The organism is Salinibacter ruber DSM 13855, from assembly GCF_000013045.1.
In the GTDB taxonomy this organism is placed as follows: domain Bacteria; phylum Bacteroidota; class Rhodothermia; order Rhodothermales; family Salinibacteraceae; genus Salinibacter; species Salinibacter ruber.
In genome coordinates this window covers 1,607,116-1,722,458 of sequence record NC_007677.1, presented here as the reverse complement: position 1 = coordinate 1,722,458, position 115,343 = coordinate 1,607,116, and the positions used below count along the sequence as shown (strand labels likewise).

The window sequence follows — 115,343 nt, the reverse complement described above, 5'->3', positions numbered from 1 at the left end:
TGGCGGTACCCGCCCCAGGCCACCTCGCCCAGCTGCCAGCCGGTTCCGATAACGCGATCCCCCTCTTCGAAGGCGTCGTGATCGGTGTTGAGGACACGCCCAACCAAGTCGATGCCCGGCACGATGGGATAATCCCCACGAATGACCTGCCCACTGCCCGTGACGGCCAGCCCGTCTTTGTAATTGAGACTCGAGTACAGAACCTCCAGGTGCACCTCCTCCGATTCAGCCCTCGGAAGATCGTCGGTCTGGAGCTCCCGGACCTGGGCTTGAATCTCGCCCTCTGTGTCGTCGAGCACAAGTGCCGAAAACATAAGACTCAGAGACTGACTCAAATGAGCAGCACACGCGCCCCCATGCCACACGAAACGGTCCGGTTTGGTTCGCGCATCCGGAATCGTGCGTGCCAGGGGCAGTTGTCCGCGAGCGGAATCAATGTGCGCATTATTCGTGTAAAGAAATGATGGATGCCCCTTCCCAGCCCCGTGCCCGTCATGGATACAATCACGGATGTCGTCCTGGACGCCTACCCCGTACGTTGCATGGTCGGGCTGGCCGCCAGTCTCGTCGTCGTAATTGCCCTGGTTCACCTCCCGCTCCAGCGCTCATCGCCACAGGTAGGATGGACGACCGATTCGTCCGCCGACCGGATTCTGCTCGGCGACGTGGTGCCCGAAGAGCCCACCGACACGGACCCAGATGGCCGGTCCGAGCGGGCGCCTCCGCCCACCAGCGCCCCTCCCTCACCCGACGAGGCCGCATCGGACGCCTCATCGCCCTCGGAAACGGTCGAGGGCGACGGCGACTCGGGATCCTCCCCTTCGGCGTCCAACGCCAGCCGGAACGAAAAGGCACGATACGCAAGCACGCTCGACGTCTCAGATCGTACGCCACAGATCGTTGGGGGCAAGGGCAGCCTGTACCTGAACATCAATTATCCGAAGAAAGCACGCGCTCAGGGCATTGAGGGACGCTTAGAACTCGAGTTTCTGGTCGAGCCCGACGGGAGCGTGAGGGATATCGAGGTGGTCAAATCCCTTCATCCCCTGTGCGATTCCGCCGCCATAGACGGCGTAAGATCGGTTGATTTTATTCCGGCCCGGATCGACGGTGATCCCATTCCAATCCGACTCCGTCTTCCGGTTCGGTTCACGATGTCCACGCCCACGACCGCGGCCCAGGCCCATTCCAGTTCGTCCTAACCAACGCCCCCCCGAAACGTTTGTGCAGAGAAAAAGTATCGACGATCCCAACATGTGAAAGCGCTTCCGATCTCCCCCGTCCACAATCCCTTTGCGCACCATGGCCAACCCGACCACTGCCCCGGACCCCGACGTCGAAAGCCCCGAAGATTTCCTTCCGCTCAACGGCACCGACCACGTCGAGTTCTACGTCGGCAACGCCAAGCAGGCCGCGCACTTTTACGCCCACCTGTTTGGGTTCCAGATTCAGGGCTACCGGGGCCCGGAAACCGGACACGAAGACAAGGTGAGCTACCTGCTGACGCAGAACGACATCCGGTTCGTCCTGACGTCGGCCCTCGGGCCGGACTCCTCAATCAGCGAGCACGTCCGCCAGCACGGGGACGGGGTAAAGGACATCGCGCTCGAGGTGGACGATGCGGCCGCCTCCTTCGAGGAGACGACGAAGCGCGGCGCCCCGCCCGTCCAGTCCCCTACGGTTCAGGAGGACGAGCACGGACGCGTCGTGACCGCTACCATTGCCACCTACGGCGACACCGTACACACTTTCGTAGAACGCTCGGACTACGACGGGCCCTTCCTGCCGGGCTTCGAGCGGTGGGAGAACGAGTTCTGGTCCCCGCCCGCGCCAGCGGGACTGCAGTACGTGGACCATTGCGTGGGCAACGTCCACGAAGGGGACATGGATACGTACGTGGAGTACTACGCCCAAACGATGGGCTTCTTCAACATGCTCCACTTCACCGACCAGGACATCTCGACCGAGTACTCGGCCCTCATGTCGAAGGTGATGGCCAACGGGGACGAGAAGATCAAATTCCCAATCAACGAGCCCGCCGAAGGCAAAAAGAAGAGTCAGATTGAGGAGTACCTCGAGTTCTACCGGGGGGCCGGTGTGCAGCACGTCGCACTCGCGTCCGACGACATCATCACCACCGTGCGCGAACTTCGTCGCCGCGGCGTTGAATTTCTCCACGTCCCGGACACGTATTACGACCGAGAGGTGCTCACCGAGCGCGTGGGCTCCATCAACGAATCCATCGACGACCTTGAGGAGCTTGGCATCCTCGTGGACCGCGACCCGGACGGCTACCTGCTTCAGATCTTTACCAAGCCGGTCCAGGACCGCCCCACGGTCTTCTTTGAGATCATTCAGCGGGAAGGGGCCCGCTCGTTCGGCGCCGGCAACTTCAAGGCTCTGTTCAAGGCCATGGAGCGGGAGCAGGAGCGCCGGGGCAATCTGTAGTGTTATTCAGTCTCCCACGCTGAGGCCCGCGAGGCCCCTGAGGGCCGCGTCAGATTCGTGCACGAGTCCGGCCTGCGCCACGGCCGTCGGGCCTCCTTTCGTGGAGGCAATTCGGGCCAGAAATTTCGGAGGGACCGTTAGCGCCGCGAAGCCGCGCCTCTTTAAATTTTCCCGGCATCGGCTTGCGTTCTGAACGGCTGTGGTCTACGTTGTGCAGGCGTCGATCTCAGTCCCCGCCGGCGCCGCTTCTCTGTCGCCGCTAACGCACGGTCTCCTTCTCATCTATGGTCCCGTCCGCCTCCGACGCTTGGCGCACTGCGCTTCGCGATCTCCGCGAGACGCTTCCGGAGCGAACGGTTCAGAACTGGCTGGACCCCATCCAGCCCCTCGACCTGTCTACGGATGAGGGATCCCCCACGCTGACCCTGCAGGTGCCCACGCCCTTCGGCATCCAGTACCTCCGCAGCCGGTTTCAGCGCTCCATCCGGCAGGCCGTGAGCGAGGCGGTCGGGGAGCCGACGGACGTGACCTACCAGGTGGCCCCCGAGGAGGAGCGCCCCGACGAGATTGCTACGGACTCCGGGTCGTCCGGATCTGCCCCCGACGAGCCGGACGCGTCTTCGTCGCCCCAGGACCGACCGTCGTCCGCCCCCTCCAGCGACCAGGCCGGACGCTCCTCCACGTCCCCGCGTCCATCGGAGCCGGTGTCGTCTTCGTCCCCAGCCGGTCGAGAGGCAATCAACCAGTCTCCCTCCCCGGACGCATCGACCTCGGGGGGAGCCTCCTCGCCGACGGGCCCGACCACGCCCCGCCCGTCCTCCCCCGACGTCGCCGATGTCTCGGACGCTGGCCGTACGGACGATGCCTCCGCCCCCTCCCCGCCCCAAACCGACGCGGGCTCTCCGGATGAGCGCTCGGCCCTCTACGAACAGGCCAAGCAGCACCTTCGTCCGGAGTACACGTTCGACGAGTTCGTGGAGGGGGACGGCAATCGTCTGGCCCGGAGCGCCGCGTTCGCCGTGGCGCAGGAGCCCGGCAGCACGAATTACAACCCGCTCCTGGTGTACGGCGGTGTGGGCCTGGGGAAGACGCACCTGGCGCAGGCTGTCGCCAACTACGCCCTGGAGCACAACACCGCCGAACGGGTGCTGTACGTCTCCAGCGACCGCTTCACGAGCCAGTTCGTGCAGTCGGTCCGTGAGAACCGGATCGCGGCGTTCTCGAGCTACTACCGGCAGGCCGACCTGCTCATCGTCGACGACGTCCAGTTCTTTGGCGAGAAGGAAAAGACCCAGGAGGAGTTCTTCCACATCTTCAACGACCTCCACCAGAACGGGAAACAGATTTTCCTCTGTGCGGACCGTCCCCCCGCAGAGATCCCTGGCATCGAGGAGCGGTTGCTTTCTCGCTTCCAGTGGGGCCTGAGCGCCGATATTCAGCGCCCGGACCTCGAAACGCGGATCGCGATCCTGCAGCGCAAGGCCGCCCGGCAGGACATCGCCGTGTCGCCGGACGTGCTGGAGCTGATCGCCCAGCGCATCGACTCGAACGTGCGCCAGCTCGAAGGGGCCCTCACCCGCCTCACCGCCCTCGTCCAGCTCGACGACCGGACGCTCGACCTCGATACGGCCCGTCGCTTCCTGCGCGAGCACACCGACGAGGGCGCAGACGCCCTCAACGCGGACGACATCATCGAGCAGGTTGCCGAGTACTTTCGGCTCGAAAAGGGCGACCTGCTTTCTCGGTCCCGCAAACAGACGGTGGCACAGGCGCGCCAGATCGCCATGTACCTCTGCCGCGAATTGACCGACGAGTCGTACGACCACATCGGCTCCCGATTTGGCGGGCGCGACCACTCCACCGTGATCCACGCCTACCGCAAGATCGAGGAGGACCTGGAGTCCGACACCGAACTGCAGGACGACATCTCATCCCTGCAGTCCAACCTCCAGGATCGGTCGCTGTCTTCGAGTCTTTAGCGGCGACGCCCGTCTGGCCTATGTCCACCCTTGATACTCAATCCATTCACGCCGGCGAGCCGGAGCCACGGATTGAGGGGGCCGTGTCGATGCCCGTCTTCCAGACGGCGACCTACACCCACGACGACCCGGGGGCGTCGCCCCGCTACGTCCGGTACAACAACTCGCCGAACCACCAGGCCCTCCACGAAAAGCTTGCGGCCCTCACCGAAACGGAGCGGGCCCTCGTGACGGCGAGCGGGATGGCCGCCATTTCGTCCGCCCTCTTGGGCGTGCTGGAGGCGGGCGATCATCTCGTTGCCCCGCACAGCCTATATGGCGGGACCCTCGCCCTTCTCAACGACCTGCTTCCTCGGTTCGGGATCACCCACACCCTCGTCCCCGAGGACACACCCGAAGCGTGGACGGCGGCCCTACAACCAAACACGAAGGTGCTGTACGCGGAAGCGATCACCAATCCGCGTCTCGAGGTCCTGAACCTCACGGGCATGGTCGACCTCGCCGAGGAGCACGACCTCACGACCGTCATCGACAACACGTTCGCCTCGCCCGTCAACCTCCGTCCGGCCTCCCTGGGGTTCGACGTGGTCCTTCACTCCGCCACCAAGTACCTCGGGGGCCACTCGGACGTGGCTGCGGGCGTAGTGGCCGGGGCGCCGAAGCCTTTGGACAACGCGCTCCAGACGACGAAGCTGCTTGGGGGCATGCTGGACCCACACGCGTGTGGCCTCCTGCATCGGAGCCTGAAGACCCTCGGGGTGCGGGTGCGCAAGCAAAACGAGACGGCCCGGGCGCTCGCGGCGGCGCTGGCCGATCACGACGGCGTCGAACGGGTGCACCACCCCAGTCTTTCGTCCCATCCCCATCACGATCGCGCCCGGACATTGCTCGATGGGTTCGGGGGCATGGTGGGCCTCGAACTGGCCTCACAGACAACTGTCGATTCGTTCTTCGACGCACTCTCCCTTCCCCTTCGTGCGCCGAGCCTTGGGGGCGTCGAGACGCTCGTGACGCAGCCCGTGCACACGTCCCACAAGGACGTGGCCCCGGCGGCCCGCCGGGCCATGGGCATCACCGATCGGTTCGTGCGCGTATCCGTGGGGCTTGAAGGCCCCAAAGACCTCGTGGCAGACTTTGCCGCGGCGCTCGACGCCGGGCTGGACGAGTAGCCGTCACCTCTCCTCTTTTCGCTCTCCTCCCCCCTATACGTTTTGAGCCGCTGGGGACGTGCGGGGGCTGCCGCGGGAGGCCGGGGCTGGGCCGCTGGGGGTCGCTCGCGCCGCGACGCTCAAGGGCGCACAGGCGTTCGGGCGGGCCGACGGAGTCGACTGCGCACGGTTGAGGACGGCGTTGTTTTCGAAGCCGAACGGCTGCCCCGGGACGTGGAGCAGGTGGTGCGCACGGCGGAAGAGGCGGCCGGCACCGGACACGGACCCGACGCTTATTGAGTGGCGGGATTGAGAAAGGAGGACGGACGGTCGCGGCAACGTGCTGTTCGGCTGCTCCTCGCGGCGCAGGCCGCCTTCCGACCACGCCTCTCGGCTGGAAGCGCCTACAGAAATGCGCAAAGGGGCCCTCACGGCAATGAAGGCCCCTCTGTCGCCGCAGTCTGCTGGCCACTCGGTCAGCCCGACTCCGGAATGACCTGGATGTCCAGGGTCGCTTCGATTCCGTAGCCCAGGTCGATGGACGCCGTGTAGGCCCCCACGAACCGAATGTCTTCGTCGAGCTCGATGTCCCGCCGGTCGATGTTGAAGCCGCGGTTGGAGAGCTCCACCGCGATCTGCTGAGTCGTCACGGTGCCAAAGATGCGGTTGTCCTCGCCCACCTTCGCGGTGAAGACCACCTGCATGTCTTCGAGCTCGTCCTTGAGCTCTTCGACCTGCTCTTTCTTGGCGGCCTCTTTGCGGGCCTGCTGCTGCTGCTCGTCGCGCAACTGGCGAATGGCCCCGTCGGTGGCCACCCGCGCGAGTCCTTGGGGAATCAAGTAGTTGCGGCCGTAGCCGTCGGCCACCTCGTGGACCTCGCCTTTTTCGCCGAGGTGGTCCACGTCGTTGAGGAGAATAATCTGCATGATGCAATCGGGTCAGTCGGAAATGGTGGAGACAGTTCGTCCGGGTCCGTTACCGAACCGACTCGGACACGTACGGCATGAGGGCGAGGTGCCGGGCCCGCTTGATCGCCTTCGTGATCTGGCGCTGCACGCGGGCGGGCACCCCCGTCACGCGGCGCGGCAGGATCTTGCCCTGGTTGTTGATGAACTGCTCCAGGAATTCGGTGTCCTTGTAGTCTACGTATTCGAGGTGCTCGTAGTCGACGTCGTTTTGGTCAGCCATGGGTCATCGGAAGCTCAAGTTCGAGAAACGCGGGAAGGCAAAGAGGGGAGACGCTACTCCTCGTCGGACTCGTCCGCCGCCTCTTCTTCGGCGGCCTCCTGCGCACGGCGCTTCTTGCGCTGCTCGTAGTGACGCTTCATCTTCGCGTCCATGCGCAGGGTGAGGTAGCGCAGCACGTCGTCGTTGATGTCCAGTTCGCGCTCAAGGCGCGGAACGAGCTCGCCCGGCGCCTGGAAATACATGTTCACGTAATAGCCGCTGCGCTTGCGGTCGATCTCGTAGGCGAGGCGTTGGTTGCCCCACTCGTCGACCTCAAGCACGTCGCCGTCGTTGCTCTCGATGAGGTGGTTCACCTTGCGGACAATGTCGTCCACCTGGTTTTGCTTGACGACCCCACTGATGACGTACGTCAGTTCGTACTGATACTTTTGTGCCATGTCGTGTGCCTGGGTCCCTATGGGATGAAATTGAGTCATGCCCCTCGTAGAACGCCGACAGCTGTCGGGGTGCGGAGGAGCAGGGAAAAACGCAGTTGACATGTACGACCGTCTTCCGAGGAGGTCGCACAGACGCCTTGAAAACAGGGTGAGGATTCCGCGGTGCGGAGGGCCAATCAGTGAGCAATCCGCCCCGCCCTCCTTTTCCTTCAGAGCTTCGAGCACGGGCCCCGGACGCACGCCGCGCTGTGCTGCCTCGGGCCCAGGGCGACCAACAAGCGTAGACGGTCCGTCCCAACGGCCTACAGATTCGCCAACTTCTCCGCGTGCTCTTCGGCACGAAGGGCATCGATGATCGGATCGATCTCCCCGTCCATGATGGGCTGGAGGGAGTGGTTTTTCTGGCCCCCTTCCAGTCGATGGTCGGTCACGCGGTCCTGGGGAAAATTGTAGGTCCGAATCTTCGCCGACCGGTCCCCGCTCCCTACCATGGACCGGCGCGCCTCTTCCCGCTCGGCCTGCTGTTCCTCCCGTTTCTTCTCGTACACCCGAGAGCGCAGGACGCGCATCGCTTTCGATCGGTTTTTGTGCTGGCTCTTCTCGTCCTGACACGACACCTCCACGCCCGACGGCGCGTGCTTGATGCGCACGGCGGAGTCGGTCGTGTTCACGGACTGCCCGCCGGGGCCGGTTGCCTTGAACGTCTCGATCGTGAGGTCGCTCGGGTTGATGTCCACGTCCACCTCCTCGGCCTCCGGCAGGACCGCCACCGTGGCCGCGGACGTGTGGATGCGGCCGCTCGACTCGGTCTCGGGCACACGCTGCACCCGGTGCACGCCCGCTTCGTACTTGAGCGTGCCGTACACGTCCTCCCCCTTTACGGCAAAGATGACCTCTCGAAATCCTCCCTGGGTGCCCGGCGACGCGTCGATGAGCTCGTAGGTCCACCCCTGTTGCTTCGCGTACTGCGTGTACAGCCGAAACAGGTCGCCGGCGAAAAGGGAGGCCTCGTCCCCCCCGGCACCGGCCCGGATTTCCACAATGGCGTTCTTCTCTTCTTCCGGGTCCTTCGGGATGAGCTTCTGCTTCAGGTCCTCCTCCACCGCCGGCAGCTTCGTCTCGAGCTGCTCAAGCTCCTCCTTGGCCAGGGCCTCCATCTCCCCACTCTCGTCGCGGATCATCCCTTCGAGCTCGTCCCGCTCGTCCAGAAGCCGCTCGTACCGGTCAATGGCCTCCACCACCTCTTCGAGACGACTGTGCTCCTGGCCCAGCTCCCGCATCCGGTCCGGGTCGTTCGCGACCTCCGGATCCGCCATGAGGCTCTCGACCTCTTGAAACCGATGCTTGACCTTGTCGAGCTTCTCGCGTTCAATCATAGAGCAGGTGGGTCTGACGGAGTTACTGCGAGATGCCCTACGGAGGCAAGGGCGTCGAGTTCGTCCGGGGCAACACCCCCACGGTGGTGTAATTCTCACCGATCAGCACAGTTGGACCCGAATTCTTCTCTGGCCCTGGGGCAGACCGTAGGGCGCAGTTCTGGACTATATTGTCTGAGTACAGCAGCAACACCCGCCAGGCCGTACTCACTCCACCGTCACGCTCTTCGCGAGGTTGCGGGGCTGGTCGACGTGGCAGCCGCGGAGCACCGCGATGTGGTACGACAGGAGCTGCAGCGGAATAACGGTGAGGAGCGGCGAGAGAAACTCCTTGGTCTGCGGAATCTCCACGACCGCCTCGCAGAGGCTTTCGAGCTCGGCGTCCTTGTCGTCGGTGATGGCAATGACCGACCCCTCGCGGGCGGCCACCTCTTCGATGTTGGAGAGCACCTTGTCGTAGGTACTGTCCTTCATCGCCATGAAGACCACCGGCATGGACCGGTCGATGAGGGCAATCGGGCCGTGCTTCATTTCGGCCGCCGGGTAGCCTTCCGCGTGGATGTAGGAGATCTCTTTGAGCTTGAGGGCCCCCTCCAGCGCGACCGGGAAGTTGTAGCCGCGGCCCAGGTACAGAAAGTTCGACGCGTACCGGTAGGTGTGGGCCATCGACTGGAGGGCCCCGTTGCTGGCGTTCAGCACGCGGCGCACCTTGTCGGGCACCCCTGCGAGGGCGCGAATGTTGTCGGCCAGCTCCGCCTTCGACAGCGTGCGCCCCTCCGCCAGCTTCAGGGCGATCATTGAGAGCACAGTCACCTGCGCGGTGAAGGCCTTCGTGGACGCGACGCCAATCTCGGGCCCGGCGTGCAGGTACACGCCCGCGTCCGTCTCCCGCGCAATGGTCGATCCCACGACGTTGCAGATGCCGAAGCAGGGAATGCCCTTGCTGTGGGCCTCGCGCACCGCCGCGAGGGTGTCGGCCGTCTCTCCGCTCTGAGAAATGACGAGCACCACGTCGCCCTCTCGGAGCACAGGGTCCCGGTACCGGAACTCACTCGCGTACTCAACCTCCACCGGAACGCGGGACGCCGACTCAATGAGGTACTCGCCCACCAGGCCCGCGTGCCAGGAGGTCCCACAGGCCGCAATCACGATGCGATCCGCCTCCCGCAGCTGATCCCAGTGGCCATGGAGCCCGCCCAGGTGGATCTGGTTGTCCTCGGGCCGCACTCGGCCCCGCATGGCGTCCTCCAGGGCATCGGGCTGCTCCATGATTTCCTTCAGCATGAAGTGGTCGTACCCCCCCTTCTCGATCTCCCCGAGCGACCATTCGAGCTCGTGCACCTCCTTTTTGAGGGGCTCGTTGTCGATGGTGGTCACCTCGTAGCCGGAGTGCCGCAGCGTGGCCATCTCTCCGTCTTCCAGGTATACCACCTGTCGGGTGTGCTCCACGAGCGGGGCCGCGTCGGACCCCACAAAGTACTCGTCGTCGCCCACGCCCAGGATGAGGGGGCTTCCGTTGCGGGCCGCGATAAGAAGATCCGGGTCTTCCCGCGACACAACCGCGATGCCGTACGCGCCCACCACCTGGGTGAGCGCCTGCCGCACCGCCTCCGGAAGCGACAGGTCGGTGGCCCGCTTTACCTCCTCGATCAGCTTCACGAGCACCTCCGTGTCGGTCTCGCTCTGGAAGGCGTAGCCCTTTTCTTCGAGCCGCTCCTTAATGGCCCCGTGGTTTTCGATAATCCCGTTGTGTACCAGGGCGAAGGCGCCATCGGAGCTAACGTGGGGATGGGCGTTGACGTCATTCGGGGCCCCGTGGGTCGCCCAGCGGGTATGCCCGATGCCGGTCGTTCCGGCCACGGACGCCCCGTTCAGGCTGCTCCGAAGATCATCGACCTTTCCTTCTTGTTTTTGAACGTGCAGGGCCGCATCGTCGACCGTCGCGAGTCCGGCCGAATCGTACCCGCGATATTCGAGGCGCTTGAGGCCCGTGAGCAGGAGTTCCTCCGCTTCTTGGCTCCCAATGTATCCGACAATTCCACACATAGACGTCCGGTTGGCTTGGCGTGACAACAGAGATGAAAAGCATACGCGCGCCGGGGTCGAAGCCGGCTTTTTTGCGACCGCAACGGCCGGGGATGGACGCTGCAAAAAACCGACCAGGGAGGCTCAAACCGACTAGTACCGCTCGAGCGAAAATTTCTCGCCGAGATACCGCTTGCGCACCTCGGGGTCGGCCGCAAGCTCTTCCGCGGTGCCGTGCTTCAAGATGTGCCCCTCGTATAGTAAATAGGCGCGATCCGTGATTGCAAGGGTTTCGTGTACGTTGTGGTCCGTGATGAGCACCCCGATGCCGCGCTCCTGAAGGCCCGCGACGATGCTTTGAATGTCCTCGACCGCGATCGGGTCGACGCCCGCGAACGGCTCGTCGAGCAAAAAGAACCGGGGCCGGGTCGAAAGGGCCCGCGCAATCTCGGTGCGGCGGCGCTCGCCCCCGGACAGCTCGTATCCCTTCGAGTCTCGCACCCGCTCCAACCCAAACTCTTCGATGAGCGACTCCACGCGGGCGGTGCGGTCCGCGTCGCTCATCGACTGGAATTCCAACACCGCGTGCAAATTATCTTCCACCGTAAGCTCCCGAAACACGGAGGTTTCTTGGGCCAGGTACCCCACCCCGCGTCGGGCCCGCTTGTACATCGGGAGTCGCGTGATGTCGTCGTCCTCCAGGTGGATGGATCCCTCGTTTGGACGAATCATGCCCACGATCATGTGGAAGGTCGTCGTCTTGCCGGCGCCGTTCGGGCCGAGGAGCCCCACGATCTCGCCCTGATTGACGTCGAGGCTCACGTCGTCCACCACGGCCCGCTTGTCGTATCGCTTCGTGAGGTGACGCGCCGCAAGCGTCGCCGGCTCGCCGGAGGCGTCTCGGTCCACAAAGGACCCGTCGGGGGACGAGGCACTCATGAGTCGGGACTGGGCATTGTGCTGAGGGTGTCTGACGGCAGGGGGGATCGCAGGGAGTCGGGCGGGACTGCCGGGCCCCGATCCGTAGAGTCCGAAGACGAACGTTCGGGCACCATCCCCTGCCAGAGGTACACGGGCATGGGGTCTGCGGGGTACGGCGGTTCGGGCCCGGTCTGGGCGGTCGAGTCGGCCCCAAAGGCCCACGTTCCCTCGGCGCCCAACGGAGGCACCGGCCCGGCCACCGGGCGGTCGCGACGCGCCGGCCCTTGACCGAGCCGCCGCCGCACCCGGGCGTCCCGGAGCAGCTTGCCTCGGATCGGGCGCCGTGCTGGCGTCCATTGAAAGCCCTCCAGCTGAAAAGGGTCCGGGATGTTCTCACTGTTCCGGTAGTAGGTGGTCTGCGTCCCCCCAATGACGCTCACCCGCCGGACGCTGCCGTCCACGAAACGCAGCTCGATGCGGTCGCCGGACGTCCGGGCCGCCCCGTTCAGGGAATCGTTCTCGGCCGCCAGGAACCGGATGGCCCGGGCATTGGGGCGGGCCCGGATTCGGTGAAGGGTGCCCTCCTCAAAGAAGGCGGTGATGGTCTCGGCCTTCAGTTGCTGGATTCGGTCCAGCACCGAATCGCGCTGGGCCGCGAATCCAGCCCCCCGGACAAACACAGTATCCGGGCGTCGATTTCGGGCCCGGACCCGAATGGAGTCGCCCCATACCTGACTGTCGTCGAACCACGTCGTGGGGGACCGGAACAGGCGGGTTTCCTCAATCGGCAGGGCGCTGTCGGCCCGTGCCGTTGGGGTGTCCCACCTCCGGGACGCCGGTGCCGGGGCCCCACGGGCACCTCGCCGGGCTGTAGGAGAGGAGCGGCCGGAGGGGCCCACCGCGGCAGAGCGCGCCGACGTGTCGGGCACGGGTCGGTCCCGACCGCCGGTCGAATCGGGTGGGGCCGTTGCCTGTTTTTGGGAAGGAACGGGCGGGGAGGCTGTGGGGGCAGCGGCCCGAAGTGAGTCGGAACCGGCCTGTGGGGCCACAGAGTCTGGCGGCGGGCGGGTCGTGTCGATCGGGGGCCGCCGACCGGCGACGCTGTCGGGGGTGGTGGCGACGACGCGGTCGTACACCGCGGAATCCGCCGTGGCAGAAAGGTCGGGCTGCCAGATGCGCACCGAATCCACCGCCACGAGCCGACGACGCATGTCCGTGCGGAAGGCCTCCAGGCGACGGGCCGCGACCACCAGGGTGTCGCTTGGGGCGCCCGTCGAGTCCATCCGGACTCGGACCAGCAGCGCGTCGCCCTCCACCCGGCTGTAGCGACGGGCCTCCCGGTTGTCCGCCCGATTTCCGAACAAATAGGTCCGCGCCGTGGTGTCGGCGTCCGCCCCGTCGTCGCCCCGCCGGTCGATGAAGACGTTTCCGTAGGCCACAGACCGATCGCGGTCGCGGTAGTACGTCAGGGAGTCCGAGAGAAGCGTCGTCCCCGGCTCGGTGAGCCGCACGCGTCCCCCAAATTCCGCCCGGCCCTCGTCGGACCAGTACGTGCCCCGCTGGGCCCGCAGCACTCGATCGCCGTCAACGAGCACGACGCTGTCGGGAAAAACCGAGCGCTTCTCCGAGGCGAAGTATCGCGCGCTGTCTGCCCGGACGTTTACCTCACCGTTCGTCAACCGCACGTTGCCGCGGGCGTACCCGACTTCGGTCGCGCGGTCGTACCGCACCGTATCGGCCCGGAGGGTGTCGCCCCGTTCGTAGATGACCACGTTGTCGGTAAAGAGGAGCTCGCTGCGGGAGAGGTACCGCCGGGCGTAGTCCGACCGCAATCGCGTCAAGTCTTGGCGGACGAAGACATCCCCGTACAGGTCCTGCACACGCTTTTCCCTCCGGATCAGCGAGTCGGCGTTGACGAAGGCCCGCGGGGGGTCGCTTGTGTCGGATGCTGGCTGTACCGGCGTGGGCGGCGGCACGGTCTCCCCTGTCGGCAGCGAGTCCAAGCCCGCCGGCTCTACCCCAGTCGGGGCCGCACGGGACGTGTCGTCTTCGGCCTGGGCCCACGCCTCGGTTCCACCTCCCATCCACGCAATTCCAACCGTCGCCACCAACAGGGCGCGTCCCAGGAGGTGCCACATCCGATGGTCGAAGGGATCAGTCATGCAGATGACGGCAGTGTCCGCACCGGAAAATCGGGTTTATCAAGACGAGTTGCTCTGCACCAAGGCGCCCGGACCGGCATTCCCGCGAAAAGCAGGAATGCTGCGCAGGGCCGGGGCGTCGCGCTTCACTGCTGTTCATCCGTGTCGTCGTCCTCGTCGACGTCCACCTCCGCCGAAAACCGTCCGAGCTGGTACGTTTCGAGATCCTCGTCCGCGACGAGCCCGTCCCCCTGAACCACTTCCGAGGGCGTGCGGATGCGCACGAACCGGCGGGTGCGGATCGTCCGGTCGGCCTGGTGCCACGTAAGGTGTTCGCTTTCGAGCCGTTTGTTATCTTCGGTGGTCACGACCACGTTTCGGTACGCATCCAGCACGCCCTTCTGGTCCTGAAACACCAAACTGTCGGCCGTGACGGTGGCCGAAGAATCACCTTCTTCGTCGAAAAGGTACACCCGCACCTTCGTCGTGTCGTCCATCGAGCGCCAGACCGAGTAGGTACTGTCGTCGGTCTGGTACTGCTCCATCCGACGAGCCCGGAGAACGGCCCGCGGTCGTCCGTCCTCCGACATGTTGAACGCGGCATCCCAACTCACGTGTTTGGGCGTCGGTCCCCTCGTCGTTTTGTCCCGGTCGGTTCCTCCCGGTCGCGTTCGGTGCTCGCAGCCGCCGGCCAGAAGCCCTCCCCCCACGGCCACGTAGACCAACAGCCCCAACACAGAACGCCGGCCCCAGTGCAATTGAGTCACGATTTCCTATTTTTCTCAATTTAACCTTTTTGTTGTGCAGCGCGGATCACAAATTCCACCAGCTTTGTGTTTGTGTGGATCCATTGATCCAAACTGGCGCCCCAATATTCCCCGCAGGCTTTACTTTCTTCAAGGCAGCAATGGCGGCGCCTGGGGCGTCGTTTCACAGTCCGGCCCCTATCCGTTATATTGGCATTGATTTTGTTCTCTCATCCCCCGGGGCTCTCCCACACGCACTTGGCCCCTTTGCTTTGGAGGGGCCTTACGCCCCACGCTGCGTTCCTGCGGCACACCTTCTCCTCACCACTCTCCGTCTAGACGACTCGTTTCACCATCATGAGCTTTGACGCCGAGACCGCTTCCTCCGAAACCGTCATCATCCATGTTGGGGAAGCCTTAGACTTTCGGAACGCAGACGACTTCAAGGAGACATTCCAGGAGCACGTTGACGACGGCGTTCGGCAGTTTATTCTCGACTTTTCCGACACAGAAGTGCTCGACTCCACCGGCCTCGGGTCCATCTTTTCGCTGTACCGGGCCATCTCGCCGGACGACGGAAAGGTCGCCTTCGCGGACGTGTCGGAGCCGGTTCAGGTGGTCGTCCAGTTGACCCGAACGTACAAGGTCTTTCGCCAATTCCCGTCCGTGGACGCCGCCCGCGAGGCGTTTTCGGGATAGCCGATCGCCCCACCCTGGGCGTCTGCATCAACGGCGGCCTGCCTTGTTGGACACAGATCCGGCTCCATGGACCCCTTTACGAAGACGTACACGGACCTCGATCGGGCGATCGACGAGGTGCGTACCCTCTCTGATGATTGGCCCGTCTCTCAACAAGACGGCGCAATCGACGACGAAACGCTTCACTGCACGTGCCTTGTGCTCCACGAGTGGATTGCGAACCTCCACCAGCACGCCCGCTTCCGGAACGGCACCCCGATGGTTGAAATCCGGCTGACCTGTGACGCCCAGCGGGTGACCTGCTCGGTGCTCGACAACTCGGACGGCTTCGACCTCACCTCCTACCTCCCGGCCGACGACGAGGACCCGGAGGCCTTCCCGGAGCGCGGCATGGGCCTCCGGATCATCAAGACGTGCACCGATGACCTTTCGTATTCGCCGACGGAGGACGGCCTTCACCGCTTCGAATTTATCATCCCCTCCGACCACGATCCATGGCTGAACACACTATTTTAGTTGTCGAGGATGATAGCACGGTTCGGGAGCTTCTGAAGTACCGCCTCGGCAAGCACTACGAGGTCTACACCGCCACAAATGGCGAGGAGGCCCTGGATCAAATTGAGGAGACCATCCCCGACCTGATCATATCGGACATCATGATGCCGAAGATGGACGGCTTCGCGCTGCAGTCGGCCCTACAAACCGACAAGAACACGCGCGTCATTCCGTTCATCTTCCTCACGGCCCGGGCCGACGAAGAGGCGCGCCAGCAGGGCGAGCGGAAGGGCGTGGACGACTACATCACCAAGCCCTTCGACATGGAAACGTTGCTCTCCCGGGTGGAGCGCCTCCTGGAACGCATCGACATGTTCCAGACCCAGCTCGACGCGGAAATCGGGCGCGACTTTTCCAACCGCCTCCTGCCGGACGAGACGCCGGAAATTGGCGGCTACGAGCTCGACTTTTACAGCGAGTCCCGCGAGCAGGGCGGCGGCGACCTCTTCGACTGGACGGAGACCGACGAGGGCACCTACTTCCTCACGATTGGGGACGTGATGGGCAAGGGCCTCCGGGCCAAATTCTACGCCTTCAGCTTCCTAAGCTACGTGCGGGGCACCCTCCACACCTTGCTGGAGGAGTCGACCTCCCCGGCCGCCCTGATGGGCGAGCTGAACGATATGCTCCTCAACGACGATGTGCTGGAGGACACGTTCGCAACGTTTCTGCTCCTCCACTGGGACCCTCACGCCCACACCGTCACGTACGCGAACGCGGGCCACTGCCGCCCCGTCCTGGTACGTCCAGACGGAGCCACAATTCATGAGCACAGCGACCTGATCCTGGGCCTGGAAGAGGACGTACGCTTCTCGGAGGTCTCGTTGGACCTCGACCCGAGCACCGCCCTGGTGTCCTACACCGACGGCCTCACGGAGCAGCACACCCAGGACGGCAGCATGCTGGGCGAGGACGGCGTCCGAGACCTCGCCGTGGAGGCCTACGGCGGCGACGCCCCAATTCAGGCCCTGCTGGACGGGGTTCTGTCCCGAAGCCCCTCCGACAGCTTTGAGGACGACCTCCTGGTCGTCTGGCTGGAGCGCCTGGCCGATTAGCGTCCCGCCGCGGGGCCCGACTCGCCCCTCCGTTCCCCGCCCCTCTTTCCCGCAGGCCTCCTCACGCCGCCTCCACGGACGGCTCCTGCCGTGCCTCCCCTCGGCGTGCCCGATACGCTGGTGCCAAGAGGGCGTACAGGCCCTTGTCCCAGTAGCGCCCGTCTCGGCGCAGGTAGTCCCGCGCCGTTCCTTCCCTCGTGAATCCCATTCCTTCGATCAGGTCCCGCCACGCCGTGTGGTACTCGAAGGTCTCCGCGCTCACGCGGTGCAGGTTTCCCTGATCGAAGCAGTACGAGAGCAGCATCTCAAACGAGGCGCGACCGTAGCCACGGCCCCAGTAGTCCCGATCCCCAATCGTGATGCCGACCTTCGCGTGGCGGCTGTGCGGATTGATGTGCGCCGCATAGGCCACGCCGATGAGCGTGTCCTCTTCGAGGGCATGAATTTCGAACGTCCGGGTCGAGGGGGACGACTCTTCACACATGCGCTCGAACCGCCCCTTAAACGCCCCGAACGACTCCTCCTCGTACGGAACCTCACTGTCGAGGCGATTCAATTCCGGGTCGTTGTTCCAGCGGAAGTGCGTGTGGATGTTTTCCATTCGGAGCGGCGTAAACGTGACCCGCTCTCCGCGCAGCGGCGTCACGTCGGGAACAGGGGGCGGTGTATCCATTTCGGAAGCGCTTCCAATTTCGGGACGTATCGAAGAGGGGTGCTCATCGGCTGCTGACGTGTCCCCAAGGAAACGGGCAGGCCCGCCGAATGCAACAGTCCTGCATCGTTTTCCGAACGCAATCCCGATCTTCTGGGCACCGGGCACCGTTTCTTCTACCCCCTCCGGGCCCGTTGACGCAGGGCCTCATGGTCCACTTTCAACTGCCCGTCCACGGCGGCCTCGGGAAGGGAGCGAATGGCATCCGGGAGCTTAAATTTGGGGAGGGACGTCGACAGCGTCTGGCGCCAGGCGTCCGGCCGCAGGGGGCCGCGCGTCCGGACGAAGGCCACGGGCCGATGCCCGTAGGCCTCGTGAGGAACCGCCACGACCACCGCCCGCTCGATCTCGTCGACCCGTTCAAGCGCCGCCTCAATCTCTTCGGGCTGGATGTTCTCCCCCCCCGAGACGAACTGCCGATCGACACGCCCCTGCACGTGGAGGCGTCCCTGTGCATCGAAGTGCCCCACGTCGCCCGTCGGGTACCAGCCGTCTTCGCGCGGATCCTGGATGGTGTCCCCTTCGATTACGCCCACGCACAAGGACGGCCCCGCAACGAGGATGTGGCCGTCCTCCGCAATCTGCACGCGGCGGTGCGGGAGCCGGCGCCCGGCCGTCTGCAGGTCCGCACGCGAGGCCCCAGGGGATGTCGTGGTGATCTGCGATGCCATCTCGGTGGAGCCGTAGCTGGTGTGCAGGGGCCATCCCCGATCGGAGCCCCGGCGCAGGAGTCCGGACGGGATGGGCCCCCCTCCGACGAGGACGGCGCGCACCCGCTCCGGGGCCCGCCCCTGTCGTGCATCCAGGAGGCGACGGAGCTGGGTCGGCACGAGGGACAGGTGGGTCGCCCCGGTCGTAGCCACCGCCTCCGAAACAGACGCGTCCCGGCCCGGCACCGCGACGGCGGCCCCGGCCAGCGCACACCGAACGAGGATGGCCAGTCCCCCCACGTGATACAACGGCAGCGAAAGCAGCCACCGATCCCCGGCCCGGAGGGGTACGTTCGCGTTCGCCCCCTTCGCGCTGTACAGGTGATTTGCCCAGGAGTGCAGGACGGCGGTCGGACGGCCCGTGCTGCCGGACGTGAAGAGAATGGTCGCCCGGCGACGGATCGGCCGGGCGGTCGACGCGGGCCTGCTCGTGACGTTCCGGACCACGATCGACTCAGGAGGCACGGCGTCTGCCCCCCCGTCTCCTTCGTTTAGCGCCTCACGGTTCCGGGTGATGAGACCACGGGCGTGGAGCCGACTCGTGGCCCGCCAGGCCTCCACGTCCGGGAGGCGGGTACTGATCGGGGCGGCCACGGCCCCCTCGCGCCACAAGGCCCACAGCAGCACCACAAACGCCGGTCCTCGCGGCAGCCGAAGCGCGACGCGTGCCCCGTCGGCCCACCCCCGCTCCCGCAGGTGCCGCCCGGTGGCCGCGACCGCTGCGTCAAGTGCCGCGTACGTCCACCGTCGGTCGGACGTCCAGAGCGCCAAGGCATCGGGACGCGCCTGGGCGTGGCAATGAATCGGACACGGGGCATGGGGGCCGGCAGCCATGGTGTGCGGATCAGGCCGAAACGCGTTCGATGAGATCGAGCCGCTCCCACGCGATGCGGGCCGTGGAGGGCGTCGCGACGGCGGGCACGTCCACGTTCGGGCCGCCGATCGGGAGCGGAGGGGCGTACACGTCGGCCGCGAGGCGGTCGTACGTGGAAAGGCCCACGGGCACCGCCGGCCCGGACGCCGCCAGCGCCACGAGCATCTGAATCCCGACCCCGGACTCGTAGGAGCCGCTGAGGACGGGGGCTGCGCCCGCATCTCGTGCGACGCGCCCCCACTCTCGTGTGCGCTGCAGGCCCCCGAGAAGCGTCGGCTTGAGGACGACGGCCGTCACGCCCGGCAGGCCTCGGAGGGTTGCGGGCGGGACTTCCCGGGTCGTCTCGTCGAGCGCCACGGGGAGACTCGTTCTCTCGATGAAATCATCCAGGCGGGCTGGGTCGGCGAGGGGCTCCTCCACGTAGGCGATGTGCAGATCGTCGATGCCGTCCGCGAACGTCACGGCCTCATCAAACGACCAGGCGCGGTTTGCGTCGGCACGAAGAGCAACGGACGCGTCGAGGGCCTTCCGGATCGCCCGGACGCGCTCAACGTCTTCTTCAACCCCCCCCCGCCCCACCTTCACCTTGACGGCCCGGTAGCCCTCCTCTTGCCGCCGCACGGCCTGTGTGGGGCCATTCGCCCCGGAGCGCGGAAGCAGAGCGTTCAGCGCCACGGTTTGTCGCGGCGTCCCCAGCATCTCCGGAACGGACGCCTCGTGGGCCGCAGCGGCGGCCCCCACCACAGCCCCCTCCATCGCAAACCGGAAGGACGACGGCGCCTCCGCCTCGAAGGGAAGGTCCTGCAGCATGGCGTCGAGGTCCCCCTGAGCGTCGAAGAAGGATGTGCCCGTCCAGCGGGGAAGTGCGGCGCGGGCGTGCTGTTCAACGTCCCCCCGTGTTTCGTCACTGAAGCCCGGCAAGGGCGCGGCGTCGCCCCAGCCGACGCAGCCCTCCTCCGTCGTCAGCCGCACGAGCACGCCTCGGCGCCGGGTCACCGCCTCGCTCCCCAGCTTGAGCGGTGCGGTGAGCGGAAGCGCGTACCTGTACAAGGCACCCTCCGAGATCGTCACAGGCATGGGGGCATCAGAGGTTCCAGCCAACGGCGAAGAGGAGGGCCCACAGCACCAGGATCCGGCCGGTCGCCCCGAGCAGTGGGTTCAGCTTTTCCGGATCCGTCGTCTCGGACAGTCTCCGGATGGGCCCGATCGCGAGCGGGAGCAACCCGAGGGGCAGGGCCGCCCACGGGTGAGGCGTCGTGCCGAACAGGCCCGCTGCCAAAAGTCCTGCGAGCAACAGGGCCCCGACCAGGCAGGCCCCGTACGCGGCGACCCCAAATCGCCGGCCGAAGCGCACGACGAGCGTCCGCTTGCCGGCCCGACGGTCTTCCGCCACGTCTCGAACATTGTTCACCAGTAGAATGCCGATCGACAGCAGCCCCGGCCCGCCCCCGGCGAGGAGCACCTCTGTCGGCAGCGACAGGGCCTGCACGTAGTAGGTGCCCCCCACCGCCACGGGGCCGAAGAACACGAACACAAACACATCGGCCAGCCCGAGGGCCGCGAGGGAATACCGGCCCGCGGTGTACCAGATGGCTGCCCCAATCGACGCCACGCCCACGGCCAGAATGGGCCACCCGCCCCGCGCGATGAGGTAGAGGCCGGCCATCACGGCGAGGCCGAAGACCAGAATCGTGGCCCGTCGCATCGTCTGAGGGGCCACGAGCCCGGCCTGCGTGACCCGGAGCGGCCCCACTCGCTCTTGGGTGTCCGCGCCCTGCACGTAGTCGGCGTAGTCGTTGTGGTAGTTCACCCCGACCTGGATGAGCACCGCCCCGGCAAGGGCCAGGAGCGCCGAGAGGAGGTGCCACGCGCCGGCCTCAAGGGCCATCCCCGTCCCGACGAGCACAGGGGCAACGGCCGCCCCGAGCGTTTTGGGCCGGGCCGCCCACAGCCAGACACGTGCCTGGCTCACGTCCTGGGCGTCCGTCGAATCGTTCATGAGTGAGTAGTCGGGGGGTTGCAGCAAACAAGACGAGCGTTCATACAAGCGCACACCTCAACGCCCTGGAGGACGGAGACGATCCCATTCCCCCTCGCGTGTGAGGCTCGCTGGGGTTGGAAAATCTTGTCTCTTCGCGGGCCGGTGCGCTGGAATTCGCCCCCGGCGGAGGCTACGTTGGGTTCTGCATTTTACCGCCACAGTTCCTCTCAATTCCATGTCGTCTCGCCGTGCATTTCTCCGCCAATGCGGCCTTGCCCTCGCCGCCGCTCCGGCCCTCTCGTCCCTCCCCCCTTGGCTCTCCTCCGCGGACGGCTTCACGTCCCTCCGGGGCGGCATCGGGACCTTTACCCAGCGCGGGGGCACCATCGGGTGGCTCGCCACCGACGACGGCATCGCAGTCGTCGACACGCAGTCCCCCCAGTCGGCACCCGACTGTTGGAACGGCCTCCGCGAACGGTCCGACAGCCCCCTCGCGATGGTCATCAACACACACCACCACGGCGACCACGTCGGCGGCAACGGCGTCTTTGCCCGGCACACCGACCGCCTCGTGGCGCACGCCAACGTGCCGGAGCTGATGCGGGCCGGCGCCGAAGACGGAGCGGCCGACGAGAAAACGTACCCGACGGAAACGTTCCAGGACACGTGGTCCGAGCCCCTCGGGGACGAGACGATCACGCTTCGCTACCGCGGCCCGGCCCACACGGGCGGCGACGCGATCGTCGTCTTCGAGAACGCGAACATCGTCCACGTGGGCGACCTGGTTTTCAACCGGGCCTATCCCTTTATCGATGTCGGCGGGGGGGCGGACTCGCAGGGCTGGATTGACAGTCTCGAAACCATCCACGGGGCCCTCGACGACGATACGATCGTCATTCACGGCCACGGGAACCCGGACTTTGGCGTCACCGGTGGGCGCGAGGACCTCTTGGTGATGCGCGACTTTCTCTCGGCGCTCAATGAGTACGTCACGCAGCAGCGCCAGGCCGGGGCGTCCTTAGACGAGATGAAGCAGACGAAGGTGCTGGACGGCTTCGAGGCCTTCAACTTCGACTGGGCACTGTCGCTTGCCGACTGCATCGAGGCCGTCTACCGGGAGCAGACGGCCGGGTGACGATCAGGCTTCCCGAACGGGTGCACATGCCGTCGACACGTAGCACAGTGCACGCTCGGTAACTGGCCGAGATCACCCCTCCTCCACGGCCCTCTCGACCGATGCCTCCAGCCGATCGTGCACCTGCCGGTTCGTCGCACGATCGGTTCGGACCTCAATGAGGGCCGATTCGCCAGACCGACAGGCCTGCGCGTAGGCGCTGCGGAGGGCCGACGGGGAGTCCGGGCGATGATACGGCAGGTCGAACAGGGCCGCCGCGTGCTCGAAGTCGTGCCCGTGGGGCGTCGTAAAGTACGGGTCGAATTCGTCGTGCTTGCGGATGGGCAGGAAATGGAAGATGCCTCCACCGTCGTTGTTGACGACGATCGCCACGACGGGGCGGTCTTGGAGAAGGGCCAGCCCGTTCAGGTCGTGCTGGAGGGCAAGGTCTCCGATCAGGAGCGTCACCGGGCCGTCCCGCCCTTCGGCAATGCCCGCCGCGGTTGCCACGGTCCCGTCGATGCCACTCGCGCCCCGGTTGGCAAAGGCCGGGCCGCCCGTCCCGCCTGGGGCGGCGTGGCGGTTAAGGTCCCGCACCGGCATGCTGCTGGCCGCCACCAGCGCGTGCTCCGACGGCATCTCTTCGGTGAGAAGCGCGGCCACGAGCGGGTCGGTGAGCGCGTCTGACTCCTGCACGTGGGCCTGCACGACGGCCCCGACGCGCTCGCTGGCACCGGCCCAGTCGTCGCGCCACGTCGTGCCCCTCGGGCCCTCCTCGAGCCGCGCAACCAGCGCGTCGACCGCCGCGGGAACAGCCGCCTCCACGTGGTGCGTCACCCGGTGGTCCGGGTCGATGCGGGACGGATCCGGGCGCACAACGGCCCAGACCTCGGGAGCGCTATCGCGGAGGAAGAGACGCAGCCGCTTCGACGCGAACCGCCCCCCGACCTGCAGAACGGCCCGTGGCGGATGGCCCTCCCGGAAGGCCGCCGAGGTCAGCACCAGGTCCCCGTACGGCACCTGCTCCGGCTGCTCCCTCCCGCCCCGACGAAGACGCGACGTGAGGTCGGGAATGAGCGGCCAGCCGAGGTGCGTGGCCAGCCGTCGGGTCGCGTCGGCCGCCGCGGCCGAGTCGAGCCGCCCCGCCACCACGAGCCCGTGCTCGGTTCCGCGTACCGTCTCGGCGAGCGCGTCGACCTCGGGGCCGGGCGGAGAAGGAGCGGGGGTCGGGTAGTGCGTGTACGGCTCGGTGCCCCTCGCCCACGCGTCGACGGCAGTCGGAACGGCGACCGACGCCTCCGTCTCCACCGGCTCCAGCGGCTTCCGAAACATGCAGTTCACGTGCACGGGGCCTGCGGGCGCCCGGAGGGTCTGGTGCAGGGCCTGGTCGGCCGTCGTCAGGACGTATGCGGGGTCCACCTCGTCGGACGGCGGGGGGACATCGGCCTGCCACCGCACGTAGTCCCCGAAGATCTTCACCTGGTCGATCGTCTGGTTGGCCCCTGTATCGCGCAACTCAGGCGGGCGATCGGCCGTGAGGAGGAGCATCGGCACGCCGTCGACCGACGCCTCCACCGCGGCGGGCAGGCCGTTCGCGACGGCGGTTCCGGAGGTCGTGACCCAGGCGGCGGGCCCCCGCGCGGCGCGCCCCACGCCCAGTGCCGCAAACGCAGCGCCCCGCTCGTCCACGTGCAGCACCGATTCGGCCTCCGGGTGGCGCGCGATGGCGACCGTGAGGGGCGTCGAACGGGATCCCGGCGCGACGAAGAAGGTGTGTACGCCATTCCGCACGAGCTCCTCGACGAGCAGCTGCGTCCACAGGTAGGTGGGATTCGGGGCGTCGAGGACGGACCAGGACTGATGGGCCACAGGCGCACTTGGTTGGTCAGAAGAACTACCGGGAGGCCATCCGGGGATCGCTCACGCCCATGATGGCGGCAAAGTCGCCAATCTTCTGTTCGATCTCGTCCCACTCCCGGTCCGGCGCCGACCCCTCAACGATCCCCGCCCCCGAAAACAGCGCCATCTGCGCCTCCTCCACGAGGCCCGCCCGCAGGCCCACTGCAAACTCGGCGGCGTCGCGCCCCACCCACCCGACGGGCCCCGCGTACCACCCTCGATCGAACGGCTCTCGGGCCCGGATCGCCGCCACGGCGTCATCGGTCGGCACGCCGCCCACCGCCGGGGTGGGATGCAGCGCCTCCAACACGTCCGTCGTCCCCGTGTCGGGCCGGAGCGTACCGGTGATGCGGGCGTGAAGATGGCGTCCGCGGGCCAACGCCAACTCCCCCCTTTTCTTCGGAATGCGGACCTCGCGGCAGACCCGGTCCAGGTCGTCCCGGATGGCGTCCCGCACGAACGCGTGTTCGCGGCGCTCCTTCGGGCTCTGCAGGAGCTCTTGCCGGAGCCGTGCGTCCTCCGCCGCCGTCTCCCCCCGGGGCCGCGTGCCGGCCACCGCTTCGCTGACGACGGTCCGGCCCGCCCGTCGAAAGAGGCGCTCCGGGGAGGCCCCGACGAACGCCGCCCCCCGTGACGGGCGCACCGCAAAGTGGTAGCACCCCGGCGTCGCGGGCTCCAGGTGACTCAGCACGAGGAGGGGGTCCATCGGCGCGCCGAGCGAGAGGGCCACGCGTCGGGCCAGCACCACCTTGTCGAGGGACCCGCCGTCTATCGCGTCGAGTGCCCAGCGCACCATGTCGGTCCACTCGCCGTGGCCCGGCACGTCTTGTCGCTGGTGGGGGCGGGGCAGGGCCGTGTGTTCGCTGGGGACCGGAAGTGCCACCGCGCCAAGCGCGTCCACAATCTCGTCCACGCGCTCGGCATCGCGGGGGAGCACCAAGGTGCACACGAGGCGCAGCGTGCCGTCCGCCTCCACCAACTCAAACCGAGGCAGGACGAAGCGATACGTTCCGAACGGCGCCCAGCGACCGTCGGGTCGGTTCGGGGCCGTCGGCTGCCCGGCGTCGAACCGCATTCCCCCATAGTATCGGACCCCAGAATCGGCGCCGTCCAGGCGCTCGTCCAGGACACGGCCGAGGGCCTGGTAGTCGACGGGCGCTGTACTGCCCGACACCACGTCCGCCGTGCCGCACGCCGCGACCGTGCGGTCTTCGTCTCGCCCCGACCAGTACACCGCCTCGGCGGACGACCGGGCCCGCACCCAGTCGATGGGGCGCATGCGCCCCGGCACCGGCACGCTCACGCGAACCGTCCGGGCGGCCGACGACCGGGTCGCATCGCGGATCCGGTCCGCCAGGGCCGCACGAACGTCGTCGGCCCCCTCGATGTCACGAATGACGGTGGGATCGAGATCGAGCATGGAGGTGTGCGTGAGAAAAACGGGTCGTGGGTGAAGGGGAGGGGCGGGCGGGGGAGGCCCCTCGCGCCGTCTGCCGTGAGGCGTGGCGGATCGGCTAGGCAGGGGCCGAGGCACAGTCCCCTGAGAGGTGGGCCGTGCAGTTGAGCCGCTCGGCCCGTGCCTGCCCCCGCTCGTAGACCACCTGATTGACGCAGGTATTGGAGTGGTCGAGTTCGGACATGTGCTCCAGTCCGTACGCGTCGAGGAGGGTCGCGAGCAACACGCGCAGGTACCGGCCATGCGTCACGACGAGGGCCGTCCCCCCGGCCTCTCGTGCAAGGATGTGCCGGAGCGCCTGTCGCGCCCGACCCTGCACCTCCCGGATGGACTCGCCCCCTTTCGGCCCCCGCTCGTATGCTCCCTCGCGCCAGGCTGATTTGAGGGCGTCGACCGACGCGTCCCGCTCCGGGGATGGAGCCTCTCCCTCGTAGACGCCCCAATCCATTTCGTTCAGGGCTCGAAGATGGGTGCGCGAGAGCGGATCGTGGCCCGTCGCGAGAATGTCGGCGGTCTGGGTGGCCCGTCGAAGCGTACTGGCGTACAGCGCATCGATGTCCGCCGACGCGAACCGGCGGGCCAGTGCCCGGGCCTGCTCGCGGCCGGTCGCGTTCAGGGTGCTGTCGATGCCCCCGCCCTGCATGATGCCCCGTCGGTTGTACTCGGTCTCGCCGTGCCGAACCAGGTACAGGGTGGTCGGTGCCTCCGCAGCAAGAGGTCGCAAGCCGTCACTCATACAAAACACTGTGGGGAACGTGCACGAAAAGACAGAGTCTGCGAACGCCTGGACGCCCGTCTACGCGTCGTCCGGGTCTGTCCCCTGGCGGTCATGCAGATTATCGAGGATGTCCTTGGTGATGTCGTCGACCTGCGGCAGGGACAGGCGATGCTTAAGTGCCACCCGCACGATCAACCCCCGGAGCACCTGGTCGGCCACCGGCAAGGGATAGAGCGCTCGGCGCAATGGACGGACCACATACCCGGCTGCCCACTCCAGCACCCCCCACCGCAGGAGCACAAATCCCAGAAGGCCGGCCCCGAGCGCCGCGTACATCTCCGCAGCGGCAACGGCGCTCATCGCCACCACGTAGTACAGCGCCTGCGCGAGCACGTGGTCGAGCGCGGACACGGCCCGCACCGCCAGAAGGCTCGGCAGAGACGGGCTCAACAGGGCCCACGCGACAAACAGCGTGAGCGCCCCTCCCACTGCCCATCCCACGGGAAGCCCCCAGAGCATCAACGGCAACGCCCAGACCGTGACGGTCCGGGCGGAGTCGACCCATGTGTCCGCCCAGCGGAGTAGCTGTGCCAGCGGCACGTGGTTGAGCACCGCCCCGGCATACTCTTCCACGTCGCTCTCCGTGACGTGGTACCATCGTCCGCCCTCCGTGAGGAGGCCGTACGGGGTGTCGACGTATGGTGTGGAGGACCCCTCCATCCGGAATGTACTGGGTCAGGATTTACATTTCGCGAAACCACGGCCGACTCTTCCACGATTGAGCAGCCGAAAGGCCCGTACAGGGGCTGGGGGGCGCGGTTTCAATTCAAACTGAAAGTTGAAGGACTTTCCCGCCTACCGGGCCCATTCCGTCGGCGTCTCAAAATCACGCCCCGATCCGAACGCGTGGGGCGTGCACGGACTGCGCCTATCCGCCCTTCGGTTGGAGGACGAGTTCGTCGCCGACCCGGATCCGAAACTGGGGCGCCTCCACCCCGGCGGCCTCCAGGGCCGGCCGAAGCATTTTCTTCAGGGCCCGTGCGGTGTTGACGCGCGGCTGGGTGGCGGCCCCGAGACGACGCGCCGCCTGCTCCCGGAAGGCTGCCTTGACGGCCCCCAGCGCCTCCCGTCGGACGGCCGCCGGCATGTCGGACGGCAGGACCCGCATCCATCCACTCGCCTGCGAGCGGACCTCCAGTCGGCCAAGGTCCGGTTCCACGCTGTGAACGGTGAGCGACGGCAGGGCCACGCCCACCCGTCCCGGGTCGTCCACCGCAATCATCGACGCGTCGAGCGTCTGCACGTCGAAGCCATAGGACACCGTCCCGGGCACCCGCACCTGCGTTTCCGACCCGCCCCGCAGGAGCGGAAGGGCGCTCGGCTGGGTCTGTCGCAGCAGGGACGTCAGCCACGAGGGCGTGAGGTACTGCGCCGAGTCCACCCGCACCGCTGCCCGCATGTCCAGAGTGCCCGTGACGAGGAAGGACGCCGGGGCCTCGTCTTGAATCGTCGTGAGGACCGTCTTCCGTACCGTCGCGTCCGACGGGCCCAGGTCCCAAAGCAGCCCCCCCACCACCAGAAGAAGCCCTGCGATCACACCGCCCCCGATGGCGGCACGCACGTGGGTGGTCATGGTCGGCAACGACGGACGATGGCGGCGAGACGGTGAGCAGGCGGCGCATCACAGCCCGAGCAGCACGAGGGCGACGCAGCCCAGGCCCAGGCCGATGCGATTGGGGCGGGAGAGCCGCTCCCCCCAAACGACCACCCCGAGGAGGGCCGCGAGGACCATGATGGCGATGTTGTTCGCCGGAAAGACGAACGTGCCGGGGAGGCCCTCGATGGCACGGAGCAGAAACTCAAGGGAGGCATAGTTCGCAAGGCCGAGCAGGACGCCCCACCCAACGGTTTGGAGCGTCGGCCACGCCCCGTCTCGGAGCCCCCGGCGCAAGACGATGACGGCGCCCACGAGGAAGGCGACCCCGAACGCCAGAAGCAGGAACAGGACCCGGCTGTTCTCGGCCCCGAAGCCCTCTTCGAACGTCTTCATCAGCACATCGATGGCGCCCCCCGCACAGAACGTGAGGGCCAGTACGCCCGCGGCGAGCCAATCGACGTGGGACCAGACCGGCGAACGAGAGGGGGCCGTCGGCTCGGTCGTGGCGCCCCCTCCCGCAGGGACGGGATCGGGGGCCGATCGCTGATGCGCCAGCAAGAAAAACGCCCCCATGGCCAACACCATCCCCACGCCCTGTGCCGGGCTGGGCACCTCCCCCCACACACCCCACGACGCCAGAAAGGGAACGACGACAGACACCCGCATGACCCCGATCGCGAGCGACATGCCCGCCACCTCCGTGGCCCACGCCAGCACGAAAAACCCTGCAATCAGCACGGCCCCTGTCCCCGCCCCAAGCGCCACCAGCGTTCCCGAAAGGGCGAGACCCTGATCGATTTCCCGTCCCCCTACGGCGAGCAACCCCACCGCTACGGCCACGGCCGCGGCGTAATTCACGGTCAGGAGGGCCGTCCGGTCCAGCTGCTGCCGACTGGCATGCTTGAATATCATGCCGATGGTGACGCTGCTCGCCACGGCAAAGACCAAGAAAATCATCGACCAGACACAGGGGGTGTGTTCAGGGGTCACGGCCGCCCGCCGCGACGGCGCTCTCACCAGTTCGGGCCCCGCCGTCCACTAGCTCTCTCCACTAGCTCTCGGAGACGAAGGTGTAGTAGCGCAGCCGCGACGGAACGGGGTCCGCGTCTCGGATGTGGAGGTCGGGCGGGACGTGTACCCTCGGCGTCACGTACCCGGTCGTGTCGGAGCGAATTTGATCGTACGAAACGGTGGCGAAGAACTCCGAGGCGCGGCGCGCCTTGAACAGATCGCGGAACAGGACCCGGTACCGAATGCGAATCGTGGACGGCTGAAGCGACACGAGGTCTTGCCCGGACGGCACGCCGGTCACCCCCACCTCTACCTCCCGCGTCTCCTCCACGAACCGCCCCGCCCGTGCCGTCACCTGGACCGACCGGGGATGCAGGTCTACGAGCCGGCGAAGCGTGTCGGCCAGGGGCATCTCCACCTCAACGGTGTCCTGGAGATCCTCAATCGTGCGCGCAGTGGTTGGCCACGCATCCATCCCCTCGACCACGGACGCCGCCCCTTCTATCTCCACCGAGTCGGGCGCAAGGTGCGGGTCGTCGATCAGCTCGTAGTCGGACGCGGGAACGACCTCCACACGACTCCGGACCGGCACCGTTCGGGCCCGACGAGGCTCCAGGGCCATTTCGAAGGACGCAGGGGTTACCGCCTCAATTTGCAACGACGTGCCCTGCGGCAGGGTCACCTCGTCGGTCACATCGACTCGGCTCGTCGTCGCATTGACCTCGACGACGGGGGGGCTGTAGAGCAGTCGGAGCAGGTCGAGCCCCCGGCCCTCCACCCGTACCTGCACGTGGGTCGGGGGCACCTCGGCGAGGGCCTGCCCCGCCGGGGCCTCCACCACCTCGACCGGCAGCCGGATGGTCTGCGTGCGCTGCTCGCCGAGGGTCAGCGACAGCCAGAGGATGCAGGAAAGCAGGACGCAGACCGTGAGGGCCATGCCGCGCTGAGGATCTCCGTCCCGTCGGGGCTCCTCGTCTGCGGCAAAGAGGGGACGCAGCCAGTCCCAGAACACGGCCCCTTGAGAATCGGAGTTGGTGGCCACAAGGCTTGGTCGAGGTTCGTCTGGAATGGGAGACCACGACTGCTTTCACGGCAGGGACTTGGCTTCGTTTCGCCTTCCCTCCCCCGAAGGCGGGCGGGAGCACGTCGGGGCGTCCCGCCCCCTCGCGGCGGGAGCCGGAAACGCCTGCATGGATCGCTCAACGGGTGGCGGCCCGGGCCGTTTTCTTATTCCTCAACCCATACGGTCTTGGCGTTCACGAACGCACGGATCCCGTGGTGGGACAGCTCACGGCCGTACCCGCTGTCCTTGATGCCCCCGAACGGAACGCGGGGGTCGCTTTTCGTCATCTCGTTCACGAAGACACAGCCGACCTCCAAGGAACGGGCCATTCGCTCCCCCTTTTCGAGGTCTTCGGTAAAGATGCTCCCCCCGAGCCCAAACCGCGTGTCGTTGGCGAGGGCCACGGCGTGCTCGGCGTCGTCGGCCGCAATGACGGACGCCACCGGCCCAAAAATCTCCTCGTCGAAGGCCACGGTGCCAGGATCCACGTCGGCGAGGACGGTCGGGGCGTAGAAAAATCCGTCGCGCTCGAGGGTGTGCCCCCCGGCGACGGCCACGGCACCCGCCCCAATGGCCCGCTCCACCTGGTCGTGCACCGTGTCGCGCAGATCCGCCCGCGCCATCGGCCCTACGTCCGTCTCCCGATCCGTGGGGGGGCCGACCGTAAGGGCCTCCACGTTTTCCACCAGCCGCTCCTGGAAGTCGTCGAGCACGGCCCGCTCGACAATGAAGCGTTTTGCGGCGATGCAGCTTTGGCCGTTGTTTTGCATGCGTGCCGTGCACCCCACGGACGCGGCCTTCTCCAGGTCGGCGTCGGCACAGACGATGAACGGATCGGAGCCGCCAAGCTCCAACACCGTCGGCTTGATCTGGGCCGCCGCCTGCCGGGCAACCGCCGCCCCGGCCGGCACGCTTCCGGTGAGCGTAGCGCCCCGAACCCGTTGATCGTCCAGAACGGTCCCGACCGTCTCCTCGTCGACGCGCAGCACCTGCAGCTCGTGGTCCGCAAATCCGGCCTCCCGCAGGAGGTCCGCGATCGCCTCGGCACACCCGGTGACGTTCGGCGCGTGCTTCAGGAGGACCACGTTGCCGGCCATCAGGGTTGGCGCGCCGAACCGAAACGCCTGCCAGAATGGAAAATTCCAGGGCATGACCGCCAAGATGGGCCCGAGGGGCTCGTGGGCCACATAGCTCTTCCGGGCGGCCGTCTCCACCGCCCGGTCGGCCAAGAAATCGGCGCCGTGCTCCGCGTAGTACCGACAGACCCACGCGCACTTTTCGGCCTCGGCCTGTGCCTGGGTGAGGGGCTTCCCCATCTCCTCGGTCATGAGGGCCCCGAGCGCGGGGGCGTTGTCTTCGAGGAGGTCGGCGGCCCGCTCCAGGCGCGCGGCCCGCTCGCCGAACGAGCGGCTCCGGTTCACCTCGAAGGCCGACGCCGCGCGGTCGAGCCGGTGCTCGACCTCTCGGCCCGTGTGCAGCGGATGCCGTTCAATCTCCTGTTCGGTCGTGGGGTTTACAGAGACGAGGGGCATGGCCGAGGGGATCTGATGCGACAAGACGTGACACCGGGTTTCACGACCGTCCGTCGAACGGTGATCCCGGCGGCCGCTCGTTGCTTCCTCGCCAATTCCGGGCCGTCTTCGTCGAGTCACTAGATCCCAGCGGGGGTGCCTGCGTAGACCCAACCCTCGTCATTCTCCGCAATCGTTGTCTCGACGGCGCATGAGCGAGTCTCTCCCCCCCGGCGTACAGGTCGACCCGGCCGCGATCGAGCAGCTCGTGGGGCGTCCGGTCGACGATCTGTCCCACTACCGGCGGGCCCTCACGCACCGGTCGCTGCTCCGCGTCCATCCGGCGCGCACGTTCCGGTCGAACGAGCGGCTTGAGTTTCTGGGGGACGCCCTCCTCGACGTCTTTGTGGGGGAGGTGCTCTACGACCGCTTTCCGGAGAAGGACGAGGGCGCGCTCACCCGACTCCGGGCCCGGCTCGTGAGCGAGCGCCCCCTGGCCACCTACGCCCGTGGCCTCGGCCTCGGTCCCCACCTCCTAATGAGCGAAAACGCGGCCGAGGGAGACGGGCGCGACAACCCTAGCATCCTCGCCGACGCGTTCGAGGCCTTCGTGGGGGCGGTCTACCTAGATCTGGGCCACGAGGCGGCGCGGGGGTTCGTACAGGACCGCGTGCTCGCCCCCGTTGACCTAGAGGACGTGGCAACCCGGGACGACAACTACAAGAGCCAGTTGCTCGAACACCTTCAGGCCCTGGGGCGCCCTCAGCCCACCTATCACGTCGTCGAGGAGAAGGGCCCGAGCCACGACAAAACCTTCACGGTGGAGGTGCGGGTTGGGGACGCGGCCTACGAACGGGGCACCGCCGGAAGCAAACAGGACGCCGAGCAACAGGCCGCCCGCCGGACGCTCGACGAAATGGCCTCGGACCCGCCCGCATCGTAACCCCGTCGGGCTCGACGGGCCCCACAACTCACTTTTCCACAACGCAACGCCGTTCTGATGTCCGCCCTTTCTTCCGACCTCAACCTGGCCCTCGACCTGGCCCACATCGCCGAAGACGAAATCCTTCCCCGCTTCCGCACCGTCAGCGTCACCCACAAGCCGGACGGCACGGAGGTCACGGAGGCCGACCGTGAAGCCGAACGGGTCATGCGCGAGCACCTAGCCGACGAGCGCCCCGACCACGCCGTACTCGGGGAGGAGTTCGGCGCGAGCGGCCCCGACGACGCCCAGTACCGGTGGGTGCTCGACCCCGTGGACGGGACCGCCGGGTTCACGATTGGGGTGCCCCTCTTCGGCACGCTTGTGGGGCTTCTGGAAAACGGCACGCCGGTCGCGGGGGTGATCCACTTTCCTGCGCTCGGCGAGACCGTATACGCCGCCCGGGGGGAGGGCTGCTGGTTTCGAACAGACGAGGCCGAGCACGCGGTGAGCGCAGACCCGGTCGAGTCGCTCGATGCCGCCACCGTCACGACCACGGCCCTCCACAGCTCCGACGTCACGGCGGGGGCCGACCAGACGCCCTACCGTCTCACCGATCTGGTCCGGCGGGCCGGCAAGTTTCGGTTCGTCACCGACTGCATTCAGCACGCGCTCGTGGCCCGGGGGCGGACCCACGCGGCGGTGGACACCCTCATGCGCCCGTGGGACGTGGCCGCCCTGGTGCCCTGCGTGCGGGAGGCCGGCGGCGTTGCCCAACCGCTCGCCCCCGACGCCGACGACGTCGTGTTTGCCGGCAGTCTGGTTACGGCCGGCAGCACGTCGTTGCTTCACGAGGTGCGCAGCCTGCTTCAACCGAGCGCCGATGGGGCAGAGCATCCCCACTGACTGAGGGGGACGGACGTCTCAATTCGTTCCCTGCCCCTCAACGGCACCGCCGTGGCGGCGAGAGATCGCCGCTTTCGTTTCATTTCTTCCGTCCTGCCATGCTGGACCGACTCGACACGCTCGACCTCCACTTTCAGGACCGACGGCACATCATCGCAGCCTACCTCTACCCCCACGCCGACGGGGTGGCCCTCATCGAAACGGGCCCCGGCTCCACCGTTCCCATGTTGCAGGCCCGGTTGGCCGCGCGAGGCCTTACTCCGGCGGACGTCTCGGAGGTTTTTCTGACGCACATCCACCTCGACCACGCCGGGGCGGCGGGCCATCTCGCCCGGCACGGCGCCACGATCTACGCCCATCACGTCGGGCTCCCGCACTTGTCCGACCCGGCCCGCCTACTGGCAAGTGCGCGGCGCATCTACGGGGACGACATGGACGCCCTCTGGGGGGAGATGCACCCGGTCCCCGACGACCAACTCGTTGCTTTGAACGACGGGGACACCGTGCCCCTGGGCGGGGAGCCCCTGACTGCGCTCGATACGCCAGGCCACGCCTCCCACCACATGAGCTACGTGCTCGGGGACGTCTGCTTCACCGGCGACGTGGGGGGCGTCCGCATGCCCGAGGAGCGCCACGTGGAGCTTCCCCTCGCCCCTCCCGAAATCGACCTCGACGCCTGGCGCGAGAGCCTAGCGGCCCTCCGGGCCGCGGCCGACCGGCATGGCCTGACCCATCTCGCCCCCACGCACTTCGGGCTCTACGACGACCTCCCTGCCCACTTCGAGCGGCTGGAGGCCGCCATCGAGACCGCCGACGACTGGGCGGCCCGAAAGCTGCCCGGGTGGGACGACGGCGATGAGGCCCTCCAGGACGCCGTCACGCAGTGGATGCGCAGCCGGGCCTCCGACCATGGGGTCGACGGCGACGCCTGGGACCGCTACGAACGGGCCAATCCAAGCTGGATGGCGGCACTGGGGCTGCGGCGATACTGGACGACGCAGACGGCGTAGGGGCGCCCCTACGCTTCCTCGGCCCCCGACGCCGGCAGGTCAATCTCTGGGTCGTCGGGGTGCGGACGGTAAAACAGGGCCGTGCCCCCGATCGTACGGACCACCTGTACGTCCTCCAGGGCGTCCGCCACCGCCTCCGCGACCTCGCGGACGGGGCGGGGGGCGTTGTCGAGTACGCGGATGGTAACCAGCTCGCGGGTGTTGAAGGCCTCCTCGACCGCCTGCATGACGGGGTCGGTCACCCCCTCCTTGCCGATGTGCACGAGGGGATCCTGCCCGTGGGCTTCGCTGCGAAGGTGGGCGCGCTGGCGAGACGTCAGGCGGTCGGACATGGAATCTGCAGACCAAATGAGATGGGGGTTGACGGTCCGTTTCTCCACGATCTTGGCGCCGGGGCGTTCCTGTGTGCGTTCTCAGGCCGCGGGGGACGGGCGCATGGCTTCCGGCGATGCGTCGGCCGGGGCAAACTGCATGACGCCCCACTCTCCGTTCACCGCCCAGTCCGGCTCCTCATCGTCGAGCCGATCGACCTGGGCCGCCGACAGCCCGGCGGCCACCTCCGACTTGTGCGTCCGGAGCGCCAGCACCGGCACCGGCAACGGCGCACTTGCCTCCGCAAACGGCGTCGTGAAGGCCCACTGCCGGTCCCCCAGGAGGCGCCGGTAGTTGGCGTCCCCCTTGCTGATCAGGAGGTCGGCCCGGGCCATCTCGGCACGCACGGGGGCCGGCAGCTCACGGGCCCGGAGCGGCGAGGTCCAGACCCACCCGTCCCGCAGGCGAAGGCGTCCGGCCGCGAGGGCCCTGCGCAGCCGCCCCACCAGAGCCCGAACAGCCGCCTCGTCGGCGTCGGCCAGGGTGGCGAGAGTGGCGTGCACGTCGTCGACGGTCGCGTCGGAGACGAAGGTAGGATGTGCCTTCAGGTGCACAGTCACCTGCCCGACCGCCTCGGCGGCGAGCAGCCCGTCGACCAGGGCCAAGTCGGACACGAGCTCGAATCCCGCATTGTCGGCCCACACGTCGACCCGGGCCGGGCGATCCCGTCCCTCCAGTTGCGCGAGCGCCGCGGGGGTGTCATCAACCAGGAGGTGCTCTTCGGCCTGCTCGGAATGCCGGTGGCCCGGCCCCTCCTCGTCGGCCGTCCACATGCTCAGGTCCGCCTGGTTGCCCCAGAGCGCCGAACGGAGCAACCGTGTCAGGACGGAACGCGTCTCGTCCCCTTCCTCGCGGGCCCGGCTCCGTCGCTGAGCCAGCGCCTCGATTCGGGCTTCAGTGTGAGCGAGGCCTTGCTCTTTTTGATCGGTAAACGGGTCGGCCTGGCGCCCGGCCCCGGCCCGGAAGTATCCGGTCGCCTCTAGTAGCCGACGATAGAAATAGGTCTCACCGAAGAACCACGGCACCTCCAACCAGGTCTTCCCGAGATGAGGCGCCACGTACTCCCCCCAGAGGGCCGCGTCGGGCGCCTCGTCGTCACGAAGCCGCCGGATCGACCCGTCGGGAAGCGCATCGCGGAGGGCCTGGATGCGAGCATTGATCGGGTCGGGAAAGTCGTTGTCCGCGATGACACGCCCGGCGATTCGGGGCCACCGGGCGGCGATCGTGCGGCGCGTGAACGCTCCCGAGTTGGTGCCTCGAAGGGGTGGGGGGAGCGGTGCGGAGGAGTCGGTAGGGCCCACAGCAGCAATCGGCTTGCGGAAGAGAAGGGGACAGAGATTCTTCGGAATCTGTACTGCGACCCCGCCCGGGAGGTCGGGCGCGTTCCTCTTTTCTCCAAAACCATAGATTGGGGGACGGGCTCCGGGTCTCTCACGAGCAGCAATGCCCCCCGCCAAACGAGGACGACCGGCGGCCCGAACCCATCAGGACAGAAGCAGTTTGCAGCAGGAGGTCCGTCAAAGTTCGTCTCGTGCCCCATGCCCCCCGACTCCCCCTCGCCCGACTCATCGGAGTCTTCCGATTCGGTCGTGCCCCTCGACCCGTCGGACGCCTCCTCGCCTGAATCGTCGGCCTCGGCGTCTCGGCTGGAACGGCTTCGCAGGGTGGCGTTCGAAGCAGTGCTCGTGGCGGGTGGGGTCGTGCTCTTCCTCGTGATGTTGTACGAGATGCACACGCCCCCGCCGGAGAACGGCTTTCTGTCTCCGGCCCTCGTGGGCCTTGCGGGCGTCGTTCTCCTCTGGCCGCTGCGCGGCCACAAGGCCGTCCGGGCCCTGCTGCTCTCCGGGGGGCTTCTGCTTCTGCTCTGGACGCTGGACAAGGTCAGCCGCGTTCTCGTTCCGTTTGCGGCCGTGTACCTCTTGGCCTACCTCTTGAACCCGCTCGTCGAGCGGCTCAGGGAGCGCTATCAGGTGCCCCGCTGGCTGCCCTCGCTCGTGGTGACCAGCCTCGTGGTGGGCGTCTTTGTTCTGTTCATTCTCATTCTCGCCCCGAACATCGCCAATCAGGCGCAGGCCCTCTCCGATCGGGTGCTGGGGACCGTTCAGACCCTGCGCGCCTGGCTGGAGGCCTCCACGGTGCTGGACGCCCTCGAAGGGGCCGGGCTCCTCCAAAAGCAGGAGGTGATTGCCCAACTCCAGGCCCTGATCAAGGAGCAGGCCGGCCGCCTGCCCAGCGCCGCCGAAAACCTGGTGGCCTCCCTGGGGTCCTTTCTAGGCGTCGTCACGCTCCTCGCCCTGGTGCCCGTCATCCTCTTTTACACCCTGAAGGACTACCCGACGGTCCAGTCGGGCCTGGTCGACCTTTTTCCCACGGCGGGCGGGCGGCGCGATTACCTGGTCGAGGCCGGGAGCATCGTGGGCCGGTACTTTCGCGGGCAGCTTCTCATCAGCATCATCGCGACCATCAACGTGTCGGTGCTCCTGTTTCTGTTCGACATCCCATTTTGGTTGTTGATCGGGCTGCTCGCCGGTCTCCTCAATCTGATCCCCCAGATTGGCGCCCTCATCACGATGGTCGTGGGCGCCCTGGTGGCGCTCATCCTCGGGAGCTGGGTCAAGGCCGTAATCGTCATTGCGGTCCTCCTGGGCGAAAGCCTGCTCGAACAGAGCGTGCTGACCCCAAACATCCTCAGCTACCAGGTCGGCCTGCACCCGCTCCTGGTGCTCTTCTCCCTGCTCGTCTTCGGGACGCTGCTCGGCGTGTTCGGCCTTCTGATTGCCGTGCCCATGACCGCAATCCTGATGACGGGCTACCGGGCCTTCCGCGAAGAGTTGACGCTTGACCTCAGCGAATATGGCGCCCCGTGAAATATTTCCTCCCTCGGCTGGGCCCTACGCAACCCACTCCCCCTCGTGTGGTTGGGCGTAATGGCCTGTGCTCGACGGCCAGTCTTGCCCCTTGTGCCCCTCCCGCTCCTCCCTTCCAGCAGGGACTTCCTTCCATCAATCCCCAATGGACATCGTGACGCGGACCTTTGAGGCCCCTCGGACCTACCGCCCCAGCGCCTCCGTCCTCGGCCGCGCGGTTCGGGCCTGGACAAACGACCGGCTGCGGGGGGAAGCGCTCTACCTGGTGGCGATGACGGGCCTCACCATCCTCCTGCTCATGGCGCACTATTTGGGCTGGGCGCTCTTGACCTCGGCCCTTGCCGCTTCTCAGGGGTGGGAGCCCCTGTTCTGGCAGACACAGGTGGGATCGGTTCTGGTCCTGGCCGGGCTTGGGCTCGTGGGCTTCCGCCCGGCGGTTCGCGTGACGTGCCGCCCCGATGCGGTCACCCTTCGCCAAGGGGACCAGACGCGCACCCTCTCGCCCCCCGACATTCAGGACGTTCGTCTCATCTCGGCCCAGCGCTACCATCGTCACTACCGCCGTTACGCCGCCACGCAGGTGTTTGCCAGTGCGGTTTCGGAGCAGGTGCTCTGCGTGCGAACGGGGGACGGCCCCGTGATTGTGGCCCTCCCAGGGCCCGAGGCGCGGGCGGCCCTACTGGAGCACCTGGAGGCCCTCACGGCCTCGGCATCGGAGGCCGCGGCCCGCCCGTGAGGGCGACTACACCAGGCGCGAGCGCTTGTTGAGGTACGCCATGAGGGCCGTGTCGTAGGCCTCGTTCGTGTCCAGCTCTGCGAAGTCGATGTCGTGCTCCAGGCAGCTGCGGCGAAACGTCTCGGTAAAGTGCTCCACCGCCTCCGTGTAGTGGTCGCGCAGCTGGGCGGGCTGGAGCGACACTTCCTCCCCCGTCTCCACGTCCCGAAACAGCATGGGCCGATCCGGAAACCGAAATTGCCGCTCGGTCTGGCCCTCCAGGACGTGGAAGACAATTAGCTCGTGCCCCCGGTGCCGGAGGTGCCGCAGCGCCCGCAGAAGGTCGTCGTGGGCCGCGATGTTTTCGAAGAGGTCCGTGATCACGATGATGAGGGATCGGCGCTCCACCCGTTCGGCCACCTCTTCGAGCGCGGCGGCCGCGTTGGTGCGCTGCTCCGTCGCATCCCGCTGCCGAAACTGCTCGAGGGTGACGAGCAACTGCCGCAGGTATCCCTGTGTCGCCTTCGGGGGCCGGAGCGTGTGCACGGACTCGTCGAACCCGATGAGCCCCGTGGCGTCCTGCTGTTTCAGCATGAGGTTGTGGAGCCCCGCGGCGAGGTAGGACCCGTAGTCGAGCTTTGACAGCTCACTGTCCCCCGCGTAGCGCATCGAGGCGGAGGTGTCGAGGACGACGTAGTTGCGGAGGTTGGTCTCCTCCTCGTACTGCTTGATGTAGTAGCGGTCGGTCTTCGCGTAGACCTTCCAGTCGACGTGCCGGAGCTCATCGCCCGGGTTGTAGGGGCGGTGTTCGGCAAACTCGACCGAGAAGCCGTGGTAGGGACTCTGGTGCAATCCCGTAATGAACCCCTCCACGATCAGACGCGCCCGTAGCTCCATGGTCTCGAGTTGCGACACGACGACGGGATCGAGGTAGCGACGCGCGGCATTGGATTCGGCCATAAAGAAACTGGCAAATTCCCAAATGCACCGGACCCGTTAGAAAGTTTGCCGCCTGTTCGGTTCCTTGAGGGAGGCGATTCGCCCCAACGGCGACGGACCCAATTTCCTCCAAGCGCCTTCCCGCTCTCATCGTGCCCGACGCCCCCATGCCGTCCGACGACCGCATCAAAGCACACCTCATGACGGCCCAGGACCTCGGCCGGACGCTGGACCGGATGGCCCAGCAGATCATCGAGCGCTTCGCCCCCGAGGCGGCGGCGTCTCCCCCCGACACCTTTGCCCTCGTGGGCATGCAGACGCGAGGGGTCCACCTCGCGCGTCGCCTCCAACGCCGCATCGAGGCCCAGACGGGACTGGAGCTGCCCCTGGGGCTCCTCGACGTGACCATGTACCGGGACGATGTGCGCCTGCGGCTGGAGCAGCCCGAGATTCAGACCACACGCATCCCGTTCGACGTCACGGACCGGGAGATCGTGCTCGTCGACGACGTGGTGTTCACCGGCCGAACGGGGCGCGCCGCCCTCGACGCGCTCATGGACCGGGGCCGCCCCGCCACCATTCAGTTCCTCACCATTATCGACCGCCAGCATCGCGAGCTTCCCATCTCGGTGGACATCGTGGGGCGGGAGGTGCCCACCCTGCCCGGCGAGGAAGTGCGGGTGCGCGTCGAGGAGGTCGACGACGAGGACGGCGTGTGGCTGGTCCAAGCCCCCGCGTCCCGCCCGTCCGCCGACGACGGCCGCTGAGCGTGCCCTTTCCCGCGATTTTCCTGATTCCCATATCCCCTCTCCCGCCTCTCCTATGGCTGCCTCCGAATCGTCTGCCGCCCTGGATCGCCCGGACGGGCTGCGCCACCAGCACTTGCTGGACCTCTCCCCCTACGAGGCCGACGAGATCCAGTACCTGCTCGACACCGCTCAGGAGTTTCGGGAGGTGCTGGACCGCCCCATCCGTCAGGTGCCCACCCTGCAGGGCACCTCGGTCGCCAGCCTCTTTTTTGAGCCCTCCACCCGAACGAAACTCTCGTTCAACCTCGCCGCCGGCCGCCTCTCCGCCGAGACCGTGAGCCTCTCGAAGGCCAGCTCGTCGGTTACGAAGGGCGAGACGCTGAAGGACACGGCCCGCAACGTGGAGGCCATGAAGGTGGACGTGGTGGTGCTCCGCCACCCGTCGCCCGGCGCCCCCCACTTCCTCGCCCGCTGCACCGACAGCGTCATTCTGAACGCCGGCGACGGGGCCCACGCCCACCCCACCCAGGCGCTGCTCGACGTGCTCACGATGCGGGCGCACGTCGACTCGTTCGAGGACCTGAACGTCTCCATCATTGGCGACATCACGCACAGCCGCGTCGCCCGCTCCAACGTGCAGGCCCTGACCACGCTCGGGGCCACCGTCACGCTCTGCGGGCCGGAGACGATGCTGCCCGTGGAGATGGAGGCGGCAATGGACGTCCGCACCACGACCCGCCTCGACGCGGCGCTAGACGGGTGCGACATCGCCATGGCCCTCCGCATTCAAATGGAGCGACAGAACGCAGGCCTCTTCCCCAGCACGCGGGAGTACCACCGCCAATTCGGCATCACGGCCGACCACCTGCGCCGCCACCCCGATCTCCTGATCATGCACCCGGGACCGGTCAACCGAGGCATCGAACTGACCGACGCCGTCGTGGACCACGAGCGGTCCATCATCCTGAGCCAGGTCACAAACGGGGTCGCCCTGCGGATGGCCGTGCTGTACGTCCTGGCCCCGCGCCGCGAGGAGGCGTAGTCCCGCGGCCGTCAAACGGAGCCGCCACGGATGTCGAGGATGTCGAAGAAGGGTCTCAAGCGCATCCTCCGGGGCAGCCCCCCCCGACCGCCCACTCACATCGTATCGACGAACGCTCGGCATTGACGGCGTCGCCGCCGCGATGGGACAAATCAGGGTCCACTGATGTCCGGGCCGACGGGCTGCGCCGGGGCGAGGGCCCTGCACGAGAGACCGGCCGACGAGACGAGCGCGCGGATGCGTTGCATCCGACGAGCACCTGGGGGGCCTGTACGACGGTGTGGGAAGCCGGAACCGTGGCGGATGTCGTACCGGGTCCGATTGCCTCAGTCCCTGCCGATGACGGGCGTTGCGGGGCGCCAAGCACGACCCGCCACCCGCTCTCTGGATGATTTCCGATTCCAGCGGGCCCAGTTGGGCGTCGCCATGTCCACTCTCTGTCGGGCCCGTCCGATGGGGAAGCGGGCAGGCGAGTCATTTCAGCACCGTCGAGAACACCTGAACGGGCCTGCGGGGCCAACCGAGACGGTTTCCCAGGAGAAGTCCCCTCGGCCAGACGGGCGGCGACGGCACGCCTGTCCACGACCACGGCCCGGTCGCCCCGACCGTCGAGCGTGCCCGTGCGGCATGGAGATCCATGTCCGCCGAACGCAGGCCGCGTAATTGCGCACTGCGGGGCGAAGAAACTACAGATCCGGCACGGGTATCATCGCCCTCAAGAAACCAGACCGCAGCGTGAGGGCGGGACGTCCGACCTGGCGCGATTCTTGACCAAAGCATCATGTGGGCCGGGTTCAAGGGCGAGTGCCGCTCAATGTGCTGCGCTGGAGGGCTGACCTCAGGAATTTCGACCGCGGCGAGGCCGCTTGGGAGGGACACTCCCTCTTTCCTACCGCGGACGACGGTCCGTCCTCGAGAGGCCACCGCTTCCACTTTCAGTGAACACCGTCTTTCCTTTCCGCAACCAGTTCTGCGCCATGTCTTCTTCTCAGGCTAGCTGGTGGCCCCTCACAGTGGCCGCACTCACGTTCATCACCCTGGTGGGGTGCGACGTGCCCACGGGCAATTCCTCTCCGTCCATCAACACCGACACGGAGATCAGCACGCCGCTCGTGCAGGAAAAAACCTTCACGTTTCTCGGCGGGCCGAACAGTGAATTCGACCCCCTGATCGATACGACATCATCAGACTTTGACTCCCTGTTTGAAGTCGAGTCGTCAAACAACGACATCTCGGTCGTACAGGAAATCGACAATTTCGACATCGGGAATTTGAACGAGGCCTTGGACAATGCCACCGGCAGCCTCACCTTTGACCAGAAAACACTTGACGAGACGTTCATCGATCTGAAGAAAGAAGGGTTCACATTCGCAGGTGAAAAGCAGATCGAGGATCTCAACGTGGACCTGCAGGTCTCTGCGACGGCCGACATCCCGGTACGTGGAAGCCGAGTTGCCTTCAGAAAGTCGCGAAACAACTACGTAGAGCTCGGACCCACGACGATTGAGGTACAGAACATCACGAGTTCCCCGACCGCACCAGGGGGGGTTTTCGACAGCCTTCGGTTCACATACCCCGACATCCGCGTCGAGCCGTACGGCGAGGACAACCAGCTCGTCGTCGACTTTGTCGAGAATCCCTGCGGGAGTGGCCCCTGCGGCAGCAATGGAGAGTACGAGCGGGATATAAGCACCTTGGGAGACGGTTTTCGCATCGACCTCAAAGGCGCGCGAATATACCCGGACAAGCCGAACATCGACGAAAACGGAACGGTCACGTTCAAGATTGGCGGCCAAGTGAACCCCGACCTGACGGTAAAGGATGACGATAAGATCTCCTTCGGGGCGTCGACGTCCTTCGACAATTTTGAGATTCGAGAGATCGACGTCGGTGCGGCGAAGCCGTTCACGGTGGCCGTCACGCCGAATGAGAACGGCGGGGACATCAATGTTGCCAACGACAACGAGGTGCGGACGGCCGCCTTCGATGGGTTTGGGGGCATCACAGACCGGGTGGACGGGCTCAAGCTGGCGGACGTGAGCCTAACCTTCCAGGTCGAAACCGCCAACCTCGCGTCGACCGACGCGCAGGTGTACGCGGCGATTCAAGGGACGAACGAGACAAACCAGATCTATCTTCGCGGGACAGAAGATCAGAACATGTCGCGCGGGGCCGACCGGAACGTGTCCTCCCTTCCCTTTTCGGCTGCGTTTACGGAAAACGGCGTTTCCCTTCAAAATGAGTCGCTGATCAAACTGGGCGTTGGGCTCGAAGAGGCCGCGCTCGGCGAGACGGTACGCACGCCGCTCCTGGTCGACGGCGACAACTCGAACGTAGCGGACTTCGTCAATGCGCTCCCGACCGAGGTCCGCCTGGCGGGACAGGCCGAGATCAACACGGACGGGGGCGGCCTGCAGGTTCGAAAGCCCATCGCGCTCGACGCGAACTTTTCGCTCAACGTCCCCCTCCGCATCAAGGACCGGTTTGTCGTGCGGGACACCATCGATGCGGACCTGTCCGACCTCAACGACCTGACCGACCCGGAGGAAGACGTCAATATTTCGACGGCGGAGCTCCAGGTTAGCTACACGAACGGCCTGCCCCTCGGGGCGGACGTGAAGATGGTCGTTTTCGACGCTGCGGGCTCGGTGATTGAGACGTTCAATGATGGCTTTGACAACGAGAACCTTCGAATTCAGCCGGCCGCGAAAAACGGGGACGGAGCGGCCGCGAGTTCGTCGTCGGGCACCTTTGTCTTTACCCTCGGAAGCACCCAGCAGGGCCTGCAAGCACTGGCCGACGGCGATCAGATCCGACTCGCATTCAACATGGATCAGGCGGGGTCGGGAGGCGGCTCAGAAGCCGCCGCTCGCCTCCGGGCCGACGACCAACTGACCCTCAATCGCGTCCGTCTCGAGGCCGACGCCTCTGTTCAAACCGGCAAATAAGCCTCAGAGGCCTCCCCGATCGCCACACCGACACTTCTCCTCCCCCGACTCATCAGGCTGGAAAGATGACAACCCAAGCCTTTGTTCTCCGCTCGGTTCTAGCTCTTTTCCTTTCGGGCCTTCTGGCCTTGGCGCCCAAAGCCGTGCACGGCCAGTCCGGCATGCGCAGCGTAAAGGCCGTGAGCACCGGCGGGGGCACGTCCGTCATCGACACGGGCCCGGCCGCGCTCTACTCCAACCCCGCCAATCTCACGGTGGGGCCGAACGACCATTCCCTCGAGATGCAACTGTTTCGCGTGGGGGCCTACCACGGGGGCGACTTCTACCAGTTCGAGCACATCGACCCCCTTTTCTACGACAACGAGACGACCCTTTCCAACGACGAGCAGAAGGCCATCCTCGACGACTGGTTCGGGGGGGACCAGCAAACGGCAAGCACGTACCTGGAGGTGGTCCCGTTGTCGATCACCCATCGCCCGAGCGACCGCTCCTGGGCGGTCGGCTTCGGCATTCGGGGCCGCACCGTTCAGACCTCTGCCGTCAACAAGGGGCTTTTTGACGTGCTGCTCCGAGGGACGGGCGAAGATCGGACCGTGCCGGTCGACGGGCGGAGCCGGGCATACGCGACCGTCGACCTTACGGGGGCGTTCAGTTACCGATTCTCATCGGCTCCCCTGTCGGTGGGCGTCTCGCCCCGCGTCATTTTCGGGACGGCCTTCGCGGACGCCGCGCTCAACTCGCAGGCAACCGTGAGCGGCGACTCCCTGGTGCACCGATTCGACTACACGGCCCGGGCGGCGGGCCCGTTGAGCACCGGCTTGTTCGACACGTTCAACGCCTTCAACGACGACCCGGTGGACGAGGTCGTGGGGGGATCGTCCGGAATCGCGGGGATCGGGGGCGGCCTCGACCTCGGGGCCACCTACACGGTGCGGCCGGGGTTGCTCGTCTCGGCGAGCATCACGGACCTGGGCCGGATCACCTGGACCCAAGACGCCCAGACGGTGACGCCCGTGAAGGATGTCTTTCGGTTTGAGGGCGTGACGCTGGACTCGGATCGGATCGATGACGAGTACGACGGCGCAACGGGGGAATACATCGAAGACCAGGTCGACAGTCTTGCTCATGCCGCCTACGAGGACGTGAATCGCGACCGCTCGTCGTTCTCAACCGGCCTCCCCACCACGCTACACGTGAACAGCACCTGGGACCAGGGCCTCGTCACCCTGAACGGGGGCGCATCGATCGGGCTCAATGAAGATGCCGGGGCGGTGCCCAGTCCGGCGGCCCTCCACGTGGGCGGGACGCTCCACCTCGGGGCCTTTCCCATCCGCGCCGGTGCCCGGTTCTTCGGCACACAGGCCGTCGCCCTCTCCGGAGGCTTCGGGCTGGATCTTGGGTTCTACCGGTTCGACCTGGGGGCGAGCATCACGCCCTCCACCTCGACGCTCGGCAGCGGCGCACGCTACGCGGTAAGCCTCTCGTTGGCGACAATCCGGTTCTGAGAATTAAGGAATGCCGCCGCGTGCCCCAAGGTCGGTGCTCCACTTGATGCCGCCCTGTTGAACCCGGGCGGGCGCCTCGCCCACGTGCATCCGCGGATCTGGTCCGAACAGCACCAGGGCAGGCCCTCCTCTCACGGGGAGACGTCGAGATCGCAGGTCCTTGGACTTCGTCTCGTTGGCGGTTAGGCGCGAAGATTCTGGAGAGAGGCCCTCCCCTCGGAACGGCCCCCTCCATCCTCGGCGTTGGGTTTTTGGCCCTGGGTCTCATCCCTGCCGCCAAGCCTCATTCCGACCGCCGCCCGCCCGTATGCCCGACGCCTCGTCGCCCCTCGTCCAGCTCGACGCCCTCACGAAGACCTACCGTGAGGGGGAGCAGGACCGCACGGTGCTTCAGGAGGTCTCGTTGCGTCTGGAACGGGGCGACTTCTCGGTGCTCATGGGGCGGAGCGGGGCCGGGAAGAGCACGCTCCTCAACCTGATCAGCGGCATCGATCAGCCCACGTCCGGCCGCGTGCAGATTGGCGACACCGACCTCACCGGCAAGTCCGAGACAGAACGCACACGCTTTCGCCGCTCTCACGTGGGGTTTGTGTTTCAGTCGTTCAACCTGATCTCGACCCTCACGGTCGGGGAGAACGTGCGGCTGCCCCTCGAGCTGGCCGGCGAGCCCCCCCGGGCCACGAAGGACCGGGCCCGGGCGATGCTGGACCGGGTCGGGCTGGCCGACCGGGCCGACCAGTTCCCCGACCGCCTCTCCGGCGGGGAGCAGCAGCGGGTGGCCGTCGCCCGGGCCCTGGCCCACGAGCCCCTCCTCGTTCTCGCCGACGAACCGACGGGCAACCTGGACTACGACACGGGACAGGCGGTGCTCACCCTCCTCAGTGACCTCGTGGTCGATACCGATACCACCCTCCTCGTGGCCACGCACGACCCGGAGGTGGTTCCCCGGGCCGACCGGGTCCTGCACCTCCACGGCGGCTCCCTGCACGAAGAGGTGCCCGAATACATCACGTCGGGGACGTAGCCCGCACGCAGGCGATTCGTGAACGGAGCGCCGTGGCGCCGCCCAGGGCGCCGCGCTCGTTCCTGTCTCTCTCACCCGTCCCTCTCGCTCCTCGATGACACTTCTGCACCGCTCCAGCCGGCGCTACCTCACCCGCCACCCGTGGCTTATGGGCCTGTCGGTGCTGGGGGTGGCGATTGGGGTGGCCGTGGTGGTGGCCATCGACCTCGCCAATACAAGCGCGAGCCGGGCGTTTGAGCTGTCCGCCGAGACCGTCACCGGCGCCGCGACGCACCAGGTCGTGGGGGCCGGCGGGACGCTCGACGACGACGTGTACCGGCGCCTCCGGGCGGCCGGCATTCGTCCGTCCGCCCCCATCGTGGAGGGCTACGGCTCCCTCGAACGAGGGGACCGCACGTTTCAGATTGTCGGGATCGACCCCCTCGCCGACGCGCCCTTCCGGCCCTACCTGGGCACCGGGCCCGGCAGCGACCTGGACCTGGGGACCTTCATGACGGACGACGTGGCCCTCATGAGTGCCCCCACGGCCGAGGCGATTGGGCTCTCGTCCGGCGACACCCTGCGCGTAGGGATTGAGGGCACGACCCACCCGGTGGTGCTCAGCGGGCTGATCTCGCCGCAGAACGAACGAACCCGCCGGGCAGTGGCCAACTTGCTGGTCGTGGACGTATCGACGGCCCAGCGACTTTTCGACCAGTCCGGCCGGTTGAGCCGGATCGACCTGCTTCCCCCCTCGGCGGGGTCGGCCCAGCAGGCCTACCTCCGTCGGGTGCGCGAATCCCTCCCGGACGGGGCCCAGCTGCGGCGCTCGGACACCCGGACGGAGACCGTGGCCCAGATGACCAAGGCGTTCGACCTCAACCTGACGGCGCTAAGCCTGCTGGCCCTCATCGTGGGCGCGTTTCTCATCTACAACACGATGACCTTTTCGGTCGTCCAGCGCCGCGCCCTGATTGGGCGGCTGCGGGCCTTGGGGGTGACGCGCGGGGAGGTCTTTCGGCTCGTGCTGGGGGAGGCCGCCGTGCTGGGCGTGGTGGGCAGCGGGATTGGGCTTCTGCTCGGCATCGTGCTGGCGTCCGGCCTGGTGCAGCTCCTGGCGCAGACGATCAACGACCTCTATTTCGTGGTGGAGGTGAGCGAGCTGTCGGTCTCAGCGTGGACGCTGACGAAGGGGGCACTCCTGGGGGTCGGCACCACGCTGGTCGCGGCCCTGCCCCCGGCCCAGGAGGCCACCGCCGCCTCGGTGAGCACCGTGCTGCGCCGGTCGACCCGAGAGAGCACCCTGCGCCGACGGGCGCCCTGGTGGGCCGGGTTCGGCCTCCTCGTCGCCGCGGCCGGCAGCCTCCTGCTCCTCGTCACCGAACAGAGCATCTGGGCCGGGTACGGGGCGCTGTTTTGTCTCCTCGTCGGGGCGGCCTTCATGATTCCGTGGGCCGTAGTGGGGCTGTCGAACGGGGTGCGCCCCCTGCTCGGGCGGGCGGCCGGCGTCATCGGGCGCATGGCGGCCCGCGGCGTCGTCACAAACCTGAGTCGCACCGGCGTCGCGATCGCCGCCCTTACGATCGCCATCGCGTCGACCGTGGGCGTGGGCGTGATGATCGACAGCTTCCGCGGCACCGTCACCAGCTGGCTGGAGCAGTCGCTGCAGGCCGACGTCTACGTGCAGCCGCCGAGCCTCGTCTTCCGCCGCTCCACCGCCACGATCGACTCCACCGTCGCGCGTCGCCTGCGAAACGTTGAGGGCGTCGAGGGGGCCTACTCGGTCCGCCGCGTCACCGTACGGGCCAGCGTGGGGCGCACGGACCTCGTGGCCGTGGAGCCCGGCCCCGAGACCGCCGACATCTACCAGCTCAAGGCCGGCACTCCCGAGACGGCGTGGGAGGCGGTCCGGTCGGGGCCCTCCGTGCTCGTCTCCGAGCCCTACAGCTACCGCTATGACGTGGGCGTGGGCGACACGCTGCGCCTCCAGACGGATCGAGGCCAGCAGCCATTCGCCGTCGAAGGGGTCTACTACGACTACGGCTCCGACCTCGGGGTGGCCCTCATGAGCCGGTCGACCTACGAGCAGTTTTACGAGGACCGCGGCGTGTCCGGCCTGGCGTTTGCGGCCGCCGACACGACCTCCGTCGACGCGCTAATTTCGGACATGCGCGCCTCCGTAGCGGGGCTCCAGGACGTGCTCATCCGGTCGAACCGGGCCCTGCGCGAGACGTCGATGCGCGTCTTCGACCGCACGTTTACCATTACGACGGTGCTGCGCCTGCTCGCCATTGCCGTGGCGTTCATCGGGGTGCTCACGGCCCTCATGGCCCTGGCCCTGGAGCGGCGACGGGAGATGGGCGTGCTGCGGGCCACCGGGATGACGCCCCCCCAGGTGGGCGGCTACCTGACGCTCCAGTCGAGCCTGATGGGCGCCATCGCCGGCCTCCTGTCGCTGCCGCTCGGCTACGTGCTGGCCTACGTGCTGGTCTTCGTCATCAACAAGCGCTCCTTCGGGTGGACGCTCCAGCTCACGGTGCCGACCGACGTCCTGGTCCAATCGCTCGTGCTGGCGGTCGTGGCCGCGTTCCTGGCGGGCCTCTACCCGACGTGGCGCATGGCGCGGTCGAACCCGGCGGTGGCCCTACAGGGGGATTGAAGACGAACGGCGCACCGCATCGCCTTCGTCCTCCCCCAGCCCTGTAGGCCTACCGACCCAACGACTCGGGCCGGCGAACCGTTGGTATGCGGTCCACGGCGTGATCATTGATGACAGCATTCGAAATGGAAGACCTTGCGGCCCGTGGGGCCCTTCTGGTCGGCATCCTGATCGTTCTTTCACGTCTGACAAAGGCCGCACTCGAGCGCCTCAATCTTCCCGACCTCCTCGGGTACCTCTTTATCGGAATGGCCCTTCGCCTGGTCGAGGGAACGGGCCTCCTTCGGTTCGTCGACGGGCCTCAGGTGCTCTCCTTCCTGGCCCAACTCGGGATCGTTGCGCTCCTTTTTCGCATCGGGTTGGAATGCACCCCGAAGAACCTGCTCCGCCGGCTCTCGGGCGCGACGCGGATCTGGATCGCAAACATCACACTGAGCCTCGGGGCGGTGCTTGGCGTGGCGCTGTTCCTGCTCGACTGGGCGCTCCTTCCCAGCCTGTTTGCCGCCGTCGCCCTCACCGCGACGGGAATCGGGGTGTCGGTGCGCATCTGGCGGCATACGGACCGGCTCGGCTCCGCCAAAGGGGCACTTATGCTCGACGTGGCGGAGCTCGACGACCTCTCGGGCGTTGTGCTTCTCGCCCTCCTCACGGCGCTGGTGCCACAGCTCCAAGCCGGCCTTTCGGCCGACCTTGTCGGCCCGATGGCCCTGACGCTTGGGCTTGTCCTCGGAAAAATGGCCCTGCTCGCGCTTGGCGGCCTCCTGTTTGCGCAGTACCTGGAGCATCCGCTCACGCACTGGCTTCACGATATTCAGCCCCGGCCCGACCTGATGATCAGCGTCCTCGGCATCGGGCTCGTGGGGGCGGGCCTTGCGGCGCTGCTCGGATTCTCGGCCGCCATCGGGGCCTTTTTCGCCGGGCTCATCTTTAGCCGAGATCCACTCTCCGTCAAGATTGACGCCTCGTTCGACTCGCTTTCCGACCTGTTCATTCCGTTTTTCTTCCTCCACGTTGGGTTTGCGCTCGACCTGTCTCTTCTGTTCGGAAATCTAGGAGCAGTTCTGTTGTTGTTTGCGGCTGCGGTGGTGGGAAAGGGGCTGGGCTCGTTCATGCCCGTAATGAACCGACTGCGGCCCAGCAGTGCGTTGACCTTTGCCGTGGCCCTCGTTCCGCGCTCCGAAATCACCCTCCTGGTCATGCAGCGCGGGCTCGACCTGGGGGTCGTCTCCCCGGACGCCTTCGCGGTCGTCGTGGCCGTGGTGATCCTGACGATGGGGACGGTCCCGTTGGCCCTGCGGCTGTTGCTGCCCCCCGTAACGACCACGTAGCGGGCCGCGCCGAGAGCCCCCGCGGTCTCGCCGAGCGGCGAACGGGGGCCGGGGCGGACCGTTGAGGTACACCGATACACCAGACCCTTCCTGCCCGACATGACTCGTTCGGTCTCGATTCTTGCAGTCCTCGCCGCCGCCGTGGCCGGTCTCGGCCTTGGGGCCTACTGGCTCACGGCCTCGTCCGGCGAGGCCGAGCTGCAGACGTCGGTCTCCGTCTCGGAGGCGATGGCCGGCGACACCACCGGCTACCGGCGGGCCACGGCGCCCCGGGCGTTCACGTTTCCGGAGGACTACGGCCCGCACCCGGGCTACAAGACGGAGTGGTGGTACGTGACCGGCACGCTGAGCGGCCCGGACGCGACCCCCTACGGCTACGAGCTGACGATCTTCCGGACCGGCCTGACCCCGCCGGACGAGGCGCCCGACTCGCCGCCGGCCGGCTGGCGCACGAACCAGCTCTACCTGGCGCACTTCGCCGTCACCGACGGGGCGACCGAGGAATTTCACGCCTTTGAACGCTTTCAGCGGGGCGGCGCCGGGCTCGCGGGGGCGCAATCGTCCCCGTTTCGGGTGTGGCTCGACGACTGGTCGATGACCGGGCCCGACTCGTCGGCGTTCCCGCTCCGCCTGCGGGCCCAGCAGGAAGGCATCGGCATTGACCTCGCCCTCCGCCCCACCAAGCCGCGCGTGCTGCAGGGCGACCGGGGCCTGAGCCAGAAGGGGCCAGGGGGCGGCAATGCGTCGTATTACTACTCGTACACGCGCCTAGCCACCGAGGGGACGCTCGTCCTGTCGGGCGACACGCTGTCGGTGACCGGCAACAGCTGGATGGACCGGGAGTGGAGCACCTCCGCCCTCGGCCCCGACCAGGAGGGCTGGGACTGGTTCTCGCTCCAGCTCGACGACGGGCGCGACCTCATGTACTACCAGCTCCGCCGGACGGACGGCACCCCGAGCCGCTTTAGCGAAGGCGTCATCGTGGGCCCAGACGGCGCAACCCAGACGCTAGACCGCTCGGACGTCTCCGTGGAGGTTCTCGAGACCTGGACGAGCCCGGACGGCACGCACACCTACCCAGTGGACTGGACCCTGCGCGTGCCCGACGAAGACATCGACCTGCGGATCACGCCCCTGTTTCCGGACCAGGAACTCGACGTGTCCGTCCGCTACTGGGAGGGATTCGTTCGGGTGAAGGGATCCGCGACCGGCCGCGGGTACGTGGAGATGACGGGATACGGCGACAGCCCCGGGTCTCCCGTCTCGTAGCCGATACGGACCCGTCCAGTCGTTCTCTCGCACCGATCAACACGGGTGGTGGACGCACTGAATCTGCCCACGTACGAGTTTCGGACGCAGGCCCGTGGGGACGCTCGGGCCATCTACGACCCGCTCCGGGACCGGTACGTCCGCCTGACGCCCGAGGAGTGGGTTCGCCAGCATTTCGTACAGTATTTGATCCAGGAGCTCGACGTGCCGGCAGGCCTGGTTGCCATTGAGGCCGCATTCCGGGTCCAAGGCCAGCCGCGCCGCGCCGACGTCATTGTGCACGACCGACAGGGCGATCCGCTTCTTCTCGTTGAATGCAAGGCCCCGCGCGTCTCGATCGCCCAGGACGCCTTCGACCAGGGGGCCCGCTACAACATCGTCCTGCAGGCCCCGTACCTCGTGGTGACAAACGGCCAGACGCACTACGCCTGTGCCATTGATTTCAGCGACCAGAGCTATACCTTTCTCGACGACCTTCCCCCCTACGACGTTCTCCTGAGCAGGGCGGACGGCCCGTAGGGCTCACCCCTCGCTCCTCCACACTTCTTTTCTTTGCGTATGCCCGCCTACGACCGCGAACGCACCGTCGCCTTCCGTGCCGTTCAGACCGCCGCCGAATTGTGCCAGTCCGTCCGGGCTGACCTCGACGGGGACGTGATGGAAAAGGACGACCGCACGCCCGTCACCGTGGCCGACTTCGGCAGCCAGGCCGTCATTTGCAAGGCGCTCCGGGACGCCTTTCCGGACGATCCCGTCATCGGCGAGGAAGACAGCTCGGCCCTGCGGGCCGACGCGAACGCCGACGTACGGGCCCACCTCCTGGAAGAGGTGCGCGCCCACCACCCGGACGTCAATCCGGGCCTGGTGTTCGACTGGATTGACCACGGCACCGACGCGGGCTACAGCGAGCGCTTCTGGACGCTCGATCCGATTGACGGAACCAAGGGCTTCGTGCGGGGCGACCAGTACGCGATCGCGCTCGCCCTGATCGTGGACGGCCGCCCCCAGGTGGCGGCCCTGTGCTGCCCGCACCTTCCCAGTGCCATCGACGCCGATCCGCCCGCCTCGCGGGGCCAGGCGTTCCTGGCCGTTCGGGGCGAGGGGACCGTACAACAGCCGCTCACGCCGGACACCGACGCGGTGCCCACCCCGATCCAGACCAGCGGCACGACCGACCCGTCGGAGAGCCGATTCTGCGAGTCGTTCGTTTCCTCGCACAGCTCCCACGATCTCGCCGCGCAGGCGGGGGAACGCCTCGGCATCACGGCCGACTCCATCCGGATCGACAGCCAGGCGAAGTACGCCATCGTCGCGCGGGGCGAGGCGGACATCTACCTGCGCCTCCCGCGGCCGGACAGCCCCGACTACACCGAGCGCATCTGGGACCACGCGGCCGGGGCGCTCGCGGTGGAGGCCGCCGGGGGCACCGTGACGGACATGCACGGCACCCCCCTCGACTTCACCCACGGCCGCCTGCTGGAGGCCAACACGGGCGTCGTCGCTACCAACGGGCCCGTCCACGATGAGGTCATCGAGGCCCTGGCTGCCGCCCAGGCGTGAGCCAATCCCCTTCTCCCCCGGACTCACCATCCGCTTCTCCGGACTCACCATCCGCTTCGCCAATGCATGCCTTTCTTCTGTGCGCGGGCTTCGGCACCCGGATGCGCCCCGTGACCGCCGAGACCCCGAAGTCACTGGTCACGGTGGCGGGCCGCCCCCTCCTCGACCACCTTCTGGACGAGCTCACCGCCTGGTCGGCCCTTACCGAGATCCACGTTGCCGTCAACCATGAAGATGCCCCCGCTTTTCGGGAGTGGGCGGCCGGCCACCGGGCGGACCTGGAGACCCAAGGGATTGGATTGCACCTCCACGACGATGGCGTGGAGGCCCCCGACGACCAGCTCGGGTGCGTCGGGGACCTGCGGTTCTTGCTCGACGCGGTGGGCCTCCCGGCCGACGGGGCGCTGGTAAGCGGCGGCGACAGCCTGTACCGGTTCCCCCTCGCGCCGCTTCTGAACGCCTACGACGGCACCACGAATCGCGTCCTCGCCCTCCACGAGCCGGACCCCGAGCGCCGCGCCCAGAGTAGTGTCCTCCAGCTCGACGGCCCCACGGTGACCGCGGTGCACGACGACCCGACCGGCACCGCCTCCACCCGCATCTGTCCCTCCTGGCTGCTGCTGAGTGCCGAGGGACTGGGCGCCATCGTCCCCTACCTCGACGACGGGGGCCCGCCCGACACGCTGGGCGCGTTCCTCGACCGGCTGGCCCGGACGCACTCCGTGCAGGCCCACCGCCTCCCGCAGACCGGCCATCTGCGCCTCCACTGCAACACCCCCGACGACCTGGAGCACGCCCGCAAGCTCCTACGCAAAGGGCCGCGGCACGTGCTCGGCCCCGCCCCCGTGCGGGCGTCCCTCCCCGAGCCGGCGTCCTGACGCCCAAGGCTTCTGGCGGCTGTCCGTAGCGCGCATTACCCTCCGAACGCGGCACGAAGCTGCTCGCAGGCCCGCCGGAGGACGGGCAGTTCTTTCGCGAAGCAGAGGCGAAGCTCATGCTGCCCGTCCGCGGGATCGTGGTAGAACGAGCGCCCGGTGACGCTCCCGATGTGGGCGTCCTCGATGAGCGTATCGCAGGCGGCCGCGTCATCGGCAAAGCCCGCCTGCGTGCCGGCGAGATCCCCAAAGTGGGCGAGGACGTAGTAGGCCCCGTCCGGCCACGGCACGTCGAACCCGATGGCCTCCAGCGTCTCACACAGGAGCTCGCGGCGCTCCGCGTAGTCCGCCTGAAGCTGCGCGACATAGTCGTCGTCCAGGTCCTCGAAGGCGGCGAGGGCCGCGTGCTGGAGGGGACGCGGGGCGCAGATGTAGAGCAGGTCGTTCATCAGGCCGATCTTTTCGGCGATGGGCGCGGGGGCCACGCCGTAGCCCAGGCGCCACCCCGTCACGTTGTACGCCTTGGAGAAGCCCGAGAGGGTAATCGTGCGTTCGTAGGCGCCCGGCAGGCTGGCGAGCGAGACGTGCTCCGCCCCGTCGTAGAGCATGTACTCGTAGATCTCGTCCGTAATCGCCACGAGGTCGTGGGCGTGGAGCAGGCCGGCGAGGGTGGAGAGCTCCTCGCGGGTCCACACCTTGCCGCTAGGGTTGGCCGGCGTGTTCACCACCACAGCCTTGGTGTCGTCGGTGAGGACCGCCTCCATCGCCGACCGGTCGAAGGTTGCGTCGGGGCCGCCGAGCGGAACGTAGCGGATCGTCGCCCCGGTGAGCTCCAAGATGTTGCGGTGGTACCCGTAAAACGGTTCGAAGAGCACCACCTCGTCGCCGTCCTCCAGGAGCGTGAACGCCGCCGACACGAACACGCCGGTCGACCCCACGCCCACCACCACGTCCTCCGGTGAGGTGGCGGGGACCTCGTTGTGGGCCTGCTCCTTTTCGAGAATGGCACGCCGGAGGGGCTCGATGCCGGCGTAGTGGGAATAAATCGACGCGTCGTCCCGGATGGCCTGGTGCGCCCGGGCCTTGATTGGTTCCGGCGTCGGCAGGTCGCAGACGCCCTGGCCCAGGTTGATGCCGTCTACCTCCTCCACACGACGGGTCACGGAACGAATGTCACTCTGCTGCAGGTCGTCGGCACGGGCGGCAAGCGACGGCGATGCGGCACGGTCCATGGCAGGAACGCCGATTTGAGTGTGTCGATGGACCCGTCAAGAAAGTGCTTCCCGGCGCGGCATGCAAGCGACGGCTTGGGCAGGCGCACGAACGCCCCCGCGCCCCACGCCGCCCCGGAACCAAGCGACGCGACAGCCGAATGATGGAGGCAATTTGGGCAGGCGCCCCGGTTTCCCTTCCTGGTTCTCGTTTTCAATTTCTCTCCATCGAGTCCGATCCCCCAATGCCTTCTCCCTCTTCATTTCTGCGTGAGGCCATCGAGATGGCGGTCCAAAACGTGACCACCGGACAGGGCGGTCCGTTCGCGGCCCTCGTCGTCCGGGACGGTGAGATCGTCGGGCGGGGCACAAATGTGGTCACGACCCTCAACGACCCGACGGCCCACGCCGAGGTCACCGCCATCCGGCGGGCCTGCGACGCGCTGGATGACTTTGAACTGGCGGGCTGTACGCTGTACGCCACCTGTGAGCCCTGTCCCATGTGCCTGGGCGCCGCGTACTGGGCACGGCTCGACCGGGTCTACTACGCCGCCACGCAGGAAGACGCCGCGGAGGCCGGCTTCGACGACCACCACATCTACGAGGAAATGGCAAAGCCGCCCACCGAGCGACAGATCCCGATGGACCAGGCTCTCTCCGAGGAGGCCAATCGCCCCTTCGAGGCCTGGCTCGACTACGAGGACCGGGTTGCCTACTGACCCCCGTCGTCCGGACCCGAAGCACGTCGGGGGTTGGACGTTGCTCCTCCCAGCGCGCCCGCCGCGGGCGGGCCCTACCGGAGGACATCGTCGTGAAACAACATAACGTGGTGACAGCGCACGCAGTGAACCGCGATAGGGCCCTGACGGTCTTCCGGGGTGCCGCCCGCCTCAAACTCGGTCCCGCCACACATCGGACACTCCACCTCGCCGGTATACTCTCGGAGGCGGTTCAGAAGTCGGCTCAGGTCCGGGTCGATCCTGTTCGGGGTTTCGTGGAGATTGCCCGCAACGCGCCAGGGCCCGTTCTGAATGTTGGCCTCGGAGAGCCCGACGGGATTGCCGTTTTCTCGTAGAAGGACGTATCCCCCCGCGTCCGACGCCCAGCGGACCATCGCGACCGCCCCGTCCCCATCCTGCAGGATGTCGCCGTCGAAGATCTGCTTCCCCTCGGCATCGGCCAGTCCAATGTGTTGCATGAGGCTCGTGTCCGGAGACTCCCGGCAGTGGAGCCGGGTCTTGCGGTGAAGGGTCCAATCCGAAGAGTCCTCGATCTTGAGCGACCAGACGGCGCTGTCGTTGACATAAATCATTTCATCTCCGTCCCACACACGAAATTCTGGAGCTGGCATGTACCTTCGGTCGGTTCCGGAAGCGACTGATCGTTCAAACACTGGACGCCCGTGAATGTCCAGGGTGGGGATCAGTCCGTCCACACTTCCTGGACGAATACCCCCATCATGATTTGGATGAGTCGTGCACTTTTCAACTCGGTTTGTGTGGAGATTGTGCGTGCCGGCAGGATTGACAATGGATTCCGACCCGCCGATTTGGGAACCCGACATGCCGGCCCACTTCTTTGTGAACGCATGCCCTGCATTCCACCTTTGCTCGTCCTCTTTCCCGGGTCCACCGGCCGTGGAGGGCCCGTCCGCCGAGCGCACCGCATCGCTTGCGGCCGAACGCATCGGGCCGGTGCCTCAGACATGGATCGGCGACCGCCCGACCGACGCGCAGTGGCACAGACAGCACTTTCTGTGCTGTCCTCCGGTCCGTGTGTGGAGCTTTTCTCTCTGGGTGGGGCTTGGGCACACTGACGGGCTCGACAGCAGGGCAGCCCGTACGAACCGCACGCCATTTGGCACCCCGGTCGACGACGACACGGAAGCCTCAACTTCGCGGACACGGCGGGGGGTGGGTAGCGCCTCCGACCAGCCATCCTCTACGATTGGTACCGTCTACGATCGGTTGGGCCTGCCGGCCGGCCCGACGGACGTGCGACCCATGGGTTCGGTACAGAATTGCGGCATACCGGTACACACTGTATCATACCGACGACATCATGCGGAAGGCGACGCGCTTCCCTTCCCGCCTGCGGATCGAAGCTCCCGGATTTGCCCCCGCATAACCTGAGCCGTTAGACGCTCCGCTACTGCCTTTTGCCCGTAGACAAACCGCCTACCCCCTGTACATTCTCTGGTTCCGTCTGCCCGCCCCGGCATCCTCTCCAGAAGTGACCAAGCTGGAGGAGCGGCTCGAAAAGCCCCCTCCTCCCCTTTTCGGTGTCCGGCGTGGCCCCTTCTGCCACGCCCCCCTCCGTTCGTAGAACTGTTTTCGGCCCGAGATGCGATCCTCTCATTTTGCGAAGCTCTCCTTCGTCATTTCCGTCGCCCTCATCGCATTTCTTCTCGGATTTTCCACTCGGTGGCACCGGTGGGCTCCCAACGAGGTGTTGGAACAGGCCTCAAACCAGGCCACGACCCTGAGAACGTACTGGTCGGAACGGCCCACTCCCCTCGCTGATCGCGTGTACGATCGTTCTGGCGCCCGAACTGTAGATTCGAGCCGCATTCAGCCCGGACTCACGGCCATCACGTCTACGTGGCAGACGAAGGACACGTGGTCGGCCGGCGTGAGGCTCATTGACCGCACGGGGCAGGTGGTTCACCAGTGGTCCGTCGATAAGGGGTCACTCTTTCCCGACTCACTCGACCTGCGTTGGACATACCCCGAGGTTCGGGCCCTGCACGGGTCCCATGTCACCCCAGACGGAGATCTCCTCGTCAATCTCTCCCGTGTCGGTACCGTGCGGCTGGACGCGTGCGGGCAGATCCAGTGGCGCTTGGCGGAGGGAAACCACCACTCGATTGCGCAGGCACACGACGGTACGTTTTGGATTCCAGGAACGAGCCGGCGGCCCCGTCAGACGAGCACGGCCCACCCCAACGGATATTCCGGACTCGACGAGTCGGTGTGGATCGAGAGGTTACTGCATGTGGGCGAAAACGGAGACCTGCTGCAAAACATTAATGTGCTCGACGTTCTCTACGCGAACGACCTAGAGCGGTACGCAGTCAAGGTCAACCAGCCGGAGGCCGGCACGGACGGCCCCGGGACAAAAGACCTGCTGCACCTCAACGACGTGGAGCCGCTCTCCCCCAGGATGGCTGACGAATACCCCCTCTTCGACGCCGGCGACCTCTTGGTTTCGCTTCGGGAACCGCACCTCGTCTTTGTCCTCGACCCCGACACGAAGGAGACCAAGTGGCATGCCTCAGCGCCCTTCATCCAACAGCACGATCCCGATTTCGTCGGAGACGGCTGGATTGGCGTCTTCGACAACAACGAAGACTTTACCGAACGGGGGACGATGCTCGGGGGGAGCCGAATCGTGGCCATGCAGCCCCACACCGACTCGATGGAGATCCGATTCCCCACGTCCGCCTCGGACCCTTTCTACACGGATGTTCGGGGCAAATTTCAACGCATGCCGAATGGCAACATGCTGCTGACTGAGGCGCAGGCGGGGCGGGTTGTGGAGGTCGATTCCACAGGCCAAACGGTTTGGGAATGGGTTCATCCGCCCTACGACGCACGCCAGGTGCCCGTGGTTACAAAGGCCACCCGACTCAATCTCACACGGCAGCAGGTTGACGCGTGGGCGTGTTCGTCGGGGAATACGTCCGCTGTGCCATAGTGGGGACGTGCCCCCGCCACGAGCGTTCTCCGTGTGTCCCTGTCGGGGACGGCGACGTCCACACTTTTCCGGAACGGTGTACACAGAGGGAGTCGTGCCCGCGAGAGTGTGTACCGCGTCGGAGAGGCCTCACCGTCGTGTGGGCGAGAACCGATCTCCCAATGCGGTTGCCCGGGCCGTACTTCGATACGGACCCGCATCGAAGCAACAATGGGTCCGCCGGGACCCAGCGAGAGGATGACAGTGTGTCGACTGCGAGTGACCCGGACGGGAGTGTACACGCTTGCCTACACGAAGCCCTTGCGGGCGACCAGTTGTCCAAAAAGTCGGCTATGCAATAACAGCATTACACGGGGCACCCCCATCGACATTGGGTCCGACAGCCGTTATGCTACGGGGTGACATCCTCGATTCCAAGCGTACTTCGATTATGACTCGCTTTTCCTCTCTTCTCCTCGCTCTCTCCGTTCTTCTTCTCCCCCTGCGCCCAGCGCAGGGACAGCCCGCCGAGCGCACCTCGTCGCTCACGGTTGAGCAAATCATGCAGGCACCCGAGACGTGGATCGGCGACTGGCCGACCAATGCACGCTGGCACGAAAGTGGACAGGCCCTCTATTTCAACTGGAACCCAGGCGGGGATTTTCCCAGTGATTCGCTCTACAAAGTGTCGCGCAGCGGCGGCGCCCCCCAAAAAGTGTCCCCGGCGGAGCGACGGTCCAACCCCCCCACGTTCGACGGCTGGCACCATGGCGAGCACGTCTACACCGACGACTTTTCCCGGAAGGTCTACGCCGCCGACGGCGACCTGTACCTCTACAACCGCGAGACGGACACCCAGACGCGGCTCACCGACACCCCGGCCCGCGAAGGCAATCCGCGGTTCGGCCTGGAGGAGGACCGGGTCCTGTTCGAGCGAGACGACAACCTGTTTTCTGTCCACCTCAGCACCGGCCAGATTCGGCAATTGACCAACGTGCAGTCCGGGCGCGAACCGCAAGAAGGCGCGCCGTCCCCCCGCGAGCGGTTCCTCGAAGAACAGCAACTGGAGCTCTTCGAGACCCTCCGCGAGCGAAACGAGGAGGAAGAGCAGGCCGACGAAGCGCGAGAGCGAGACCGCGAGGCCGACGACCCGCCGCCCCCCTTCTACACCGGAGACGCCGAGGTGAGTGCCCTTCGCATGGATCCGACCGAGCGGTTCGTGACCATCGCGCAGCAGTCCCAACCGGACGCCGCCGACCCCACGCAGGTCATTGATTACGTCACGGAATCGGGCCAGGCCGACGTACGGCGCGCCCGGCCCAAGGTTGGCATCCCGCCCGGCGACTTTGCGCTGCACGTGCAGGACCTGAAACGGGACACGACGATTGCGGTCAATCTGCACCAGCTCCCCGGTGCCTACGACGTGCCGGCCTACCGGCAGGAGCAGGGCGCAGAGCTTGATTCCAGCGAGGCGAAGCGGGCCCTCTACAGCTACGGGCCCTACTGGAGCGCGGACGGAGACCACGGGGTTCTCGTGGTACGGGCGGACAACAACAAGGACCGGTGGATCGCCCGTCTCGACCCCGAAACAGGCGACCTGACGGTGCTCGATCGGCAGCACGACACGGCCTGGATTGGGGGGCCCGGCATCAGCGCATACGGCGGGCCCGGGAACGTGGGGTGGATGCCCGACGGGGAGCACTTTTACTTTCAGAGCGAGGCCACCGGCTACAGCCACCTCTACACCGTCGATGTCGAAACCGGCGAGACCACCCAACTCACGAGCGGGGACTTTGAGGTGCTCGACGCGCGGCTGTCGCAGGACGGCTCGACGTGGACGCTGACCACCAACCGGCACTCGCCGCACCAGCAACATGTGGAGCGAATGCCCGCCGACGGCGGCGACATCACCCGCCTCACCCAGATGACGGGCACCCACGACGCGGTCCTGAGTCCCGACGGGACTCGCCTCGCCACGCTCTATTCCACCACCAACCAGCCCGCCGACCTCTATCTCAAAGACGCCACGGCGGACGCGGACCCGGTCCGCATCACCGAGTCCCCCACCGACGAGTGGGCCGCGTACGATTGGCGCATGCCGGAACTCACCCGCTTTGAGGCCTCGGACGGGGTGGAGGTGCCCGCCCACGTCTTTCGGCCCGACAATCCGAACGGCGCGGCCGTTTTCTTCGTCCACGGCGCCGGCTATCTGCAAAACGTCCTCAAAGACTTTCCCCCGTACTTCCGCGAGTACATGTTCCACAACATGCTCACGGACCTCGGCTACACGGTGGTCGACGTGGACTACCGCGGGTCGGCGGGCTACGGGCGCGACTGGCGCACGGCCGTCTACCGCCACATGGGGGGGCGCGACCTGCAGGACTACGTCGACGCCGCCAAGTGGGTGGGGGACACCTACGGCATTCCCGCCGAGCGTCGGTTCATCTACGGCGGCTCGTACGGCGGCTTCATGACCCTGATGGCCCTCTTCACCGAACCGGAGCACTTCGGCGGCGGGGCCGCGCTCCGTTCGGTTACCGACTGGGCCCACTACAACGACGTCTACACGTCCAACATCCTTAACACCCCGCAAACCGACTCGCTCGCCTACGCCCGCTCCTCCCCCATCTACCACGCGGAGGGGCTGGAGGACCCGCTCCTGATGCCCCACGGCCTCGTCGACACGAACGTGCAGCCGCAGGACATCTTCCGGCTCACCCAGCGCCTCATCGAGCTCGGCAAGGAGAACTGGGAGCTGGCGATCTATCCGGTGGAGGGCCACGGGTTCGAAGAGCCCTCGAGCTGGACGGACGAGTACCGGCGCATTTTCGAACTCATTCAGGAGAGTGTCGGGCCGGAGCGGCCTCAGAACTGAAGCGTGAGGGCCAGGCCCGTCGGCGCGGGGCGCATCGACAACTGCACGCCCGCATCGAGGAGCGACGCGAGGCGGCCGCGCGAGGCCCAGAACGCGATGCCGTCGAGCACGAGCAGCCCAGCCCCCTGCAGGATGAGGGATGTGCCGAAGCCGCGCCACCGGCCGACGTTGTCGACGCCGTAGTGGCTCGCCCCGAGCATGGTGGCCCCGACGGCCGAGTACGCAACGTTCAGTCCGAGGTTAAGGAGCAGCACGTCGTGAAACTGCCGCTCCGCCGCCAGCAAGGGGCCGGGTTCCGCCGGCGGGGGCCCGGACGCCAGAAGCCCGCCGGCGGCAATGCCGGCGTTCACGAGCCCCCACCCCGCCGACATGGCCCCGAAGTGCCATCGGGTCGACTGGGCCGAGCGGGACGACGCCCAAACCAGCGCCAGTCCCCCCAGCGCGTTGACGCCCCCCCACGCCCCAACCCGCCACAAGTGCGCGCGCTTCGCATCTCCGAACTGCACCGACTGGGCCTGGGCCAATGAATCGTGGGACGGCCCCCCGGACTGCCCCAGGGCTTTTGTGTCGAGCCCCCCCAGAACGAGCAAGGGAACCAGGACAGCAGCGATCACAAAAGGCGGAACGGACGAGGGCGGTTCGATAGAAGCCACGGCGGCACAGGGAAACTTGTGGGAAGCGGGAGTACGTCAACGGACTGTCTGCATGGCCCAAGGGTCCATCGGCCCCAAACACATTTCTCGAATCCAGCAATTCGGGGCCGGCACATTCGCGGTGAAGGGACGGGTTCTCCAGGGATGCCTGCCTGCGAGGCCGTAGGCACCGGAACAGGGAAATGCCCTCGTCGGTAGACAAAACTCCAAGTTGAGAGGTCCGCAGAACGGCTCATCCGTACTTCCCTTTATGCCCGATACCGCCTCCCCGACGTCGGATACCTCTTCCCAGGACACCCCAATCCAGATCAGCCCGAACGCGGCGCGCGAGATCCGAAAGATCATCAACAAGAAGAACATTCCGGACGGCTATGGGCTCCGCGTGGGCGTGAAAGGCGGCGGCTGTTCGGGAATGAGCTACGTGCTCGGGTTCGACAAGGAGCGCGAGAAGGACAAGGTGTTTAATCTCGACGGGATCACCGTCTACATGGACAAGCGACACGGGCTCTACCTGATGGGGACCACCATCAACTATCACGACGGGCTCGATGCGCGGGGCTTTACCTTCGAGAACCCCAACGCGACCGAGACGTGCGGCTGCGGCGCCAGCTTTGCGGCCTAGCCCCCGCCCTCCTTCGCGCACTCCCCCTTGACGATCTCCGGGCTCGGCCCCTAACGCCCGTCGGGCGTCACACCATCGTGCCCGACCGCTTCGTCAATCTTGTAACGCTCCTGCACTAGTTCGTCTCCCAATATGCAGGCGGATCGGGGAGGGGAACAGAATGCGCAGATGCCTGGTTACTGCTTGCACCACGTGCTTCACGCACGGGGTTGTCTTTCGAGGGAAAGGCGCTTCGGTATCCCCTCGTTGCATCCCTGTTCGTGTAGGGCGCCGACGCGGCGCTTTTGATCGTTCAACCCATCTGGTATGGAAGGCAATTTCTCAAATCGCGTCCGGGACGTTATTTCCTACAGCCGCGAAGAGGCGGTGCGACTCGGGCACGATTACATCGGTACGGAGCACCTCTTGCTTGGGCTCATCCGGGAAGGCGACGGAATCGCGGTGAAGATTCTCCGCAACCTCGGGTGTGACCTGTTGGAGCTCAAGGAGGCCGTGGAGGACACGGTCCGAAGCACCAGCAGCTCCACCTCGGTGGGGAACATCCCCCTTACCAAGCAGGCCGAGAAGGTGCTCAAGATTACGTACCTGGAGGCGAAGCTCTACAAGAGCGACGTCATTGGGACGGAGCACCTCCTCCTGAGCCTGCTCCGGGACGATGAGAACATCGCCGCGCAAATTCTCCAACAAGGCTTTTCAGTAACGTACGACGCCGTGAGAAACGAGCTAGACTCCATTATTAGTGGCAAGGCCTCTTCCTCTTCCAGCGGCAGCGGTGGATCCGGCGGTCGTCTCTCCTCCGGCTACGGGCAGGAGAGCAGCGAGTCGGAGAACAGCAACACGCCGGTCCTGGACAACTTCGGCCGGGACCTGACGGAGCTGGCGGAGGAGGATGAACTCGATCCCATCATCGGGCGCGAGGAAGAGATCAAGCGTGTCGCCCAGATCCTGAGCCGACGCAAGAAGAACAACCCGGTTCTCATTGGGGAGCCGGGCGTCGGGAAAACCGCCATCGCGGAGGGGCTTGCCGCGCGGATCGTGGATCGCAAGGTCAGCCGCGTGCTCTACGACAAGCGCATCGTCACGCTCGACCTTGCCTCCCTCGTGGCCGGCACCAAGTACCGGGGCCAGTTCGAGGAGCGGATGAAGGCCGTGATGAAGGAGCTGGAGGACAACGACGACATCATCCTCTTCATCGACGAGATCCACACCATCGTCGGGGCCGGCGGGGCGTCCGGCAGCCTGGACGCGTCGAACATGTTCAAGCCCGCGCTCGCCCGCGGTGACCTGCAGTGCATCGGGGCGACCACGCTCGACGAGTACCGCCAAAACATTGAGGGCGACGGCGCGCTCGACCGCCGCTTTCAAAAGATTATCGTCGACCCGTCGACGCCCGAGGAGACGGTCAACATCCTCTCGAACATCAAGTCCTACTACGAGGACCACCACAACGTCCGCTTCTCTGAGGAGGCGATCGATCTGGCGGTCCAGTTGAGCGACCGCTACATCACCGATCGCTTCCTGCCGGACAAGGCCATCGACGTGATGGACGAGGCCGGCGCGCGGGTTCACCTCTCCAACATCGAGGTCCCGCCCGAGATTCTGGAGCTTGAGGAGCAGATCGAGGACGTCCAGGAGGAGAAAAACCAGGTCGTCAAGAGCCAGCGGTTCGAAGAGGCGGCCCGCCTCCGCGACAAGGAGAAGACGCTCCAGGAGGAACTGGAGGAGGCCAAGCAGCAGTGGCACGAGCAGGCCGAGACCGAAGTCCACGACGTCACCTCGGAGGAGATCGCCGAAGTGGTGGCCATGATGACGGGCATTCCGGTCGACAAGATCAGCGAGCCGGAGCAGCAGAAGCTCCTCAAGATGGAGGAGTCGCTCAAGGAGCACGTGGTGGGACAGGACGAAGCCATCGAGAAGCTGTCGAAGGCCATCCGTCGCACCCGTGCCGGCCTGAAGGACCCGGAGAAGCCCATTGGCTCCTTCATTTTCCTCGGGCCCACCGGCGTCGGCAAGACCGAGCTGGCAAAGGTTCTCACCGAGTACCTCTTCGACTCGCAGGAGTCGCTCATCCGGATCGACATGAGCGAGTACATGGAGAAGTTCTCCGTCAGCCGACTCGTGGGGGCCCCGCCGGGATACGTGGGCCACGAGGAGGGCGGCCAGCTGACCGAGAAGGTGCGCCGGAAGCCGTACTCCGTGGTCCTGCTCGACGAGATTGAGAAGGCCCACCCGGATGTCTCCAACATCCTCCTGCAGGTGCTGGACGATGGGATCTTGACCGACGGCATGGGGCGGGAGGTCGACTTCCGCAATACGATCCTCATCATGACCTCCAACATCGGCACGCAGGACATCAAGTCCTTCGGCCAGGGGATTGGGTTCGACCAGACGGACGGGGAAGACATGGACTATACGTCCATGAAGTCCACCGTTCAGGACGCCCTCAAGAACGTCTTCAACCCGGAGTTCCTGAACCGGCTCGACGACGTGATCGTCTTCAACCCGCTCAACAAGGAGAACATCTTCGACATCATCGACATCATGTCGGAGGATCTCTTCGAGCGCGCCGAGGAGCTTGGCCTCGACCTCGAGTTCGACGAGGCCGCCAAGGAATTCCTAACGGACCGCGGGTTCGACCAGAAGTATGGCGCCCGGCCGCTCCGCAGGGCCCTTCAGAAGTACGTGCAGGACCCGATGGCCGAAGACATCCTCCACGACGAGATCACGGAGGGCGACACGGTCCTCATCACGCACGACGGCGAATCGGAGGAGCTGTCCTTCGAGGTCGAGGAGGGCGAGGCCCCGACGGAGGAGACCCCGACAGACGAAAACGGAGAGGCCAACAGCGTCTCCGCCGAAGAGGTTGCCGAGGGCGCGTCCACCGACGAGAACGGATCCGGTGAGGAGCCCTCAACAGCTTCCGATGAGGAGTAGCTGTTCTCCTGCAGAGCTACCCTTTCCCCCCTCCGTTCGGCAGTGCCGGACGGAGGGGGTTTTGTGTTTGCAGGGAGTTGAAGCAGGCCCTCACGTCACGATTCTCGGATCCAATCCGGCCCGGGGCGAAAACGCTACGCCTACGCCTCCTCCCCGGTCGCCCGAAGGCGGACCGTGTGGATGCGTCCCGTGGTGTCTCGACCGGTCTCGGCCACGGGCACGGAAGCAGCAAACGGCGGGCCGTCGCTCACGAACGTGTGGAAGGCCCCCTTCTCGCCACAGGGATCGACCGCATCGGGCAGGTCCTCCAAAAACGAATCGTCGTAGGTCCGCCCCACGAAGGAGGAATCGAGCTGGGTGGTGTCGACGGCGGTCACGACGGCCCGGTAGCCCCGCGTCGAGAAGCGCTGGGCCAGCCACGTCGTGTCACGGCCCCACAGCGGGAACAGGGCCGTGGCCCCCACCGACTCGATCAGCGCTTCGCGGTAGGCGCGCACATCGTCGAGGAATAAGTCCCCCGCGACGACGGTCGAGAACCCGTTCTCCAGAAGGGGCGTCAGGGCCGCCTCCAAACGCGCCTCGTACACCTCATTCGGGGGCTGGGGCGGCACGCGCATGACATGGAGCGGAACATTGAGCGCGTCGGCCTGCCGTTCGACGAGGGACAGTGGGGTGCCGTGCATCGTGACACGCTCCTCGTCCGCCGTCACCGTTGTGAGCAACGCCCCCACCCGCCGGGGCGACTGGCTGTGAAGCACGTCGAGGGCCAACATTGCATCCTTGCCCCCACTCCACATCAGCACGAGGCCATCCTCCGAACGGGGAAGCGCCATGGAATGAAAGGCGGTTGGAAGGGGACTGCGTTGGGAGTCTGCTACGCGTCGGCGATGTCGTCGCCGTCGACCAGGGACCGACCGAAGGACTTCACGGCGCAGACCGGACACGGGGCCTGCCGAAGCACCTTTTCCGCCACGCTGCCCGTCAGCATATGCTCCAGCCCCGTCCGACCGTGGGTTCCGAGGGTGATGAAGGCCGCCCCGTCCTCCCGCGCCGCGTCCAGAATTTCGGCGGCCGGATGCCCCCCGCGCACGTCGAGCGTGACCTCAAGGCCCTTCGTCCGGAGCGACTCGGCCTCCTCGTCGAGCACCGTCTCGGCCCGGTCCAACAGGACGCCCGGGTCGGGCGGCGAGCCGTATACCCCGTAGGCATCGGGCAGGGCCGTCACCTCCACGACGTGGAAAAGCCTGAGGGCCATGCCGTACACGCGGGCAATCGCCCGGGCGTGGGCCATGACCCGAAATCGGTGCTCCGAGAAGTCGACTGGAACCAACAGGGTGCCGCCCTCCAGGCCTTCGGGGGCGGTCGCCCCCCGCCCCACCGTCGCCACGGGGCACGGGGCCTTGCGAACCACCTCCTCCGCTACGCTTCCCAGGAGCAAGCGCCGGACGCCTCGGTGGCCGTGCGTGCCCATCACGACCAGATCCATGTCGTACTGGACGACGTAATTGAGAATGCCGCCCGCCGCGGTCGGGTGGGCGACGGCCCGCTCCCGAACGCGTGGGGCCGGCACCGGCCCCGCCCCCGGTTTTAGTCCGTGCAGGTCCGCTCGGGGGCTCGCAGGCTCGACCCCAATCCCCTGGTCAGGATCAACGTCGCCCTCCTCGACGGAGATCACATGGAGGGCGGCATCGAAATGAGCGGCAAGGTGCTGAGCGTGGCGGTGGGCCCGCCCCGCGCACCCAGACCCATCGGTGGGACACAGAATGCGGTCGACGTGCAACATGGGCACCCGACAGGGGCCGTGAGGAGGGCAGCGCAAAGCCGAATCACGCACCGGCATCCGACTCGGCCGTGTCCTCCGACGGGGCGAAGGTCGTGCCGAAGGGCTTCATTGTCAGAACTGGGCAGTGCACATGTCGGATGATCTTCTCGGCCACACTTCCGAGCAGAAAGCGATCCAGCCCCGTGCGGCCGTGGGTCGACATGGCCACGAGGTCCACCGACTCAGCGTCCACGAACTCCGCGATGTCCGGCGCTGCGTTCCCGACCATGACGTGCGGTCGGATTGTCCGCTCCGGCCCGCCGGTGTCGGCGACGAAGGCCTCCAGGCGGTCCATCATCTTCTGCTCAATGTCCGGCTCCATATCGTAAATGGACTGCACCCCGCCGGTATAGAAAGCCGGCTGAATGCGCTCGGCCACGACGTGCAGAACGTCGATCGACGCGTCGTAGAGGGCCGCCCATTCCTTCGCGGTGCGGAGGGCCTCGCGGGACGGCTCAGAAAAGTCAACGGGGACCAGAATCCGATCGACAATCCGGGGGTGGACCTCAGTCTGCTCCTCGGCGTCGCCACGGACCGTCAACACCGGTTGATCGGACCGGCGCACCACCTCCTCGGCCACGCTGCCCAGTAGGATGCGACTCGGGCCGCGGCGCCCATGGGTCCCGAGGGCGATGAGATCCACGCCCGTCTCCGCCGCGTAATTCAGGATTGCGGGGCCGGCCGACACGTCACGTCGCTCGACCTCCTTGATGGCCACCGCGTCGAGGGCGTCCGCCGAAACGGTGCTTTCCTGCCGCACTTCGTCCCGAAATCGGGGAATGTCGTGCCCTGGCGAGCGGCCGCCGCCCTCGGCGTCCGGGTTGGAGGCCTCGTGGAGGACCTCGGCGTGCAGGACATGAAGCGTGGCGCCCGTCCGCGCGGCCACGTCCAGGGCGTACCGGACGGCCCGATTGGAGACCGACGAGAAGTCGCGGGCGACCAGCAGGTCATTAATTTCGAGCATGGGGAGGGAAGTGAGTCTGGGTGAGAAAGGATGCCGGGGACGTATGCCCCACGGTTTTGTAAGTGCAAATGTATCTTCTGCCACCGGCAATGTCTACACGGGAAGCCTTGACGACTAGGCACGGCCATTTGGAAGACAGCCGTGGGGCGGTCCCCCACGCCCGCTTTTCCTTCAGGACGCCCCGGCCTGTACAATGCCCCGAACGACGGCGGCGTCCCCAGTGAGGTGAGGGCCTTCCTGGAGGTGCACGTCTACGGCCTCCACGGACGCGAGGTGCTCGTCCGCGAAGGCCCGACGCACCTCGTCCACCGGTACCATCCGGTCCGCCCGGCTCGGCCCCATGCGGTCGTAGGGGCCCGTCAGGTGGGCCGGCCGCAACCATTCGGCAAGCAGCCAGCCGCCGGAACGGACACTGTTTTTCAGCAAGCGGTACAAACGGGGACGCTCGTCGGGAAGCAACTGCAGGAACGTGACGACGGCCGCGTCCCACTGCCGATCGGGCCGCCAGGTGCGCACGTCGGCCCGAACGGTGTCGAGCCGCAGGTGCTCGGCCTCCGCCCGCTCCTGCGCCGTTTTCAGGGCCGTCTCCGAAAAATCGACGGCGGTCACGCGATGCCCGTGCTCCCGAGCCAGCCAGGCCGCCGTGCGCCCCTCCCCCGCTCCCACCTCTACAACCTCGCTCTCGGGGGGCAGGCGGTGGGCCTCTGCCTTCACGAAGGCATTCGGCTCCGCCCCGAAGAGATGTCGGTCCCGCTCGTAGCGGACGTCCCAGAAATCGGGTCGGCTGCTCGGGCGTGGCGAATCGGACACAAGGAAACGGAGACCAGTGACGAGGGAAATGACTCAGGAGGATGGTCGCGCCCGTCCGTTCCCGCGGGCCGAGCCGAGCGCCGTCTGGTCCGCCAGCGCCTCCGCCTCCTCGATGAGGGCCTCGATGTGCGAGAGCCCGCCGGTCCAGAAGTCTTCGTCCTCCAGGTCCACCCCCATTTGCCCCACCAACTCGTGGGGCCAGTCGGACCCGCCCGCCCGGAGGAGATCCAGGTAGCGATCGGCGAAGCCCCCGTCGGACGACTCGTAACGGGCGTACAGGGCCAGCACCAACAGCTCGCCGAACGCGTAGGCGTACACGTAGCCCGGCGTGTGCAGGAAGTGCGGGACGTAGCTCCACCAGTGTTGGTAGTGCTCGCCAAGGGTCACGCTTCCCTCGAACATGGCCCGCTGCGTCTCCATCCAGTGCTCCGCGAACTGGTCTGCCTGAAGCTCCCCCTGATTCCGTCGGGCCGTGTGGATCCGGTGCTCAAACCGATTCATGGCCACCTGCCGAAAGACCGTCGCGAGCGTGTCGTCGATCTTGGCAACCAGGAGGGCGAGTCGGTTCGCCGGGTCCTCCTCGTTGCGCATCAGGCGCTGAAAGACGAGCATCTCGCCGAAGACGGAGGCCATCTCGGCGGTCGTGAGGGGGGTGCCGTGGTGGAAAATGGACTGCTCGCGGGCCAGGGACTGGTGCACGCCGTGGCCCAACTCGTGGGCGAGGGTCTGCACGTCGCGGGGCTTGCCCGTGTAGTTGAGGAGCACGTAGGGGTGGGCGCTCGGCACCGTCCCGTGGCTGAAGGCGCCGCTGCGCTTGCCCGGGACGAGGGCGGCGTCGATCCAGTCGCCCTCGAAGAACTGGCGGGCGACCTGTGCCATCGTCGGGTGGAAGTCCCCGTACGCCTCCAGGACGAGGGCCCGTGCATCGCCCCACTCGTAGGTGGAGTCCGCCTCGCGGATGGGCGCGTAGCGGTCGTAGTCGTAGAGCTCGTCGACGTCCAGGAGTTGCTTTTTGAGGCGGTAGAACCGCGCTACCAGGTCGTATCGACCGGTGACGGCCTCGATGAGCGTATCGACCGTCTCGTCGTCCACCTCGTTCGCGAGATTTCGCTGTTCGAGCCAGTGGTCGTAGTCGCGGAGCCGATCGGTGGAGGCCTTGTCCGCCAGGAGCGTGTTGAAGACGTACGTGAGGGTGCGGAGGTGATCTTTCAGTCCGTCCGTGAAGGCGTGGGCCGCCTCCCGCCGAACGGTGCGGTCGGGGTCGTAGAGTTTCGAGAGAGTCTGTTCCTGGGTAAGCGACTCGCCGTCGAGCTCGAACCGCGCCGCGCCGAGGGTCTCGTCGAAGAAGCGCGTCCAGGCGTTCTTGCCGGTAATGCTCTTTTCCGAGAGCACCTTCTCCTCCGCTTCACTCAGGACGTGCTCCTTGCGCTGATATTCGGTCTCGAGGTAGTGGCGGTAGTCGTCGAGGGCCTCGTGGCCGAGGAGGTCCTCCACGCGCTCCGGGTCGAGGGCCACCCATTCGGTGTCGAAGAAGACGAGACGTTGCTGGATGCGGTCCACCGTCTCTTGCACCGACTGCCGGAGCGCCCCTCGCTCGGCGTCGTTGGTGTCGGCGGTCCAGTACAGGTGCGCGTAGGCGTGTGCCCGGCCGAGCCGGTCCTGAAGGGCCCCCAGCGTGTCCAGGGCCTCAGACAATGCTTCGGGGCCCAACTCTCCAATCCGTCCTCGGTACTGCTCGGCGAAGGCCGTTGCGTCGGCCTCCAGTGACGCAAGATCCTCTTCTAGGGCATCCGGGTCGTCGTACAGGTCGTCGAGGGCCCACCGCACGTCGTCGGCCCCGGTGTCCGGCGTTTCCATAAGCGTGCATGCATTGAATGAGCAGGAGAATGCAGGGCCCGCCCCGATCAAGTCGCCCGTCTCGGGCCCGCTCAAACGGTATTGACCGATTGTTCACCCCCGCCCGTGTATCACGGCCCCCGCGTCGTGGTACAGATGAGACGAGCCGTTTGTACCATTGACGCATAACGTGCAGTGTCCGATTCTTCCTTCCGTCCCCTCTCCACCGACGCCAATTGGGCCGAGGCCCGATCCGCGTCCAAAACCCAGCCGGTGCTCGTGTTCAAGCACAGCTCGGCCTGTCCGGTGAGCGCCAAGGCCGAGACGCAACTGCAGCCCCTGGCCGAGGACAGTGCCCTGCCCGTCTACAGGCTCGTCGTGCAGGAGAGTCGGGCCCTGTCCGACGAGATCGCGGAGGCCCTGGACATCCGACACGAAACGCCGCAGGTCATCGTCCTCGACGATGAGACCCCGGTCTTCGACGCGTCCCACTTCGACGTTACGGCCGATGCCGTCCGCGAGGCCGTCCAGTCTGCGCCTTCTTCCACCAACTAACGCTTCCTATGCGTCGCCTCTTGACCCTCGCCTGTACCGTCGGACTGCTCGTTTTGCTGACCGCATGTGGGGGAGAAGATACGGCCGAGACGAGCGACCAGGCCGCGCCGTCCGCATCCGCGTCGCGCGGCCCCATTCCCGGAAAAGTGCGGGACGTGGGGCCCGAGCCGGTGCCCACACTCACACTGGAAACGCTCGATGGGGCATCAATCGACCTCGCGGCCCGGAACGGCGAACTGCTGCTCGTCAATTTCTGGGCCACCTGGTGCGCACCGTGCCGGGAGGAAATTCCGGACCTCAAGAGCCTGCACACAGACTTTGAGAACCTCACGGTCATCGGCGTCGCACTGGACCGCAAGGGCCGCGAGGTGGTGAAGCCGTTTGCGCAGAAGCTTGAGATCAACTACCCGATTGTCATAGACAAGTCGGGCGCCGCCGAGGCGGAATTCGGCCCCATTCCCGGCCTTCCCACCACGGTTCTGGTGACCCCGGACGGACAGGTCACGAAGCGGGTCGTCGGCATTTTCCCCACCGAGGAGATGCGCCCGACCCTCAAGAAGATGCTCTCCGGCGAGGCGTAAGCGGCAGCGTCATTCGTCGTCCTCTTCTTCCTCCACACGCTCCCGCCTCATCAGGTAGTCTTCGAGGCTGCCCACGACGACTCGCGTCTCTTCATCGACCTCCACGTCTTCGACGTCCCCGGCCCGAATCAGCTTTTTGATTTTCTTCCGGTCAATCTGCTTGAGAATGCGCCGCGCCTCGGTGCGGCTCACGACATCCTCTCGGTAGTCGGCAGCAAAGTCCTCGAGGAAGTCGAGGGTCTCGTCCGTGAGGTCGATCATCCGAATCTCCTCGTTGGCGTCGGAGAGGGACCAGTAGAGGTCCGCGTCGATCAGGTGGCGATCGGTCCAGCGGACCAGGGTCTGCTTCGAGAGCTGGAGGTGCTCGGAAAGCTCGTCGAGCGGCATCGTCTTCGGCTGCCGCGACGTCGCGGGTCGGTCAGGCACAATATGCGTCCGGTGACATTTGGAAAAAGGCAGGCCTATTTTGGACATAGAAGGGCCTCTTTTGTTCCTCCGTGTTCGTGCCCTGCCCGTCGTTGATCGTGCCATTTCCACCTCCTGATGATGCCCCCCTCCCGCTCCAAAGAGGACTGGACGTCGCTGCTTTCTCCCCTCCTCTCGACCTCGGTGCAGGCCGCCAACGAGCGGCTCATGCAGACCGAGGAGATCCGGCAGTGGCTCCGGCAGGCCTCCACGAAGGCGGCCGAGGGCATGAGTCGGCGGCCGGACATGCGCGGCGAAATGCGCGGGTACGCGGAGCTGAAGGACGCCTTCGAGGAGCGCTTTCCTACCCTCCTCGACGCCGTCGAGGAGCTGACGGGGGGATGCGGGACGATCGACCTCGACTGGACGCCCATGAACCCCACCATGAGTCGCGTTGAGGTTGACTTCCACCGCGAGCTTGCCGTGGACCTGTTCACGCGGCTGGAGGCGCCGTCCCCCGACGCCGCACAGGCGGCCCTGCATACCGTCGAGGAGGCCCTTCCGGACGGCACCCCGTTTCCGAACCGGCCCAACACGGCCACCGGCCTGGTCGCCCACGACGGCTCGTGCCTGGGGGTGCGGGTGCGAGAGCACCTGGGCAACGAACAGGGCGGTCGGTACCGCACCGTTGCGCTCCTGCCGGACGACCGGAACGACCTTGAGAATCTGTCGATGCAGGACGCCGCGCCGCGCCTTCTTCAATTGTTGGCCCCTGCCGATTCGTCTTCGGGCACCTGACGCGGGGCGGCGCCGGCCGTGCCGGCCCCCCGCTCGACCTCCCCGACCCCCCGAATCGTCCATGCCTGGTCCCCCTCCTCGTCCCCAAACCAGAAGGTCGCCCCCACTTGCACAAACTCGCTTACGAACCGCACGAATGTTTCGGGGGAGACATTGGCGGGGACCTCGTCGCTGACCAGCGTGAGCCGGTCCCCGCGGACCTGAAAGTAGCCAAGGGCAAACGGCAGGGGGCCGTCGGTCTTTGTGCTCAGCTCCTCCTGATACACCTGGCTTTCCACCCGCAGCGACTGGACGAGTTCGACGGTCAGCCAGTCTTTTTCCCGTCCGCCGATGAGGCCGTGGTGCCGCCGCTCAAACAGCTTCCGCACGAGGCCCTCCAGCGCCTCGCGCTTCTCGGGACGGACGACGGCATCTTCGACGCGACAACGATAGCGGTCGGGCATGGCGACCTCGTAACGGGTGTGCAAACACGGCGGCAAGGCACGGCTCAGCAGGGGGAAAGCGCCGTACAGAGGGCCCTCTTTCACGTTCCTCTTCCACACCGAATTCCCCCTGCTCCATGGACTCCGTGACACAGATTACACTGGGCGCCGCGGTGGGCGAGGCCACGGCGGGCCGCGAGGCCGGCCTCAAAGCGCCGCTGTGGGGCGCGGCCTTTGGACTTCTGCCTGACCTCGACGTGCTCGCCAACCCGTTTCTGACCGAACTCCAGGCCCTCACCATGCACCGGAGCGTAACACACTCCCTGGTGTTTATCGCCCTGGTCAGTGCCTGTGCGGCGTACGGACTGCGGCGCTTTCACCGGGACATCCCGGTCTCCGTGGGGAAGTGGGGGGCGCTGGTGGCCCTCACGCTCGGGACACACGTGGGGCTGGACTGCCTCACGACGTACGGCACGCAGGTCTTCTGGCCCTTCAGCAACTACCCTGTTGTTCACGGGGCCGTCTTTATCATCGACCCGCTGTACACCGTCCCGTTGGCCGTAGGGCTGCTCGTGTCCCTCCGATGGAACGCCACGGCGTCGGCGCGGCGCTGGGCGAACTACACGGGCCTCGCGTTGAGCTCCGCGTACCTCGTCTTCACCGTCGTCAACAAGGAACACGTCAGGCAGGTCTTCGACGAGGCCCTCTCGGACACAGCGCCCCACTACGAACGCCTCTTCACGTCCCCCACCCCGTTCAACAACCTCCTTTGGCAGGGCGTCGCGGAGACCGAGGACGGCTACTACGTCGGGGACTACTCGCTGCTGGACCCGGATCGCGCCGTCAACTTCCAGTACGTTCCCAAGCAGCACGACCTTCTGGCCGATCAGTGGAGCAATCCCGTCGTGCGGGACCTGCGCCGGTTCTCTCGGGGCTACTTCGTCGTCCGCCGGGGCGACGGCGCGCTTCAGATTCACGATCTCCGGTTTGGGCGCAACGACGTCGGCCTCACCGACGACGGCGAGTACCTCTTCACCTACAGGCTGCAGCGGGGACCGGAGGGAACCGTCGTCGGCATTGCACGGCCCGAGCCGCCGTTCGAACTCGACGCCGCCCTCCTCCGCCGGTTTCTCGCCCGTATTCAGGGCCAGTCCGTCGCCTCCCTCCAGTCGGTCCGGTTTGGGGAGCAGATGCCCGTCTGGCGGATGCGACGCGGGACGAATTGATACTTCCCCCCGTTTCCCAGTACCTTCAGGACACTTTTCACTTGTACTCGCCGTCGCGACCCAACGCCACCATGAACGACCTCCTTTCTCAGTCTCAGGACTATTTGAACGCCGAGACGATTCAGATGCTCGGCTCCTACGTGCTGAGCATCGTGGCCTTTGTCCTCATTCTCGTCGTGGGGCGGTACGTAGCGACCAAGGTTCGCGATGTAATTCGGGGCGGTCTCGACAAGCCGAAGGTCGATACGACCTTGACGAAGTTTGCCGGCAACTTCGCGTACTACGCCATCTTCCTGCTAGCGATCTTCGCCGGTCTGGAAACGGTCGGCGTCGAAACGGCCAGCTTCGTCGCCGTCTTGGCCGCCGCCAGCTTCGCGGTGGGCCTCGCCCTGCAGGGCACCCTCGCCAACTTTGCTGCCGGCATCATGCTGCTGATCTTCCGGCCCTTTAAGGTGGACGACTACGTCGAGATTGCCGATGAAACCGGCTTTGTGCGCGACATCTCCCTCTTCTTTACGCGACTGACCACCCGGGACAACCGGCTTATCATTGTGCCCAACGGCGACATCTTCGGGTCCACCATCCGCAACATTTTTGCCCACGATGTCGTCCGGGTGGACTGCGACGTGGGCACTGACTATCCCGCCGATATCGACGCCACCCGGGAGGTCCTACTCGAGGCCGCCCGGAACGTTGACGACCGGGTCACAGAGAAGGGCGAACAGGCCGCGCTCACAGCCCTGGGAGGCTCGTCCATCAACTGGCAGGTGCGCGTGTGGGCCACGCCCGACGACTACTTTCGCCTGAAGCAGGAGCTAACCCGGCAGGTCAAGTACAAGCTCGACGAGGCCGAAATCGGCATCCCCTACCCGCAGATGGACGTGCACCTCGACGAGCTCGACGGCAGCGACGAGGCGGCGTAGCCCCGATGGGCGGGGCCGGTGCTGGTGTGTTCTTTCCGAAAAGCGGGGCCGGGGAGGAACGTGCAGGGGGGCACGCATTTGCAGTGTGTGACCTCTGACATCCCCAACCACCAACCCACACATCCATCTATGCCTACTCGTTCTGCGGACGCAACGTGGACCGGCAACCTGCCCGACGGCAGCGGCACCATGCAGCTTGAAAGCGGGGCCTACGAGGGCGCCTACTCGTTTCGCTCCCGCTTCGAGGACGGAGACGGCTCCAATCCTGAAGAGCTGATTGCCGCCGCCCATGCAGGCTGCTACTCGATGGCCCTGTCCAACGTCCTGGCCGAGGCCGGGCACGACCCCGAATCGGTCAACACCACGGCGGACGTGACGCTCCAGATGGTCGAGGGGGATCCGACCATCACCGGGATCCACCTGACGACGGAGGCGTCCGTGCCGGGCCTCGACGCGGACACGTTCGACGAGCACGCCGCGGCGGCCAAGGAGGGCTGCCCGGTCTCGAAGGCCCTCGCCGGCACGGAGATCACGCTCGACGCGAGCCTGACGTAGACGTCAACGCGCTCGGTCGGTGCTCTTCCTCCGCCCCGGGTTCTCAGCCGAGGACTCGGGGCGTTCGTGTGTCGGTCTACGAGACCACTTGGAGGACGATCTTGCCGGCGTTTGCGTTATTTTCCATGCGCCGGTGGGCGTCGGCCACCTCGGTCCAGTCGTAGGTCGAGTCGATCACGGGACGAAGCTGCCCATCCACGAACTTGGGCACGATGTCCCCCGCAAACTCTTGGGTCAGCTGCACCTTGTAGTCGAGGCTTCGGTCGCGAAGCGTCGAGGTCAAGAGCTGAATGCGTTTGGCCATCAGGGCGCGCAGGCTCACCTCCTCGACGGTGCTCCCCCCGAGGGTCGCGAGTTGCACGATGCGGCCGTCCACGGACAGGGCCTCCACGTTCTGGTGAAAGTACGGCGCGCCGATAAAGTCGAGCACGACGTCCACCCCCGCTCCGCCCGTGAGATCGTCGACCCGGGCGGCGAAGTCCTCCGACTCGTAGTCGATGGTGGCCGCCGCCCCCAGATCGCGGCAGAGATCGTGCTTCGGGGCCGAGGCCGTAATGTAGGGGCGCGCGCCGGCCTCCCGCGCGAGCTGGATGGCGGCGGTCCCCACGCCGCTGGCGCCGGCGTGGACGAGGACCTCGTGGTCGCGCTGCAGCCCCCCGAGCCAGTGCAGCGCCTGGTACGCCGTCAGGAACACCTCCGGAATTGCCGCCGCCTCCCGCATGGAGAGACCCGGCGGGACGGCCATCAGTAGGTCCTTGTGGACGACCACCTGCTCGGCGTATCCGCCCCCGGCCAGCAGGCTGAAGACGCGGTCTCCTTCGTGCCAGTCGGTCACGTCGGGTCCGGTCTCCTGAACGACGCCAGCCATTTCAAGGCCCATGATGGAAGAGGCCCCTTCCGGCGGGGCGTAGTGACCGCGGCGCTGGAACGTATCGGCGCGGTTGAGGGCCGTGGCGTGTACCTGCACACGGACCTCGTCGGCCCCGGGCGTCGGGGTCGGCACCTCGCCGATGGTCATGGCGGACGGGGCGCCGGGGTCGGGAACGCGAACGGCTCGCATGGATGCGCGAATGGGTTGGTTGGCAAATGACACGTGAGTGCTTTCCCGTAGTGCGGCACGCCCTCCGACGGGTCCGGCGGTGGTGACCCACGGGGCGCGGCGGCCGATGGGCTCGGCGGCCCGGCCGTTCGGCCCTACACCGACAGCGTTCGGCGCGCCTCTTCGAGGGCGGCGGACGCAAAGAGCTCCTTGTTCAACGTACGGTCCTCTACGAACTGGTGGCGCCGGGCGTGCCGTTCGGACGCGTCGGCGTACCCGACCCACACGGTGCCCACCGGCTTGTCGGGCGTGCCGCCCGTCGGCCCCGCGATGCCAGTGGTCGACACGCCCACCGTGGTACCGAGCGCCTCCCGCACCCCCTCGGCCATCTGGACGGCGACCGCCTCGCTCACGGCGCCGTGCTCGCGGATCGCCGCCTCGTCCACGCCCAAGACGGTTTTCTTTGCGGAATTGGCGTAGGCGACCACGCTTCCCAGGTAGTAGTCGGACGACCCGGACACCCCCGTCAGCCGGTGCCCAATGAGCCCGCCCGTCGCGCTCTCCGCACTGGCAATTGTGGCATCGCGCGCTCGCAGCGCGTCCCCCAGCACCGCTTCCAGGGTCACATCGCCGGTGCCAATGATGTCGTCTCCCGCCCGCTCCCGGATTGCCGCCTCCACCGTGTCCAGGCGCGCCCCCGCCGTGGTCTGCCGGGCGTCGGCCGAGAGGCGCAGGCGCACCCCGCTCGTGGAGGGCAGGTACGCCAGGGACACGTCGTCCCCCAGCACGTCGGACAGGTCGCCCAGCTTCTCCTGCAGGGCCGTCTCCCCGATCCCCGCCGTCACAAGGGTCCGGTGGCGCACCTCGCCCACGCCCGACTGCTCTTCAAGCCGCGGCTGGACCGAGGCCTCAAAGATGGCAGTCATCTCTTCCGGGATGCCGGGCAGCAGCACGATCAGCCGCCCGTCCGGGGCCTCGTGCCACAGCCCCACGGCGGCCCCGACCGGATTGTCGAGCGTCTCAAAGCCCTCGGGCCGCTGGGCAAGGGCCGGGGCGGACGGCGGCACGTCTCGGTTTCGCCGGTCGTAGTACTGGCGAACCCGTTCCAGCACGTCCGGGTCGGTCTGGAGCGGGGCCCCAAAATAGTCGGCGATGACCGTCCGCGTGAGGTCGTCGTGGGTGGGGCCGAGCCCCCCGGTGCAAATGACGAGGCGGGCCTCCTCGTACGCCCGGTCCAGCTCCCGGAAGATCGCCTCGCGGGCGTCCCCGACGGTCACCGTCCGGGTCATGCGAACGCCGAGGCGACTGAGCCTGCCCCCGAGCCAGGCGGCATTCGTATTGGTGGTCTGGCCAATCAACAGTTCGTCGCCGATGGTCAGGAGCTGTGCCTTCATCAAGGGGAACAAGCAACCAGAAGAGAGCGGAAACAAGGGGCGTCCCCAGTCCGGCAGGTTCGGGAATCAGCCGGAGGGTGGGCGCACACCGGCTCAGCCGCCGTGTTCGTGCGACCAGGCCTCGGGGTCGGCCTGCCAGTCGTTAAGGAGCGCCTCGGCGTCTGCCGAGAGGGAGTGCTGGCGGCGCGCCACGTCCAGCAGCACGGGAAACGTCGTCAGCACATGGCAGGGCACGCCGGCCTCCCGAAAGGCCGTGGCGGCGGCGTCCAGCCCGTACGAAAAGATGGCCAGTACGGCCGAGACATTGGCCCCAGTCTCGCGAACGGCCGCCGCCGCGTTCAACGCGGATCGGCCCGTCGAGATGAGATCCTCCACCACGACAACCTCGTCCCCTGCCCCCGGCCGTGCCCCCTCGATGCGCCGCCCCTGGCCGTGCCCTTTGGCCGAGTCACGGACGTACGCCATCGGCGCCTCGATCCGGTCGGCCAGCCAGGCCGCGTGGGGGATGCCGGCCGTGGCCGTGCCCGCCACGGTGAGCGACGTCCCGTCGTACTCCCGTACAGCCTCCGCAAACCCGTCCGCAATGCGTTCGCGAACGGACGGATGGGCAAGGGTCTGCCGGTTGTCGCAGTAGATGGGCGCCGCGAGGCCCGAGGACCACGTGAACGGGTCGTGCGGGCGGAGCGAGACGGCATCAATGCTCAGCAGGGCATCCGCGAGGGCGCGGGCCCGGTCGGTCGACGATGGGGCGAAGAGGTCCTGGGACATCACGGACGACAGCAGTCAATCGAGGACGCGAGTGCGGGAGGGAACGCTACTCCAGTTCCACCTTCTCTTCCACCGGCGCCACCACGTACAGCGCGCCCGTGGCCAGCGTAAACCCGACGACGACCGTCAGGGCCAGCCCGGGCAGGCCGCTGTCGTAAAGCAGCCACCGGGCGGCGTCGCGAAGCGGCGGGGAAAAGTGCGTCGCGGCCCGGAGCGTGAGCACGCCGAATAGGAATGCGGCCTGCAGCATCGTCTTCCCCTTCGCCACGCGGTAGGTGTGCAGCGTCTGCCCGGACGCTTCGGCCCACGACCGCAGGACCGTCACGACAACGTCGCGAAGGGCGATGGCCACGACGGCCCACCACGGGACGAGGTCGGGGGCCTCAAGGGCGAGGGCGATGAAGGTCCCGAGAATCAGAATCTTATCCGCCAGGGGGTCAAGGTACTGCCCGAGCCGCGACCGCACGCCGTACCGACGGGCCAACACCCCGTCGTAGTAGTCCGTCAAGGACGCCAGCACGAAGAGCACGACCGCACTCATCTGGCCGGCCTTGCTCGGAACCGACAGGAGCAGGAGCAGCAACGGGGTCACCAAAATCCGACCGACCGTCAGAAGATTGGGAATGTACCGGAGGGCAGCAGACGTGTACATGACAATCACACGATAAGCACGAGTCGCGGGAATATCTCAGGCCCCCTTCGATATTGGTGAAATTTTGCACGGAAACGGAGGGGACACGGTTGCATCCCAAGGACCATGCCTCCGTCCTGCAAACTTTTCAGCGTGCGGGCGTCCCGGTGCCACACCTGACGCCCCGCCAGCGGAAATGGACCGGCCCGGCCCTGCCACCCTGTCATTCTGACGGACTGTTTCGGGGGCTGTGCGGCGCGGCATTGTTCTTGAGAACCATTCCTCATGGCGATGTAGAGTTGGGGACGCCGAAAGGCGGCTGCCCCTCGACCCCGACACGCCTTCGACTTTCGAACTGATCCGAACCAACGCACACGTACTCATGGGTAAAGTCATTGGAATCGACCTTGGCACGACGAACTCGGTCGTGGCGGTGATGGAAGGGGACGACCCCGAAGTCATCGAAAACGCGGAAGGATCGCGCACCACGCCGTCCGTCGTGGCCTACAAAGACGACGGCGAGCGCCTCGTGGGCGCCCCGGCGAAGCGCCAGGCCATCACGAATCCCGAGAACACCGTGTCCTCGATCAAGCGGTTCATGGGCCGCTTCTACGACGAGGTCGAGGACGAAATTGAAGAGGTCCCGTACGAGGTCGTCCGCGGCGAGAACGACACGGCGCGCGTCCAGATTGGGGACCGGAAGTACACCCCGCAGGAGATCTCGGCCGTGGTGCTGCAGAAGCTGAAGCAGACGGCCGAGGACTACCTGGGCCAGGAGGTCACCGACGCGGTGATCACCGTGCCGGCGTACTTCAACGACGCGCAGCGGAAGGCCACGCAGGAGGCCGGCGAGATTGCGGGCCTGAACGTGCAGCGCATCATCAACGAGCCGACCGCGGCGTCCCTCGCCTACGGCCTCGACGACGAGAGCGATCAGGTGGTCGCCGTGTACGACCTCGGCGGCGGCACCTTCGACGTCTCCATCCTGGAGCTCGGCGATGGGGTCTTCGAGGTCAACGCCACGTACGGGGACACGCACCTCGGGGGCGACAACTTCGACAAGCGCCTCATCGACCACATTGCCGACGAGTTTGAGCAGGACACCGGCATCGACCTCCGGGACGACCCGATGGCCCTGCAGCGGCTGAAGGAGGCCGCCGAGGAGGCCAAGATTGAGCTGTCGAGCGCCAAGACGACGACGATCAACCTGCCGTTTATTACGGCCACGGACGAGGGGCCGCAGCACCTGAACATGGACCTCAACCGGGCCACCTTCGAGAACCTGATCGAAGACCTGGTCGAGAAGACGGTGCCACAGATGGAGAAGGCCCTCGACGATGCGGGGCACTCCAAGAGCGACGTCGACGAGGTCATCCTGGTTGGCGGATCCACCCGCGTGCCGCTTGTGCAGGAGACCGTCGAGGACTTCTTCGGCAAGCAGGCCAACAAGTCCGTGAACCCGGACGAAGTGGTGTCCCTCGGCGCGGCCGTACAGGGCGGCGTGCTCAGTGGCGACGTCGACGACGTGCTGCTGCTGGACGTGACGCCGCTCAACCTCGGCATCGAGACGCTCGGCGGCGTGATGACGACCCTGATCGAAGCCAACACCACGATCCCGACGAAGGAGAGCGAGGTCTTCTCCACGGCCGCCGACAACCAGACCTCCGTCGAGGTGCACGTCCTGCAGGGCGATCGCGAGATGGCCAAGGACAACCGCACGCTCGGCCGCTTCCACCTGGACGGCATCCCGCCGGCCCCGCGGGGGACGCCGCAGATTGAGGTCACGTTCGACATCAATGCGGACGGCATCCTGAACGTGTCCGCCGAGGACAAGGACACCGGCAAGGAGCAGTCCATCCGCGTGGAGGCGAACAGCGGCCTCTCGGACGAGGAGATCGAGAAGATGAAGGAGGAGGCCGAGCAGCACGCCGAGGAGGACGAGCGCCGCAAGGAGCGCGCCGACACGATCAACGAGGCGAACTCCATGGCCTACTCCGTGGAGCAGGGCCTCGAGGAGTACGGCGACAAGATTCCGGAGGACAAGCGGTCGACCCTCCAGGAGGCCCTCGACGCGCTGAACGAGGAGCTCGAGACGGCCAGCGCCGACGAGGACATCACCGCGCTGGAGGACGCCCTCGAGGAGCTCAACGCGGCGTGGTCCGCCGCCGGCGAGGAGATTCGCGAGGCCCAACAGCAGCAGGCCCAACAGGGCGCGGCGGCTGGTGCGGGTGCCGGCGCGGCGGGCGCTGGTGCAGCGGCCGGGGCCGAGGGCCCCGCGGGCGGCCCTACAGGGGGACCGGCCTCCGGCAACGGCGCCGCGGACTCCGACGAGGAGGACGTCCAGGACGCCGACTATGAGGTCGTCGATGAAGGCGACGACGAGTAGGCACTGACCATTCGGACGCGGAGTGGGGATCGATTCCCCAGCCGCGCCCCTCTACATCGCCCCGTGAGCGTTTGCGACCAACGCTCCGCGGCTCTCCAAACGCCCCGACCGGCACGTCCCGGTCGGGGCGTTTTTTTATGCCTTGAGGAGCTGTTTGGCGGCACGTCTATGGCCCCCGGTGGGTACTCGGTCGCTGCGCTCCCAGCGCTGCGACCTCGCGGATCTTGTGCAGCCCAGGGACGACTCGGGCACTGCGTTCCCCGCGCAGACCGGGTTCGGCACGCGCCCGGTGGCTCATCAGGGGCACGATCTCGCTTCTGCTCGGCCTCCGCTACAGGGCCTGCTTGGGCGCCGTTCGTGCACGTCGCCCGCTGTGTCTCAGCTGAATGTCTATCCGAAAAACAGCTTCTGAGCAGTTTTTCGGACCCGCTTTTTTGGCCGTTACCCCGCATCGTCCAGCTCGTAAATCGCCCGGGCATTCTGGGTCGTAACCTCGGCGACCGTCTCCAGCGGAAGATCCTTGATCTCGGCAAGCCGCTCCGCAACGTGTCGGACGTAGGCCGGCTCGTTGCGGTCGCCCCGGTTTGGCTCTGGGGCCAGGTACGGGCTGTCGGTCTCCACGACAATGTGCTCGAGCGGGACCTCCTTCACGTACTGGTCGACGTCGCTGTTGGAGAAGGTCATGATGCCCCCCACGCCGACGTAAAAGCCCAGATTCCACGCCCGCTCGGCGATCCGGGGCGGATCGACGTAGCAGTGAAGAATCCCGCGCATTTTCTCCGGAACCTCGGCCCGCACGTACTCCTCCTCAAGAATGGCGAGTATGTCCTCCGCGGCATCGCGGTTGTGAATCACGAGGGGCAGGTCGGCCTCGATGGCCAGGCGGATGTGCTTGCGGAAAAAGCGCTTCTGGCGGTCGTCAAACGACCGGTCCCAGTAGTAGTCTAGGCCGCTCTCTCCCACCGCCACCACACTCGGGTGCGAACACCAGTTCACGACCGCCTCAAAGTCCTCCTCGGTGGCTTCTTGGGTCTCCGAGGGATGCAGGGCCGCCATGGCGTAGAGCCCGTCGTACTCCTCACACAGATCTACCGCCTGCTGGATGGAGGGAACGTCGATGGCGGGCATCACGACGACGTCGACCTCGGCGCCCCAGGCCCGACGCAGAACTGCGTCTCGGTCTTCATCGAACTGATCGAGGTACAGGTGCGCGTGTGTGTCGATAATCATAGGCTGAAGCGACGACCGAAAGCGAAAGAGGTGGACAAAACGGGCCGATGACGACCGGGAACGAAGCCCCCATTTTGCACCGTAGGAAGACCGGTATTCGTCGACTCGGCACCGTGCGTTAGAACATCAACTGAAGGCCCCACACTGTAAATGCGTTGGTGTAAATTTCACCCGATCCTCCGCTCGGGCACTCGGGGCCTGCTCTGGGCACTTGCCGCCTCAATGCTGGGGCTGATTGCAGTTGGGGCCTCGTCTCCGGCCGCCGCCCAGTCTTCGCCCGACAGCACAGACTGGGTACAGGTGCGCCTGCATCACGGGACGGAGGTCGAGTCTGTTCGCCTGACCCCGAGGCGCAGTTCGCTCTCGGTGCTGCTTCCCAGCAGTGATTCCCCAATCCTCCGGCTGACCCGCGACGAGACCGTGACGCTCGGGCGCCGCCAGGGGGACGTGTACGCGCGGCGCGGGACGGCCAACCTGTACGCCCGGTCGCTCCGCCTCGCGCCGTCCGGGGGGGGCAGCTGGACGCTCGTCCTGCCCTCCGAGTCGACGCGCACGTACACGGGCCGGCTCACCCTTCGTCCCGCCGACTCCAGCACCGGCCTTCAGCTCGTCAACCGCGTGCCCCTGCAGGACTACGTTGCGAGCGTCGTCGCCGCGGAGTACGGCCTCGACGACCGGGCGGGCACCCGTGCCATGGCGGTCGTGGCTCGGACCTACGCCCTCTTCTCCACCAAGCACTTCGATGGGGACTACGACCACGTCGACGGCACGGCCTCTCAGGTATACCGGGGAAAAGACGTGATCACCACGGCCGCCCGTCGGGCCGCCCGGGAGACGCAGGGCCAGATTTTGACCTACGACGGGGCCCCAATCCAGGCGGTCTACTTCTCGTCGAGCGGCGGCCACACGGCCAGCAACGAGGCCGTCTGGACAGACAGTCCCTCCCTCCCCTACCTCCGGGGCAAAGAGGACCCGTACGATCAGGCCTCGCCCAAGCACCGCTGGACGACGCGCATCAACCGCCGGGCCCTTCTGCAGGCGCTGTCGCTGCACCACGGCGCCTCCGTCGAGGGGTTTCTGCTGGGCGACCGCACCCCAAGCGGCCGGCTGGCCACCATCGAGGTGCTCTTCTCGGACGATACGGAGACGGACATGGAGGCGAGCACCTTCCGGTCGGTCGTGAACGAGCGGGTCGACGGGGTCACGCTGAAGAGCACATGGTTCGACGCGCGCCGCGACGGCTCGGCGTACGTGCTGACCGGTCGGGGCCACGGCCACGGCGTGGGCCTCAATCAATGGGGCGCCCACGCCATGGCCGAGCAGGGCAAGGGCTACCGCGAAATCCTCTCGTTCTACTACACGGGCGTCCAGATTCAGCAACTGGACGAGGCGTCCCCCCTCCCCGCGGTGGCCCAGGACCCGCCCAGCCCGCCCGACGACTCCACCGCCTCTCGGATTGGATGGTAAGGGACCCTCGCAATTTGGCCTGCACGAGGCCCGACACGAGGTCTCCGAACCACGAGTTGAGGACCCGTCTATCGAGATCCCCACCCGCTACTGCGAGCACCCGCCCTCCGCCCGCTCTCTTTCCGCCGTTCCCGTTTCCAGTTGCATGGTTTTCGTAACACGACGTCCCCCTCTCTTCCTCCTCCTGGCCATTTTGTGGACTGGTGTCGGCCCCGACCTCGCGGTTGGGCAATCCCCCGACTCCACGATCGTCGAGCTGCCGGAAGTGACGGTTGAGGCCGTCCGTGGCGCCGAAACGGAGGCGTCCGCACCGTTCGCCGTCACGGTGCGGTCCCGGTCGCCGGCGGAGGTATCCCTGACCTCGTCGACGTCTCTGGACGATGTGCTCCGTCCCCTGCCCGGCGTGTGGGTAAATGATCGCCACCACTTTGCCCTCGGGGAGCGCATCAGCGTGCGGGGCGTGGGCTACCGGTCCAATTTTGGGGTCCGTGGGGTCCAGGTCCTCTACGACGGCATTCCGCTCACCCTGCCCGACGGGCAGGCCTTTCTCGACGTGGTGGACCCGGCCGTGGTCCGACAGGTGGAACTGGTTCGCTCCCCCGCCTCGGTGTTTTGGGGCAATGGAAGCGGGGGCGTGCTCTTTCTCTCGTCGTCGGGCACGGCGCCTCCCCCGAATCGGATACGGGTGCAGGGCGGCAGCTACGGGCAGTGGCAGGGCCTCGCGGAGGGCGGGGGCACGGTCGGCCCCTGGACCGTGCACGGATACGCCTCCGGCCAGCGCCAGGAGGGGTACCGGGCCCACAGCCAGGGCTATCGTGTGCGAGCGGGCGGCACGGCTCGACGGGGATTGGGCCCCGACACGCGGCTCCGAATTGTGGCGGCGGCCGACCAGCAGGACACCGAAAACCCAAGCAGCCTCACACGCGAGCAGTTCAACGATGACCCTTCCCAGGCCCGCGCCGCATTCGTAGACGTGAACGCGGGCAAGCAAAGCTCGCAGGTCCAGCTTGGGGCTTCCATCGACCACGATCTGGGCGGTGCTACCCTCTCCGGGACCGCCTACGGCCTACGACGGGCCCTCGACAACCCCCTCAACTTTGCCTTCGTGCGGTACACACGGTGGAGCGGGGGCACCCGGTTCACTCTGCGTCGCACTGAGGGGCGTCTGCAGGGCGGCCTGGGCGTGGACGCCGGGATTCAGTCCGACGACCGCATCGAATTTACGTCTACGACGCCCGACGGGAATCCCGGCCCCGAGGTCGGCCTCGACCAGTTGGAGACCGTACTGAACGGTTCCGCGTTCGGCTACGCCCGCCTCAACGCGACGGATCGGCTCGCCCTCACGGGGGGGCTCCGACTCGACCAAATGCGCTTCGAAGCCGACGATGGGTTGACCAAGGACGGAGATCAGTCCGGCACCCGCACGTTCTCGTCGGTCAGCCCGAGCTTTGGGCTCTCGTTCGATGCCGGTCCCGCCCAGGTGTTCGCTCAGTACAGCACGGCGTTCGAGACGCCCACAGCCTCTGAACTCTCCAACCGCCCGGGCGGGGGCGGCGGCTTCAATCAGCAGGTGGAGCCACAGTTTACTCGGGGCTTCGAGATCGGCGCCCGGGGCGCCTTTCCGGAGGCTCGGCTGCGGTTCGACGTGGCCCTGTACCGCCTCGAGGTCGACGACCTCATCTCTGCCTACGAGGACGCCGACGGGCGCGACGTGTACGACAACCTTGCGGCCAACACCCACGACGGCATTGAAGCCAGCCTCACGTGGCAGGCCACGGACGCCCTCGAAGTGGCGACGCGCTATACGGGAAGCCGGTTCGTCGTCGACGAATCAAACGACGACTCCCTGGTCGGAAATCGGGTGCCCGGCATTCCCAGCCGCCGCCTCTACCTCCACACCGAATTCTCTCACGGCGGGTGGTGGGGGCGGATCTCGGGCCAGGGGGTGCCGAGCTACTACACCAACAACGCAAACACCGCCGAGGCGCCCCGATACGTCCTGGTGAATCTCAACCTCGGGCACAGGGGCATCGACATGGCTGGGCTTACCCTGAAGCCCTTCGTCACCGTCAACAACGTGCTCAACGAGCGCTACGCCGGCTCAGTCGTCGTGAACGCGTTTGGCGGGCGCTACTACGAACCCGCCCCCGAGCGGTCGTTCTCTGCGGGCCTCAATGTGGAGTGGTAGTCCGGTTACAGACGCTGACGCGCGTCGGTCCCGTCCGTCCACGCCCGGGCCATTCGGGGCGTCGTGAAGGCCACTGCGGCCTCCTCGGGGGTGACCACGATGCATCCGCCCGTCGCCCCCCCACCGTCCGGCGCCCGCACCTGCTCGTGCATGCGGGAGAGGGAGGCCCGCGCGGCTGCTTCGGCGGAGTCGCCCGCCCGGACGCGCTCCCGCACGCTCCGGGCCAGTCCCACGGCCGCGATGGCCTCACCCCAGCCCGTCGTACTGACCGCCACGTGGGCGTCCGCGTAGAAGCCGGCCCCCGGCAGGGGCGAGTCGCCCACCCGTCCCGGCGGCTTGAAAGGCGTCCCCCCGGTGGAGGTCGCCGCCGCGAGCGTACCCGTGGCGTCCCGCATCACCGCCCCCACCGTATCGCGCCCCTGCGGATCGGCGCCTCCTGGGCGAAACGACCGGCTCGGGTGATTCGCTTCGGCCTGCGCCCGAATCCGCTCGTGGCGTCGTCGCTCGCGAGGGTGGACCAGCGTCTCGTTCGGGACGAGCTCCGTCCCCGTGGCGTCCGCAAACCGCTCCGCCCCCTCCCCCACCAGCATTCGCACGCGCCCCTCCCCCGTCTCTAACAACCGGCGGGCCACCCCGACCGGGTGCTCCAGGCGCTGCGCGGCCATGACGGCCCCGTAGTCCAGGGTGGCCCCCGTCATGACCCCGGCGTCCAGCTCCGCCGCCCCGTCTTGATTCAGCATCGCCCCGTAGCCCGCATTAAAGGCGCCGTGGGCCTCCAAGGCCCGCGTCGCCGTCGTGACGCCCGCCAGGGCCTCCGCCTCCTCCTGAACTGCGGCGGTTCCGGCCTCGAGCACAGATTGAAGCCCCTCGCGGTGCGACTCGAGGGCGGCATCCGGAATGTCCCAGGCCCCGCCGTGCACGAGGAGGAGCGGCCCGCGCGTCTCAACCTGCCGACTGTGGAGGGAGAGGGACATTCCACGAGCGCCCAGTTTGGAGAAGCTACCGGTTCGCGAGATGGGGCCCCGCCGGGGCCGTGCGATCATTCCAGCGCGGTCCGGCCCCCGACGACGCGCGGGCAAACACCGATTCCCCGTCGAGGCGCGGCAGGAGGGCCCAGACGGTTGCCCGAAACGCGTCGCGGTGCTGCAGCGGAACGGGCTGAGAGGGCGGGAGCTCCAGCGTGACCGGGTTGACGGGCGAGCCGTGCTTCCAGAGGCGGTAGTCGAGGTGGGGCCCCGTGGACCGACCGGTGCTGCCCACGTAGCCAATGGTCTCGCCCTGCTGCACGCGGTCGCCGGACGCCACGGAGATTTGCGAGAGGTGGAGGTAGCCGGAGGTGTAGGTGCCGTTGTGGCGGATCTTGACGTAGTTTCCGTTCGGCCCCTCGTACCCGGCCCGCTGCACAACCCCCTCCCCGACCGACCGCACCGGGGTGCCACGCGGCGCGGCGTAGTCCACCCCGCGGTGGGGGCGGTACTCCTTCAGGACCGGATGGTACCGACGGTTGGTGTAGCCCGAGCTGATGCGGGAGTACTGCAGCGGCGCCTTCAGGAGCTGGCGCCGAAGGCTTTGTCCCGCCCGGTTGAAATACTCGGCGTCGCCCGCTCCCGACTCAAACCGGAACGCGTAGTAGTCCTCGCCGCGGTGCCGGACGTGCGCCGCCACGATGTCTCCGGGCTGCACCGCATCGCCCTCCACCGCACGGGCCTCGTACACGAGGCGGAACGAGTCGCCGGCCCGCAGCCGAAAAAAGTCAATCTGCCAGGCAAACACCTCCGACAGCCGCAGGGCGAGGAGCGGGTGCCCGCCATTGTCCACGACGGTCTCGTACAACGACCCCTCCACCGTGCCCGCGACCGTGGCCCACTGACGGGTGACCGGCCGGGTGGCCACGTGGGTGCGGTCCGGATGCTGCAGATCAAAGACGACGTACCGGCGCGCATCGATCTGGTACGCCAGGTACTGCGGCTGCTGGAGCCAGGGGTTCACGTAGACCCGATACGGACGCCCGGCCCGCAGATTCGTGACCTCGAACTCGGGCCGGGCCGCGTCCGCAAGGCGCAAGATTGTCTGGTAGTCCACCCCATGCTCGCCCAGCACGTCCGAGAAGGTCTCCGCCCGCCCCACGCGTCCATCCTCAACCTCATAGCGCCCCGTCGGAAGGCCGTACCGGTCCGTCGAGACCTCAAACACTGCCGTCGATTCGGTTGGCGCGGTTGGCGCGGTCGCGCCCGTCTGGCAGGCAATTCCCCCTCCAGCAACGATCAGAAGCACGGCAAGCAGTCGCACGGGCCCGCGTGAAAAGGACATGGAGTCCGCCAAGAAGTGAGTGAGATGCTAAGAGACTACGACGGATCGGCAGACGCCCCGTCGCCCCCACCGCTTCCGGGGCTCCACGTGTCCTCCCGGACGCCGGCCTGCCGGTTGGCCCAGCGGGCCAGCACAAAGAGGAGGTCGGACAACCGGTTGAGGTAGACAATGACCTGCTCGTTGATGGGCGTCGAGGTTTTGGCCTCTACGCTGCGGCGCTCCGCGCGGCGGCACACGGTCCGGGCGGAGTGGAGCGACGCCCCGGCCGGCGCGCCCCCCGGCAGGATGAAGCGCTCCAGGCTGGGCAGGTCCGCCTCGAACCGGTCGATCCGCTCCTCAAGCGCCTCGATGTGGGCGTCCTCGATGCGTTCCACGACCGGCTTGGCGTCCATCGGCGTGGCCAGGTCCGCCCCCAACACGAACAGCTCCTCCTGCACGTCTCCCAGAACCGGGTCGAGGGTCTCCTGGCCCGGCTCGCCCTCTAGGTGCGACCGGGCGAGCCCGACAATCGAGTTGGTCTCGTCGACCGTGCCGTACGCGTCGATGCGGGGGTTTCCCTTGCCCACACGTTCTCCCCCGAAGAGAGACGTGGTTCCGTCGTCGCCGGTCCGGGTGTAGATGCGTTTGCTCATCAAAGAAAATGCGTCGGGAAACAGGGGACTACAATTGACCACAGCGTGGCACGGCTGACCTCCGGGTGCGTTTCCGGAGGGCGCAGTTCGTTCCGGCCCTATCCGGGGACGCGGTTCTCGTCGGAGGACGAGACGGGCCCCAGGTAGTCGATCCGGAGCGTGCCGTCCGGGTGCTGATCCAGGGCGACCCGCACGCCGAATACCGAGGCGATGCGCTCCGGCGTCAGGACCGACGCTGGGGGCCCCTGGGCCCGCAGCTCGCCGTCTGCGATCAGGAGCAGCCGATCCGCGTAGCGGGCCGCCAGCTCCAGGTCGTGCCCCACGGCGAGCACCGTCCGGCCGGCCTCCGCCTGCGCCCGGATCTGCTCCATAAAGGAGAATTGATAGTGGACGTCCAGGTGGGCGGTCGGCTCGTCCAGAAGCAGCAGGTCCGCCCCCTGCACCAGGGCCTGCGCCAGAAAGACGCGCTGCATCTCTCCTCCGCTCAGGGACAGGACCGACCGGGTCGCGAAGCCCTCCAGTTCCACTCGGGCAAGGGCCTCTCGAACGCGCTCCCGGTCCGACTCCCGGTACGGCTGCAACCAACCTCGCTGCGGGGCCCGGCCGAGCAGCACAAATTCCTCCACCGCAAAGTCGAAGGTGAGGGACCGCGCCTGACGGACGAAGGCCTGCGCCCGTGCTTGCTCCTGTGCACTCATCGCTTCGATGGGCGTCCCCCGGAGCCGGACCTCGCCCTCGAACGGGATGTGCCCCCCAATTGCCCGCAGAAGGGTTGTTTTGCCCGCGCCGTTGGGCCCGAGGATGCCGACCCACTGCCCGGCCGCGACCTCGAAGCCCACGTCGCGTAGAATCGTGTGTCCGTCGAGCGTAACGGAAAGTCGGTCGACCGAAAGCAGGGCCACGCCGTTGCCGGACGTCAGTGCAAAGAGACCGCGTGCGCATCTAGGTGGGCGTCGCCACCAGCACCTCCGACGGAACACCCCACGCCGTTACCGAGGCGTGAGCCCGGACGGACCAACGCGTCTCGTCCAGAAGGGCCCGTTGCCGAAGGGGCCGGCACCCGCCGACCCACGCCGGGCGGATTCGGTGCAGAGCGTTCCAGAGCCCACTCACGCACCGAGGCACCAGCGCTCGCCCCCAGGTAAGCCCCGCGAGGCAGAGCCGGCCGTTCTCTCGCAGGAGGCGATGCGCTTCTCCGAGGAAGGTCCGGGCGTCCTCTCGCGACAGAAGGTCCAGCAGGTAGGTCGCCACCACGCGATCGTGCGTCCCATCCGGGGCGTCGAACGTCAGGCCGCCGTCGGTCTCGTGGACGGTCGCGCGGGCCCCGAACGCCCCGAGTCGGGCCCGGGCGAGCCGCACCATCGTTCCGCTGAGGTCGTATCCCACGTAGCGCGCCGGCGGCGGACAATGGCTTTGCAGGAGGCGCTCGGCGAGCGTTCCGGTTCCACATCCGACCTCGACCACCGACCGGGCGTCCCCAAACCCCCCACGGGCCACGAGCACGTCGAAGGCCGGCGCCTCGTAGAAGGCCTGGGTGTCCTGCCACGCCCCAACCCGGTCGTAGACGGCCTCAATGTCCGAGCGGGAGAGCGTCCGGCGGGCGGTCATGGGGGATGTCCACGGCGGCTGGCTCAAACGGAGGCCCGTGCTTCCTGGGGAGAAATTTGTCCTACCGGGACGGAACGGTTTCGTCGTCCTTCGTCACGAGCGGATAGTCGGCCTCCACCTCCCCATTTACCATTTCACGCAGGGGGCGACGGAGCAGCCGCTTGCGGAAGCTGCTAAGGTAGTCGGTGAAGAGGACGCCGTCGAGATGGTCGCGCTCGTGTTGCAGAACCCGAGACAACATGCCCCCGGCCTCCAGTTCCTGCTCCTCAAACTCGCGATCCCGGTAGCGCATCCGAATCCGTTCGGGGCGCGCCACGGCTTCTCGCACCTCCGGAATCGACAGGCAGCCCTCCTCCATCTCCGCGGTGTCCTCGCTCTCCTCCACGATCTCGGGATTGATGAAGACCATCGGCTGGGGCGGGAGCGGCTCCCCCGCCTCCGCAATCTCGTCGGCCATCGGGGTCAGGTCCACCACGAAAAGACGCTCGGTGCGCCCGACCTGGGGCGCCGCCAGCCCGATGCCGGCGGCGTTGTGCATCGTCTCGATCATGTTGTCGATGAGCTCCTGGAGCGCCTCCGTATTCTCCTGCACGGGATCGGTCTCGTTCCGGAGCGCCTCGTGGCCGTAGACGTATATCGGCAGTATCATAGGCGAAGGGGATTGCCAAGAAACTGTGTGCAGTGGCGTACAACGGAACGACACACCCGGAAGTGCCGGCGATGCCCTTCTTCAAAGCAGAAATCCTACAAACTCCTCGGCCCGCCCTCCCCCGCTCGTTCCGCCCTACTCCCGCCCGTAGTCGTCCTCCAGCCGGATGATGTCGTCCTCCACGCAGCGGCCCATCTGCGTCTCGATAAAGACGAGCGGCCCGTCGCCGGTATTCTCGATGCGGTGTACGTCGCCCTCGTCGATAAAGCAGGTGTCCCCCTCAGACACCGCGATCTCCTCCTCGTTGCGCGTGAAGACGCCCGTTCCCCGGACGACGACCCAGTGCTCTTGTCGCTGCTCGTGCTTCTGCAGGGAGAGCCGCTGGCCGGGGTGCACGATGATGCGCTTCACGCGATACCCCGGCTCGTTCAGGTATTCTTCCCAGCGGCCCCAGGGACGGTCGTCGGCGTCGAGAAACATAGAGAGGGATGTCGATTGGTGAACAAAAAGAAAAGGAGAGAGACGAGCGCCACGCCTGCGCGGCGGCTGCCATTGGCTTACGCCGGGGCCTCCGCAGGGGCCTCGGCCGTATCGACGGGCGTGCCGACCACCTTCAGCAGGCCGTACAGGAGCGCCGCCCCGACCAAGAGCCCGACCCACCACGGCATGCCGAAGCCGGCGGGCAGTGTGCCAAACACGATGGCCACGGTCCCCACGCTGAGCGCGTACGGCAACTGCGTGCGCACGTGCTCCACGTGGTCGCAGCCGCTGGCCATTGACGAGAGAATCGTCGTATCCGAAATGGGCGAACAATGGTCCCCCCACACCGATCCGGCCAGCACGCACGACACCGACGAGTACAGAATGTGATAGTGCGACGGGTCGTCCATCCCGTTCTGGACGAGAACCGCCCACACCAGTGGAACCACCAGCGGCATCAGGATGCCCATGGTGCCCCAGCTCGACCCGGTCGCAAAGGCCGTCGCGGCCGCAAGGACAAAGATGAGTGCCGGCACGACCCCAGGCGGAAGCCACTCCCCGAGGACCGACACGAGAAAGTCGGCCGTGTGCAGAACCTCTGTGATGTTGGACAGGGCCCACGCGAGCACGAGGATGATCATCGCAAACAGCATGGACTTCAGGCCCTCGTACCAGGCCTCCACGGTCTGCTCCAGGTCGAGGATGCCCTGCCCGATGGACAGCGCCGCCGCCACCAACACCCCGAGGATCGATCCCCACATCAGGGCGGTGTACGAGTTCGCCTCCCCGATAATGTCTCGCAAGGGGGCGTCAACCCCAGCGGCCTGAACGCCCGTCGCGTACAGCCCGCCGAGCACCCCTCCCACCAGCACCAGAATCGGAATGACGGCGTTGACGGCCTGGAACGGCGTTCCGTCCGGGGGCTGCAGCTCCTCCCCCTCCGAGGCCGCCTCGTCGACCTTCGCTTCCTTGCCCAGCACTTCCCCCGTCTCGCGGGCCCGCCGCTCCGCCTGGTACATCGGCCCGAAGTCGAGTCCCGAATAGGCCACGAGGAAGACGAAAAACAGCGTGAGGAGCGGATAGAAGTTGTAGGGCAGTGAGCTGAGGAAGACCGAGTAGGCCCCCTGCGCAAATCCGTCGATGTTCTGGATGGCGGTGCCCAGGAGGCCCACCTGGTACCCAATCCACGTGGTGACGAACGCGAGGGTCGCGATGGGGGCTGCGGTCGAGTCCACGACGTAGGCCAACTTCTCACGGGAAATGCGAAGCCGGTCCGTGACCGGGCGCATGGTGTTGCCCACGATGAGGGTATTGGCGTAATCGTCGAAGAAAATGCTCACGCCCAGCACCCCGGTCACCATCTGTCCCCGCTTCGAGTCGCTCGCCCACCCCGTCAGGCGCTCCACGATGCCGAGGGTCCCCCCATTCTTGGAGATGATGCCCACCATGCCCCCGATCATGAGGGAGAACAGAATGATGGCCACGTGGCTGGAGCTGGACATTGCGTTCAGCACATAGACCTGAAAGCTGTCCAGCAGGCCCTTGAACGCGCCCCACGGCGTGATGCCGATGGCAATCACCGCGCCCACCCATATTCCAAAGAACAACGCCGGCACCACACGCCGGTACAGCAGCGCCATCCCGATGGCCAAGAGGGGCGGCAGGATGGAGAGCCAACCCGGAATGGTTCGCGTGGTGGTCGAGCGCAACACTGCGTCGTTGGCTACGACCTCGACGTTGGCACTTCCGCTCGACGCGACCGAGACATCGTCCGCGGTCCACGCCCCCTCCGTCGCGTCGTACGAAAGCGAGAACGAGGCGCCCGCCACCCGCAGCGTCGGGGCCCCTCGCGCGGCCAGCGAGGAGTCCCCAGGCACCGAGACCGAAAACTCGATGCCGCTCAGGACCGGGTCCGGGACCTCGATGGGGCCCTGCTCCTGCCCAAGAGATGGCGACATCGTTAGGGCGAACAGTCCTAGCCCGATGAAGAGAGCGCGCATCCCAAGCGGTTTCACGAGTGGACGCGTCATGAGAGAAGAGCCATGAGTTGAAGGGTTGGGTGCCGATGGGCATGGAAAACGAAACGGGGCGTTACACCATCGAGGTGGCTGTGTGTTTTTGGATGAACGGGCCTCCCATAGAAGGGAGCCAAGTCGATGGATGTAGACGACCTAGCCGTGTACAGGCGCTCATTGAAACTTGCGGAGGAGATCTGGGCAGAGGTGGAGGAGTGGCCGTCTTTTGCCAAGTACTCCATCGGTGAGCAACTCGTCCAGGCGGCGGACTCAATTGCGGCGAACATCAGCGAAGGCCACGGGCGGTACCACTTCGGCGAAAATCGTCAGTTCTGCTACGATGCTCGCGGCTCACTGCAAGAAACCATCACGTGGTTGCAGAAAGCAAAAATGCGCGGTCTCATCACGGATGAGCGCTACGAGGAACTGTCCGACGAATTGACCGAGATCCGAAAGATGCCAAATGGCTATGTCCGCTCCATCGGCAAAAACAGGAGCTCTTGACTCATCCCTCGTGATTCACAACTCACTCGTGACTCACAATTCATGACTCATGACTCACGAGTTCCAAAGATTCGGTCCCCCGCGTCGCCCAAGCCGGGCCGAATGAAGGCATTGTCGTCCAGCTCCCGGTCCAATACCGCCGTCACCACGGGCACGTCGGGGTGCTCCTCGCGGAGCTTCTGGACCCCCTCGGGCGCCGCCACCAGGCACGCAAACGTAAAGTCCTGTCCCCCTTCCTCCTTCAAGTGATCGATGGCAAAGGACGCACTGCCCCCTGTGGCCAGCATCGGGTCCACCACGAACACGTGGGCGTGCCCGATGGTCGAGGGGATGTTGCTGTAGTAGTCGACGGGCCGGTAGGTCTCCTCGTCGCGCTGCATCCCGAGGTGGCCCACGCGGGCCTCCGGCACGTACCGCACGAAGCCATCCACCATCCCGAGCCCGGCCCGCATGATGGGCACGACCATCACCTCCTCGGCGATCTCGTAGCCGGTCGTCTGTTCGAGGGGCGTCTCGATGGAGGTCTCCTCCAGCTCGATGTCCCGCATCGCCTCGTAGGCCAGAATCGCCGCCGCGTCGGACACCGTCTTCCGGAACTGGCCGTGCGGCGTCTCCTCCCGGCGCAGGAGGGTCAGGTCACGCTTCAAGAGCGGGTGGTCGACAACAGTCACGTTCTCCATGGGAAATTGAGAATGGTGGGCACAGCACGACCGACGTGGGACAACAGGAGGCGAGGCGACGCCCCGCCCCCGGGCCCATCACGTCTCCGACTCCTCCAGCCACGGTTTTCGGGCCCCGTAGTCGTCGGTGATCTCCTTCACCTTGTCCGTCAGCAGGATCACGCCAATCAGGTTCGGCACAATCACGATCCCGAGGGCGATGTCCCCGATGGTCCAGATGGTCGTAAGGGCGGTCACCGCACCGGTAAAGTTCATGAGCACGAAGACGACCTTGTACGGGAAGATGGCCCGCTCGCCGAACAGGTAGTAGGCACAGCGGTCGCCGTAGTAGCTCCACGAGATGGAGGTCGAGATGGCGAAGAGCAGCACGCTCAGGATGACGACGTACCCGCCCCAGTCGCCGAGCGGAGAGAGGCCGCGTTCGAAGGCAAGGCGGGTAAGGGGGGCCCCGCTGCGCACCCCCTCTCCGTACAGGACCTGGTACTCGGTCCCGTCGTCGGCCACGGCGACCTCTTTCGTCGGGTAGAGCGTGCCCGTAAAGGGCTCTTGGAGGTCTTCTGCCTCGTCGCAGTCGTTGGCGCAGGACGTGTAGAAGGAGCTTACCACGGCCTGCCGCCAGGCAAACTGCGCGTCCTCGTCGGGATTGGGGACCTGCTGCTCGCCGTTCTCAATTCGGATCTCCTCCGGCGTATCGGAGCTGGGAAAGATGCCGCCCTCGTTCTCCACCCGGTAGTCCGCGTTGCCGGAGTCGAAGTTGAACTCCGTGGGCACCTCGGCCCCCCAGGCCCCACTCACGAGGATGGCCAGGCAGGTCAGCGTGACGACCGTGATCGTGTCGATGAACGGCTCCAGGAGGGCCACCACGCCCTCCGAGGCGGGCTCGTCGGTCTTGGCGGCCGAGTGGGCAATGGGGGCCGAGCCCATGCCGGCCTCGTTGGAGAAGAGGCCGCGTTGCACCCCGTACGTAAACGTCAGTAAGAAGGCCCCAGCCCCCGTCCCTGCCACCCCCGCGGACGGATTGAAGGCGTTCGTGAAGACGCTCCCGAGCGTCGGGAGAATCTCCGTGTAGTTGAAGGCAAGGACGAGGAGCGCGCCGATCACGTACGCCGCGGCCATGACGGGCACGAGGATGCCCGTGACGCGCCCAATCGCGGTCACGCCGCCGAGGATGACGAGGGCGATGATGGTGGCCAGTACAAGCCCCGAGAGCCATACCGCCACGCCGAACTCCGCGTTCATGACGTCGGCCACCGTGTTCGACTGCACCGCGTTTCCGGTGAGGAAGGACGTGATCATCAGCATCACGGCGAAGAAGATCGCCAGGGGCTTCCAGTTTGAGCCCAGTCCCTTTTCGATGTAGTACATAGGCCCTCCGGCCACCGTCCCCTTCCAGGTCTGCTGCCAGGTGCCCTTTTCCGCCTCGGTCGGCTCCTCGACGTTTCGGTAGAACTGCGCGATGGTCACCTCGCTGTATTTGGTGGCCATGCCGAGGATGCCGGTGACCCACATCCACAACAGGGCCCCCGGGCCGCCCACGTGGATGGCAAGGGCCGCCCCGGCGATGTTGCCGATCCCGAGGGTGGCCGACAGCGCCGTCGTTAGGGCCTGGAAGTGCGACACGTCTCCGGGGTCGTCCGGATCGTCGTACCGCCCCGACGTGACGGCAAGGCCGTGCGGAAACTGGCGAATCTGAACGAAGGCCAGTCGAAGGGTAAAGTAGATGCCCGCCCCCAGCAGGAGCAGCACCACCCACGGAATGTATTGCCCCCCCCCGATTGGGATGCCGTAGGTCCAAACCACATCGTAGAGGGTGTCGACGATCGTTTGCAGCATAGGGTCAGCGCAGTGACACGGCAGTAAGTACGCGAAAATATGCAGTCGCGCCCCGGAGGCCCACAGGGGAGCAGCTCCGACCTCCACACGCAAGCCCCCACGATTATTGCCAGGGGGACGATCCTCTTTTTTTGGAACGCCGTTGGAATATAGGAGGTGGGATGCGACTGCGCAAACGGACGCTGTTTTCCGCCTTGGGATGCGGAATGAAGCCGCTGAGGACCGAATCTCCTCCCCCTGCAGGCGTTTCCCGGCGAGGCAGAACCTGATCCCGCCGCTCCACGACGCCCTCCAGCCCGCAGCCCCCCAAGCCCCATGTGGCACTCAGTCAGCCGCCGGCCCCCTCCCCGGCACGATTTGAGCCGGCCACATGGCACGGCGGTCCTCCTGAATCTGCTGGGCCCCGCAAGGACCGTCGGCACGGCACAGACAGGCGGCCAGACGGGGCCACCGATTCCGGAAAATCTTGTAATCGATCCGCACAAACGAACACACACCGGGGGCGTTACTGGACACGAGCATATTCGACGGCAAGATTTGGGAGCCGACCGCGTTGCTTCCGGCGTCAATCTTTTGCGTGTGGCGGTGTGTGACATACACTTTCTCGTCCTTCCCCCAGACTTTTCCAGCCTGACCGCTCATGGAAATCCGATGCGGGGGCTGTTTCGGCAGACGCCGATGGTGAATTTGACCCTCGCCCGCGGGCTGCAGGGCTGACTGGACCCGACCGGGGTGTCGCAGTGCTCCTATCAAGGTGTGGGAAAGAGGGACCCGTGGGGGCGTTTGTGTGTCCGGTCTGCCCGATCTGCCCCTGCCCGGTCCTAGAACCACTGTTTTCGTCTTTCAGCTGCTTCGTTATGGCCCCTTCGTACACCCCAGAAACACGCCAGGACCGCATCACCAACCGGTGGGTCGCCTTCGCGCCCTCTCGAAGCGACCGCCCCAAACACACGGAAGCGGAATCGGCCTCGTCGCCCCCTTCGGAAGATCCCCCCGTGGAGGGATGCCCTTTTTGCCCGGGACACGAGGCGATGCTGCCCTCGGTGATCTGGGAAAAGCCGCAGGAGGCCCCTCCCGGATGGACGACACGGGTGGTTCCCAACAAGTATGCCGCCCTGGCCCCGGACCAGAATGGGGCTCCTCGCTCAGGTACATTGTACCGCACCCGCGCCAGTCGGGGGCGCCAGGAGGTGATCATCGATACCCCTCGCCACCACCAGCCCCTGGCCCACATGTCCGTGGCCCAGGTCGACGCCGTCCTTGAGACCTATCTGCAGCGCTACCACGCAATCCGTTCGGCCGACGAGGAGCTCATTCCGGCCCTCTTTCGCAACCATGGCGCGCGAGCCGGCGCCTCTATTCCACACCCCCACAGTCAACTCATTGCCCCGAATTTTCGCCCGCCCCAGATTGAACGCGAGGAGCGAGCGGCCCGGGCCCGATACGAGGAGCTGGGTGCGTGTCCGTACTGCGTCATGATTGAGAACGAGCTCGACACGGAGGATCGGCTCGTGTGGACGAACGAGGCGTTTGTAGTATTCGTCCCGTTTGCCGCCGAAGTCCCCTACGAGATGTGGATTCTTCCCCGTACGCACGACCCGGAGTTCGGGCGGCTCGCGGCCGAGGACCGTACTGCCCTCGCCCAAGCCCTACGGGCCGTCTTGCAGCGCCTCCACCAGTGCCTGAATGACCCCGACTACAATTTCTTCGTCCGGACGGCACTGGACTACGACACCAGCCAGGCCCACCTGCATTGGAGCCTTCGAATACGGCCCCGTACCACGGTGCAGGCCGGCTACGAGGTGGGCACCGGTCAGCGCATCAACCCCTCCATCCCCGAACGGGACGCGGCCGTGCTTCGACGTCCCGACGGCGGCACCGACGACAATCCGGCGTAGATGCGCAGTCCGACAACAAAGACAATAAAAAAGCCCCGGGGCACAGACGGCCCTGGGGCTTCTCCTGGTGGGGGAAACAACCTGCTACTGGGTCCCACCCAGACAGACAGCTTTTGTTTCTAATTTTCCGAACACACCGAGGGGTGCCGTCCGAAAGCGCCAGCAAGAGGGCGAGAACGGTACGTCTGGCCCGCCGTCCACGTTAGGAAATGGGGTCGTCTTCGGGCGCAGGCGGTACGGACCGGGCCCGTGTATCATCCGCACCAGGAGCTCCTTCCTGATCGAGAGGCTCTCAGGGAACCTGATCGCCTGCATCTGCCGACCGAAGTCGGTGTGGACGCAAGCGTTGCGGGACTCAGGACGAGCACGCCCCCTCCGAAGCCTCGTCGCCACCCCTCTGTATTCGGGCACGCGTCGGAACGTGCCGTCAAGGCCGGTGCCGTTGTCCGCCCCGGACCCACGGACGATGGGGCCGAGAAAGACTCCGGCAAGGCGGCGTGTGGAGGGCTTCGTGGGGCTGTCTGGCCGGAAATGAGTCGGACGCACAACCATCTTCGGAAGCGCCTGGCAGAGGGGACGGGCCGACCATCTCCGTCGGCCCACTCCGGTCCCCTCCGTCAGACCCGTCGCGTCAACTACCCAATCTGGTAGAACTTCTCATTGGTAATCTGGCCGTCATCGTTCCAGGTGCGGACCGCCACCTGCTTCTGATCCACGCGGCCCACTCCTTCCAGGGTCATTTCGTTGTGCCACTCGGAAAAGGTGACGCTGTTCTCCTCGTCAATGGCACGGGCCTTGATCTCCGCGGAGTGGAACTGCTCCAGGGAGCCGACAAACTGCTCCTCGTATTCTCGGTTCTCTTCCTTGCCCACGCGCCGGTCGTCTCCTTCTTCCATCACGACGTCGTCGGCGTAAAACTTGTCGAAGGCCTCCAGAATCTCGCCCTGGAGGATCATCTCGTTCAGCTCTTGGTCGAGGGCGTTCAGGTCACTCATGGTTCGGTTGGGGTTGAATGCACGTACGATCGAATGGCTCGCGGAGTCGGACTGGCCACTTCGGATCAGTCCACTGTTGCAACATTGTACGTTGCAACATGTTTCGGGCGATGATTAGCCGTCGTCCTGAAAGCCGGTGTAGATCCCTTCGCAGATTCTCGAGAGGTGCTGGAGATCCCGATCCGCAACCCGCTCGTCGAACCACCGCTGCACCTCGCGGATTTCGGGGCCCATTCGTTCCAGGAGGTCCAGTCCGTCGGCGGTGATCGTGTGAATGGTCATTCGACGGTCTTCGTCGCTGGTGGTTCGTCGGACGAGCCCGCGGTCCACCAATTTGTCGATGAGACGCGTTACGTCCGGGGACGGATCGAGCATCCGCTCGATGATTTCGCACCGGGGATGGCCCTCCGGGTGCACGCCCCGAAGGATCCGGAGCACGTTGTGGTGGCTGAACTGAAGATCGTGCTTTTCACACACCTGCTCCACGCGCCGTCGCACCTCGGCCGCAGCCACGAAGAGATTCAACATCGCCTCCTGGGCCGCGTCTTCGAACGGCTCGGTCTGTTTGATGTGGTCGCGCAAAATGTGTCCCATGTTGCGGAAACCAGTTGCGAGTTTCAGTTTCTATGTTACAACACGTAAATGTCAGTACGAGAGTTCCTTGACAACGTCCTGTGGTGGACCGCACGGACTGAAGCTACTCGACCACCTGTGGGACGAGGAAGTGTTCGTTGTCGGCGTCCGGGGCCGGCTCCAGGGCCTGCCCCCGATCAATCCGCTCCTCAATCTCGTCGCTCCGAAAGACGTTGGTGACGTCCAGGACGTGGGACATGGGCGGCACCCCGGCGGTGTCGAGCTCATCGAGTTTTTCCACGTACCCGAGGATCTCGCTCAGCTCCTCCGCCATCCGGGCCTCTTCCTCCTCCGAAAAATCGAGCCGGGCAAGCTGTGCAACGTGCCGAACGTCGTCGCGGGTCACAGACATCTGGGCGCAGGGACTTGGGCGATTGAGAGGCGGAAAGGCAATATACCAACAGGGCCGAAACGGCAGGCGATCAACACGAGTTTCCCCGCCGGCCGCCCGCTGCCCTCAGTCCGAAGGGGCCGCGGCCCGGACCGTCCGGATCATTCGAATGAGGGTGGTGGCCGACCGCAGGCCGTGCTTCGGACGGGGCTCCAGAAACATTTCCAGGCTGATCGGCCCCTGGAAGCCCTGTGCGGACAACTGCTCCAGCTGCTCAGCCCAGCCCACCGCCCCATCCCCCAGGGGCGTGTCCACCCACCGCCCGCCCTCCACGCGCCCGTCGCTGCACCGGACGAGCGTGACGAGTCCCGCGAGGGCCGTGAGCCCCGTGGCCGGGTCCTCCCCCGCCCGCAGCGCCCCGACCGGGTTCCACGCCGCCCGGACATTCGGCGCGTCCACGCGGGACAACAGCTCAGCGAGGGCCTGCCCGGTCGGACACGCGGTCTCGGGGCCGTTCCGCACCGCGACCAGAAAGTCGTACTCGGCGGCCTTCTCCCCAGCCTGCTGCAGGGCCTCCGCCATCGGCTCCAGGGACGCCCCCGGCTCCGCGGCGAACGGGCTGATCGTGACTCGCGGACACCCCACCCGACGGCACAGCTCGAGGGTGTCCTCAAACTGAAGGAGATCATTCATCCAGGCCGCCCGGTCACTCACCGGTCCCTCAAACATGCTCGGCACCACGCTCGACAGCAGAAGATCGGTGCCCTCCAGTTGCTCACGGATCTGCTTTTCGTTGACGAACGGAATGCGGTCGTCGGGCCCCCCTACGGTCCGCAGCTCCATGCCGTGCAGGCCCCAGAGCTGGGTGTAGTGGAGGGCCCGGTTCAGGTCGCTCGTGACGGTGTCGGTTAGCCAGACGGGAACCATGCGGCGGATCGGAGGGCATACGCTTCGCAACGACGTGCCCCTCCGTATCAACCACCCCAAGGGGTGTTCCACTTGCCTCTCGGGGGCGGCGCGCCCCGCGAACAGGCGGAGACGTCCGACTAGCGCTCCGGGTTCGATCCCTTCTCTGTGCTCTGCGCCTCCGTTTCGGGAGCAGGAAACTCCGCGTCCTCGGCGTACCGTTCGCCGAGCCGACGGAGGGCCTTCTGTGCGTTCCGACGCCGCTGGTCGATGAGCTCCTGATTGCCCTCTTGCTTCGCTCGGGCCCGAAGCGGATCCACGATCTCGGCCCGGAGCACGATGAGAAGCTCCTGCTTCGTCACGTTGGTGGTTTCTGAGCCGAAGATGTACCGAAGCCCGAAGACCCAGCCCGGCAGGTCCTTCAGGATGGGGACCCCACTGCGCCTCGTGGTTTTCTGGGTGGAGATGAGCCCCCCAATGGCGGTGGCTTCGTTGTCGAGGAGGAGGATTTGGGTGCTGGCCTGATTGCGGTTAATGATCGGTCCGGAGCCGGAGGGCTGGCTGTTTGAATCCTCGACGTCCACGTTCAGGTGAATAAAGTCCAGCACGGGCGCCCCGGAGGTATCGGCCACCGGCTGGCTGAGCAGCGTGGGCGTGACGTCGATAATGATGCCGGTCGAGAAGAACTCCGTGACGGTGTTCCCCGCAAAGTCGGTGGTCTGGATCGGCACGTCCTGCCCGATCTGAATCTCGCCCTGCTCCCCGCTCTGGACGGTCACCTGCGGGTTTGCGACGGTGCGCCCCACGTTGTCCTGCTCCACGAGATTGAGGAACCGGCGGAACTGAGAAAGAGAGATCTGATCGGGGGCCTGGAGAATGTTGTCGACGCTCTCGAACAAGTTCTCCGTCTGAATGGCATAGTTCTGTCTCTGGCCGCCCGTTCCCCCGGCACCGCCCGTTCCACCCCCTCCAGTGCCGCCCCCGACGCCGCCGCCTTGCCCGCCGCCCTGTCCGCCGCCCTGCGTGGAGCCGAGGATCTCGTCCCACCGAAGCCCGCGGTTGCGGACCTTCGTGAGATTGAGGTTGAAGAGAATGGCGTTGATCCGGATCTCGCGGGTGTCTACGGTGGCGGGCGGCCCTCCCCCTTCCCCGCCAGACTCGGCCGGGGCCTCCGTCTGGTCGACCCTCTCCTCCGGCTCGGCCTCCTGCACCAGGAAGACGTCGTCGGTTTCCCGGTACGTCAGTCCGTTGGCCTCCAGGGCCCGCTGGAAGGCATCGAAGTAGTACATCCCCGAGATCGAAACGCCAATCGACGCCGCCCGGTCCTCCGGATCGACGACCCGCTTGCCCAACTCCCGTTCAAAAATCGGGTTGATGATCTCAATGAACTGGCTCAGCGAGGTCTCCTGGCCGAAGGACACCAGCAGCTCGGGGGAAATGTCGGTGCGGGTGTTGCGGCGCTCCGGTCGTTCCTGGGCCTCGGCCGGCAGGCCCAGTCCTCCCCCCCACACCACAACGACGAGGACCAACAGCACGTACCGGAGGCGAGAAGAGCGAATCATGAAGGCAAAACGTCGGCGGTGCGAGAGAGCAAACGGGAGACGTGCAGGTCGTGCCGTACTGTGCGGCGTATCGGACGGTGGGGCGACATGCTACTGGAAATGGGCGCAAGGACCGTTCCTACGGGCTCGTGGAAGGCGCAGCGTCTGTGCCGCGGACCCGGAGGGGACTCTCGGTGCCCAGCGTCCGCTCCACGCGGTCCACGATCCCGCCTCGGTTCAACCGCGCGACGACCCGGCCCTCCGACGGGCTTACCTCTTCGATGCGCCCGAGGTACACCCGGTCGCCCTCCCCAACCTGTCGAAGCCCCTCATCGGTCTGGAAAACCGCCTTCCCGTCCACGATGGAGAGCAGCTGTGCGGACTCGACGTTCAGGCGATCGTACTGGTTGGGCGGCACCTTTTCGAAGACGAGGGGGTAGAACGGATTGATTTCAGGCGCGGGGTTGGGCACGACCGAGGACGGGAGGGGCGGGCTGGCCTCCATTTTCGCCACGGGCAGCCGTTCGGTCCCTTCTCCCTCGTCGGGAGATGTGGGGGCGGGCAGATCCGTAGCGGCGCCGTAGATGGCTTCCACTTCCATGTCGAACGAGACGAGGACGTCCATCGTCGTGCGTCCACTCTCCTCGTCGGTCTCGCGTTCTTCGAGGTAGTTCAGGTTCAGGCCCTGGATGCGGTAAAACGGGCGGTTGTTCTCGATCGTCCACACAAACTCGTACAGATTGGTGAAGTAGGCCTCCCCCTCCGCGCGGAAGGTGTGCACGCTGTAGCCGTCCCTTGCCTCCGAGCCGGCCGACGCCACGTCGAACCGCTGAAATCCCGTCTCCGTCAGCTCGGTGAGGTAGGACACGATGTCCGGAGACGAGATGGTCGCGGGAACCACCTTGTACCGGGTTCGCCACCGGCGGCGAACCGTTCGGAGGCGCGATTCGGCGTTGGCCCGATCCGCCCGGAGCGACCGAATTTCTTCCTGATCCTGCTTCTTCGCCTCAATCTTTTGCTCCAGCGACGCAATCGTGTCCTGCTGGTGGAAATACGTGAGGTACGTGCCCGCCCCGCACACGAGGACCAGGCAGGTGAGGAGCAAAATCTGATTGGAGTCGGGCCAGAACATGCGTCGTCCACGTGAGCAAAGAGAGAGTGCGTGCGGTCGGGGGGTCCGTCAGACGGAGCGTTCCGCGTCCGGTTGGTCGGACGAGGTCGACGCGGCGGCCCCGGCGGAGGCGGGATCGGCGTCCTCCCCCGTCATTTTGAGCAGCCACGCCCCCTCCGGGAGGGTGCCGCTCATGTCCTGCAGCATTGCGAGGGCATTTTGGACCGAGACGAACCGCCCGATGCCGACCCGGTACCGACCGTTTTCCGGGCTGTGTCGCACCTGCACCGGATGGTCCCCTCCGTCGAGTCGTTCGCGGAACCGCCGCGCCGTCTCCTCGGCCGCCGCACTTTCCAGCACCGAGGCCACGACGACCGTCCAGACCGACGACGCGTCGAGTGTGTCGCGGCGGGCCTGCGCATCGCCGGTCGACTCCGCCTCCGGCGGGGCGGCAGGCGCCCCCGTGCCGGGGCTCGCCCGGGCCGTGGTGGACGGCCCGGTCGTCGATGAATCCGGCGCGGGGGCGTCCGGCCCCACGTCCACCGCCTCCGTCCCGGCGGCCAGCTGCTCGCCCCGCTGCTCCCGCCAGTACTCGATGGCCTCCGGCTTGGTCGTATCCAGGGGGACCGTGAGCTCAAAGTCGTACAGCGACACGTCCCGCGTTTCCGTAAAGGTGAGCCCCAGGATGCGGCCGTCCAGTCGCTGTGCCAGTTCGACCACCTTCGACCGGTCGTTGGACCGCCCAAGGATCGTCACTTCCGTTCCGGACTGCGGGCTCCACTGGTTGATGGTGAGGCCGCGGAGGTCATTCATCTGCCCCGTAACGGTGGCGAGCCCGCTGCTCCACTTGTTGCTCCCCTGCAGGAGCCCGCCAATCGTTTTGTTCGCCGCGGCGTATTCGGTCGTCATGGCCTTCATGCTGTCGATGCGTCGCTGGAGCGCCTCCTGGTCCACCTGGTTCACCTTCTGCTCGAGGGCCCGAAGCGCGGTGCGCTTCTCGCTGATGGTGCTCGCATTCACGAAGTAGAGCCACACGAACCCGAGTGTCGCGATGGCGAGGAGCGTCAGCATCGCAGGCACGGGCCACCCCACCGGGAGCCGCAGGCGGCTCGGGACGTACTCCTTTGCGAGCAGGTTGACCGGCTGAAAATGCGGCGCAAACGCGGCGTCGTCGAGCAGCCGAAGCGCCGCGCCGGTGGCCCCAACGTACGCCTCGGCGTCGGTGTCGTCCCCGCCGGGCAGATGCGACCGGAGCACGTGCAGCTCCGCCGTGGAGAAGTACGACTTGAACGCGCTGGCGAGCACCTCTTCGTCCTCCTCCGCGACGAGCATGAGGTGCTGCACCTGCCCCATTCCGTACTCGTCCTGCAGCAGAAGCACGCGGCTGCAGATGGTCTCGGCGGAGTCCTCCGCCGTCAGCTCGGGAAGGTGCTCCGACTGGCGCAGCGTGTTGCCCTCAATGAAGAGAACGAGCGTGTCGTCGGTGCCGGACCGCACGAAGATGGTCTTTTCGGGCGTGCCGGGCGGCAGCTGGAGCACCGAGCGGGCCAGCCCGAGGTAGAGGGACACCTCGGCGTCCAGCAGGCGTGTCTGCGGGGAGCGGGACAGGGTCTGGTCCTGCATCGAATCGAGGGTCGACAGGACCGGACCGCCCGGCCGCGCGATGAGGGCCAGGACGCGCTGGTATCCGTCGCCCGTGCGATGCATCGGCACGAAGCCCACGCGCTCGCCGTCTGCCTCCCCCTCGTACTGCTCCTCCAGCATGTCCAGGAGCGTGGAGCGGGAGGCCGGCAGGGGAAGTCCGTGCTCGGTCTCCTCGGCCTCCTCCGCGTCGGTCTCGTCCGGCGGGAGCCGGAGCTCCACGTCGTCGATCTGAGAGGTGGAGCTACAAAAGGCGATCTCGGGGTCTTCGTACCCCCGCTCGGCACATTCGTCGAGCAGGTTGTCGAGCTCCACCTGAAAGTTCCACGCCTCGCCCCCCTCGTCCCCGCCAAGGGCCTCGCTGCCCCCATCGATGTCGTCAAATTCCGACCCCATGAACATGTCGTCGCTTCCCCCGCCGCCGTCGTCCCCGAACTGAATGGTAACGTCGTCGGACTCCTCCTCCACGTCGGGCGTCATGTCGCCGGGCTCCTCGAAGGGGAGGTCCCCCCCGCGTGCGTCCGACGAACCCGACGACCACCGGAACTGGACGCTCGTCTCCTCGTCCGTGCGTTCCAGGAGGACGGCGTGAAGGGCGTCCGCCGACACCATGATGCCAAGGGCGTGTGCGCTCATCGGCTCAGAAAAATCAACAGTTCGGAGGAAGAAGAAATCTCTCGAGAGGGCGCAGGGCCTGCGGCTCTAAAACAGGCGACGGAGGCGCTTCTTGTTGTTCGCGTAGTCCATCGCGTGCTCGGGCTTGATTTTTTTCTTCCGGACGAGGCGGTACAGGTCCTGCTCCAGGGTGGTTTGCCCCTGGTTTCCGCCCTCCCACATCATCTGGTAGACCTCGCCCACGTTGTCATTCTTGATCGCCGCGCGGGCGGAGGAGTCCACCCAGAGCACCTCTTTCGCCATCTGACGGCCGCCGCCAATCTTGGGGAGCAGCTGCTGCGAGATGACGCACCGCAGCACGTCGGCGAGGCGGTGCCGCACGCGCTGCTGCTCCTCGGGGGGCACCTCCGCCACGATGCGGTCGATGGTCTCCATGGCCGACGAGGTGTGGAGCGTGGAGAAGACCTTGTGGCCCGAGTCAGTGATTTCGAGGGCCGCCTGGATCGTCGCCGGGTCCCGCATCTCCCCGATCACCACAATGTCGGGGTCCTGACGCAGGGCCTGCGTGATGCCGGTCTTGAAGGTCGCCACGTCCTTGCCCACCTCGCGGTGGCGCACGATGCACTGCTTCGGCTTGTGCATGTACTCCACCGGCTGGGCAATCACGACGACGTGGCCCGGAAAGTCCTCGTTGTTCGCGTCGATGATGGCGTCGAGCGTGGTGCTTTTCCCCGACCCCGTGACGCCCGTAATCAGGGTCAGCCCGTCCCGGACGTGCCGAAACATCATGCCCTGCTGAATCTTCTCGTGGAAGCCCAGGTCCTCCAGCGCAAACACCTCGTCGGTGATGGCGCGCATGTTGAGGGCCGCGTGGTCGTAGTCCGAATACGCCGTGGCCCGGAACCGGCGCGGCCGGCCGTCCTCGCCCGTGACGTCTTCCAGCCGGTACGAAAAGTCCGTCGCCCCCGCCTCCAGAAGCTGCTGGGTCTGCTGCTCGTTGAGGAGGTTGAGAACGAGAATGTCGGTTTCCAGCGGGTCGTACGCCCCGAACTCGTCTTCGCGTCGCTTCTCCCCGTCGACCCGGTACCACACGTTGCCGTCACAGGCCCGGCCCCCGAGGTCCATGTCACTAGCGTCCAGTTCCAGCGTCCGCCGGACGAACTGGTTGACGTGGTCTCGGAGGGCCCGTTCGCGTTTGGGCGAGAGCTTGGCCGTCTGCTCCGCCAGGTATCGGAGCCGCCGTTGCCCCCGGTGCGACTCCGGGATGGAGGTGATGATTTGCTCACAGACGTCCGGCAGGGCGGGGCGGGGATCGGTTTCCGAGCGACCGTTCTGCTCGTCTCCAGCGTCCAGGGACGCCGAAATAAATTCCGGGGGGTCTTGAGCCACGGGACGAGTCGGGCGGATTCTGAAGGATTCGGGACAGCGGAATTCTACGATTACACAACGCAAAAGGCACGCCGAGCCGTTTTGCCCCCCGCGCAGAAATTCCCGCTTGGGGGAGGAGGAGGCGCACACGGGCGGGGCTCCTCGTTGCTGCCGGATCAGCGGGCCGAAAACCACCGGGAATGTACAGACAGCCTCCGCAGACAGGGAAGAGTGGCGTCGGTGGACGGCAGATGCCGGCCGTAGATTGGTAGTCTTTCATAGGAAGAGATTACACAACGGAAGCCGCAGGGCGAGCGCTCGCCCTGCGGCTTCCGTTCTTTCTCGAATGTTGAGCCCCCCTGAATGCCCGAGCGGGCCCCGTCGGTTTAAAGCAACGGTGGGGGCGGGCCGCACGGGGACCGAGGAGAAGGCACACAGGCGGACCGGCTTCTCCTCGTAGCTCCTCGGCACGGACACAGCGGGCACGAGACGCAATTCCTCCCGGGGCCGTTACGTCGAGCCGGAGTTCGGATCCGTCAGCGCGACCTTGAAAACCTGGTCACTGAAATCCGGGATGTCGCCATAGTCGTCGAGGTCGCGGAGGCCATCGGGGGTCGTTCGCCAGCCGTTTCCGCCGTACGTCTTTCGGCTTCTGCTCCAGTAGGAGTTGTCGGGGTACCCGTTTTCCTTGATGTCCCATAACTGGGCCTCCGAGAAGACCCGCTGGTCCTCAAAGGACACCCGCCAACCGTCCGACGACCCGATGGTCGTTTCCTCCACCATGCCGTACGGCGCCTCCCGCATCGTATTCAGCTTGTCCACGTCCTGCTTGAAGGACCGCTGGATGTGATCGTAATCGCCGGGAAAGTCGGCCGACTCGTCCCCTTCGTGGCTGCAGTTCTTGTCCACCGCCAGGATGAAGTTGAGCCGCGTGCCCGACTCGATGGTTTTCTCGTAGCTCGACGCGGCATCGTTCCGGTCGTTGCCCGGCGGAAACACCATTTCGGGGTCCGGCTGATTCTTCGGCTTGGTGCCCGGCTTCACCCGCTTCAGGTATACTGCCGAGCAGTAGCCGGCCATCGACTGCTCGAAGGTGACATTAAGCTGGCTGGGCGTCTCCACCGTCGGGGCCTTCATGGTATTGTTGGCGTACCCTCCGATCCGGTACTCCACGAGCGAATCCGCCACCGAGAAGCGGCTGACCGACACGGCCGTGTACGCCGAGGAACTGATCTTTTTGAGCCACGCCTTGTACGTGCCCCCTTCGTACTCTCCCTGAACCGTGTCCACCGCCGACACCACCTGCCCGACCTCCTTGTCCGGGCCGTCGGCCTCATGGGCCTCCGACAGCACCGAGTTGTACCCGGACCGGGCAATCTGGCGGGCAATCACTTTCCCTTGACGGAGCGACTGCCGCTCCCTCGTGTCGACGGAGGTTTGATTGCCCTGGAATGCGAGAATGGTCACGGCGCCTACGACCGATAAGCTGAGAAGCAAGCTGAACTTTCCCATGGCGAATAGATGTTGTTTGGAACGAGGCTAGTTCGATGTCGCTACGGCCTGATCCGGGGCGTTCGGCCAACCGGTGCTTCAGACTCTCCCTTTCGTCTTCGTCCCCGTACAACTTCAGCGCAAAGACAATGTCGTGGTCGAGATACCATGCCCGCCACTAAGGGCCTCCAGGGCCCCCCATGCAGTTGTCGGACCCCTTGTTCCCCCCCGACGCCATGTGCATGCACGCCGCCGCGCAGCCGAGCGGCGTGCCCGTACCATCCGTCAACTGCTTCCATCCGCCGCCCTTGCAGTCTCCCGTCGTCGACGGGGTGTTGATCACACTGGCGTCCGATTGATCCCGGACGAGCAGAACCGACCCGACGTGGGTCGCCCGCGGAAACGTCTGGGCGTTCTGAAACGGCGACACCACGGAAAACCGGACCCGAACGCTATGAACCTGGTCCGCATTCCCGTTCGGATTCGATACCGGGCTCGCGTCTTTGTCGAGTAGATCGATCTGAAAGTACCCGAGCGAGGATGGGCTCACCCCCTGCACCGAAGACCAGGAGGACCAGCTTCCCGTGCCCATTTCTTTTCGGCGCTTCTTGCGGGTCAGCTGATAAGTGGGTTTCGAGGTGCCATCGACCGTGCGGGTGCCTTTCTGGGCCACTTCATAGCGGGTCGCAATTCGGTACTCGTCACCGCTGCTCGTGGTGGAGTCGCGGTAAAACGTGAACTGGGTGGTAATGTCGGTGCCCCCACTGCCCTCGGTGTATACTGGGTTGTCGAACGGGGCACGCTCGCCGTCCTCGAAATTCTCTCCCATTCGCTCGATGTCCCGCTCCAGCCACGACGCGAAGGTCTGCGTGAGCTCCCCCATCCGGTTCCGGGACACCTCCGCCACGCTGTTCTGGGTCGCCCGGGACTGGATCGACAGGAGAATCAGGGTCGTCATCAGGGCGATGACCGTCGCCGTCAAGTTGTCGTAGAGAAACTGCATGGCGGGCGTCCGCTCTGTGAGAAACGTCGGGCGTTGGGCATCAAGGGAGCACTTAGTAGTAGCTCAGCACCTCCGAAAACTGGATCGGCTCGGCCAGAAAGGGGTCGTCCCCCGCATCCTGGACGTAAACCACGACTTCTTTTCGGAAGGTGGGACCCGGAACCACGTTCATGCCCGAATCTAGGTACCGGACCTCCACCTCAACGGTAAACTCCATGTCGAACTCCGGCGCCTCGAAGGTCTCGGTGCTGGGCGTCATTTCGTGGAAGTCCCCCACCGAGTCACAGGTCTGACTGCCCCCGAATGCCTGACAATCCATGCCTCCCCCAAATGAGCCTCGGAACTCCGTGGGGTCGGTGATTCGGTCCTCCGTTCCGCCAATGGTGGCCTCATCGAAGGCCCGTGCACGGATCACCTCCATGGTCTGCATGCCTACCCCGAGGGCCATCTGCTCCATCTCCGACCGGACCACCTGCCGCTGCTTCTGCAGCTCCGTCTGCATCTGGTTGAAGTTGAAGAACGTGGCCATCATGAGGGCCAGAAGCGCCAGGAGCGTCTGTTGCATGATGGGAGAACGGTACGATTATGTGGAACAGAACGAATAAATTTTGGCGTCCCTGCCCTGTTGGGACGGGGATCCGCCCCATGCACAGACCGGGGCCAGCCTCCTCCGTTAGGTCGCCACCACCCGGATCATCTCCTCTACCGAGGTCTCCCCGTTGAGAATGGACTGTCGGGCCGACGCCTGGAGCGACCGCATGCCGTCCTCCTGCTCCGCATGCTCCCGGATCGCGCCCTCGTCGACGATGCCCTCCGCCTCGACGATCATGTGACGGATGGGCTCGGTGAGATACAGGGCCTCCGCGATGGCGCGCCGCCCGTCGTAGCCCGTGCCGCCGCACTGGCCGCAGCCCCCCTTGTCGTCCGCGGCGTAGAAGGTGGCCGTGTCGATCTCCTCCTCCGAGAAGCCCAGCTGGCGCAGCTTGACGGCGTCCGGGTTCGTCACCTCCTGCTTGCAGTTCGGGCAGAGGGTCCGGATCAGGCGCTGGGCCACCACCAGGTTGATCGCGTAGGCGATGAGGAAGGGCTCGATCTCCATCTTGTAGAGGCGGCTCACGGCGCTCGGCGCGTCGTTGGTGTGGAGCGTCGAGAACGTGAGGTGCCCCGTGTTGGCGAGCTTGATTGCGAGCTCGGCCGTCTCTTTGTCCCGCATCTCCCCCACCATCACCGTATCGGGGTCGTGGCGCAGGATGGAGCGGAGGGCGTCTTTGAGGCGCAGCTTGTCGCTCAGCTTGATCTGCCGGGCCCCTTCGATGATGTACTCGACCGGGTCCTCAATCGTGAGCACGTTCTCGCCCGGCCCAATCACGCGGTGCAGCGCGGCCACCAGCGTCGTGCTCTTCCCCGATCCCGTCGGCCCGGTCAGGATGACCATGCCGTTGGGCTGGTTGATGGCGTGCTCGAACCGTTCGAGCGCCCGCGGCCCCAGTCCCAGCTTGTTGAGGTCCGTGATGACCTTCCGGTCGTCCAGCACCCGGATGACGACGCTTTCCGAGTCGATGTCCTGGTTGGAGCTGGCAATCGGCATGATGGACACCCGGTACCGGATACGGGTGCCATCCACGTCACGCTGAATGAAGCCGTCCTGGGCGGCGTCGCTCTCGAAGCGATCGACGCTCATCGCGTTGTCCTTGATCACCGACAGGAGGGCCTCCGGGTGGACGCGGTCCTCCGTGTGCCAGTGGTTGAGGCGCCCATCGACCCGGAAGTGGATTTCGACTTCCTTCTCGGAGTTCGGGTAAATGTGGATGTCGGACGCCCCCTCCCGCACCGCCTCCACGAGCGTCGCCTCGAACAGGTTGATGAGCGTCGACCGGTTAATTTCCTCCTCGAGCTTCTCCTCGTCGACCAGGTCTTCCTCCTCCTCGAAGTTCTGCCCGAGGTCAACGGTCGACTCCTCGTCGATCCGGTCCAGGTACTCGTTGTCCTTCGGGAAGGCCTCCGTCAGCAGCTCGTTGACGGCGGACTTGGGCGCATACTGCAGCTCAAACCGACGCAGGTCGAGCGACCGCGCCACCCGGTGCACCTCGGGGCGCATCGGGTCGTGGGTGATGAGGATGACCTTCCGCCCCCCTTCACGCTGCACGTGATGGGGCACGAGCCCCAGCTCGAAGAGCTGTTCCTGCTGGTCCTCGGAGAAGGCATCGACCGTCGAGCGGACGAAGTCGAGATCGGGCTCTTGGGATTCAACGTCCGCCACCGAGAACGCGTAGATGCGGGCCGCCCGTTCGTAGACGACATCCTCGTCCACCCCGTCCTGCTGCGCCAGGACCCGCCACAGGGCGAGGTCCGGCGTCTCCGCGTCCCGCTGGGCCTGCGCGGCCTCCACCGCCTCCACGCCCACGACGCCGCGCCGCAGCAGCATCTCTACCACCCGGTCGTTCGTGCCGACCGAGGACCCCGAGGCCATCCGGGAGGCGGCCTCGTCGATGAGCTCGGTGTCGATCTCGGCCTCAAGCTCGTCGAGCGCCTCCTCCGGGCTCGGCAGGTCAGGGCCGCCCTCCACGGGGGGACCCTCCCCGGACGCGCCGTCGAGACCGGGCTCGGGGGCCGCGGATCCGTCCCCGTGCGGCTCGGAGGAGACGCCGTCCAGATCGGGGTCTTCGGGCGACGGATCGTCCGACGATGGGTCCTTTTTGTCCCGGCGAGACACGGGCGGCCGGCCGCTCGATGCGAACGGCGGCACGGCGAAGCGCGGGGAGTCGACCGGCCCCAGCGTCAGGGCGTCGGGACGCGGCGTTCCCATCGACGACTTTGGGGCGTCCGCCCCCGGGCCCTCCGCCCCGCTGCTCGCCGCGGACGAGGATGCCCCGTCCTCTGCTGCCTCCCGCAAGGAGATCGTATGGTCGTTGTCGGTCGAGTTGCTCACTACGTCAACACAAAATATCAGGAACCCAGTCAATTCAGTCGTTCGCGTTCGTCCCCGCCTACATGCCCATCATGTCGGCCTGCGACGGCTGGATGAAGGCCATCTCC

General features: G+C 66.4%; 103 protein-coding genes (2 of these 103 only partly in view). 41 read left to right on the top strand and 62 right to left on the bottom strand.

Annotation, left to right across the window (positions count from 1 at the left end; genetic code table 11):
- Positions 1-314 carry the beginning of an MDR family oxidoreductase gene (locus SRU_RS07280; RefSeq protein ID WP_011404124.1) on the bottom strand. The gene continues 700 nt to the left of window position 1, outside the view, so only the first 314 of its 1,014 coding nucleotides appear in the window; the start codon lies at positions 312-314; the stop codon falls past the left edge of the window.
- A 153-nt stretch (positions 315-467) separates the two neighbouring features.
- On the opposite strand from SRU_RS07280, the gene SRU_RS07275 reads away from it, so the two are divergent.
- From SRU_RS07275 to SRU_RS07260, 4 genes are all read left to right on the top strand, one after another.
- Positions 468-1,202 (top strand): energy transducer TonB, encoded by a 735-nt coding sequence (locus SRU_RS07275; RefSeq protein WP_011404123.1) that lies wholly within the window; start codon positions 468-470, stop codon positions 1,200-1,202.
- A gap of 100 nt (positions 1,203-1,302) precedes the next feature.
- Positions 1,303-2,448: a 4-hydroxyphenylpyruvate dioxygenase gene (hppD, locus tag SRU_RS07270; RefSeq protein WP_112903923.1), complete on the top strand. Its 1,146-nt coding sequence runs from the start codon at positions 1,303-1,305 to the stop codon at positions 2,446-2,448.
- Positions 2,449-2,732: 284 nt separating this feature from the next.
- Entirely contained in the window at positions 2,733-4,427 is a 1,695-nt protein-coding gene (gene dnaA, locus SRU_RS07265) for a chromosomal replication initiator protein DnaA (RefSeq protein WP_011404121.1), read from the top strand.
- Between the two features lie 20 nt (positions 4,428-4,447).
- Positions 4,448-5,596, top strand: coding sequence for a trans-sulfuration enzyme family protein (locus SRU_RS07260; RefSeq protein ID WP_011404120.1), 1,149 nt, complete (start codon positions 4,448-4,450; stop codon positions 5,594-5,596).
- Between the two features lie 455 nt (positions 5,597-6,051).
- Here the strand turns inward: SRU_RS07260 and rplI are convergent, their stop codons facing one another.
- The 8 genes from rplI to lptC form a co-directional block, all read right to left on the bottom strand.
- A complete protein-coding gene (gene rplI, locus SRU_RS07255; protein ID WP_011404119.1) occupies positions 6,052-6,501 on the bottom strand; it encodes a 50S ribosomal protein L9 in 450 nt (149 codons plus the stop codon).
- A 49-nt stretch (positions 6,502-6,550) separates the two neighbouring features.
- On the bottom strand, positions 6,551-6,763 hold the full coding sequence (gene rpsR, locus SRU_RS07250) for a 30S ribosomal protein S18 (protein WP_011404118.1): 213 nt from the start codon (positions 6,761-6,763) through the stop codon (positions 6,551-6,553).
- Between the two features lie 53 nt (positions 6,764-6,816).
- Positions 6,817-7,200 (bottom strand): 30S ribosomal protein S6, encoded by a 384-nt coding sequence (rpsF, locus tag SRU_RS07245; RefSeq protein WP_043552273.1) that lies wholly within the window; start codon positions 7,198-7,200, stop codon positions 6,817-6,819.
- 302 nt (positions 7,201-7,502) lie between these two features.
- The gene (gene prfA, locus SRU_RS07240) at positions 7,503-8,576 is read right to left on the bottom strand and encodes a peptide chain release factor 1 (protein ID WP_011404116.1); all 1,074 of its coding nucleotides are present in this window, start codon (positions 8,574-8,576) and stop codon (positions 7,503-7,505) included.
- A 207-nt stretch (positions 8,577-8,783) separates the two neighbouring features.
- A complete protein-coding gene (gene glmS / locus SRU_RS07235) occupies positions 8,784-10,622 on the bottom strand; it encodes a glutamine--fructose-6-phosphate transaminase (isomerizing) (RefSeq protein ID WP_013061880.1) in 1,839 nt (612 codons plus the stop codon).
- Positions 10,623-10,754: 132 nt separating this feature from the next.
- The gene (lptB, locus tag SRU_RS07230; RefSeq protein WP_011404114.1) at positions 10,755-11,540 is read right to left on the bottom strand and encodes an LPS export ABC transporter ATP-binding protein; all 786 of its coding nucleotides are present in this window, start codon (positions 11,538-11,540) and stop codon (positions 10,755-10,757) included.
- Positions 11,537-13,684 carry an OstA-like protein gene (locus tag SRU_RS07225; RefSeq protein WP_011404113.1) on the bottom strand — a complete coding sequence of 716 codons (2,148 nt, stop codon included), beginning with the start codon at positions 13,682-13,684 and terminating at the stop codon, positions 11,537-11,539. Before SRU_RS07225 ends, lptB begins: the two co-directional genes overlap by 4 nt.
- Positions 13,685-13,809: 125 nt before the next feature.
- Positions 13,810-14,373, bottom strand: a complete 564-nt coding sequence (gene lptC / locus SRU_RS07220; protein ID WP_259039464.1) for an LPS export ABC transporter periplasmic protein LptC — start codon at positions 14,371-14,373, stop codon at positions 13,810-13,812.
- Between the two features lie 393 nt (positions 14,374-14,766).
- On the opposite strand from lptC, the gene SRU_RS07215 reads away from it, so the two are divergent.
- From SRU_RS07215 to SRU_RS07205, 3 genes are all read left to right on the top strand, one after another.
- The gene (locus SRU_RS07215) at positions 14,767-15,108 is read left to right on the top strand and encodes an STAS domain-containing protein (protein WP_011404111.1); all 342 of its coding nucleotides are present in this window, start codon (positions 14,767-14,769) and stop codon (positions 15,106-15,108) included.
- 66 nt (positions 15,109-15,174) lie between these two features.
- Complete coding sequence (locus tag SRU_RS07210; protein WP_011404110.1) at positions 15,175-15,624, top strand: ATP-binding protein; 450 nt, start codon at positions 15,175-15,177, stop codon at positions 15,622-15,624.
- Positions 15,603-16,718: a SpoIIE family protein phosphatase gene (locus tag SRU_RS07205; RefSeq protein WP_103017194.1), complete on the top strand. Its 1,116-nt coding sequence runs from the start codon at positions 15,603-15,605 to the stop codon at positions 16,716-16,718. Before SRU_RS07210 ends, SRU_RS07205 begins: the two co-directional genes overlap by 22 nt.
- A gap of 61 nt (positions 16,719-16,779) precedes the next feature.
- On the opposite strand, the gene SRU_RS07200 is transcribed toward SRU_RS07205, so the two are convergent.
- The 4 genes from SRU_RS07200 to SRU_RS07185 all read right to left on the bottom strand — a co-directional run bounded on the left by SRU_RS07200 (position 16,780) and on the right by SRU_RS07185 (position 21,067).
- Positions 16,780-17,391, bottom strand: a complete 612-nt coding sequence (locus tag SRU_RS07200) for a GNAT family N-acetyltransferase (protein ID WP_118828879.1) — start codon at positions 17,389-17,391, stop codon at positions 16,780-16,782.
- Between the two features lie 155 nt (positions 17,392-17,546).
- Positions 17,547-18,974, bottom strand: a complete 1,428-nt coding sequence (gene menE, locus SRU_RS07195) for an o-succinylbenzoate--CoA ligase (protein ID WP_011404107.1) — start codon at positions 18,972-18,974, stop codon at positions 17,547-17,549.
- A gap of 10 nt (positions 18,975-18,984) precedes the next feature.
- A complete protein-coding gene (gene menC / locus SRU_RS07190; RefSeq protein ID WP_237702035.1) occupies positions 18,985-20,091 on the bottom strand; it encodes an o-succinylbenzoate synthase in 1,107 nt (368 codons plus the stop codon).
- A gap of 7 nt (positions 20,092-20,098) precedes the next feature.
- A complete protein-coding gene (locus SRU_RS07185; RefSeq protein WP_011404105.1) occupies positions 20,099-21,067 on the bottom strand; it encodes a 1,4-dihydroxy-2-naphthoate polyprenyltransferase in 969 nt (322 codons plus the stop codon).
- A 163-nt stretch (positions 21,068-21,230) separates the two neighbouring features.
- Here SRU_RS07185 and SRU_RS07180 point away from each other — a divergent pair, with 163 nt between their 5' ends.
- Complete coding sequence (locus SRU_RS07180) at positions 21,231-22,130, top strand: MBL fold metallo-hydrolase (RefSeq protein WP_112903911.1); 900 nt, start codon at positions 21,231-21,233, stop codon at positions 22,128-22,130.
- A gap of 72 nt (positions 22,131-22,202) precedes the next feature.
- Here the strand turns inward: SRU_RS07180 and menD are convergent, their stop codons facing one another.
- From menD to SRU_RS07150, 6 genes are all read right to left on the bottom strand, one after another.
- On the bottom strand, positions 22,203-23,978 hold the full coding sequence (gene menD, locus SRU_RS07175) for a 2-succinyl-5-enolpyruvyl-6-hydroxy-3-cyclohexene-1-carboxylic-acid synthase (protein WP_011404103.1): 1,776 nt from the start codon (positions 23,976-23,978) through the stop codon (positions 22,203-22,205).
- A 25-nt stretch (positions 23,979-24,003) separates the two neighbouring features.
- Complete coding sequence (locus SRU_RS07170; protein WP_237702034.1) at positions 24,004-25,428, bottom strand: isochorismate synthase; 1,425 nt, start codon at positions 25,426-25,428, stop codon at positions 24,004-24,006.
- A 94-nt stretch (positions 25,429-25,522) separates the two neighbouring features.
- On the bottom strand, positions 25,523-26,188 hold the full coding sequence (locus SRU_RS15480; RefSeq protein WP_162892279.1) for a histidine phosphatase family protein: 666 nt from the start codon (positions 26,186-26,188) through the stop codon (positions 25,523-25,525).
- 72 nt (positions 26,189-26,260) lie between these two features.
- Entirely contained in the window at positions 26,261-26,902 is a 642-nt protein-coding gene (locus SRU_RS07160; protein WP_118826388.1) for a hypothetical protein, read from the bottom strand.
- A gap of 208 nt (positions 26,903-27,110) precedes the next feature.
- A complete protein-coding gene (locus tag SRU_RS07155; protein ID WP_118826387.1) occupies positions 27,111-27,815 on the bottom strand; it encodes a DUF4230 domain-containing protein in 705 nt (234 codons plus the stop codon).
- Between the two features lie 48 nt (positions 27,816-27,863).
- Complete coding sequence (locus SRU_RS07150; RefSeq protein WP_237702033.1) at positions 27,864-28,751, bottom strand: hypothetical protein; 888 nt, start codon at positions 28,749-28,751, stop codon at positions 27,864-27,866.
- On the opposite strand from SRU_RS07150, the gene SRU_RS15635 reads away from it, so the two are divergent.
- Entirely contained in the window at positions 28,750-28,881 is a 132-nt protein-coding gene (locus tag SRU_RS15635) for a hypothetical protein (RefSeq protein WP_259059767.1), read from the top strand. The two genes, SRU_RS07150 and SRU_RS15635, sit on opposite strands and share 2 nt — an antisense overlap.
- Positions 28,882-28,890: 9 nt before the next feature.
- On the opposite strand, the gene SRU_RS07145 is transcribed toward SRU_RS15635, so the two are convergent.
- Positions 28,891-29,892, bottom strand: coding sequence for a CdaR family protein (locus SRU_RS07145; protein ID WP_112903899.1), 1,002 nt, complete (start codon positions 29,890-29,892; stop codon positions 28,891-28,893).
- Between the two features lie 185 nt (positions 29,893-30,077).
- Positions 30,078-31,445 carry an NAD-dependent succinate-semialdehyde dehydrogenase gene (locus SRU_RS07140; protein ID WP_112905204.1) on the bottom strand — a complete coding sequence of 456 codons (1,368 nt, stop codon included), beginning with the start codon at positions 31,443-31,445 and terminating at the stop codon, positions 30,078-30,080.
- Positions 31,446-31,635: 190 nt separating this feature from the next.
- Between SRU_RS07140 and rnc the strand changes: the two genes are divergently transcribed.
- The 3 genes from rnc to SRU_RS07125 all read left to right on the top strand — a co-directional run bounded on the left by rnc (position 31,636) and on the right by SRU_RS07125 (position 34,262).
- Entirely contained in the window at positions 31,636-32,367 is a 732-nt protein-coding gene (rnc, locus tag SRU_RS07135) for a ribonuclease III (protein ID WP_112903897.1), read from the top strand.
- 57 nt (positions 32,368-32,424) lie between these two features.
- Complete coding sequence (locus tag SRU_RS07130) at positions 32,425-33,252, top strand: inositol monophosphatase family protein (RefSeq protein ID WP_011404094.1); 828 nt, start codon at positions 32,425-32,427, stop codon at positions 33,250-33,252.
- A 98-nt stretch (positions 33,253-33,350) separates the two neighbouring features.
- Positions 33,351-34,262 (top strand): MBL fold metallo-hydrolase, encoded by a 912-nt coding sequence (locus tag SRU_RS07125; RefSeq protein WP_112903893.1) that lies wholly within the window; start codon positions 33,351-33,353, stop codon positions 34,260-34,262.
- A gap of 8 nt (positions 34,263-34,270) precedes the next feature.
- On the opposite strand, the gene SRU_RS07120 is transcribed toward SRU_RS07125, so the two are convergent.
- Both SRU_RS07120 and SRU_RS07115 read right to left on the bottom strand, forming a co-directional pair.
- Positions 34,271-34,594, bottom strand: a complete 324-nt coding sequence (locus SRU_RS07120) for a YhbY family RNA-binding protein (RefSeq protein ID WP_011404092.1) — start codon at positions 34,592-34,594, stop codon at positions 34,271-34,273.
- Positions 34,595-34,675: 81 nt separating this feature from the next.
- Positions 34,676-35,935 (bottom strand): damage-control phosphatase ARMT1 family protein, encoded by a 1,260-nt coding sequence (locus tag SRU_RS07115; RefSeq protein WP_237702032.1) that lies wholly within the window; start codon positions 35,933-35,935, stop codon positions 34,676-34,678.
- Positions 35,936-36,172: 237 nt separating this feature from the next.
- Here SRU_RS07115 and SRU_RS07110 point away from each other — a divergent pair, with 237 nt between their 5' ends.
- Both SRU_RS07110 and SRU_RS07105 read left to right on the top strand, forming a co-directional pair.
- Positions 36,173-37,501 carry an AI-2E family transporter gene (locus tag SRU_RS07110; protein ID WP_011404090.1) on the top strand — a complete coding sequence of 443 codons (1,329 nt, stop codon included), beginning with the start codon at positions 36,173-36,175 and terminating at the stop codon, positions 37,499-37,501.
- 145 nt (positions 37,502-37,646) lie between these two features.
- A complete protein-coding gene (locus SRU_RS07105) occupies positions 37,647-38,237 on the top strand; it encodes a hypothetical protein (protein ID WP_112903891.1) in 591 nt (196 codons plus the stop codon).
- A gap of 6 nt (positions 38,238-38,243) precedes the next feature.
- Here SRU_RS07105 and SRU_RS07100 read toward each other — a convergent pair whose 3' ends face one another.
- A complete protein-coding gene (locus SRU_RS07100) occupies positions 38,244-39,176 on the bottom strand; it encodes a DUF58 domain-containing protein (protein ID WP_011404088.1) in 933 nt (310 codons plus the stop codon).
- Between the two features lie 131 nt (positions 39,177-39,307).
- Here SRU_RS07100 and pyrR point away from each other — a divergent pair, with 131 nt between their 5' ends.
- The 11 genes from pyrR (at position 39,308) to SRU_RS07045 (ending at position 54,096) form a co-directional block, all read left to right on the top strand.
- The gene (pyrR, locus tag SRU_RS07095; RefSeq protein ID WP_011404087.1) at positions 39,308-39,922 is read left to right on the top strand and encodes a bifunctional pyr operon transcriptional regulator/uracil phosphoribosyltransferase PyrR; all 615 of its coding nucleotides are present in this window, start codon (positions 39,308-39,310) and stop codon (positions 39,920-39,922) included.
- 55 nt (positions 39,923-39,977) lie between these two features.
- Positions 39,978-40,946 carry an aspartate carbamoyltransferase catalytic subunit gene (locus SRU_RS07090; protein ID WP_011404086.1) on the top strand — a complete coding sequence of 323 codons (969 nt, stop codon included), beginning with the start codon at positions 39,978-39,980 and terminating at the stop codon, positions 40,944-40,946.
- Positions 40,947-41,923: 977 nt separating this feature from the next.
- Positions 41,924-43,894: a hypothetical protein gene (locus SRU_RS07085; RefSeq protein ID WP_162713378.1), complete on the top strand. Its 1,971-nt coding sequence runs from the start codon at positions 41,924-41,926 to the stop codon at positions 43,892-43,894.
- 128 nt (positions 43,895-44,022) lie between these two features.
- A complete protein-coding gene (locus SRU_RS07080; RefSeq protein WP_231847431.1) occupies positions 44,023-45,399 on the top strand; it encodes a DUF5723 family protein in 1,377 nt (458 codons plus the stop codon).
- Positions 45,400-45,706: 307 nt separating this feature from the next.
- Positions 45,707-46,423 (top strand): ABC transporter ATP-binding protein, encoded by a 717-nt coding sequence (locus SRU_RS07075; RefSeq protein ID WP_043552256.1) that lies wholly within the window; start codon positions 45,707-45,709, stop codon positions 46,421-46,423.
- Between the two features lie 94 nt (positions 46,424-46,517).
- Positions 46,518-49,061 (top strand): ABC transporter permease, encoded by a 2,544-nt coding sequence (locus SRU_RS07070; RefSeq protein ID WP_011404082.1) that lies wholly within the window; start codon positions 46,518-46,520, stop codon positions 49,059-49,061.
- Between the two features lie 125 nt (positions 49,062-49,186).
- Positions 49,187-50,389 (top strand): cation:proton antiporter, encoded by a 1,203-nt coding sequence (locus SRU_RS07065; protein WP_237702031.1) that lies wholly within the window; start codon positions 49,187-49,189, stop codon positions 50,387-50,389.
- Positions 50,390-50,488: 99 nt separating this feature from the next.
- The gene (locus tag SRU_RS07060; protein ID WP_011404080.1) at positions 50,489-51,658 is read left to right on the top strand and encodes a lipocalin-like domain-containing protein; all 1,170 of its coding nucleotides are present in this window, start codon (positions 50,489-50,491) and stop codon (positions 51,656-51,658) included.
- A gap of 48 nt (positions 51,659-51,706) precedes the next feature.
- Complete coding sequence (locus tag SRU_RS07055; protein WP_237702030.1) at positions 51,707-52,177, top strand: type I restriction enzyme HsdR N-terminal domain-containing protein; 471 nt, start codon at positions 51,707-51,709, stop codon at positions 52,175-52,177.
- A 39-nt stretch (positions 52,178-52,216) separates the two neighbouring features.
- Complete coding sequence (locus SRU_RS07050) at positions 52,217-53,218, top strand: 3'(2'),5'-bisphosphate nucleotidase (protein WP_011404078.1); 1,002 nt, start codon at positions 52,217-52,219, stop codon at positions 53,216-53,218.
- A gap of 62 nt (positions 53,219-53,280) precedes the next feature.
- The gene (locus SRU_RS07045) at positions 53,281-54,096 is read left to right on the top strand and encodes a nucleotidyltransferase family protein (protein WP_112903881.1); all 816 of its coding nucleotides are present in this window, start codon (positions 53,281-53,283) and stop codon (positions 54,094-54,096) included.
- A gap of 35 nt (positions 54,097-54,131) precedes the next feature.
- Here the strand turns inward: SRU_RS07045 and SRU_RS07040 are convergent, their stop codons facing one another.
- Positions 54,132-55,325, bottom strand: coding sequence for a pyridoxal phosphate-dependent aminotransferase (locus tag SRU_RS07040; protein WP_011404076.1), 1,194 nt, complete (start codon positions 55,323-55,325; stop codon positions 54,132-54,134).
- Between the two features lie 224 nt (positions 55,326-55,549).
- Between SRU_RS07040 and SRU_RS07035 the strand changes: the two genes are divergently transcribed.
- Positions 55,550-56,023 (top strand): nucleoside deaminase, encoded by a 474-nt coding sequence (locus SRU_RS07035; RefSeq protein ID WP_173387043.1) that lies wholly within the window; start codon positions 55,550-55,552, stop codon positions 56,021-56,023.
- Between the two features lie 74 nt (positions 56,024-56,097).
- Here SRU_RS07035 and SRU_RS07030 read toward each other — a convergent pair whose 3' ends face one another.
- A complete protein-coding gene (locus tag SRU_RS07030; RefSeq protein ID WP_158442689.1) occupies positions 56,098-56,655 on the bottom strand; it encodes a YopX family protein in 558 nt (185 codons plus the stop codon).
- 1,175 nt (positions 56,656-57,830) lie between these two features.
- Between SRU_RS07030 and SRU_RS07025 the strand changes: the two genes are divergently transcribed.
- Both SRU_RS07025 and SRU_RS07020 read left to right on the top strand, forming a co-directional pair.
- Positions 57,831-59,000: an arylsulfotransferase family protein gene (locus SRU_RS07025; RefSeq protein ID WP_237702029.1), complete on the top strand. Its 1,170-nt coding sequence runs from the start codon at positions 57,831-57,833 to the stop codon at positions 58,998-59,000.
- Positions 59,001-59,430: 430 nt separating this feature from the next.
- Positions 59,431-61,854 carry a prolyl oligopeptidase family serine peptidase gene (locus tag SRU_RS07020; RefSeq protein WP_237702028.1) on the top strand — a complete coding sequence of 808 codons (2,424 nt, stop codon included), beginning with the start codon at positions 59,431-59,433 and terminating at the stop codon, positions 61,852-61,854.
- Here SRU_RS07020 and SRU_RS07015 read toward each other — a convergent pair.
- Positions 61,845-62,468, bottom strand: coding sequence for a DUF6992 family protein (locus SRU_RS07015; RefSeq protein WP_237702027.1), 624 nt, complete (start codon positions 62,466-62,468; stop codon positions 61,845-61,847). The genes SRU_RS07020 and SRU_RS07015 overlap by 10 nt on opposite strands.
- Before the next feature lie 289 nt (positions 62,469-62,757).
- On the opposite strand from SRU_RS07015, the gene SRU_RS07010 reads away from it, so the two are divergent.
- Both SRU_RS07010 and SRU_RS07005 read left to right on the top strand, forming a co-directional pair.
- Positions 62,758-63,129, top strand: coding sequence for a HesB/IscA family protein (locus SRU_RS07010; protein ID WP_231847430.1), 372 nt, complete (start codon positions 62,758-62,760; stop codon positions 63,127-63,129).
- Between the two features lie 306 nt (positions 63,130-63,435).
- Positions 63,436-66,063 carry an ATP-dependent Clp protease ATP-binding subunit gene (locus tag SRU_RS07005; RefSeq protein WP_011404069.1) on the top strand — a complete coding sequence of 876 codons (2,628 nt, stop codon included), beginning with the start codon at positions 63,436-63,438 and terminating at the stop codon, positions 66,061-66,063.
- A gap of 140 nt (positions 66,064-66,203) precedes the next feature.
- On the opposite strand, the gene SRU_RS07000 is transcribed toward SRU_RS07005, so the two are convergent.
- From SRU_RS07000 to SRU_RS06980, 5 genes are all read right to left on the bottom strand, one after another.
- Positions 66,204-66,896, bottom strand: a complete 693-nt coding sequence (locus tag SRU_RS07000) for a hypothetical protein (protein ID WP_011404068.1) — start codon at positions 66,894-66,896, stop codon at positions 66,204-66,206.
- A gap of 41 nt (positions 66,897-66,937) precedes the next feature.
- Positions 66,938-67,846 (bottom strand): universal stress protein, encoded by a 909-nt coding sequence (locus tag SRU_RS06995; protein ID WP_237702026.1) that lies wholly within the window; start codon positions 67,844-67,846, stop codon positions 66,938-66,940.
- 43 nt (positions 67,847-67,889) lie between these two features.
- Positions 67,890-68,849, bottom strand: coding sequence for a universal stress protein (locus SRU_RS06990; protein WP_013061836.1), 960 nt, complete (start codon positions 68,847-68,849; stop codon positions 67,890-67,892).
- Positions 68,850-69,020: 171 nt separating this feature from the next.
- Positions 69,021-69,659, bottom strand: a complete 639-nt coding sequence (locus SRU_RS06985) for an SAM-dependent methyltransferase (RefSeq protein ID WP_011404065.1) — start codon at positions 69,657-69,659, stop codon at positions 69,021-69,023.
- A 33-nt stretch (positions 69,660-69,692) separates the two neighbouring features.
- Positions 69,693-71,516 (bottom strand): M3 family oligoendopeptidase, encoded by a 1,824-nt coding sequence (locus SRU_RS06980; RefSeq protein WP_011404064.1) that lies wholly within the window; start codon positions 71,514-71,516, stop codon positions 69,693-69,695.
- Between the two features lie 174 nt (positions 71,517-71,690).
- Here SRU_RS06980 and ytxJ point away from each other — a divergent pair, with 174 nt between their 5' ends.
- Both ytxJ and SRU_RS06970 read left to right on the top strand, forming a co-directional pair.
- The gene (gene ytxJ, locus SRU_RS06975; RefSeq protein ID WP_011404063.1) at positions 71,691-72,050 is read left to right on the top strand and encodes a bacillithiol system redox-active protein YtxJ; all 360 of its coding nucleotides are present in this window, start codon (positions 71,691-71,693) and stop codon (positions 72,048-72,050) included.
- Between the two features lie 8 nt (positions 72,051-72,058).
- Positions 72,059-72,631: a redoxin domain-containing protein gene (locus tag SRU_RS06970; protein WP_011404062.1), complete on the top strand. Its 573-nt coding sequence runs from the start codon at positions 72,059-72,061 to the stop codon at positions 72,629-72,631.
- A gap of 9 nt (positions 72,632-72,640) precedes the next feature.
- Here the strand turns inward: SRU_RS06970 and SRU_RS06965 are convergent, their stop codons facing one another.
- Positions 72,641-73,057 (bottom strand): hypothetical protein, encoded by a 417-nt coding sequence (locus SRU_RS06965; RefSeq protein ID WP_146031930.1) that lies wholly within the window; start codon positions 73,055-73,057, stop codon positions 72,641-72,643.
- A 117-nt stretch (positions 73,058-73,174) separates the two neighbouring features.
- Between SRU_RS06965 and SRU_RS06960 the strand changes: the two genes are divergently transcribed.
- Complete coding sequence (locus tag SRU_RS06960; RefSeq protein WP_118826363.1) at positions 73,175-73,834, top strand: hypothetical protein; 660 nt, start codon at positions 73,175-73,177, stop codon at positions 73,832-73,834.
- Here the strand turns inward: SRU_RS06960 and SRU_RS06955 are convergent.
- The gene (locus SRU_RS06955) at positions 73,795-74,277 is read right to left on the bottom strand and encodes a hypothetical protein (RefSeq protein WP_237702025.1); all 483 of its coding nucleotides are present in this window, start codon (positions 74,275-74,277) and stop codon (positions 73,795-73,797) included. The genes SRU_RS06960 and SRU_RS06955 overlap by 40 nt on opposite strands.
- Before the next feature lie 116 nt (positions 74,278-74,393).
- On the opposite strand from SRU_RS06955, the gene SRU_RS06950 reads away from it, so the two are divergent.
- The 3 genes from SRU_RS06950 (at position 74,394) to SRU_RS06940 (ending at position 76,960) form a co-directional block, all read left to right on the top strand.
- Positions 74,394-75,482 carry a metal-dependent hydrolase gene (locus tag SRU_RS06950; protein ID WP_011404059.1) on the top strand — a complete coding sequence of 363 codons (1,089 nt, stop codon included), beginning with the start codon at positions 74,394-74,396 and terminating at the stop codon, positions 75,480-75,482.
- Positions 75,483-75,553: 71 nt separating this feature from the next.
- Positions 75,554-76,405 (top strand): mechanosensitive ion channel family protein, encoded by an 852-nt coding sequence (locus SRU_RS06945; RefSeq protein ID WP_237702024.1) that lies wholly within the window; start codon positions 75,554-75,556, stop codon positions 76,403-76,405.
- A gap of 129 nt (positions 76,406-76,534) precedes the next feature.
- Complete coding sequence (locus SRU_RS06940; RefSeq protein WP_013061827.1) at positions 76,535-76,960, top strand: OsmC family protein; 426 nt, start codon at positions 76,535-76,537, stop codon at positions 76,958-76,960.
- A gap of 76 nt (positions 76,961-77,036) precedes the next feature.
- Here the strand turns inward: SRU_RS06940 and SRU_RS06935 are convergent, their stop codons facing one another.
- From SRU_RS06935 to pgsA, 4 genes are all read right to left on the bottom strand, one after another.
- The gene (locus tag SRU_RS06935; RefSeq protein ID WP_011404056.1) at positions 77,037-78,020 is read right to left on the bottom strand and encodes an NAD(P)H-quinone oxidoreductase; all 984 of its coding nucleotides are present in this window, start codon (positions 78,018-78,020) and stop codon (positions 77,037-77,039) included.
- A 134-nt stretch (positions 78,021-78,154) separates the two neighbouring features.
- The gene (locus SRU_RS06930; protein WP_011404055.1) at positions 78,155-79,393 is read right to left on the bottom strand and encodes a competence/damage-inducible protein A; all 1,239 of its coding nucleotides are present in this window, start codon (positions 79,391-79,393) and stop codon (positions 78,155-78,157) included.
- Positions 79,394-79,486: 93 nt separating this feature from the next.
- Positions 79,487-80,161: an orotate phosphoribosyltransferase gene (pyrE, locus tag SRU_RS06925; protein WP_118828876.1), complete on the bottom strand. Its 675-nt coding sequence runs from the start codon at positions 80,159-80,161 to the stop codon at positions 79,487-79,489.
- A gap of 46 nt (positions 80,162-80,207) precedes the next feature.
- Positions 80,208-80,813 carry a CDP-diacylglycerol--glycerol-3-phosphate 3-phosphatidyltransferase gene (gene pgsA / locus SRU_RS06920; protein WP_011404053.1) on the bottom strand — a complete coding sequence of 202 codons (606 nt, stop codon included), beginning with the start codon at positions 80,811-80,813 and terminating at the stop codon, positions 80,208-80,210.
- A 361-nt stretch (positions 80,814-81,174) separates the two neighbouring features.
- Here pgsA and dnaK point away from each other — a divergent pair, with 361 nt between their 5' ends.
- On the top strand, positions 81,175-83,178 hold the full coding sequence (dnaK, locus tag SRU_RS06915) for a molecular chaperone DnaK (RefSeq protein ID WP_011404052.1): 2,004 nt from the start codon (positions 81,175-81,177) through the stop codon (positions 83,176-83,178).
- Between the two features lie 441 nt (positions 83,179-83,619).
- Here the strand turns inward: dnaK and SRU_RS06910 are convergent, their stop codons facing one another.
- Positions 83,620-84,408, bottom strand: a complete 789-nt coding sequence (locus SRU_RS06910) for a TatD family hydrolase (protein ID WP_011404051.1) — start codon at positions 84,406-84,408, stop codon at positions 83,620-83,622.
- A 150-nt stretch (positions 84,409-84,558) separates the two neighbouring features.
- On the opposite strand from SRU_RS06910, the gene SRU_RS06905 reads away from it, so the two are divergent.
- Both SRU_RS06905 and SRU_RS06900 read left to right on the top strand, forming a co-directional pair.
- Complete coding sequence (locus SRU_RS06905) at positions 84,559-85,875, top strand: SpoIID/LytB domain-containing protein (protein WP_118828875.1); 1,317 nt, start codon at positions 84,559-84,561, stop codon at positions 85,873-85,875.
- 193 nt (positions 85,876-86,068) lie between these two features.
- On the top strand, positions 86,069-88,063 hold the full coding sequence (locus SRU_RS06900) for a TonB-dependent receptor family protein (protein WP_237702023.1): 1,995 nt from the start codon (positions 86,069-86,071) through the stop codon (positions 88,061-88,063).
- Between the two features lie 5 nt (positions 88,064-88,068).
- Here SRU_RS06900 and SRU_RS06895 read toward each other — a convergent pair whose 3' ends face one another.
- The 8 genes from SRU_RS06895 to SRU_RS06860 form a co-directional block, all read right to left on the bottom strand.
- On the bottom strand, positions 88,069-89,037 hold the full coding sequence (locus SRU_RS06895; protein WP_237702022.1) for an isoaspartyl peptidase/L-asparaginase family protein: 969 nt from the start codon (positions 89,035-89,037) through the stop codon (positions 88,069-88,071).
- A 25-nt stretch (positions 89,038-89,062) separates the two neighbouring features.
- Positions 89,063-90,373 carry a peptidoglycan DD-metalloendopeptidase family protein gene (locus SRU_RS06890; RefSeq protein ID WP_118828872.1) on the bottom strand — a complete coding sequence of 437 codons (1,311 nt, stop codon included), beginning with the start codon at positions 90,371-90,373 and terminating at the stop codon, positions 89,063-89,065.
- 35 nt (positions 90,374-90,408) lie between these two features.
- Entirely contained in the window at positions 90,409-91,005 is a 597-nt protein-coding gene (locus tag SRU_RS06885) for a cob(I)yrinic acid a,c-diamide adenosyltransferase (protein WP_011404046.1), read from the bottom strand.
- 98 nt (positions 91,006-91,103) lie between these two features.
- On the bottom strand, positions 91,104-91,907 hold the full coding sequence (locus tag SRU_RS06880; protein WP_112903845.1) for an ABC transporter ATP-binding protein: 804 nt from the start codon (positions 91,905-91,907) through the stop codon (positions 91,104-91,106).
- Positions 91,908-91,947: 40 nt separating this feature from the next.
- The gene (locus tag SRU_RS06875; protein WP_013061816.1) at positions 91,948-92,640 is read right to left on the bottom strand and encodes a class I SAM-dependent methyltransferase; all 693 of its coding nucleotides are present in this window, start codon (positions 92,638-92,640) and stop codon (positions 91,948-91,950) included.
- Positions 92,641-92,674: 34 nt separating this feature from the next.
- Positions 92,675-93,262 carry a peptide deformylase gene (def, locus tag SRU_RS06870; RefSeq protein ID WP_011404043.1) on the bottom strand — a complete coding sequence of 196 codons (588 nt, stop codon included), beginning with the start codon at positions 93,260-93,262 and terminating at the stop codon, positions 92,675-92,677.
- A 135-nt stretch (positions 93,263-93,397) separates the two neighbouring features.
- Complete coding sequence (locus SRU_RS06865) at positions 93,398-93,742, bottom strand: phosphomannose isomerase type II C-terminal cupin domain (protein WP_103017550.1); 345 nt, start codon at positions 93,740-93,742, stop codon at positions 93,398-93,400.
- A 77-nt stretch (positions 93,743-93,819) separates the two neighbouring features.
- Positions 93,820-95,700: a Na+/H+ antiporter NhaC family protein gene (locus SRU_RS06860; protein ID WP_237702021.1), complete on the bottom strand. Its 1,881-nt coding sequence runs from the start codon at positions 95,698-95,700 to the stop codon at positions 93,820-93,822.
- A 198-nt stretch (positions 95,701-95,898) separates the two neighbouring features.
- On the opposite strand from SRU_RS06860, the gene SRU_RS06855 reads away from it, so the two are divergent.
- Entirely contained in the window at positions 95,899-96,261 is a 363-nt protein-coding gene (locus SRU_RS06855; protein ID WP_011404040.1) for a four helix bundle protein, read from the top strand.
- Positions 96,262-96,308: 47 nt separating this feature from the next.
- Here the strand turns inward: SRU_RS06855 and upp are convergent, their stop codons facing one another.
- Both upp and SRU_RS06845 read right to left on the bottom strand, forming a co-directional pair.
- Complete coding sequence (upp, locus tag SRU_RS06850; protein ID WP_011404039.1) at positions 96,309-96,941, bottom strand: uracil phosphoribosyltransferase; 633 nt, start codon at positions 96,939-96,941, stop codon at positions 96,309-96,311.
- A gap of 78 nt (positions 96,942-97,019) precedes the next feature.
- A complete protein-coding gene (locus tag SRU_RS06845; protein ID WP_013061811.1) occupies positions 97,020-98,774 on the bottom strand; it encodes an alanine/glycine:cation symporter family protein in 1,755 nt (584 codons plus the stop codon).
- An 857-nt stretch (positions 98,775-99,631) separates the two neighbouring features.
- On the opposite strand from SRU_RS06845, the gene galT reads away from it, so the two are divergent.
- Positions 99,632-100,672 carry a galactose-1-phosphate uridylyltransferase gene (gene galT / locus SRU_RS06840; protein WP_112903841.1) on the top strand — a complete coding sequence of 347 codons (1,041 nt, stop codon included), beginning with the start codon at positions 99,632-99,634 and terminating at the stop codon, positions 100,670-100,672.
- A 635-nt stretch (positions 100,673-101,307) separates the two neighbouring features.
- Here galT and SRU_RS06835 read toward each other — a convergent pair.
- The 13 genes from SRU_RS06835 to SRU_RS06775 all read right to left on the bottom strand — a co-directional run.
- Entirely contained in the window at positions 101,308-101,667 is a 360-nt protein-coding gene (locus tag SRU_RS06835) for a nuclear transport factor 2 family protein (RefSeq protein ID WP_011404036.1), read from the bottom strand.
- 114 nt (positions 101,668-101,781) lie between these two features.
- Positions 101,782-102,261: a MarR family winged helix-turn-helix transcriptional regulator gene (locus tag SRU_RS06830; protein WP_112903839.1), complete on the bottom strand. Its 480-nt coding sequence runs from the start codon at positions 102,259-102,261 to the stop codon at positions 101,782-101,784.
- 103 nt (positions 102,262-102,364) lie between these two features.
- Positions 102,365-102,652 carry an Asp-tRNA(Asn)/Glu-tRNA(Gln) amidotransferase subunit GatC gene (gene gatC, locus SRU_RS06825; RefSeq protein WP_011404034.1) on the bottom strand — a complete coding sequence of 96 codons (288 nt, stop codon included), beginning with the start codon at positions 102,650-102,652 and terminating at the stop codon, positions 102,365-102,367.
- A gap of 105 nt (positions 102,653-102,757) precedes the next feature.
- The gene (locus tag SRU_RS06820; RefSeq protein ID WP_011404033.1) at positions 102,758-103,558 is read right to left on the bottom strand and encodes a sugar phosphate isomerase/epimerase family protein; all 801 of its coding nucleotides are present in this window, start codon (positions 103,556-103,558) and stop codon (positions 102,758-102,760) included.
- A 119-nt stretch (positions 103,559-103,677) separates the two neighbouring features.
- Positions 103,678-105,099, bottom strand: coding sequence for a type II and III secretion system protein (locus SRU_RS06815; RefSeq protein ID WP_118828871.1), 1,422 nt, complete (start codon positions 105,097-105,099; stop codon positions 103,678-103,680).
- A gap of 118 nt (positions 105,100-105,217) precedes the next feature.
- Entirely contained in the window at positions 105,218-106,210 is a 993-nt protein-coding gene (locus tag SRU_RS06810) for a hypothetical protein (RefSeq protein ID WP_118828870.1), read from the bottom strand.
- Between the two features lie 48 nt (positions 106,211-106,258).
- Entirely contained in the window at positions 106,259-108,466 is a 2,208-nt protein-coding gene (locus tag SRU_RS06805; RefSeq protein ID WP_118828869.1) for an SPOR domain-containing protein, read from the bottom strand.
- A gap of 66 nt (positions 108,467-108,532) precedes the next feature.
- Positions 108,533-109,834: a type IV pilus twitching motility protein PilT gene (locus tag SRU_RS06800; protein ID WP_237702020.1), complete on the bottom strand. Its 1,302-nt coding sequence runs from the start codon at positions 109,832-109,834 to the stop codon at positions 108,533-108,535.
- 489 nt (positions 109,835-110,323) lie between these two features.
- Positions 110,324-111,325, bottom strand: coding sequence for a hypothetical protein (locus tag SRU_RS06795; protein ID WP_118828868.1), 1,002 nt, complete (start codon positions 111,323-111,325; stop codon positions 110,324-110,326).
- Between the two features lie 157 nt (positions 111,326-111,482).
- Positions 111,483-112,307: a hypothetical protein gene (locus tag SRU_RS06790; protein WP_118828866.1), complete on the bottom strand. Its 825-nt coding sequence runs from the start codon at positions 112,305-112,307 to the stop codon at positions 111,483-111,485.
- 52 nt (positions 112,308-112,359) lie between these two features.
- Complete coding sequence (locus SRU_RS06785) at positions 112,360-112,872, bottom strand: hypothetical protein (RefSeq protein WP_011404026.1); 513 nt, start codon at positions 112,870-112,872, stop codon at positions 112,360-112,362.
- Between the two features lie 108 nt (positions 112,873-112,980).
- A complete protein-coding gene (locus tag SRU_RS06780; protein ID WP_237702019.1) occupies positions 112,981-115,236 on the bottom strand; it encodes a GspE/PulE family protein in 2,256 nt (751 codons plus the stop codon).
- Positions 115,237-115,294: 58 nt separating this feature from the next.
- A protein-coding gene (locus tag SRU_RS06775) for a type II secretion system F family protein (RefSeq protein WP_118828863.1) crosses the window boundary here: on the bottom strand, positions 115,295-115,343 show its final stretch. 1,307 nt of this gene lie beyond the right edge of the window; the window shows 49 of its 1,356 coding nt (coding positions 1,308-1,356); the start codon falls outside the window, past its right edge — the gene reads right to left on this strand; its stop codon occupies positions 115,295-115,297.

Coding starts and splice junctions, on each gene's coding strand:
- SRU_RS07040 (WP_011404076.1), bottom strand. CDS start 55,325: ATGGACCGTGCCGCATCGCCGTCGCTTGCCGCCCGTGCCGACGACCTG.
- SRU_RS07225 (WP_011404113.1), bottom strand. CDS start 13,684: ATGACTGATCCCTTCGACCATCGGATGTGGCACCTCCTGGGACGCGCC.
- SRU_RS07150 (WP_237702033.1), bottom strand. CDS start 28,751: ATGATATTCAAGCATGCCAGTCGGCAGCAGCTGGACCGGACGGCCCTC.
- SRU_RS07130 (WP_011404094.1), top strand. CDS start 32,425: ATGTCCGCCCTTTCTTCCGACCTCAACCTGGCCCTCGACCTGGCCCAC.
- menC (WP_237702035.1), bottom strand. CDS start 20,091: ATGCCTGTGACGATCTCGGAGGGTGCCTTGTACAGGTACGCGCTTCCG.
- SRU_RS06865 (WP_103017550.1), bottom strand. CDS start 93,742: ATGTTTCTCGACGCCGACGACCGTCCCTGGGGCCGCTGGGAAGAATAC.
- gatC (WP_011404034.1), bottom strand. CDS start 102,652: ATGTCTGTGACCCGCGACGACGTTCGGCACGTTGCACAGCTTGCCCGG.
- SRU_RS06905 (WP_118828875.1), top strand. CDS start 84,559: ATGCGTTGGTGTAAATTTCACCCGATCCTCCGCTCGGGCACTCGGGGC.
- SRU_RS06810 (WP_118828870.1), bottom strand. CDS start 106,210: ATGTTCTGGCCCGACTCCAATCAGATTTTGCTCCTCACCTGCCTGGTC.
- SRU_RS07125 (WP_112903893.1), top strand. CDS start 33,351: ATGCTGGACCGACTCGACACGCTCGACCTCCACTTTCAGGACCGACGG.
- SRU_RS06980 (WP_011404064.1), bottom strand. CDS start 71,516: ATGGAAACGCCGGACACCGGGGCCGACGACGTGCGGTGGGCCCTCGAC.
- SRU_RS06890 (WP_118828872.1), bottom strand. CDS start 90,373: ATGTCCTTTTCACGCGGGCCCGTGCGACTGCTTGCCGTGCTTCTGATC.
- SRU_RS07020 (WP_237702028.1), top strand. CDS start 59,431: ATGACTCGCTTTTCCTCTCTTCTCCTCGCTCTCTCCGTTCTTCTTCTC.
- SRU_RS06835 (WP_011404036.1), bottom strand. CDS start 101,667: ATGAGTGACCTGAACGCCCTCGACCAAGAGCTGAACGAGATGATCCTC.
- prfA (WP_011404116.1), bottom strand. CDS start 8,576: ATGATTGAACGCGAGAAGCTCGACAAGGTCAAGCATCGGTTTCAAGAG.
- SRU_RS07155 (WP_118826387.1), bottom strand. CDS start 27,815: ATGACCACCCACGTGCGTGCCGCCATCGGGGGCGGTGTGATCGCAGGG.
- SRU_RS06830 (WP_112903839.1), bottom strand. CDS start 102,261: ATGGGACACATTTTGCGCGACCACATCAAACAGACCGAGCCGTTCGAA.
- SRU_RS06955 (WP_237702025.1), bottom strand. CDS start 74,277: ATGCCCGACCGCTATCGTTGTCGCGTCGAAGATGCCGTCGTCCGTCCC.
- SRU_RS07060 (WP_011404080.1), top strand. CDS start 50,489: ATGACTCGTTCGGTCTCGATTCTTGCAGTCCTCGCCGCCGCCGTGGCC.
- SRU_RS06805 (WP_118828869.1), bottom strand. CDS start 108,466: ATGAGCGCACACGCCCTTGGCATCATGGTGTCGGCGGACGCCCTTCAC.
- menE (WP_011404107.1), bottom strand. CDS start 18,974: ATGGCTGCCGGCCCCCATGCCCCGTGTCCGATTCATTGCCACGCCCAG.
- rpsR (WP_011404118.1), bottom strand. CDS start 6,763: ATGGCTGACCAAAACGACGTCGACTACGAGCACCTCGAATACGTAGAC.
- SRU_RS07105 (WP_112903891.1), top strand. CDS start 37,647: ATGGACATCGTGACGCGGACCTTTGAGGCCCCTCGGACCTACCGCCCC.
- SRU_RS07000 (WP_011404068.1), bottom strand. CDS start 66,896: ATGGCGCTTCCCCGTTCGGAGGATGGCCTCGTGCTGATGTGGAGTGGG.
- upp (WP_011404039.1), bottom strand. CDS start 96,941: ATGGAGAACGTGACTGTTGTCGACCACCCGCTCTTGAAGCGTGACCTG.
- SRU_RS07110 (WP_011404090.1), top strand. CDS start 36,173: ATGCCCCCCGACTCCCCCTCGCCCGACTCATCGGAGTCTTCCGATTCG.
- SRU_RS06940 (WP_013061827.1), top strand. CDS start 76,535: ATGCCTACTCGTTCTGCGGACGCAACGTGGACCGGCAACCTGCCCGAC.
- SRU_RS06790 (WP_118828866.1), bottom strand. CDS start 112,307: ATGCAGTTTCTCTACGACAACTTGACGGCGACGGTCATCGCCCTGATG.
- SRU_RS07045 (WP_112903881.1), top strand. CDS start 53,281: ATGCATGCCTTTCTTCTGTGCGCGGGCTTCGGCACCCGGATGCGCCCC.
- SRU_RS07205 (WP_103017194.1), top strand. CDS start 15,603: ATGGCTGAACACACTATTTTAGTTGTCGAGGATGATAGCACGGTTCGG.
- SRU_RS07005 (WP_011404069.1), top strand. CDS start 63,436: ATGGAAGGCAATTTCTCAAATCGCGTCCGGGACGTTATTTCCTACAGC.
- rnc (WP_112903897.1), top strand. CDS start 31,636: ATGAGCGAGTCTCTCCCCCCCGGCGTACAGGTCGACCCGGCCGCGATC.
- SRU_RS07170 (WP_237702034.1), bottom strand. CDS start 25,428: ATGCTCGATCTCGATCCCACCGTCATTCGTGACATCGAGGGGGCCGAC.
- SRU_RS07260 (WP_011404120.1), top strand. CDS start 4,448: ATGTCCACCCTTGATACTCAATCCATTCACGCCGGCGAGCCGGAGCCA.
- SRU_RS07075 (WP_043552256.1), top strand. CDS start 45,707: ATGCCCGACGCCTCGTCGCCCCTCGTCCAGCTCGACGCCCTCACGAAG.
- SRU_RS06795 (WP_118828868.1), bottom strand. CDS start 111,325: ATGGGAAAGTTCAGCTTGCTTCTCAGCTTATCGGTCGTAGGCGCCGTG.
- SRU_RS07180 (WP_112903911.1), top strand. CDS start 21,231: ATGTCGTCTCGCCGTGCATTTCTCCGCCAATGCGGCCTTGCCCTCGCC.
- SRU_RS06845 (WP_013061811.1), bottom strand. CDS start 98,774: ATGCTGCAAACGATCGTCGACACCCTCTACGATGTGGTTTGGACCTAC.
- pgsA (WP_011404053.1), bottom strand. CDS start 80,813: ATGTACACGTCTGCTGCCCTCCGGTACATTCCCAATCTTCTGACGGTC.
- rplI (WP_011404119.1), bottom strand. CDS start 6,501: ATGCAGATTATTCTCCTCAACGACGTGGACCACCTCGGCGAAAAAGGC.
- SRU_RS07210 (WP_011404110.1), top strand. CDS start 15,175: ATGGACCCCTTTACGAAGACGTACACGGACCTCGATCGGGCGATCGAC.
- SRU_RS07120 (WP_011404092.1), bottom strand. CDS start 34,594: ATGTCCGACCGCCTGACGTCTCGCCAGCGCGCCCACCTTCGCAGCGAA.
- SRU_RS06935 (WP_011404056.1), bottom strand. CDS start 78,020: ATGCGAGCCGTTCGCGTTCCCGACCCCGGCGCCCCGTCCGCCATGACC.
- hppD (WP_112903923.1), top strand. CDS start 1,303: ATGGCCAACCCGACCACTGCCCCGGACCCCGACGTCGAAAGCCCCGAA.
- galT (WP_112903841.1), top strand. CDS start 99,632: ATGGCCCCTTCGTACACCCCAGAAACACGCCAGGACCGCATCACCAAC.
- SRU_RS06910 (WP_011404051.1), bottom strand. CDS start 84,408: ATGATTATCGACACACACGCGCACCTGTACCTCGATCAGTTCGATGAA.
- SRU_RS07070 (WP_011404082.1), top strand. CDS start 46,518: ATGACACTTCTGCACCGCTCCAGCCGGCGCTACCTCACCCGCCACCCG.
- SRU_RS06785 (WP_011404026.1), bottom strand. CDS start 112,872: ATGCAACAGACGCTCCTGGCGCTTCTGGCCCTCATGATGGCCACGTTC.
- SRU_RS06895 (WP_237702022.1), bottom strand. CDS start 89,037: ATGTCCCTCTCCCTCCACAGTCGGCAGGTTGAGACGCGCGGGCCGCTC.
- rpsF (WP_043552273.1), bottom strand. CDS start 7,200: ATGGCACAAAAGTATCAGTACGAACTGACGTACGTCATCAGTGGGGTC.
- glmS (WP_013061880.1), bottom strand. CDS start 10,622: ATGTGTGGAATTGTCGGATACATTGGGAGCCAAGAAGCGGAGGAACTC.
- SRU_RS06995 (WP_237702026.1), bottom strand. CDS start 67,846: ATGTTGCACGTCGACCGCATTCTGTGTCCCACCGATGGGTCTGGGTGC.
- SRU_RS07200 (WP_118828879.1), bottom strand. CDS start 17,391: ATGGATACACCGCCCCCTGTTCCCGACGTGACGCCGCTGCGCGGAGAG.
- SRU_RS07140 (WP_112905204.1), bottom strand. CDS start 31,445: ATGCCCCTCGTCTCTGTAAACCCCACGACCGAACAGGAGATTGAACGG.
- SRU_RS06860 (WP_237702021.1), bottom strand. CDS start 95,700: ATGTCGCCATCTCTTGGGCAGGAGCAGGGCCCCATCGAGGTCCCGGAC.
- SRU_RS06945 (WP_237702024.1), top strand. CDS start 75,554: ATGAACGACCTCCTTTCTCAGTCTCAGGACTATTTGAACGCCGAGACG.
- SRU_RS07050 (WP_011404078.1), top strand. CDS start 52,217: ATGCCCGCCTACGACCGCGAACGCACCGTCGCCTTCCGTGCCGTTCAG.
- SRU_RS15635 (WP_259059767.1), top strand. CDS start 28,750: ATGCCGATGGTGACGCTGCTCGCCACGGCAAAGACCAAGAAAATCATC.
- SRU_RS06950 (WP_011404059.1), top strand. CDS start 74,394: ATGGACTCCGTGACACAGATTACACTGGGCGCCGCGGTGGGCGAGGCC.
- SRU_RS07090 (WP_011404086.1), top strand. CDS start 39,978: ATGGCTGCCTCCGAATCGTCTGCCGCCCTGGATCGCCCGGACGGGCTG.
- SRU_RS06970 (WP_011404062.1), top strand. CDS start 72,059: ATGCGTCGCCTCTTGACCCTCGCCTGTACCGTCGGACTGCTCGTTTTG.
- SRU_RS06815 (WP_118828871.1), bottom strand. CDS start 105,099: ATGATTCGCTCTTCTCGCCTCCGGTACGTGCTGTTGGTCCTCGTCGTT.
- SRU_RS06930 (WP_011404055.1), bottom strand. CDS start 79,393: ATGAAGGCACAGCTCCTGACCATCGGCGACGAACTGTTGATTGGCCAG.
- lptB (WP_011404114.1), bottom strand. CDS start 11,540: ATGAGTGCCTCGTCCCCCGACGGGTCCTTTGTGGACCGAGACGCCTCC.
- SRU_RS06820 (WP_011404033.1), bottom strand. CDS start 103,558: ATGGTTCCCGTCTGGCTAACCGACACCGTCACGAGCGACCTGAACCGG.
- SRU_RS06855 (WP_011404040.1), top strand. CDS start 95,899: ATGGATGTAGACGACCTAGCCGTGTACAGGCGCTCATTGAAACTTGCG.
- pyrE (WP_118828876.1), bottom strand. CDS start 80,161: ATGTCCCAGGACCTCTTCGCCCCATCGTCGACCGACCGGGCCCGCGCC.
- SRU_RS07030 (WP_158442689.1), bottom strand. CDS start 56,655: ATGCCAGCTCCAGAATTTCGTGTGTGGGACGGAGATGAAATGATTTAT.
- SRU_RS07215 (WP_011404111.1), top strand. CDS start 14,767: ATGAGCTTTGACGCCGAGACCGCTTCCTCCGAAACCGTCATCATCCAT.
- dnaA (WP_011404121.1), top strand. CDS start 2,733: ATGGTCCCGTCCGCCTCCGACGCTTGGCGCACTGCGCTTCGCGATCTC.
- SRU_RS07035 (WP_173387043.1), top strand. CDS start 55,550: ATGCCTTCTCCCTCTTCATTTCTGCGTGAGGCCATCGAGATGGCGGTC.
- SRU_RS06990 (WP_013061836.1), bottom strand. CDS start 68,849: ATGCTCGAAATTAATGACCTGCTGGTCGCCCGCGACTTCTCGTCGGTC.
- SRU_RS07065 (WP_237702031.1), top strand. CDS start 49,187: ATGGAAGACCTTGCGGCCCGTGGGGCCCTTCTGGTCGGCATCCTGATC.
- SRU_RS07100 (WP_011404088.1), bottom strand. CDS start 39,176: ATGGCCGAATCCAATGCCGCGCGTCGCTACCTCGATCCCGTCGTCGTG.
- SRU_RS06885 (WP_011404046.1), bottom strand. CDS start 91,005: ATGAGCAAACGCATCTACACCCGGACCGGCGACGACGGAACCACGTCT.
- SRU_RS07160 (WP_118826388.1), bottom strand. CDS start 26,902: ATGGAGGGGTCCTCCACACCATACGTCGACACCCCGTACGGCCTCCTC.
- def (WP_011404043.1), bottom strand. CDS start 93,262: ATGATACTGCCGATATACGTCTACGGCCACGAGGCGCTCCGGAACGAG.
- SRU_RS07275 (WP_011404123.1), top strand. CDS start 468: ATGCCCCTTCCCAGCCCCGTGCCCGTCATGGATACAATCACGGATGTC.
- SRU_RS06960 (WP_118826363.1), top strand. CDS start 73,175: ATGATGCCCCCCTCCCGCTCCAAAGAGGACTGGACGTCGCTGCTTTCT.
- dnaK (WP_011404052.1), top strand. CDS start 81,175: ATGGGTAAAGTCATTGGAATCGACCTTGGCACGACGAACTCGGTCGTG.
- SRU_RS07085 (WP_162713378.1), top strand. CDS start 41,924: ATGTCTTCTTCTCAGGCTAGCTGGTGGCCCCTCACAGTGGCCGCACTC.
- SRU_RS07010 (WP_231847430.1), top strand. CDS start 62,758: ATGCCCGATACCGCCTCCCCGACGTCGGATACCTCTTCCCAGGACACC.